Source organism: Pseudomonas sp. F007 (genome assembly GCF_057814275.1).
The window spans coordinates 230686-345730 of the sequence record NZ_JBVATA010000005.1; the positions used below are offsets into that span (position 1 = coordinate 230686).

At 62.5% G+C, this 115045-nt stretch carries 95 protein-coding genes and 1 pseudogene (2 of these 96 running past the window's edge); 67 read left to right on the forward strand and 29 right to left on the reverse strand.

The window, feature by feature from the left end; all coding sequences use genetic code 11:
- On the reverse strand, positions 1–1212 hold the 5' portion of the coding sequence (locus ACZYR5_RS13915; protein ID WP_489090547.1) for a TonB-dependent receptor. It extends 852 nt beyond the left edge of the window; 1212 of the gene's 2064 nt are visible here — the first part of the coding sequence; it begins with the start codon at positions 1210–1212; its stop codon lies off the left edge, out of view.
- A gap of 328 nt (positions 1213–1540) precedes the next feature.
- Between ACZYR5_RS13915 and ACZYR5_RS13920 the strand changes: the two genes are divergently transcribed.
- The 3 genes from ACZYR5_RS13920 to ACZYR5_RS13930 are packed head-to-tail and all read left to right on the forward strand — an operon-like array spanning position 1541 to position 5281.
- Entirely contained in the window at positions 1541–2557 is a 1017-nt protein-coding gene (locus ACZYR5_RS13920; protein ID WP_489090548.1) for an iron ABC transporter substrate-binding protein, read from the forward strand.
- 4 nt (positions 2558–2561) lie between these two features.
- A complete protein-coding gene (locus ACZYR5_RS13925; protein ID WP_489090549.1) occupies positions 2562–4163 on the forward strand; it encodes an ABC transporter permease in 1602 nt (533 codons plus the stop codon).
- Positions 4160–5281, forward strand: a complete 1122-nt coding sequence (locus ACZYR5_RS13930) for an ABC transporter ATP-binding protein (protein ID WP_489090550.1) — start codon at positions 4160–4162, stop codon at positions 5279–5281. Before ACZYR5_RS13925 ends, ACZYR5_RS13930 begins: the two co-directional genes overlap by 4 nt.
- A 24-nt stretch (positions 5282–5305) precedes the next feature.
- On the opposite strand, the gene ACZYR5_RS13935 is transcribed toward ACZYR5_RS13930, so the two are convergent.
- On the reverse strand, positions 5306–6157 hold the full coding sequence (locus ACZYR5_RS13935) for a site-specific integrase (RefSeq protein WP_489090811.1): 852 nt from the start codon (positions 6155–6157) through the stop codon (positions 5306–5308).
- A 591-nt stretch (positions 6158–6748) separates the two neighbouring features.
- Here ACZYR5_RS13935 and arnC point away from each other — a divergent pair.
- The 9 genes from arnC (at position 6749) to ACZYR5_RS13980 (ending at position 16886) form a co-directional block, all read left to right on the forward strand.
- On the forward strand, positions 6749–7768 hold the full coding sequence (arnC, locus tag ACZYR5_RS13940) for an undecaprenyl-phosphate 4-deoxy-4-formamido-L-arabinose transferase (RefSeq protein ID WP_489090551.1): 1020 nt from the start codon (positions 6749–6751) through the stop codon (positions 7766–7768).
- Positions 7765–9756: a bifunctional UDP-4-amino-4-deoxy-L-arabinose formyltransferase/UDP-glucuronic acid oxidase ArnA gene (gene arnA, locus ACZYR5_RS13945; protein ID WP_489090552.1), complete on the forward strand. Its 1992-nt coding sequence runs from the start codon at positions 7765–7767 to the stop codon at positions 9754–9756. Before arnC ends, arnA begins: the two co-directional genes overlap by 4 nt.
- Complete coding sequence (gene arnD, locus ACZYR5_RS13950; protein ID WP_489090812.1) at positions 9753–10640, forward strand: 4-deoxy-4-formamido-L-arabinose-phosphoundecaprenol deformylase; 888 nt, start codon at positions 9753–9755, stop codon at positions 10638–10640. Before arnA ends, arnD begins: the two co-directional genes overlap by 4 nt.
- Positions 10637–12283, forward strand: coding sequence for a lipid IV(A) 4-amino-4-deoxy-L-arabinosyltransferase (arnT, locus tag ACZYR5_RS13955; RefSeq protein ID WP_489090553.1), 1647 nt, complete (start codon positions 10637–10639; stop codon positions 12281–12283). The genes arnD and arnT overlap by 4 nt, the downstream gene beginning before the upstream one ends.
- The gene (gene arnE, locus ACZYR5_RS13960) at positions 12280–12624 is read left to right on the forward strand and encodes a 4-amino-4-deoxy-L-arabinose-phosphoundecaprenol flippase subunit ArnE (protein ID WP_489090554.1); all 345 of its coding nucleotides are present in this window, start codon (positions 12280–12282) and stop codon (positions 12622–12624) included. Before arnT ends, arnE begins: the two co-directional genes overlap by 4 nt.
- The gene (gene arnF, locus ACZYR5_RS13965; protein ID WP_489090555.1) at positions 12621–13031 is read left to right on the forward strand and encodes a 4-amino-4-deoxy-L-arabinose-phosphoundecaprenol flippase subunit ArnF; all 411 of its coding nucleotides are present in this window, start codon (positions 12621–12623) and stop codon (positions 13029–13031) included. The genes arnE and arnF overlap by 4 nt, the downstream gene beginning before the upstream one ends.
- Positions 13028–14404 (forward strand): UDP-glucose dehydrogenase family protein, encoded by a 1377-nt coding sequence (locus ACZYR5_RS13970; RefSeq protein ID WP_489090556.1) that lies wholly within the window; start codon positions 13028–13030, stop codon positions 14402–14404. Before arnF ends, ACZYR5_RS13970 begins: the two co-directional genes overlap by 4 nt.
- A 9-nt stretch (positions 14405–14413) precedes the next feature.
- Positions 14414–16006: an ArnT family glycosyltransferase gene (locus tag ACZYR5_RS13975; RefSeq protein WP_489090557.1), complete on the forward strand. Its 1593-nt coding sequence runs from the start codon at positions 14414–14416 to the stop codon at positions 16004–16006.
- 178 nt (positions 16007–16184) lie between these two features.
- A complete protein-coding gene (locus tag ACZYR5_RS13980) occupies positions 16185–16886 on the forward strand; it encodes an HPP family protein (RefSeq protein ID WP_489090558.1) in 702 nt (233 codons plus the stop codon).
- Here the strand turns inward: ACZYR5_RS13980 and ACZYR5_RS13985 are convergent, their stop codons facing one another.
- Positions 16887–17369 carry an Lrp/AsnC family transcriptional regulator gene (locus ACZYR5_RS13985; RefSeq protein WP_489090559.1) on the reverse strand — a complete coding sequence of 161 codons (483 nt, stop codon included), beginning with the start codon at positions 17367–17369 and terminating at the stop codon, positions 16887–16889. It abuts the gene before it with no gap.
- Between the two features lie 404 nt (positions 17370–17773).
- Between ACZYR5_RS13985 and ACZYR5_RS13990 the strand changes: the two genes are divergently transcribed.
- Together ACZYR5_RS13990 and ACZYR5_RS13995 are read left to right on the forward strand one after the other, a co-directional pair.
- Positions 17774–18880 carry an enoyl-CoA hydratase/isomerase family protein gene (locus tag ACZYR5_RS13990; protein ID WP_489090560.1) on the forward strand — a complete coding sequence of 369 codons (1107 nt, stop codon included), beginning with the start codon at positions 17774–17776 and terminating at the stop codon, positions 18878–18880.
- Positions 18881–18883: 3 nt separating this feature from the next.
- On the forward strand, positions 18884–20035 hold the full coding sequence (locus tag ACZYR5_RS13995) for an acyl-CoA dehydrogenase family protein (RefSeq protein ID WP_489090561.1): 1152 nt from the start codon (positions 18884–18886) through the stop codon (positions 20033–20035).
- A gap of 246 nt (positions 20036–20281) precedes the next feature.
- Here ACZYR5_RS13995 and ACZYR5_RS14000 read toward each other — a convergent pair whose 3' ends face one another.
- The 6 genes from ACZYR5_RS14000 to ACZYR5_RS14025 all read right to left on the reverse strand — a co-directional run bounded on the left by ACZYR5_RS14000 (position 20282) and on the right by ACZYR5_RS14025 (position 27039).
- Positions 20282–21055, reverse strand: a complete 774-nt coding sequence (locus tag ACZYR5_RS14000; protein WP_489090562.1) for an enoyl-CoA hydratase — start codon at positions 21053–21055, stop codon at positions 20282–20284.
- A 15-nt stretch (positions 21056–21070) separates the two neighbouring features.
- Complete coding sequence (locus ACZYR5_RS14005; protein WP_489090563.1) at positions 21071–22198, reverse strand: acyl-CoA dehydrogenase; 1128 nt, start codon at positions 22196–22198, stop codon at positions 21071–21073.
- Positions 22199–22219: 21 nt separating this feature from the next.
- Complete coding sequence (locus tag ACZYR5_RS14010; protein ID WP_489090564.1) at positions 22220–23413, reverse strand: acetyl-CoA C-acyltransferase; 1194 nt, start codon at positions 23411–23413, stop codon at positions 22220–22222.
- 12 nt (positions 23414–23425) lie between these two features.
- Positions 23426–24187 (reverse strand): SDR family NAD(P)-dependent oxidoreductase, encoded by a 762-nt coding sequence (locus ACZYR5_RS14015; RefSeq protein WP_489090565.1) that lies wholly within the window; start codon positions 24185–24187, stop codon positions 23426–23428.
- 15 nt (positions 24188–24202) lie between these two features.
- Entirely contained in the window at positions 24203–25867 is a 1665-nt protein-coding gene (locus ACZYR5_RS14020) for an AMP-binding protein (RefSeq protein ID WP_489090566.1), read from the reverse strand.
- A gap of 158 nt (positions 25868–26025) precedes the next feature.
- Complete coding sequence (locus ACZYR5_RS14025; protein ID WP_489090567.1) at positions 26026–27039, reverse strand: AraC family transcriptional regulator; 1014 nt, start codon at positions 27037–27039, stop codon at positions 26026–26028.
- A gap of 204 nt (positions 27040–27243) precedes the next feature.
- Here ACZYR5_RS14025 and efeU point away from each other — a divergent pair, with 204 nt between their 5' ends.
- The 5 genes from efeU (at position 27244) to ACZYR5_RS14050 (ending at position 32925) form a co-directional block, all read left to right on the forward strand.
- Complete coding sequence (efeU, locus tag ACZYR5_RS14030) at positions 27244–28095, forward strand: iron uptake transporter permease EfeU (RefSeq protein ID WP_489090568.1); 852 nt, start codon at positions 27244–27246, stop codon at positions 28093–28095.
- Entirely contained in the window at positions 28092–29291 is a 1200-nt protein-coding gene (efeO, locus tag ACZYR5_RS14035; protein WP_489090569.1) for an iron uptake system protein EfeO, read from the forward strand. The genes efeU and efeO (ACZYR5_RS14035) overlap by 4 nt, the downstream gene beginning before the upstream one ends.
- A 16-nt stretch (positions 29292–29307) precedes the next feature.
- On the forward strand, positions 29308–30606 hold the full coding sequence (gene efeB, locus ACZYR5_RS14040) for an iron uptake transporter deferrochelatase/peroxidase subunit (protein WP_489090570.1): 1299 nt from the start codon (positions 29308–29310) through the stop codon (positions 30604–30606).
- Between the two features lie 170 nt (positions 30607–30776).
- A complete protein-coding gene (gene efeO / locus ACZYR5_RS14045) occupies positions 30777–31601 on the forward strand; it encodes an iron uptake system protein EfeO (protein WP_489090571.1) in 825 nt (274 codons plus the stop codon).
- A gap of 133 nt (positions 31602–31734) precedes the next feature.
- Positions 31735–32925 (forward strand): MFS transporter, encoded by a 1191-nt coding sequence (locus ACZYR5_RS14050; protein WP_489090572.1) that lies wholly within the window; start codon positions 31735–31737, stop codon positions 32923–32925.
- Positions 32926–33433: 508 nt separating this feature from the next.
- On the opposite strand, the gene ACZYR5_RS14055 is transcribed toward ACZYR5_RS14050, so the two are convergent.
- Positions 33434–34471, reverse strand: coding sequence for an alpha/beta hydrolase family protein (locus tag ACZYR5_RS14055; RefSeq protein ID WP_489090573.1), 1038 nt, complete (start codon positions 34469–34471; stop codon positions 33434–33436).
- Positions 34472–34679: 208 nt separating this feature from the next.
- Positions 34680–35291, reverse strand: a complete 612-nt coding sequence (locus ACZYR5_RS14060) for an FMN-dependent NADH-azoreductase (protein WP_489090574.1) — start codon at positions 35289–35291, stop codon at positions 34680–34682.
- Between the two features lie 280 nt (positions 35292–35571).
- Here ACZYR5_RS14060 and pstS point away from each other — a divergent pair, with 280 nt between their 5' ends.
- The 8 genes from pstS (at position 35572) to ACZYR5_RS14100 (ending at position 42083) form a co-directional block, all read left to right on the forward strand.
- Positions 35572–36600: a phosphate ABC transporter substrate-binding protein PstS gene (gene pstS, locus ACZYR5_RS14065; protein ID WP_489090575.1), complete on the forward strand. Its 1029-nt coding sequence runs from the start codon at positions 35572–35574 to the stop codon at positions 36598–36600.
- A 78-nt stretch (positions 36601–36678) separates the two neighbouring features.
- Positions 36679–37644 carry a phosphate ABC transporter permease subunit PstC gene (pstC, locus tag ACZYR5_RS14070; RefSeq protein WP_489090576.1) on the forward strand — a complete coding sequence of 322 codons (966 nt, stop codon included), beginning with the start codon at positions 36679–36681 and terminating at the stop codon, positions 37642–37644.
- On the forward strand, positions 37644–38537 hold the full coding sequence (gene pstA, locus ACZYR5_RS14075; RefSeq protein WP_027620939.1) for a phosphate ABC transporter permease PstA: 894 nt from the start codon (positions 37644–37646) through the stop codon (positions 38535–38537). The genes pstC and pstA overlap by 1 nt, the downstream gene beginning before the upstream one ends.
- A 79-nt stretch (positions 38538–38616) precedes the next feature.
- Complete coding sequence (gene pstB, locus ACZYR5_RS14080; RefSeq protein WP_051550606.1) at positions 38617–39378, forward strand: phosphate ABC transporter ATP-binding protein PstB; 762 nt, start codon at positions 38617–38619, stop codon at positions 39376–39378.
- On the forward strand, positions 39378–40076 hold the full coding sequence (locus ACZYR5_RS14085) for a hypothetical protein (RefSeq protein ID WP_489090577.1): 699 nt from the start codon (positions 39378–39380) through the stop codon (positions 40074–40076). The genes pstB and ACZYR5_RS14085 overlap by 1 nt, the downstream gene beginning before the upstream one ends.
- Complete coding sequence (locus ACZYR5_RS14090) at positions 40076–40711, forward strand: hypothetical protein (RefSeq protein WP_489090578.1); 636 nt, start codon at positions 40076–40078, stop codon at positions 40709–40711. Before ACZYR5_RS14085 ends, ACZYR5_RS14090 begins: the two co-directional genes overlap by 1 nt.
- 86 nt (positions 40712–40797) lie before the next feature.
- A complete protein-coding gene (locus ACZYR5_RS14095; RefSeq protein ID WP_489090579.1) occupies positions 40798–41727 on the forward strand; it encodes a LysR substrate-binding domain-containing protein in 930 nt (309 codons plus the stop codon).
- An 11-nt stretch (positions 41728–41738) separates the two neighbouring features.
- Positions 41739–42083: an MmcQ/YjbR family DNA-binding protein gene (locus ACZYR5_RS14100; protein ID WP_489090813.1), complete on the forward strand. Its 345-nt coding sequence runs from the start codon at positions 41739–41741 to the stop codon at positions 42081–42083.
- On the opposite strand, the gene ACZYR5_RS14105 is transcribed toward ACZYR5_RS14100, so the two are convergent.
- Complete coding sequence (locus tag ACZYR5_RS14105; RefSeq protein WP_489090580.1) at positions 42080–42469, reverse strand: DUF1294 domain-containing protein; 390 nt, start codon at positions 42467–42469, stop codon at positions 42080–42082. The genes ACZYR5_RS14100 and ACZYR5_RS14105 overlap by 4 nt on opposite strands.
- The gene (locus ACZYR5_RS14110) at positions 42466–43296 is read right to left on the reverse strand and encodes an undecaprenyl-diphosphate phosphatase (protein WP_027620932.1); all 831 of its coding nucleotides are present in this window, start codon (positions 43294–43296) and stop codon (positions 42466–42468) included. Before ACZYR5_RS14110 ends, ACZYR5_RS14105 begins: the two co-directional genes overlap by 4 nt.
- Before the next feature lie 293 nt (positions 43297–43589).
- Here ACZYR5_RS14110 and ACZYR5_RS14115 point away from each other — a divergent pair, with 293 nt between their 5' ends.
- From ACZYR5_RS14115 to fapF, 9 genes are all read left to right on the forward strand, one after another.
- Positions 43590–45224 (forward strand): methyl-accepting chemotaxis protein, encoded by a 1635-nt coding sequence (locus ACZYR5_RS14115; RefSeq protein WP_489090581.1) that lies wholly within the window; start codon positions 43590–43592, stop codon positions 45222–45224.
- A gap of 83 nt (positions 45225–45307) precedes the next feature.
- Positions 45308–45871 carry a nicotinamide riboside transporter PnuC gene (gene pnuC / locus ACZYR5_RS14120; protein WP_489090582.1) on the forward strand — a complete coding sequence of 188 codons (564 nt, stop codon included), beginning with the start codon at positions 45308–45310 and terminating at the stop codon, positions 45869–45871.
- A complete protein-coding gene (locus ACZYR5_RS14125) occupies positions 45868–46392 on the forward strand; it encodes an AAA family ATPase (protein ID WP_489090583.1) in 525 nt (174 codons plus the stop codon). The genes pnuC and ACZYR5_RS14125 overlap by 4 nt, the downstream gene beginning before the upstream one ends.
- A gap of 369 nt (positions 46393–46761) precedes the next feature.
- On the forward strand, positions 46762–47208 hold the full coding sequence (fapA, locus tag ACZYR5_RS14130) for a fibril amyloid chaperone protein FapA (RefSeq protein ID WP_489090584.1): 447 nt from the start codon (positions 46762–46764) through the stop codon (positions 47206–47208).
- 1 nt (position 47209) lies between these two features.
- Positions 47210–47788 carry a fibril amyloid subunit FapB gene (gene fapB / locus ACZYR5_RS14135; protein ID WP_489090585.1) on the forward strand — a complete coding sequence of 193 codons (579 nt, stop codon included), beginning with the start codon at positions 47210–47212 and terminating at the stop codon, positions 47786–47788.
- Positions 47789–47854: 66 nt separating this feature from the next.
- On the forward strand, positions 47855–48832 hold the full coding sequence (locus ACZYR5_RS14140; RefSeq protein ID WP_489090586.1) for a heme utilization protein: 978 nt from the start codon (positions 47855–47857) through the stop codon (positions 48830–48832).
- A gap of 64 nt (positions 48833–48896) precedes the next feature.
- Complete coding sequence (locus ACZYR5_RS14145) at positions 48897–49577, forward strand: C39 family peptidase (RefSeq protein ID WP_489090587.1); 681 nt, start codon at positions 48897–48899, stop codon at positions 49575–49577.
- A 46-nt stretch (positions 49578–49623) separates the two neighbouring features.
- Positions 49624–50385, forward strand: coding sequence for a fibril amyloid subunit FapE (gene fapE / locus ACZYR5_RS14150; RefSeq protein ID WP_489090588.1), 762 nt, complete (start codon positions 49624–49626; stop codon positions 50383–50385).
- Between the two features lie 46 nt (positions 50386–50431).
- Complete coding sequence (gene fapF / locus ACZYR5_RS14155; RefSeq protein ID WP_489090589.1) at positions 50432–51745, forward strand: fibril amyloid transporter FapF; 1314 nt, start codon at positions 50432–50434, stop codon at positions 51743–51745.
- 65 nt (positions 51746–51810) lie between these two features.
- Here fapF and ACZYR5_RS14160 read toward each other — a convergent pair whose 3' ends face one another.
- The gene (locus tag ACZYR5_RS14160; RefSeq protein ID WP_489090590.1) at positions 51811–53136 is read right to left on the reverse strand and encodes a sigma-54 dependent transcriptional regulator; all 1326 of its coding nucleotides are present in this window, start codon (positions 53134–53136) and stop codon (positions 51811–51813) included.
- 480 nt (positions 53137–53616) lie between these two features.
- Between ACZYR5_RS14160 and ACZYR5_RS14165 the strand changes: the two genes are divergently transcribed.
- From ACZYR5_RS14165 to nhaB, 3 genes are all read left to right on the forward strand, one after another.
- Complete coding sequence (locus ACZYR5_RS14165) at positions 53617–53880, forward strand: hypothetical protein (protein WP_105754165.1); 264 nt, start codon at positions 53617–53619, stop codon at positions 53878–53880.
- 234 nt (positions 53881–54114) lie between these two features.
- The gene (locus ACZYR5_RS14170) at positions 54115–55413 is read left to right on the forward strand and encodes an NHL repeat-containing protein (protein ID WP_489090591.1); all 1299 of its coding nucleotides are present in this window, start codon (positions 54115–54117) and stop codon (positions 55411–55413) included.
- A gap of 95 nt (positions 55414–55508) precedes the next feature.
- Positions 55509–57011: a sodium/proton antiporter NhaB gene (gene nhaB / locus ACZYR5_RS14175; protein WP_489090592.1), complete on the forward strand. Its 1503-nt coding sequence runs from the start codon at positions 55509–55511 to the stop codon at positions 57009–57011.
- A 39-nt stretch (positions 57012–57050) separates the two neighbouring features.
- Here nhaB and zwf read toward each other — a convergent pair whose 3' ends face one another.
- Both zwf and gnd read right to left on the reverse strand, forming a co-directional pair.
- The gene (gene zwf, locus ACZYR5_RS14180; protein ID WP_489090593.1) at positions 57051–58571 is read right to left on the reverse strand and encodes a glucose-6-phosphate dehydrogenase; all 1521 of its coding nucleotides are present in this window, start codon (positions 58569–58571) and stop codon (positions 57051–57053) included.
- Entirely contained in the window at positions 58568–59548 is a 981-nt protein-coding gene (gnd, locus tag ACZYR5_RS14185) for a phosphogluconate dehydrogenase (NAD(+)-dependent, decarboxylating) (protein ID WP_489090594.1), read from the reverse strand. Before gnd ends, zwf begins: the two co-directional genes overlap by 4 nt.
- A gap of 269 nt (positions 59549–59817) precedes the next feature.
- Between gnd and ACZYR5_RS14190 the strand changes: the two genes are divergently transcribed.
- Positions 59818–59985 (forward strand): DUF6026 family protein, encoded by a 168-nt coding sequence (locus ACZYR5_RS14190; RefSeq protein ID WP_489090595.1) that lies wholly within the window; start codon positions 59818–59820, stop codon positions 59983–59985.
- Between the two features lie 28 nt (positions 59986–60013).
- Here the strand turns inward: ACZYR5_RS14190 and ACZYR5_RS14195 are convergent, their stop codons facing one another.
- Positions 60014–64891 (reverse strand): dermonecrotic toxin domain-containing protein, encoded by a 4878-nt coding sequence (locus ACZYR5_RS14195; protein ID WP_489090596.1) that lies wholly within the window; start codon positions 64889–64891, stop codon positions 60014–60016.
- Between the two features lie 232 nt (positions 64892–65123).
- On the opposite strand from ACZYR5_RS14195, the gene ACZYR5_RS14200 reads away from it, so the two are divergent.
- Positions 65124–66863 (forward strand): phosphoethanolamine transferase CptA, encoded by a 1740-nt coding sequence (locus ACZYR5_RS14200; RefSeq protein WP_489090597.1) that lies wholly within the window; start codon positions 65124–65126, stop codon positions 66861–66863.
- Between the two features lie 176 nt (positions 66864–67039).
- Positions 67040–69286, forward strand: a complete 2247-nt coding sequence (locus ACZYR5_RS14205; RefSeq protein WP_489090598.1) for a TonB-dependent siderophore receptor — start codon at positions 67040–67042, stop codon at positions 69284–69286.
- A gap of 212 nt (positions 69287–69498) precedes the next feature.
- Here the strand turns inward: ACZYR5_RS14205 and ACZYR5_RS14210 are convergent, their stop codons facing one another.
- The 4 genes from ACZYR5_RS14210 to ACZYR5_RS14225 all read right to left on the reverse strand — a co-directional run bounded on the left by ACZYR5_RS14210 (position 69499) and on the right by ACZYR5_RS14225 (position 73502).
- Positions 69499–69990, reverse strand: coding sequence for a GNAT family N-acetyltransferase (locus ACZYR5_RS14210; RefSeq protein WP_489090599.1), 492 nt, complete (start codon positions 69988–69990; stop codon positions 69499–69501).
- Positions 69991–70090: 100 nt separating this feature from the next.
- Positions 70091–71200 carry a cell division protein ZapE gene (gene zapE / locus ACZYR5_RS14215; protein WP_489090600.1) on the reverse strand — a complete coding sequence of 370 codons (1110 nt, stop codon included), beginning with the start codon at positions 71198–71200 and terminating at the stop codon, positions 70091–70093.
- Between the two features lie 243 nt (positions 71201–71443).
- Positions 71444–72403 (reverse strand): agmatinase, encoded by a 960-nt coding sequence (gene speB / locus ACZYR5_RS14220; protein WP_489090601.1) that lies wholly within the window; start codon positions 72401–72403, stop codon positions 71444–71446.
- 13 nt (positions 72404–72416) lie between these two features.
- Positions 72417–73502 carry a polyamine ABC transporter substrate-binding protein gene (locus ACZYR5_RS14225; protein WP_489090602.1) on the reverse strand — a complete coding sequence of 362 codons (1086 nt, stop codon included), beginning with the start codon at positions 73500–73502 and terminating at the stop codon, positions 72417–72419.
- A 102-nt stretch (positions 73503–73604) separates the two neighbouring features.
- On the opposite strand from ACZYR5_RS14225, the gene ACZYR5_RS14230 reads away from it, so the two are divergent.
- The 4 genes from ACZYR5_RS14230 (at position 73605) to ACZYR5_RS14245 (ending at position 77169) form a co-directional block, all read left to right on the forward strand.
- On the forward strand, positions 73605–74501 hold the full coding sequence (locus tag ACZYR5_RS14230; RefSeq protein WP_489090603.1) for a LysR family transcriptional regulator: 897 nt from the start codon (positions 73605–73607) through the stop codon (positions 74499–74501).
- Positions 74502–74620: 119 nt separating this feature from the next.
- Entirely contained in the window at positions 74621–76063 is a 1443-nt protein-coding gene (locus tag ACZYR5_RS14235; protein WP_489090604.1) for a nucleobase:cation symporter-2 family protein, read from the forward strand.
- A gap of 61 nt (positions 76064–76124) precedes the next feature.
- Entirely contained in the window at positions 76125–76598 is a 474-nt protein-coding gene (locus ACZYR5_RS14240; protein WP_489090605.1) for an LEA/WHy family protein, read from the forward strand.
- A gap of 25 nt (positions 76599–76623) precedes the next feature.
- A complete protein-coding gene (locus ACZYR5_RS14245) occupies positions 76624–77169 on the forward strand; it encodes a GNAT family N-acetyltransferase (protein WP_489090606.1) in 546 nt (181 codons plus the stop codon).
- Here ACZYR5_RS14245 and ACZYR5_RS14250 read toward each other — a convergent pair.
- Positions 77162–78082, reverse strand: a complete 921-nt coding sequence (locus tag ACZYR5_RS14250; RefSeq protein ID WP_489090607.1) for a carbon-nitrogen hydrolase family protein — start codon at positions 78080–78082, stop codon at positions 77162–77164. The genes ACZYR5_RS14245 and ACZYR5_RS14250 overlap by 8 nt on opposite strands.
- Before the next feature lie 84 nt (positions 78083–78166).
- Here ACZYR5_RS14250 and ACZYR5_RS14255 point away from each other — a divergent pair, with 84 nt between their 5' ends.
- A complete protein-coding gene (locus ACZYR5_RS14255) occupies positions 78167–79078 on the forward strand; it encodes a LysR family transcriptional regulator (protein ID WP_489090608.1) in 912 nt (303 codons plus the stop codon).
- A gap of 14 nt (positions 79079–79092) precedes the next feature.
- Here the strand turns inward: ACZYR5_RS14255 and ACZYR5_RS14260 are convergent, their stop codons facing one another.
- Positions 79093–79344, reverse strand: coding sequence for a hypothetical protein (locus ACZYR5_RS14260; protein ID WP_489090609.1), 252 nt, complete (start codon positions 79342–79344; stop codon positions 79093–79095).
- Between the two features lie 164 nt (positions 79345–79508).
- Between ACZYR5_RS14260 and ACZYR5_RS14265 the strand changes: the two genes are divergently transcribed.
- From ACZYR5_RS14265 to ACZYR5_RS14285, 5 genes are all read left to right on the forward strand, one after another.
- Complete coding sequence (locus ACZYR5_RS14265) at positions 79509–79826, forward strand: ElaB/YgaM/YqjD family protein (RefSeq protein WP_489090610.1); 318 nt, start codon at positions 79509–79511, stop codon at positions 79824–79826.
- Positions 79827–79981: 155 nt separating this feature from the next.
- Positions 79982–82735, forward strand: a complete 2754-nt coding sequence (locus tag ACZYR5_RS14270) for a hypothetical protein (protein WP_489090611.1) — start codon at positions 79982–79984, stop codon at positions 82733–82735.
- Between the two features lie 6 nt (positions 82736–82741).
- Entirely contained in the window at positions 82742–84745 is a 2004-nt protein-coding gene (locus tag ACZYR5_RS14275) for a dermonecrotic toxin domain-containing protein (RefSeq protein WP_489090814.1), read from the forward strand.
- Positions 84746–84929: 184 nt separating this feature from the next.
- Complete coding sequence (locus tag ACZYR5_RS14280) at positions 84930–85916, forward strand: FecR family protein (protein ID WP_489090612.1); 987 nt, start codon at positions 84930–84932, stop codon at positions 85914–85916.
- 212 nt (positions 85917–86128) lie between these two features.
- The gene (locus ACZYR5_RS14285; RefSeq protein WP_489090613.1) at positions 86129–86509 is read left to right on the forward strand and encodes a fe2+ zn2+ uptake regulation protein; all 381 of its coding nucleotides are present in this window, start codon (positions 86129–86131) and stop codon (positions 86507–86509) included.
- Between the two features lie 13 nt (positions 86510–86522).
- Here the strand turns inward: ACZYR5_RS14285 and ACZYR5_RS14290 are convergent, their stop codons facing one another.
- Positions 86523–86711 (reverse strand): hypothetical protein, encoded by a 189-nt coding sequence (locus tag ACZYR5_RS14290; RefSeq protein WP_489090614.1) that lies wholly within the window; start codon positions 86709–86711, stop codon positions 86523–86525.
- A 209-nt stretch (positions 86712–86920) separates the two neighbouring features.
- Here ACZYR5_RS14290 and ACZYR5_RS14295 point away from each other — a divergent pair, with 209 nt between their 5' ends.
- The 11 genes from ACZYR5_RS14295 (at position 86921) to ACZYR5_RS14345 (ending at position 102547) form a co-directional block, all read left to right on the forward strand.
- Positions 86921–88666: a copper resistance system multicopper oxidase gene (locus ACZYR5_RS14295; protein WP_489090615.1), complete on the forward strand. Its 1746-nt coding sequence runs from the start codon at positions 86921–86923 to the stop codon at positions 88664–88666.
- Between the two features lie 11 nt (positions 88667–88677).
- On the forward strand, positions 88678–89496 hold the full coding sequence (locus ACZYR5_RS14300; protein ID WP_489090815.1) for a copper resistance protein B: 819 nt from the start codon (positions 88678–88680) through the stop codon (positions 89494–89496).
- Between the two features lie 35 nt (positions 89497–89531).
- Positions 89532–89984 (forward strand): DUF411 domain-containing protein, encoded by a 453-nt coding sequence (locus ACZYR5_RS14305; protein WP_489090616.1) that lies wholly within the window; start codon positions 89532–89534, stop codon positions 89982–89984.
- Entirely contained in the window at positions 89984–90418 is a 435-nt protein-coding gene (locus ACZYR5_RS14310; protein WP_489090617.1) for a YqaA family protein, read from the forward strand. The genes ACZYR5_RS14305 and ACZYR5_RS14310 overlap by 1 nt, the downstream gene beginning before the upstream one ends.
- Before the next feature lie 459 nt (positions 90419–90877).
- On the forward strand, positions 90878–92449 hold the full coding sequence (glgA, locus tag ACZYR5_RS14315; RefSeq protein ID WP_489090618.1) for a glycogen synthase GlgA: 1572 nt from the start codon (positions 90878–90880) through the stop codon (positions 92447–92449).
- Positions 92450–92459: 10 nt separating this feature from the next.
- A complete protein-coding gene (gene treZ / locus ACZYR5_RS14320) occupies positions 92460–94265 on the forward strand; it encodes a malto-oligosyltrehalose trehalohydrolase (protein WP_489090619.1) in 1806 nt (601 codons plus the stop codon).
- Positions 94262–96343 (forward strand): 4-alpha-glucanotransferase, encoded by a 2082-nt coding sequence (gene malQ, locus ACZYR5_RS14325; protein ID WP_489090620.1) that lies wholly within the window; start codon positions 94262–94264, stop codon positions 96341–96343. Before treZ ends, malQ begins: the two co-directional genes overlap by 4 nt.
- The gene (locus tag ACZYR5_RS14330) at positions 96340–99114 is read left to right on the forward strand and encodes a malto-oligosyltrehalose synthase (protein WP_489090621.1); all 2775 of its coding nucleotides are present in this window, start codon (positions 96340–96342) and stop codon (positions 99112–99114) included. The genes malQ and ACZYR5_RS14330 overlap by 4 nt, the downstream gene beginning before the upstream one ends.
- 21 nt (positions 99115–99135) lie before the next feature.
- Positions 99136–99438, forward strand: a complete 303-nt coding sequence (locus ACZYR5_RS14335) for a DUF2934 domain-containing protein (protein ID WP_489090622.1) — start codon at positions 99136–99138, stop codon at positions 99436–99438.
- Positions 99439–99486: 48 nt separating this feature from the next.
- Positions 99487–101649 carry a glycogen debranching protein GlgX gene (gene glgX, locus ACZYR5_RS14340; RefSeq protein WP_489090623.1) on the forward strand — a complete coding sequence of 721 codons (2163 nt, stop codon included), beginning with the start codon at positions 99487–99489 and terminating at the stop codon, positions 101647–101649.
- A 97-nt stretch (positions 101650–101746) separates the two neighbouring features.
- Positions 101747–102547: an endonuclease/exonuclease/phosphatase family protein gene (locus ACZYR5_RS14345; RefSeq protein WP_489090624.1), complete on the forward strand. Its 801-nt coding sequence runs from the start codon at positions 101747–101749 to the stop codon at positions 102545–102547.
- Positions 102548–102723: 176 nt separating this feature from the next.
- Here ACZYR5_RS14345 and ACZYR5_RS14350 read toward each other — a convergent pair.
- Positions 102724–102813: pseudogene (locus ACZYR5_RS14350) on the reverse strand (outer membrane lipoprotein carrier protein LolA); the annotation flags it as partial.
- Positions 102814–103253: 440 nt separating this feature from the next.
- Here ACZYR5_RS14350 and ACZYR5_RS14355 point away from each other — a divergent pair.
- Positions 103254–104321, forward strand: a complete 1068-nt coding sequence (locus tag ACZYR5_RS14355) for an autotransporter domain-containing protein (protein WP_489090625.1) — start codon at positions 103254–103256, stop codon at positions 104319–104321.
- Between the two features lie 97 nt (positions 104322–104418).
- Here the strand turns inward: ACZYR5_RS14355 and glgB are convergent, their stop codons facing one another.
- The 3 genes from glgB to ACZYR5_RS14370 all read right to left on the reverse strand — a co-directional run bounded on the left by glgB (position 104419) and on the right by ACZYR5_RS14370 (position 112644).
- A complete protein-coding gene (gene glgB, locus ACZYR5_RS14360; protein ID WP_489090626.1) occupies positions 104419–106635 on the reverse strand; it encodes a 1,4-alpha-glucan branching protein GlgB in 2217 nt (738 codons plus the stop codon).
- Entirely contained in the window at positions 106632–109973 is a 3342-nt protein-coding gene (gene treS, locus ACZYR5_RS14365; protein WP_489090627.1) for a maltose alpha-D-glucosyltransferase, read from the reverse strand. Before treS ends, glgB begins: the two co-directional genes overlap by 4 nt.
- Positions 109974–110634: 661 nt before the next feature.
- A complete protein-coding gene (locus tag ACZYR5_RS14370; protein WP_489090628.1) occupies positions 110635–112644 on the reverse strand; it encodes an alpha-1,4-glucan--maltose-1-phosphate maltosyltransferase in 2010 nt (669 codons plus the stop codon).
- 188 nt (positions 112645–112832) lie between these two features.
- Here ACZYR5_RS14370 and ACZYR5_RS14375 point away from each other — a divergent pair, with 188 nt between their 5' ends.
- The gene (locus ACZYR5_RS14375) at positions 112833–112994 is read left to right on the forward strand and encodes a hypothetical protein (protein WP_177327291.1); all 162 of its coding nucleotides are present in this window, start codon (positions 112833–112835) and stop codon (positions 112992–112994) included.
- A gap of 44 nt (positions 112995–113038) precedes the next feature.
- Here the strand turns inward: ACZYR5_RS14375 and ACZYR5_RS14380 are convergent, their stop codons facing one another.
- Positions 113039–113536 (reverse strand): MgtC/SapB family protein, encoded by a 498-nt coding sequence (locus ACZYR5_RS14380; protein WP_489090629.1) that lies wholly within the window; start codon positions 113534–113536, stop codon positions 113039–113041.
- Positions 113537–113656: 120 nt separating this feature from the next.
- On the opposite strand from ACZYR5_RS14380, the gene ACZYR5_RS14385 reads away from it, so the two are divergent.
- Entirely contained in the window at positions 113657–113890 is a 234-nt protein-coding gene (locus tag ACZYR5_RS14385; protein ID WP_489090630.1) for a DUF3203 family protein, read from the forward strand.
- A gap of 195 nt (positions 113891–114085) precedes the next feature.
- Positions 114086–115045, forward strand: the 5' portion of a protein-coding gene (ccoG, locus tag ACZYR5_RS14390; protein WP_489090631.1) for a cytochrome c oxidase accessory protein CcoG. The gene runs 453 nt beyond the window's last position; the window shows 960 of its 1413 coding nt (coding positions 1–960); it begins with the start codon at positions 114086–114088; its stop codon lies off the right edge, out of view.

The following is a 115045-nucleotide window of genomic DNA, read 5'->3' on the forward strand; positions in this document are numbered from 1 at the left end:
CAAGGTCCAGCGCGGGGCAAAGGTCCAGTTGATCTCACCGAACAGCGCCTGGTTTTCGATCGTGGTGTCGCCCTTGGCGGTACCGAACAGCTCGCCGTCAAACAACAAACGATCGTGGAAATTGTTGGTGGTGTGGCCGTAGTAGGCGCCGACGAAGCTGCGCACCGTATCGTCCTGATAGCCCAGGCGCAGTTCCTGGCTGAACAGGTCACCGTCCTGTTTGCGCAGGATCACGTCGTTGGCATCGGCACCCTGGTCAAAGTCCAGGCGTGCGCTGTAGTCGGAGCGGGTGTTGGCGGTCAGGCTGGTCAGGGTCCAGGTGTCGTTGAGGCGATAGTCGACCTTGGCGCTGAGGGTGTCCTGCTTGAGGTTGTCGTAGGGCTCGGTATTGGACTGGTTCTTGTAGTAGCGCACCCGCCCGCCTTCGCGCACCACCGAGTTGTCGCCCTGACGGTTCTCGCTGTGGGCGTAAGTCAGCAACACCTCGGTATCGTCGTTCGGCAACACCAGCAGCTTGCCGCGGGCATTGCTGGTGCGATGGGGGTTGGCGTCATCGTTGCGCGCTTGGTTGTCGATGTAGCCATCACCGTCCTGACGGTCGATGGCGATCCGTCCGGCGATCTTGTCGTCGACGATGGCGCCACCACCGGCGACGGCCAGGCCACGCTCACCGTAGTTGCCGACGTTGGTCTGGGCGGAAAAAGTCGGTTCGAAGGTCGGGTTGTTGGTCTGGATCACCACCGCACCAGCCAGTGAGTTGCGGCCCTGGGTGGTGGACTGCGGACCGAGGAAGACTTCGACCTGCTGGGTGTCCCACAGCTGGTTGGGGCTGAAGGTCAAGGCGCGGTTGGGCTGCTGGGCGCCGTCGATGAACACCGAGACGGCGCCGTTGAGGGTCGCCGGGCCCTGGTCGTCGAAGCCCGACACCGGCACGCCGCGGATGCCCCAGTTTTCGTTTCCGGCCTGGGTAAACACGCCGGGGGTACGGGCAAACACATCCACCAGGTTCTTGTCGCCATGGGTGCGCAGGTCTTCAGCAGTTTCCACGACCACGCTGGACTGGGTCTGCTCCAGGGTGCGGTTGATCTTCTCGCCGGTGACCATCACCGAATCCAGTTCCAGCGCAGCGCCCTGTTCGGCGGCCCAGGCGTTGTTGCCGAGCAGCAGCGCCGAGCCGATGGCCAATGTGATGGTGTTCTTCTTGAAATACACGCCCTGCTCCCCCGCGACATTTTGTTATGAGCCATTCGTTGCTGGCCGTTTGGTACACGCGGTGGCGGAGTCTAGGGGATCCTTGAACGGAAATAAACATTAATAATAGGCATTACCATTCGTACTTGCGCACCAACCTTTCGAATGCAAATACAAACAACATTGATTAACGATTTATTTGACGTTTTTTTCTCATCACCCACACTAAATTGCCAGCCCACGAAATTCATGCGAATGATTCGCATCTTTTGCGCAAGCTGCACGGACTGCGGAACGGGATGTGAGGCTCGCCAACGATTCCATAACCACCGCAGGAGTTACGCCGCTCATGAATCCTCGCCTCCCCGCGCGCCTCAAGGCCGCCGTTCTCGTTACCGCCCTGCTCGGCGCCGGCCATGTTTACGCAGCGCCCAGCGCTGAAGGGATCGTGGTCTACAACGCCCAGCACGAAGGCCTGACCAAGGCCTGGGTCGAAGGGTTTACCCGTGAAACCGGGATCAAGGTCACCCTGCGCAACGGCGATGACAGCGAGATGGGCAACCAACTGGTGCAGGAAGGCGCGGCCTCGCCGGCCGATGTGTTCCTGACCGAAAATTCGCCCTCGATGGTGCTGGTGGAGAATGCCGGCCTGTTCACCCCGGTAGCGCCAGCGACCCTGGAGCAAGTCGGCGCGCCTTATCGGCCGGCACACGGCAAATGGGTGGGGATCGCTGCGCGCTCGACGGTGTTCGTCTACAACACCAGCAAGCTCAATGCAGCCGCGCTGCCCAAGTCCCTGATGGATCTCGCCGACCCGGCCTGGAAAGGTCGCTGGGCCGCCTCGCCGGCCGGCGCCGACTTCCAGGCGATCGTCAGCGCAGTGCTGGAACTCAAGGGCGAAGCGGCCACCCTCGAATGGCTCAAGGGCATGAAGGCCAACGCCACCGCCTACCGTGGCAACAGCTCGGTGCTCAAGGCGGTGAATGCCGGGCAGATCGACGCTGGCGTGATCTACCACTACTACAGCTTCGTCGACCAGAACAAGACCGGGGAAAACAGCAAGAACACCGCGCTGCACTACTTCAAGCACAAGGACCCGGGTGCCTTTGTCAGCCTGTCCGGCGGCGGCGTGCTGGCCTCCAGCAAACACCAGGAAGAAGCCCAGGCGTTCCTCAAGTGGATCACCGGCAAGGACGGCCAGGCGATTCTCAAGGACGGCAAGTCGTTTGAATACGCGGTCGGCAAGGACGCCCAGTCCAACCCGAAACTGGTGCCGCTGGCGCAACTCGACGCCCCGGCGATTGATGTGTCCCGGCTCAACAGCAAGAAAGCCGTTGAATTGATGACCCAGGCCGGGTTGTTGTAAGCCCATGTCCAGGCCCGTATCGCTAGCAGATACCCGCGACGTTGCCCGCACGGCAACGCCTGCGGCCCTGCGTCCGGTTTCCCGGCAACGCGTCGGCAATGGGGTGATCGCAGCGTCGATCCTGGTGTCGTTGCTGGCGTTGATCCCCCTGGCATTCGTCATTGGCGTTTCGTTGCAAACCGGCTGGGCGACCATCGTCCAGTTGGTGTTTCGCCCGCGGGTCGGCGAATTGCTGATCAACACCGCCTTGCTGGTGTTGATCACCCTGCCCTTGTGCATTGTCCTGGGGGTGGCCCTGGCGTGGCTGACCGAGCGCACCGATCTGCCGGGGCGGCGGTTGTGGTCTGTGCTGGCGATCGCGCCGATTGCGGTACCGGCGTTCGTTCACAGTTATGCCTGGGTCAGCCTGGTGCCACCGATTCACGGGCTGCTTGCCGCGGTGCTGGTGTCGGTGATCGCCTATTTCCCCTTCCTCTATCTGCCGGTGGCGGCGACCTTGCGCCGGCTGGACCCGGCCATCGAAGACGTTGGCGAATCCCTCGGGCTGAAGCCCTGGGCGGTGTTCGTGCGCCTGGTACTGCCGCAATTGCGCCTGGCGATCTGCGGGGGGTCGCTGCTGGTGGGCCTGCACCTGCTCGCCGAATACGGCCTGTACGCGATGATTCGCTTCGACACCTTCACCACGGCGATCTTTGATCAGTTCCAGTCATCGTTCAACGGCCCGGCGGCGAATATGCTGGCCGGGGTGCTGGCGTTGTGTTGCCTGGTCATGCTGACGGTCGAATCGGCGGCGCGGGGCAAGGCACGGTATGCCAGGGTCGGTTCCGGCAGTGCCCGTCTGCAGCGCACGCAATTGTTGCGTGGCCGCACCCGTTACCTGGCGCTGTCCCTGCCCATCCTCACCAGCCTGGTGGCCTTGGGCGTGCCCTTGATCACCCTGGCGCAATGGCTGATGGCGGGCGGCAGCGAAGTCTGGCGCATGGACGAAATCCTCCCGGCACTCAAACAGACCCTGTGGCTGGCCAGTTTCGGCGCGCTGATGACAACACTGGCGGCGGTGCCGGTGGCGTGGTTGTCGATCCGCGCCCCTGGCCGTCTGCACCGGTTGCTGGAAAGCTGCAACTACATCACCAGTTCGTTGCCCGGCATCGTGGTTGCACTGGCCCTGGTCACGGTGACCATCCATTACGCCCGGCCGATCTACCAGACCACAGTCACCGTGCTGCTGGCCTATCTGCTGATGTTCCTGCCGCGGGCCCTGGTCAGCTTGCGCGCCGGCATCGCCCAGGCCCCGGTGGAACTGGAAAACATCGCCCGCAGCCTCGGCCGCTCGCCGAGCCAGGCGCTGTGGCTGATCACCTTGCGCCTGGCGGCACCGGGAGCGGCTGCCGGCGCAGCGCTGGTGTTCCTGGCGATCAGCAATGAGCTGACCGCCACTTTGCTGCTGTCACCCAGCGGCACCCGCACCCTGGCCACCGGCTTCTGGGCGATGACCAGCGAAATCGATTACGCGGCGGCAGCGCCTTATGCGTTGATGATGATCCTGCTGTCGCTGCCCTTGACCGCCCTTCTCTATCACCAATCCAAACGCACGGCAGGCCGATGAACGCCCTCGAACTCAACGCCCTCTTCAAGCGCTTCGGCAAGCTGCCGGCTCTGGACGATGTCAGTCTTTCGGTGCCGGCCGGCAGCCGCACCGCGATTGTCGGACCCTCGGGGTCGGGCAAGACCACCTTGCTGCGGATGATCGCCGGCTTCGAGTTTCCCGACGCCGGCAGCATCCAGCTCAACGGCCAGACCCTGGTGGATGCGACTACCCAGGTGCCGGCCCACCAGCGCTCGATCGGCTACGTGCCCCAGGACGGCGCGCTGTTTCCGCACATGACGGTGGCCGGCAATATCGGCTTCGGCTTGTCCGGCACGGCGGCGGCGAAACAGCAGCGCATCGAGGAACTGCTGGAGAGCGTGGTGCTCGAGCCGCACATGGCCAAGCGTTGGCCCCATGAGTTGTCGGGCGGCCAGCAACAGCGGGTGGCGCTGGCCCGGGCGCTGGCGCAACGGCCGCGACTGATGCTGCTGGACGAGCCGTTCTCGGCGCTGGACACCGGCTTGCGCGCGTCGATGCGCAAGATGGTCGCCAGGCTGCTGTCGGATGCTGGCGTGACCACCATCCTGGTGACCCACGACCAGACCGAAGCGCTGTCGTTCGCCGACCAACTGGCGGTAATGCGCCACGGTCGTCTGGTGCAGGCCGGTCAGCCGATGGACCTGTACCTGCGCCCCCACGACAGCCAGACCGCATTTTTCCTCGGCGACGCGGTGGTGATGCCGGCGCGGGTCGAAGACGGCTGGGCCACCTGCGACCTGGGGCGGATTCAGGTCAACAATCCGCTGCATCGCGGCCCGGCGCACATCATGCTGCGCCCCGAACAGTTGCATCTGGTGCCGCACTCAGGCCCGGCGCACCAGGCCAACGGCTGCCTAGGGGTGGTCACCGAGCGCGATTTCGGCGGCAATGTCTGCACCTTGACCGTCGAACTGCACACCCGGCTGTGTCCGCTGCACGGGCATCCGGGCAATCGCTCGCTGCTGGTGCGCAGTTCGGGCATCGGTGCGCCTCCAACCGGCAGCACGGTGCACATATCAGCCCTGGGGGATGCCCATGTGCTGGCTGACACCGTGGTGCACGACAATGAACCCATTAGCTCACAAGTTACCTTATGATTTAACGGTAACCTGCTGATAAATCTAAAGATCGAAGCGGTCAACGGCGCGCCGCCGTTCATTGTCATCGCGCACGTCGTAATTGGCGGTGGTCTGGATGTTGCTGTGGTGCGCCAGTTTCTGCGCGATCGACAGGTCGTGCTCCTCGATCACTCGGGTGATGAATGAGCGGCGGAAGTCGTGGGGCATGATTTTCACCCCAACCTGGGTCCCACGCTGGCGGGCGATGTAGTAGATCGCATGCTTGGTGATGCGCTCGCGGGTGATGTGGCTGCCGCGGCGAATCCGATTGAACAGAAAACCATCGTCTTCCTGGCCTTCGACCAGGAATGAGCGGCGCAGCTCCAGCCAGGCTTCAAGCTTGTCGAACGCCCAGGTCGGCGCGTACTTGATCAACTGCTTGTTGCCCTTGCCGGTCACTTGCAGGCTGCGCTCGTTGAAGTCGACCTGGGCCAGGTCGAGGTTGACCGATTCCGACTTGCGCATCCCCGAGCCATACAACAAGGCAATCACCGCTGCATCCCGCTTGCCCTGGGGCCGTGGATCGGCGGCGCACACGGCCATCAGGTCGTGGATCAGCGTGCGCTTGAGGTTGCGCCCCTGGGACAGGCGCGTCCCGGCAATGCCCTTGACCGAGCGGATCTTCAGCAGGTGATCCTGGCTGATCAGGCTCATGCGCCAGGCTTCGTTCATTACCCCGCGCACCGCGTTGACGTACAACGACGAGGTATTGGGCGCGTAGCCGTCACTGCGCAGTGCCGCCACCAGGGCGATGACATCTTCAGGCTGCAGTTGGTGCCAGGGAATGTCTTCGATATTCAGTTCATCGAAACCCAGGCGGTCAGCGGCATCCTGCAGCACGTAGCGGATGGTCATCTGGCTGGAGGGCGCGAGACGCGCCAGGTACAGGGACAGGGGATTGGCGCGTGGAGCCTGGTGGACGGGGGTATCGGGCAACTCTGACAAACGAAATGGACCTTCAATGAACATGGCTCGGATGGATTCGAGCGCTGAGTGACAACGAGAGACGGCCGACAAGGATAAACCGGGGAATCCATGCTGTCTGCGCCAACCCCTGTCTGTCGGAAATTTCCGATAAAACAACCGACAACCGACGCCAGTCTGAACACTTGCTGTAAAGCCTTACGCTAAACGATTCCAACACTGTTTTTTCATGTCACTTTCACATTTTTGCGCTTACTCTCAGCGCCACCGCAACAACTGGCCGAATAACACCACTGTCGCCGCCCTGAAATTTCAGTCCAGCAATGTGCATTTTCATAAAAGCCTGCTAAACCTCTGATATTAATTATTTTTCCTAATCCACGTGGTAAGGGATAACGCATTGAAACCTCGTTTGGCGCGCGGCCGCTTGCCGGCGCACTCTGCCCCAATGCCCGATACCGAATGGAACTCGGCACACCGCGCTGTCAGCGGTGCCCTTGAACACACCCAGGACCCAAGCCATTGAAGCCCTATCCAATCCATTGCGTCTCGATCGTCATCCCGGTCTACAACGAAGAGGAAAGCCTGCCCGAGTTGCTGCGGCGCACTGAAGCGGCGTGCGAGCAACTCAAGCAGGACTATGAAATCGTCATGGTCGATGACGGCAGCCGCGACACCTCCGCCCAGTTGCTCGAAGCCGCCGCCGAACGCGAGGGCAGCAAGGTGGTGGCGGTGATTCTCAACCGTAACTACGGCCAGCATGCGGCAATCATGGCTGGCTTCGAACAGTGCCGGGGCGACGTGGTGATTACCCTGGACGCCGACCTGCAGAACCCGCCCGAAGAAATCCCGCGCCTGGTGGCCCAGGCCGAACTGGGTTACGACGTGGTCGCCACGGTGCGCAACAATCGCCAGGACTCGGCCTTGCGCCGTTACCCATCGAAGCTGATCAACCTTGCGGTGCAGCGCTCCACCGGTGTCGCCATGAGCGACTACGGCTGCATGCTGCGGGCCTACCGGCGCACAGTGGTCGATGCCATGCTCGCCTGCCGCGAGCGCAGTACCTTTATCCCGATCCTTGCCAACAGCTTCGCCCGCCACACCACCGAAATCCTCGTGCAGCACGCCGAGCGCGAGCATGGCGAATCCAAGTACAGCGCCATGCGCCTGATCAACCTGATGTTCGACCTGATCACCTGCATGACCACCACCCCGCTGCGCCTGCTGAGCATCATCGGCTTCAGCATGGCGGCGCTGGGCATGCTCTTCGCCTTCAGCCTGATCCTGTTGCGCCTGGTGTTCGGCGCCGGCTGGGCCGGTGACGGCATGTTCGTGCTGTTTGCGATTCTCTTCGTGTTCACCGGCGGCCAGTTCATCGGCATGGGCCTGCTGGGTGAATACCTGGGGCGCATGTACGGCGACGTCCGGGCACGCCCGCGCTTCTTTATCGAAAAGGTCCTGCGCAGCCAACCCGCTGCGCCGGCACCCGCTGTCACTGTCGACGGCTTGACTTCCTCTCCTACTGACCAGGTTGCGCCATGAGTACTAAAGCTGTTGTTTTTGCCTACCACGACATCGGCTGCGCAGGCATTCAGGCCCTGCTCGACGCCGGCATCCAGATCGCTGCGGTGTTCACTCACCCCGACGATCCCAAGGAAAACACCTTCTACGGCTCCGTCGCACAGCTCTGCGCGCGCCAAGGCATCACCGTGCATGCCCCGGAAGATGCCAATCACCCGCTGTGGGTCGAGCGCATCGCCAAGCTCAACGCCGATTACCTGTTCTCCTTCTATTACCGCAACCTGCTGAGCGAAGCGCTGCTGGCCACCGCGAGCAAGGGCGCATTCAACCTGCACGGCTCGTTGCTGCCGGCCTATCGCGGCCGCGCACCGGCCAACTGGGTGCTGGTCAACGGGGAAAGCGTGACCGGCGTGACCCTGCACCGCATGGTCAAGCGCGCCGATGCCGGCGCCATCGTCGCCCAGCAACAGGTCGCGATCGAGCGCCAGGACACCGCCCTGACCCTGCACGGCAAGCTGCGTGAAGCGGCCTCGAGCCTGCTGCGCGACACGCTGCCGCTGCTGATCCAGGGCAAGACCACTGAAACCCCGCAGGACGAGTCCAAGGCCAGCGTCTACGGTCGCCGTACCGCCGCCGATGGCAAGCTCGACTGGAAGCTGCCGGCCGAGCAACTGTTCAACCTGGTGCGCGCCGTGACCCAGCCTTACCCAGGCGCCTTCTGCGCGGTGGGCGAGCACAAGCTGATCGTCTGGAGCGCCGAGGTGGTCAAGGGCAACGAAGGGCAGGCACCGGGCCGGGTGATCAGTGTCGAGCCGCTGCGCATTGCCTGCGGTGAAGACTCGCTGGTGATCGTCTCCGGGCAGCGCAACGACAACGGCCTGTTCCTCGGCGGCCCGCAACTGGCCGACGAGCTGGGGCTGGTCGACGGTTCGCTGTTGCGCGGTGCCGAATCCGGCCGCGCGCCACGCCGCACACGGGTACTGATCCTCGGCGTCAACGGCTTCATCGGCAATCACCTGTCCGAGCGCCTGCTGCGTGACGACCGCTACGAAGTCTACGGCCTGGACATCGGCTGCGACGCCATCGAGCGCCTGCGCAATCACCCGAATTTCCATTACGTCGAAGGCGATATCAGCATTCACTCGGAGTGGATCGAGTACCACATCAAGAAGTGCGACGTGGTCCTGCCGCTGGTGGCCATCGCCACGCCCATCGAATACACCCGTAACCCGCTTCGCGTGTTCGAACTGGACTTCGAGGAAAACCTCAAGCTGGTGCGCTACTGCGTCAAGTACAACAAGCGCGTGATCTTCCCTTCGACGTCGGAAGTCTATGGCATGTGCCAGGACCAGAACTTCGACGAAGACACCTCCAACCTGATCGTCGGGCCGATCAACAAGCAGCGCTGGATCTACTCGGTGTCCAAGCAACTGCTGGACCGGGTGATCTGGGCCTACGGCCAGAAAGGCCTGAACTTCACCCTGTTCCGTCCGTTCAACTGGATGGGTCCGCGCCTGGACCGCCTCGATTCTGCGCGCATCGGCAGCTCCCGGGCGATCACCCAGTTGATCCTCAATCTGGTGGAAGGCACGCCGATCCGCTTGTTCGACGGCGGCGAGCAAAAGCGCTGCTTCACCGACATCGCCGATGGTATCGAAGCCCTGGCGCGGATCATCGACAACGACAACGGCGTGTGCAACGGCCAGATCATCAACATCGGCAACCCGGACAACGAAGCCAGCATTCGCCAGTTGGGCGAAGAACTGTTGCGCCAGTTCGAGGCCCATCCGCTGCGCAGCAACTTCCCGCCCTTCGCCGGTTTCCGCGAAGTCGAGAGCAAGGCGTTCTACGGCGCCGGTTACCAGGACGTGGCGCACCGCAAGCCGAGCATCGCCAACGCCAAGCGTCTGCTGGACTGGACGCCGACCGTTGAAATGAGCGAGACCATCGGCAACACGCTGGACTTCTTCCTGCGCGAAGCCATGCTCGAAATCGCGGACAAGCGCTGATGCAGGCAGGTCTTCGTATCGATGTCGACACCTACCGGGGGACCCGTGACGGGGTCCCCCGTTTGTTGGAGTTGCTGGACGAAGCTCAGGTCAAGGCGACGTTTTTCTTCAGCGTCGGCCCGGACAACATGGGGCGCCACTTGTGGCGCCTGATCCGTCCACAGTTTCTCTGGAAGATGCTGCGTTCCAACGCCGTCGGCCTGTATGGCCTGGACATCCTGCTGGCCGGCACCGCCTGGCCGGGCAAGCCGATCGGCCGTGATCTCGGTCACCTGATGCGCCAGACCGCCGCCGCGGGCCATGAAGTCGGCCTGCACGCCTGGGATCACCATGGCTGGCAGGCCAATGCCGGACGCTGGAGTGACGCACAGTTGAGCGAGCAGATTCGTCGCGGGGTCGAGACCCTCAGTGACATTCTCGGCCAGCCCGTCGAGTGCTCGGCGGCAGCCGGTTGGCGTGCCGATCAGCGGGTGGTCGAGGCCAAGCAGCGCTTCGGTTTTCGCTACAACAGCGACTGTCGCGGACACAGCCTGTTCCAGCCACGACTGGCGGACGGCAGCGTTGGCGCCGTGCAAATTCCGGTCGACTTGCCGACCTTCGATGAAGTGGTCGGGCCGCTGGTATCTGTCGAGGCATTCAATGCATTCATTCTCGAGCGCTTCAGCCCCAAGAAGCTGAACGTCTACACCATCCACGCAGAGGTAGAAGGGATTCTGATGGCTGATCATTTCCGAGCTTTGCTCAAGGATGCGCGTGCGCGTGACATCCAGTTCCAACCCCTGGGCCAGCTGTTGCCCACCGACCCCGCCCGCCTGCCCACCGGCCAGGTGTTGCGCGGTGCCCTCGAAGGCCGTGAAGGCTGGCTGGGAGTGCAAGGCGCATGACCAGACGCTGGGCGCTGCCCCTTCTGCTGTTGGCCTTCGGCCTCTTCTACCTGCTGCCGACCGTCACCCACGGTTTGTGGATTCCGGATGAAACCCGCTATGCGCAAATCGGCCAGGAAATGCTCCTGAGCGGGCACTGGGCATCGCCGCATTTCATGGGCATCCGCTATTTCGAGAAACCGGTGGCTGGCTACTGGATGATCGCCATCGGCCAGGCGATTTTCGGTGACAACCTGTTCGGCGTGCGCATCGCCTCGGCGTTGAGTACGGGCCTGAGCGTTTTGCTGGCCTACCTGATTGCCCGGCGGCTGTGGAATGACCCACGCAAGAGCCTGACCTGCGCCCTGCTCTACATGAGCTTCTGCGTGGTGGTCGGCCAGGCCGGCTATGCCAACCTCGATCCGCAATTCACCTTCTGGGTCAACCTGAGCCTGGTGGGGCTGTGGTTTGCCTGCGACAGCCAGACGCCGCGTGCGCGCATTGGCTTCTGGGCGCTGACCGGATTCGCCTGCGGCATGGGTTTCATGACCAAGGGCTTCCTCGCCTGGTTGCTGCCGGTGCTGGTTGCATTGCCCTATATGGCCTGGCAGAAACGCCTGCGTGAACTGCTGACCTACGGCGGCATCGCCGTGCTGGTCGCGGTGTTGGTGAGCCTGCCCTGGGCCCTGACGATCCACGCCCAGGAGCCGGACTTCTGGAATTTCTTCTTCTGGCATGAACACATCCGCCGCTTCTCTGGCGAGGACGCGCAACACGCTGAACCTTTCTGGTACTACCTGCCGTTGCTGGTCGCCTTCAGCCTGCCCTGGGTTGCGTTGCTGCCGGTGGCGTTCAAGCAAGCCTGGCAGGAACGTCGCCAGGCAAGCATTGGCTTCCTGCTGATCTGGCTGCTGATGCCGCTGCTGTTCTTCAGCATCGCCAAGGGCAAGCTGCCGAGCTATATCTTCCCTTGCCTGTTGCCGCTGGCGTTGTTGATGGGCCACGCGCTAGTGGATCGCCTGTCGGCCAGGCAGACCCGGGCCATCAGTATCAATGGCGTATTGAACCTGGTGCTGGGCCTGCTGGTATTGCTGGCGCTGGTGTATTTCCAGATCAAAAAGCCGTTGTACCACCAGGAACCCGAGCACCTGGTGCTGGTGTTTGCCGCGCTGATTGGCTGGATTCTCTGCAGTGCCGTGCAAGCCCTGCGGCCACTGCAGCTGTGGGCAGCGCCGGTTCTGGGCAGTTGGTTGTTCGTCGCACTGGTGCCAGCCGGCCTGCCCAATTCGGTGGTCTACAACAAGACCCCGGACCAGTTCATCATCGACCACGTCCCGGAACTCAGCCAGAGCACCCGCCTGTTGAGCAACGACCTCGGTGCGGCGTCCGCCCTGGCCTGGCGTCTCAAGCGCCCCGACGTGGCGCTCTACAACACCGTCGGCGAAGTGAAATATGGCCTGGCGTACCCTGATGCCCTGCATCGCCGAGTCGATTTGCAGCAAGTCGGCCAGTGGATGAGCGACGCACGCAAGGAAGGCCAGGTGGGTGTGGTGATGCGCATCAACGGCGACGAACACTATGAAATCGACCAGTTGCCCCAGGACTTCAAGCGTTACGACCAGGGCAATCTGGTGATTCTGATCTTCGCCAAGAGTCAACCATGAGCCTGCTGTGGGTACTTCTCGCCTGTCTGCTCACCTGCCTCGGCCAGGTGGCCCAGAAGTACGCGGTGGAAAGCTGGCGCGACCAGCCCTCCACCTTGCTGGCCAAACTGCGCTCGCCGTGGCTGTGGCTGGCCCTGGCGAGCCTGGGCCTGGGCCTGCTGGTCTGGCTACTGGTACTGCAGCGCCTTGACGTCGGCGTCGCCTACCCGATGCTCAGCCTGAACTTTGTGTTGATCACCCTGATCGCGCGGTTTGTCTTCCACGAAAGCATCGATCGCCGGCACTGGCTGGGCGTCGCCCTGGTAATCAGCGGCGTGGCCCTGCTCGGAGCCCAGCTATGAGCAGGCGCGGTATCGGTTTTGCCCTCGGCAGCGTGTTGTTGGTCAGCGGCGCCCAGTTGGGCATGCGCTGGAGCATGAGCCATTTGCCGCTGCCGACGCAGTGGCTGGCGGCCCTGGAGTCCGGTGCGATCGACTTGCTGGCGGTCGGCGTGGTGCTGGCCTCGATCCTGGCCTATGCGCTGTCGATGCTTTGCTGGCTGCTGGCCCTGCGCGATCTGCCGCTGGGGCGCGCCTATTCGCTGCTGAGCATCAGCTATGCGCTGGTCTACCTGCTGGCAGCCAGCCTGCCGCTGTTCAACGAACCCTTCAGCCTGTCCAGGACCCTGGGGGTGGCCTTGGTCATTCTCGGGGTCCTGACCATTAATTTGCGCGGCAATCGCCCTTCAGACATCAGGAACGCCTCATGAAAATCAGTGTAATCGGCAGTGGCTACGTGGGTCTGGTCCAGGCGGCGGTGCTGGCCGAGGTTGGCCACGACGTGGTGTGCATGGACATCGACGAGCGCAAGATCGAACTGCTCAAACAAGGCCATGTGAGTATTTTCGAACCCGGCCTGTCGAGCCTGGTACGCGAAGGCATGGAGTCCGGCCGGCTGCGTTTCAGTTGTGATGAAAAACTGGCGATCCAGCACGGCCGAGTACTGTTCATCGCCGTAGGCACCCCTTCTGATGAAGACGGCTCGGCGGACCTGCGTTATGTCCTCTCGGTGGGCGACGCGGTGGCTCGTCACCGTGAGCAACCGTTGATCCTCGCGGAAAAGTCCACCGTTCCGGTGGGTACCGGCGACACCTTGCGCGCCCATATCGAAGCCAAGCTAGAGGCCGCTGGACGCAGCCTGCAATTCGATATCGTCTCCAACCCGGAATTTCTCAAGGAAGGTTCCGCGGTCGCCGACTGCCGCCGCCCTGACCGGATCATCATCGGCTGCGAAAGTGAAGAAGTGCGCGAGGTCATGCGTGACCTGTACGCGCCCTTCAACCGCAACCACGACCGCATCCTATGCATGGACCTGCGCAGCGCCGAGCTGACCAAGTACGCCGCCAACTGCATGCTGGCGACCAAGATCAGCTTCATCAATCAGATATCCGAACTGGCCGAGCACCTGGGGGCCGACATCGAATCGGTACGCCTGGGCATCGGCGCCGACCAGCGCATCGGCTATCACTTCATCTACCCTGGCTGCGGCTACGGTGGCTCGTGCTTCCCCAAGGACATGCGCGCGTTGATCCACAGCGCCGAGCAGGCCAACTGCTCCAGCGATCTGTTGCAGGCAGTCGAGGCGATCAACGAGCGGCAGAAACACAAGCTGTTCGAGCGGATCAAGGCCTTCTACAACGGCGACCTCAAGGGCCGCACCTTCGCCCTCTGGGGCCTTGCCTTCAAACCCAACACCGATGACATGCGCGACGCGCCGAGCCGGGTGTTGCTGGAATCGCTGTGGGCGGCCGGTGCGTCGGTCAGCGCCTTCGACCCCGAAGCCATGCAGGAAACCCAACGCCTGTACCCGGACCAAAGCCAACTGCTGCTGATGGGCACGCCGGAGTCGGTGCTCAAGGATGCCGACGCGCTGATCGTCTGCACCGAGTGGCAGCAATTCAAGGCCCCGGACTTCGACCTGATCCAGCAACGCCTCAAGGCCCCGGTGATCTTCGACGGGCGCAACCTGTACGACGCCGACCGCCTGGCGCGCGCCGGCTTCAAGTACTTCCCGATGGGACGTGGCGAGTCGCGCAACCTGCCGATCTCGCAACATCCGCGCACCAACGCTGACGCCGCCTGAGTCGGCGGCGTGCCTTGCCCAACGATACGCCAACAGTCCCTGGGCCTGGGACTGTTGGCCCTGCTGCTGTTCTGCGCCGGGGTCTATCAGCAGAGCGCGATCGGTTTCGATAGCCGCTTCGTGCTGTTTGCCGAGGAAATGCTGCGCCATGGACCGGGGTTCTTTCCCACCACCTACGGCCAGCCCTACGCTGACTACTCGGCCACTTCGACCTTGTTTACCTGGCTGCTGTCGCTGCCGTTCGGCCAGGTCAACGCCCTGACCGCCTGGTTGCCCAGCGCCCTCGCTTCGGCCGTCATTGTCACCTTGATCTATCGCCTGCTGGCGCCCTGCTCCCGCACCTGGGCGCTGTGCAGCATCGCCCTGCTGTTGCTGAGCAATACCTTCATCAGCGAAACCCGTGCCGTGTCCCTCGACCAGATGGTCGCGGCGCTGACGTTCGCGGTGTTCTACCTGGGTTACGCCCACGACCACTATCAGGCACCCCGGCGCCTGCCACTGATACTCGCGCTGTTGCTGCTGGGGTTTGCCATTCGCGGGCCGATCGGGCTGGTGGTGCCCACCGGCGTGTTGTGCGTTTACTACCTGCTTGGCGGACAGTGGCGACGGATGCTGGGCGTTGGCCTGATGGCTGCGCTGTTGCTGGGTTTGGCCATCGGCTTGCTGCTGTGGCTGGCCCATATCAGTGGCGGGCCGGACTTCGTCCAGGACGTGATCCGCATGCAGTTCATGGGGCGCATGGATGGCAGCGAAGGCGCCAGCGAGCCGCTGTATTACTTCACCAGTTCCCTGGGCAACTACGCGCTGGCCTACCCCCTGGCCGTGCTGGTGCTGATCGCGCTGGTGTTCAGCCGTCGCGAGCCCGGCCCGGCCCGGCGCCTGCTGATGTATTGCCTGGCGGGCGGGCTGCTGGTGATGATCGGCCTGTCGATTCCCATGGCGAAGAAAGCCCGCTACCTGCTGCCCATGCTGCCGATGGCGGCGATCATTGCCGCCTACCCGTTCCAGGGCAGTGCGCTGCCGGTGTGGCGGTGGATGCGCCGGCTGATGCTGGGGCTGTGGCTGGTCATTCCGGGGGTGTTGATGGTCGGCGTGCTGATTGCTCGACGGCGTTTTCCGGAGCTGCTCGGCTCACCGGGTTGGATCCTCGGGATACTGGCGCTCCTGCAAGTGCTTGCCCTGGTCCTGCTGTTCAAGCCGCATGCGCGCACAGTCGGGCTGGCCTTCAGCGCGGTGCTGGCGGTGTGGTCGAGTTACATCCTGGTCATCGAGCCTGCGCAGCATGCTCAATACGATACGCGCACCTTCAGCCGCGCCGCCTTCGCCCTGATCCAGCAGGACCCGGCGCCCGTGCTGCTGCACGGCATGGGCAAGGATGCCAAGGCGATCAAGTTCATGGTCAACCTCGATCAGGACCTGTTGCCTGAATTCACCCACTCCGAGGAGCAGTTGCTGCAACGGGTTGGCCCGGCCTGGCTGGTGATCGACGGCAGTGATTTCGCCGCCTTGCATGATCCTCGGCTGACGTCCCTGAAACCGGTGTTCAGCGGCACTTTCGACAAGGATCCGTACCTGCTGTTGCGCCTCCCGGCCACGCCCTGAATCAGGGCATACCTCAAAATTAATGCACTGAAACTGCACTAATATGAATTTGTCAGTGACCGTACAGGGCGGCACACTGTGCCGGTTCCTCCCCCATGTTGGAACCCTTGAAGGGCTTTGCGGTGCTCCGTACAAGCCCTTGTTTTTGCCTGCCCTTTGTCACTGGACCGATCTGCCCATGCTTGCTCGCTGGATTCCTGCCGCCATCAATACCCGTCCCACCGAATGGAGCCGCGCCGCCATTGGCATGTCCCTGGGCACGCTGCTCAGTGTCTGGGTGTGTGCCCAAGTATTCGGCATGCAGGTGGCGTTGCACCTGATCGGCCCCCTGGGCGCCTCGGCAGTGCTGCTGTTTGCCGTGGCGTCCGGCGCCTTGGCGCAACCCTGGTCGATCATCGGTGGCTACCTGTGCGCCACAGTGGTAGCGCTGTTGGTAGCACACGTGCTCGGTCGTAACCTGGGCAGCGCGTGCCTGGCCGCCGGCCTCGGTCTGCTGCTGATGTGCTGGCTGCGTTGCCTGCATCCGCCGGCTGGGGCCCTGGCGTTGCTGATGGTGCTGGCCGACCCGGCGACCATCGCTCTCGACTGGAAAGCCCTGGGCCCGGTGATGCTCGGCGCCTCGAGCCTGCTGCTCTTCGCCCTCGCCTACAACAACCTGACCCGCGTGCATTACCCCAAGCGTGCCGCCGAGCCGGTGCCGGAAGTGCTGCGCTCACCGACCGACAGCCAGGCGATCAATGCCGAGGACCTGAAAGCTGCATTGGCCGACCTCGAGGCCTTCTTCGACGTCACCCCCGAAGACCTCGAACAGCTGATCCACGCCAGCGAGCGTCACGCCAAGCGCCGCAGCATCGGGGAAGTACTCAGCCGCAGCGTTTAGTCAGGTTGGACTTGAGGTCTTGACCATGGCCAGCTCGGGGTGGCTGACCAGTTTGTCGATGTGCAGCTCCGGGTCATCGAACCAGAGTTCGGTCAGCACCCGGTAGTGCTCCATGTCGCGGCAGCGCATGCGCAGACTGTAGTCGAAGGCACCGCTGATCAACTGGCATTCGAGCACTTGCGGACAAGCACGTACGGTCGCCTCGAAGGCTTTTTGTGCGGCCCGGCCACTCTGGTTGGACAAGGCCACCAACACCAGGAGGGACAAGCCCGGGGTCAATTTCTTTTCGTCGAGAATCGCGCCGTAACCGCGGATGACGCCCAACTGTTCCAGTTTACGCACCCGCTCCAGGCATGGCCGAGGCGTGAGGTGCACACGCTCCGAGAGCTTTTGATAGGTGATGCGCCCGTCATGACGCAGCACCTCGATAATCGCTTGATCGATACGATCAAGCACAATCGACAGATCGCGGATATCCGCCATAGTTGTCTTGCCTCCTTTCAAGCGACCCAATTCGAATGACGCTGCAGTTTTGTGCTGTGGCGGGTCTTGAGCGAACCATTGTCACCAACAGCCCCGTAACCTTCAACCGATTGGCGGGGTTGGGCGATGTGGCCGGCCAGCATGCCTATGGGTCGAACCTTCGAGGTGTCGTTAGCGGCCTCTGAAACAGCACAAACAAACTGTAATCCGCTGAATCACAGCCGATTCTGTCGTGATCATCCGGCTTCGCCTGCAACGTCCCGAATGACGTCTGTCCATACTGCAAAAATGCACACCAGACCTGCATTCTTCTGGGTTGTACATCGCAAATTTGCACTGTTACGATCGACCATCGCCCGCGCGCGGGTTTGTCTATAAAGAACAATAAAAGCAGGGAGTTACTGATGACTGCTCAGGTTACATCTCCGGCAATCCAGCCCATGGACGCCATGCAGAACGAAGTCCTCGCCGAAGTCCGCAACCATATCGGCCATCTGACCCTCAATCGCCCCGCCGGCCTCAATGCCCTGACCCTGGACATGGTGCGCAATCTGCACCGGCAACTTGATGCCTGGGCCACCGATAACCAGGTGCATGCCGTGGTCCTGCGCGGCGCCGGCGAGAAAGCTTTTTGTGCCGGTGGCGATATCCGCTCGCTGCATGACAGCTTCAAGAACGGCGACACCCTGCACGAAGACTTCTTCGTCGAGGAATATGCCCTCGACCTGGCCATTCATCACTACCGCAAACCGGTCCTGGCACTGATGGACGGTTTCGTCCTCGGCGGCGGCATGGGCCTGGTCCAGGGTGCCGACCTGCGTGTAGTCACCGAACGCAGCCGCCTGGCGATGCCGGAAGTCGGCATCGGTTATTTCCCGGATGTCGGCGGCAGCTATTTCCTCTCGCGGATTCCTGGCGAACTGGGGATCTACCTCGGCGTCAGCGGCGTGCAGATTCGTGCCGCCGATGCGCTGTACTGCGGCCTGGCCGACTGGTGCCTGGAGAGCACCAAACTGGCCGAACTGGACCAGCGTCTCGATCAACTGCAATGGCGCGACACGCCACTCAAGGACCTGCAAGGCCTGCTCGCCCAACTGGCCGTGCAGCAGTTGCCCGATGCACCGCTGCAGGCCCTGCGCCCGGCCATCGATCACTTCTTTGCCTTGCCCGACGTCGCGAGCATCATCGAACAGTTGCGCGCCGTCAGCGTCGCCGACAGTCGCGAATGGGCGCTGACCACTGCCGACCTGTTGCAGACCCGCTCGCCCCTTGCCATGGCGGTGACCCTGGAGATGCTCCGTCGTGGCCGAGAACTGAGCCTCGAGCAGTGTTTTGCCCTGGAATTGCACCTGGATCGCCAATGGTTTGAACGCGGTGACCTGATCGAAGGCGTACGCGCCCTGCTGATCGACAAAGACAAGAACCCCCGCTGGAATCCACCGACCGTGCAGGCGCTGGACGCCGCGCACGTGGCGAGTTTCTTCAGCGGTTTTGCCCAGAGCGGGAGCTGAGACATGCACGATATCGAATTGACCGAAGAACAGGTGATGATCCGCGACATGGCCCGGGATTTTGCCCGTGGCGAAATCGCCCCCCACGCCCAGACCTGGGAAAAAGCCGGTTGGATCGACGACGCCCTGGTGGCGAAGATGGGCGAACTGGGTCTGTTGGGCATGGTGGTCCCGGAGGAATGGGGCGGCACCTACGTCGACTACGTGGCCTATGCGCTGGCGGTGGAAGAGATTTCCGCCGGCGATGGCGCCACCGGTGCGCTGATGAGCATTCACAACTCGGTGGGCTGCGGCCCGGTGCTCAACTACGGTACTGAAGAGCAGAAACAGACCTGGCTGGCGGACCTCGCCAGCGGCCAGACCATCGGCTGCTTCTGCCTGACCGAACCCCAGGCTGGCTCCGAAGCGAACAATCTACGCACCCGCGCCGAACTGCGTGACGGCCAGTGGGTGATCAATGGTGCCAAGCAATTTGTCAGCAACGGCAAGCGGGCGAAACTGGCGATCGTGTTCGCCGTCACCGACCCGGAGCTGGGCAAGAAAGGCCTGTCGGCGTTCCTGGTGCCTACTGATAATCCGGGGTTCATCGTCGATCGCAGCGAGCACAAGATGGGCATCCGCGCCTCCGATACTTGCGCGGTGACCCTGAACAATTGCGTGATCCCCGAGGCCAATCTGCTGGGCGAACGCGGCAAGGGCCTGGCGATTGCCCTGTCCAACCTTGAAGGCGGACGTATCGGCATCGCGGCCCAGTCCCTGGGCATCGCCCGCGCCGCCTTCGAAGCGGCCCTGGCCTACGCCCGTGACCGGGTGCAGTTCGACAAGCCGATCATCGAGCACCAGAGCATCGCCAACATGCTCGCCGACATGCACACCCGCCTCAACGCCGCCCGCTTGTTGATCCTCCATGCCGCGCGCCTGCGCAGCGCCGGCAAGCCGTGCCTGTCCGAAGCCTCCCAGGCCAAATTGTTCGCCTCGGAAATGGCCGAGAAGGTCTGCTCATCGGCGATTCAGATTCACGGGGGTTATGGGTATCTGGAAGATTATCCGGTGGAGCGCTACTACCGCGATGCGCGGATCACGCAGATCTACGAGGGGTCGAGCGAGATTCAGCGGATGGTGATTGCGCGGGAATTGAAGAACTACCTGGTGTAAATCCTGTGGGAATGGGCTTGTTGGCGATGGCCTCATCGCTGGCAAGCCAGCTCCCACAGGGTCCCAGTACACCCTGGGCCACAAGGTTACGGGTACATCGCGGATGTTGTGACCAGCCTAAAACTGTAGGAGCCGGCTTGCCGGCGAAGGCGTTAGCAATGACCGCGTAAGGTTCAAGGCCGCCTTCGCTGGCAAGCCAGCTCCTACAGTTCAAATTGCAGCGTGAGTGCGCCGCAGATAAAGCGGTTATTTACCCACAAACTCCGGCGCACGTTTGGCGATGAACGCCGCCATGCCTTCTTTCTGATCCTGGGTGGCGAAGGCAGCGTGGAAGACCCTGCGTTCGAAGCGCACGCCTTCGGACAGGCTGACTTCAAAGGCGCGGTTCACGCTTTCCTTGGTCATCATGGCAATCGGCAGCGACTTGCTGGCAATCACGGCAGCAACTTTCAGCGCCTCATCCAGCAGTTCATCCGACGGCACGATGCGCGCAACGATGCCGCAACGCTCGGCTTCGACCGCATCGATCAAACGCCCGCTCAGGCACATTTCCATGGCCTTGGCCTTGCCCACCGCACGGGTCAGGCGCTGGGTGCCGCCCATGCCCGGCAGTACGCCGAGGTTGATTTCCGGCTGGCCGAATTTGGCGTTGTCGCCGGCCAGGATGAAGTCGCACATCAGCGCCAGTTCGCAGCCACCGCCCAGCGCAAAACCGTTAACGGCAGCAATGATCGGCTTGCGGCGGTTGGCCACGCGGTCACTGTCACTGAACAGGTCGTCGAGATAGATCTGCGGGTAGCTCAGCTCGGCCATTTCCTTGATGTCGGCGCCGGCGGCGAAGGCTTTCTTCGAACCGGTGATGACGATGCAACCGATCTGCGGATCTGCTTCCAGGCCGTCCAGCGCATGGTTCAGTTCGCTGACAATCTGCGCATTCAAGGCGTTCAGCGCTTGCGGGCGATTGAGAGTGATCAGGCCAACACGGCCCTGGACGTCCAACAAAATCGTTTCGTAACTCATGCAAGGTTTCCTTGTTCAAAGATTGCGCGAAATGACCATGCGCTGAATATCGCTGGTGCCTTCATAGATCTGGCAGACCCGCACGTCGCGATAGATGCGCTCCAACGGGAAGTCGCTCAGGTAACCGTAACCGCCGAGGGTTTGCAAGGCGGACGAGCAGACTTTCTCGGCCATTTCCGAAGCAAACAGCTTGGCCATCGAGGCTTCCACCAGTGCGGGCTGGCCGCTGTCACGCAGGGCGGCGGCGTAATGCACCATCTGCCGGGCGACGGCGATCTGGGTGGCCATGTCCGCCAGACGGAAGGCCACCGCCTGGTGCTCGATGATCGGCTTGCCGAAACTGTCGCGCTCGCGGGCGTAGTCACGGGCGGCTTCGAACGCGGCGCGGGCCATGCCCACCGATTGCGAGGCAATGCCCACGCGCCCGCCTTCGAGGTTGGCCAGGGCAATCCGATAACCTTCGCCCTCCTCGCCCAGGCGATTGGCCACCGGCACCTTCACGTCCTCGAAGAGGATCTGGCAGGTGTCGGAGGCGTGCTGGCCGAGCTTGTCTTCGACCCGCGCGACTTTATAGCCCGGTGAGTCGGTGGGCACGATGAACGCGCTGATCCCGCGCTTGCCGGCGTTCGGGTCGGTCACTGCAAACACGATCACCACTCCGGCGTTCTGCCCGGAGGTGATGAACTGCTTGCAGCCATTGAGTACGTAGTAATCGCCGTTCAGCCGGGCGCGGGTTTTCAGGCCACTGGCGTCGGAGCCGGCCTGCGGCTCGGTCAGGGCAAAGGCGCCGAGCATGGCGCCGCTGGCCAGCGGTGTGAGGAAGCGCTCTTTCTGCTCATCGGTGCCATACTTGAGGATCGGCACGCAGCCCACCGAGTTGTGCACGCTCATGATGGTCGAGCAGGCACCGTCGCCGGCGGCGATTTCTTCCAGGGCCATGGCGTAGGCCAGGTAACCGGTGTCGCAACCGCCCCACTGCTCCGGGACCAGCATGCCGAAAAAGCCCAGCTCGGCCATTTCACCGATGGCCTCTTTGGGAAAGCGATGCTCGCGGTCCCACTCGGCGGCAAAGGGTTTCAAGCGTTCCTGGGCAAATTGCCGGGCGGCTTCGCGGATCTGTAGTTGTTCGTCATTGGGTAGCATGGACAGCTCCTGGATCGGCCGTTAGTACAGGCATTCAACGGCCATCGCCGTGGCTTCGCCGCCGCCGATGCAGATCGCCGCAACGCCGCGTTTCAGACCTTTCTGGCGCAGGGCCGAGAGCAGGGTCACGAGGATCCGTGCGCCGGACGCACCGATCGGATGGCCGAGGGCGCAAGCGCCGCCGTGGACGTTGACCTTGTCGTGGGGAATTTCCAGCTTGGTCATGGTGACCAGGCTGACCACAGCGAAGGCCTCGTTGATTTCGAACAGCTCGACGTCATCGATGTTCCAGCCGGTTTTCTTCAGCAACTTCTGAATCGCCCCCACCGGTGCCACCGGGAACAGCCCCGGGGTATCGGCGAACGCCGCATGCCCGTGGATCACGGCCAGCGGTTGCAGGCCACGCTTTTGCGCCTCGCTGCGACGCATCAGCAGCAAGGCCGCCGCGCCATCGGAAATCGAACTGGAGTTGGCAGCGGTCACCGTGCCACCGTCGCGGAACGCCGGTTTGAGGCTGCTGATCTTGTCCAGCTTGGCCTTGGGCGGCTGCTCGTCATGACTGATGGTTTTCTGCTCTTTGCCAACCGTCACCTGCAACGGCACGATCTCGGCATTGAAGCTGCCATCGGCGATTGCCTGTTGGGCGCGGGTGGTTGAGGCGATGGCGAAAGCATCCTGGGCTTCGCGGGTGAAACCGTGCTCCTGGGCGCAATCTTCGGCAAAGGTGCCCATCAGGCGGCCCTTTTCGTAGGCATCTTCGAGGCCGTCGAGGAACATGTGGTCGATCACGCTGCCATGGCCCATGCGGTAGCCGCTGCGGGCGCGGTCCAGCAGGTACGGGGCGTTGGACATGCTTTCCATGCCGCCGGCGACTACGACATCGGCACTGCCGGCCAGCAGCATGTCGTGGGCGAGAATCGCCGCTTCCATGCCCGAACCGCACATTTTATTGAGGGTGGTGCAACGGGTCGACTTGTCCAGACCGGCGCCCAGTGCCGCCTGGCGCGCCGGCGCCTGGCCGAGGCCAGCCGGCAATACGCAGCCGAACAGCACTTCTTCCACCGCATCGCTGGCAACGCCGGCACGCTCGACCGCCGCGCGGATCGCCGCAGCACCCAGTTGCGGCGCGGTCAGGCTTTTCAGCTCGCCCTGGAAACCGCCCATGGGGGTGCGCACGGCGCTGACGATGACAATCGGATCATTCTGTGTGGTCATGTTCATGACTCCTTATTTGGCGGCCATGCGCAAGGCACCGTCGAGACGGATCACCTCGCCGTTGAGCATGCTGTTTTCAATGATGTGGTGGGCCAGCGCCGCGTACTCGGCAGGTTTGCCCAGGCGTGGCGGGAATGGCACACCGGCGGCCAGGGAATCGCGGACTTCCTGGGTCATGCCGGCCATCATTGGCGTTTCGAAAATTCCAGGGGCGATGGTCATCACGCGGATGCCGAAACGCGCCAGTTCGCGGGCGGCCGGCAAGGTCAGGCTGGCAATTGCCCCTTTCGATGCAGCGTAGGCCGCCTGGCCGATCTGTCCGTCAAAGGCAGCGGCCGAGGCGGTGTTAATGATCACTCCGCGCTCGCCATTGGCATCGGGCGCGGTTTCGGCGATGGCGGCTGCGGCCAGGCGCAGCATGTTGAAGCTGCCGATCAGGTTGACGTTGATCACCTGGCTGAAGCTTGAGAGCAGATGCGGACCGTTTTTGCCCAGGATTTTCTCGCCACGCACGATACCCGCGCAATTGACCAGGCCGTTGACCGCGCCAAAGGCCTCGACCGTGGCCTGCACCGCCGCCTGGGCCGCGTCTTCATTGCTGATGTCGGCCACCACGCTGTGGGTACCGAGGCGCTGGGCCTGGGCGGCAACAGCCTCGGCGTTCATGTCCACCAGCATCACTTTGGCGCCGGCGCCGACCAACAATTCGGCGGTGGCCGCACCCAGTCCGGATGCGCCGCCGGTGACGATAAATACCTTGTTCTCGATCTGCATCATTGTTTCCTTAATTCAAGCTGTAGCCTTGTTAACCGCGGCCTCTTGAGCCTTGGCGATTTCCTGGTTGCGCAAGATAAAGCGCTGCAATTTACCGCTTGGGGTTTTCGGTAGATCGCTGACAAATTCGATTTCACGGGGGTACGAGTGCGCGGCCAGGCGCTTGCGCACGTGTTGGCGCAGCTCTTCGGCGAGCGCGGGCGAACCCAGGTACTGGGCGCTGAGCACGACGAAGGCCTTGACCAGTTCGGTGCGCTCCGGGTCCGGTTTGCCGACCACTGCCGCTTCGATCACCGCCGGGTGTTCGATCAGCGCGCTCTCGACGTCGAACGGACCGACCCGGTAGCCGGAGGTGGTGATCACGTCGTCGCTGCGACCGACGAAGCTGATGCTGCCGTCCGGGTTCAGCTCCACGGTGTCGCCGCTCAGGTAGTAGTTGCCGACGAAGGCCTTGGTTGGCGCACCTTCGTAGCCCGGGAACCAGCACATCGGCGACTGGCTGCGGTCGATGGCGAGGATGCCTGGCTGGCCTACCGACAATTCATTGTAGTTGTCGTCCAGCACCACGATGCGATGGCCAGGCGAAGCAAAGCCGGCGGCACCGACATGCACCGGGTGCTCCAGGCCGTGGTGGTTGCACAGGACCATGCCCAGCTCGGTCTGGCCATAGTGGTCATGAATGACGACGCCAAGGTTGTCGGCGAACCAGCGAATCACTTCCGGGTTCAGCGGCTCGCCGGCGCTGCTGACGATGCGCAACTTGCCCTTGATGCTCTTGGCGAATTCGTCGCCACCGGCGATCAGCAGGCGGTAGGCCGTCGGCGAACCGGTGAGGTTGGTGATCCCGTACTTGTTGATCACCCGGCAGGTGCTTTCGAGGGTGAACGGACCATCGTAGAAGGTAATCGGGTGGCCCATGCTCAAAGGACCGGTGACACCAAAGTAGATACCGTAGGCCCAGCCCGGATCGGCGACGTTCCAGAACGCGTCTTCGGGACGCAGGTCCACCGCGTCGCGGGTGTAACTCTGGAAGGCGACCATGGCCTTGAGCGGCACATAAAGGGCCTTCGACGGGCCGGTGGTGCCCGAGGTGAACATCAGCAGGAACGGGTCTTCGCCGTTCATCAGCACCGGTTCGCACTGATTGGAATGGTTGGCCAGTTCGGCCCAGAAACTGAAATCGCCACGCACCAGGCCCTGGCCCTTGGCGCCGGTGACGGTGACCGTGGTTGGGCAATCCGGCACTTCCAGCAGTTTCGGCCGGTTCACCGCGTCGGTGACTACCACGGCGGCACCGGAACTGCCGAGGCGATGTTCCAGGGCCTTGGGCCCGAAGGCGGTGAACAATGGCTGATACACGGCGCCGATGCGCCAGGTCGCCAGCACGACAATCAATAATTCGACATTACGGGGCAGCAGGCCGGCGACCTTGTCGCCCTTCTTCACGCCCTGGGACTGGAGGAAGTTGGCAAAGCGCGCGGCTTTGTCCTGCAGGTCGCTGAAGGTGTAGGTCGCGCTGGAACCGTCGCGCCCCTCCCAGAACAGGGCGATACGCCCAGGCAACGCATGCCGGTCGCAGCATTCGACACAGGCATTGAGCGCCGTCAACGAGCCGTGGAGCGCCGCATCGACAGTGTGCTGATAGTTGAACTGAGAAGTTGCAGACAGGTAGTCGCGCATTACCAGAATCCCTCTTTACTTTTTATTGGTTGGGGGAACCTCGAGAATCCGGGAAATACTCGCTCCGACCGGCGCGCGCGACAATGGTCAAAGCTTTCAAGTTGTGTGACTGCTTTGGCCAAGCCCGCCTGCCGGCAGGTGTCTGGCCCGGGCCTCCCTCAGTCGGCTTCGGCGAGAATCAGGCTGCGGTAATGCCCGGGATTGGACCCCGACCATTTACGAAAAGCCTTGTAGAACGAGCTGGTATCGGCAAAGCCCAGGCGCGCGGCAATTTCGGTGAAGCTGATCGCCGGCTCGGCCAGCCAGGCGATGGCCAGTTCCTTGCGCACACTGTCCTTCAGGCCCTGGTAGGTCTGGCCCTCTTCGGCCAGGCGGCGGCGCAGGGTCGAGGCCGACATGCACAGCTGCTGGGCCAGGCTCTCGGTTTCCGGCCAGCGCTCGGCGGGGAGTTGCCGCAGGTCGAGCTTGATCCGGCTGGCCAGGCTTTGCGGGTCACGGTACTTGACCAGGATGTTGGCCGGGGCCAGGGCCAGGAAGCGCTTGAGCTCTTCGACGCTGCGCTTGATCGGCAGGTCGAGGCAGTCGGCGGAAAAAATCATCCGCGTGCGTGGCCGATCGAATCGCAGGTTCTGCGAGAACATCACTTGGTAGTCGTCGCAGAAATCCGGCTCGGCGCAACGCAGCTCAATCGCGAGGATCGGGATCCGCCGCCCCGCCAGCCAGCACGCCACGCCGTGGACGATCATCCAATACGTGAAATAGGTGAAAGCGCGCCGGGGCGGATGGTCATCTTCCATCAGGACGATTTCCGCCAGGGTTTGTTGATGCACCAGTTGGGCCGGCATGCGCTCCAGCATCAACGACAGGAAACCCAATCCAGCATTCAGGCCGGCCGCCAGGGTTGGCTGGGCCATGGCGCATTGGCAGAGAAAGGCCAGGCTGCCGGACTTCAACTGGCGCGGGTCCATGCCAAAGAACTCGTCGTCGCCGCGCCGTGCCAGCAGACGCCACAGCCGCGCATAAGCGCTGGCCGGAACGCGCGCGTCAGGCTGTTGCAGCCCTTGCGGATCGATACCGACCTTGAGCAGGACTTCGGCGGTGGCCTCGGGCGGGCAACTTTGCAGCAGCGCTTCGCGCACCAGGTGCATGGAGATGGTGTCTTTTTCCGACATTACGTGTGCGGGGCCCTGTTGTTGTTTGCTGGCCATCTTAACGGATGGCCGGATGAATCCCTACGCGGCTTAAGGCTAAAGCACTGGAGGATACCGATCACGGCGCTGTTCAGCGTACGTTCAGATAAATGCCAATCAACCTCGATTAGCAATGAGTATCATTAAGTTACAAATTATCTTCTTACCTGCAGATCACGGTGCTCAATGCTGGTTCCCTTTCTGATCATGCTGCGCGAAGGCATCGAGGCGGCGCTCATCGTCGGCATCATTGCCAGTTACCTCAAGCAAACCGGGCGTGGGCAATGGCTGCCGGCGGTGTGGATCGGCGTGTTTCTCGCCGCCGCGCTGGCGCTGCTGGTGGGTGGCGGCCTGGAACTGCTCAGCGCCGAGTTCCCGCAGAAACAGCAGGAGCTGTTCGAAGGGCTGATCGGTCTGGTGGCGGTGGCCATCCTCAGTTCGATGGTGTTCTGGATGCGCAAGGTCGCGCGCTCGATCAAGCATTCACTGCAGGTGTCGCTGGAAGCGGCCATGACCGGCTCGCGGCATCAGGTCACGGCGCTGATCGCCATGGTGTTCTTCGCCGTCGCCCGCGAGGGCCTGGAAACCGTGTTCTTCCTGTTGGCGGTATTCCAGCAGAGCGAAGGCCCCGGAGCACCGATCGGCGCCCTGCTCGGGCTGGTGCTGGCGATCGCCATCGGCTGGCTGATCTACAGCGGCAGCCTGCGCCTGAATCTTTCCGCATTCTTTCGCTGGACCGGGCTGTTCATCCTGGTGGTGGCCGCCGGGATTCTCGCCAGTTCGGTCCAGGCCCTGCATGAAGCCGGGGTCTGGAATCAGCTCCAGGGCGTGGTCTTCGACATCAGCGCCAGCCTGCCTGCGGACGGTCCGCTGGGTTCGGTGCTGGCCGGCATGTTTGGCTATCAGGACACGCCGACCGTCAGCACCCTGGGTGCCTACGTGATTTACCTGGCCGTGACGCTGCTGATGTTCTTCCTGCCAGCCGGTGCTGCGAACGCCTCGCCTTCTTCCGTTTCCCGTCACCAAGGGCACTCATGACCAGTCAGCCGCCGCTTTCCCCACCTCCTGCGCGTGCCTTGCGCTGGGCCCTGGCCGGTTCGGTGATCGTGATGATCGCTGCCGGCGGGTTGTTCTACTACGCCTCGAGCATGGCCGCCGCCAAGCGCCAGGCGCATCTGGGTGAGATCACTGTGAACATCAATTCCCACAACTGCGAACCCAACGCCCTGAGCGTCCCGGCGGGCCACAGCAGTTTTCGCATCGTCAACCACTCCGAACGGGCGGTGGAATGGGAAATCCTCGACGGCGTGCTGGTGCTCGAGGAGCGGGAAAACATTGCCCCCGGCTTGAGCCAGGTGATCAACGCCACTCTGCTGCCCGGCGACTACAGCATTACCTGCGGTCTGCTGAGCAATCCGCGTGGCACCTTGCATGTCACCCCGACCGAGGCTTCCGACGCAGCGGCCAAGGCCCGCCCCTCTCTGGTGGCCTTCGTCGGCCCCCTCTCGGAATATCGCGTGTACCTCAATGGCCAGAGCAATGCGCTGATCAAGGCGGTTGATGCCTTGCAACAGGCCATCGATGCCGACGACCTGGCTCGGGCCCAGGCGTTGTACGCGCCGGCACGGATCGCTTATCAGCGCCTGGCACCGGCAGCGCAACGCCTGTCTGCGCTGGACAACGCGATCAATGCCCGCGCCGACTACTTCGAGCAGCGTGAGCAGGATCCGCAGTTTGTCGGCTTCCATCGCCTCGAATTCGGCCTGTTCCAGCAGCGCAGCACGGCAGGTCTGAACCCTGTGGCCACGCGCCTGCTGGCCGATGTCAGCCAGCTCAAGCCACAACTGCTGGCGCAGTCGCTGCCTCCCGAGCAACTGGTCAGCAGTGTGGTGCGCAACCTGCGCAGCCTGGCCGATGTGCGGGCAGCCAGCGGCGAGGAGGAACGCTACAGCCATCTCGACCTCAACGGTTTTGCCGCCAATCTCGAGGCCGCCCGCAAAGTCTTCGAGTTGTTGCGACCTTTGCTGAGCAAGGGCAACGGCCCGTTGCTGGAGCAGATCGACCGCAGCGCCACGGCCCTTGATGCCGAACTCGACAGCCTGCGACTGCAGGATGGCTACCGCCGTTACGACAGCGTCGACCCTGATACCCGCAAGCGCATCGCCGACCAGGCCAGGACATTGGCCGACGCACTCGACGCAATCGATCCCGCCCTTGGCCTTTCCGGCCTGTAAGCAGAAGACCCCACCGATGAACGATGCAGATCAAATCAACGCCCATCGCCGCCGCGTCTTGCTCGGCATGGGCGCCGCCGGCGTCGCACTCGCCGGCAGCAGCCTGAGTTGCCCGGCCATGGCCGCCAATCCGGCGCCCGTCACCGTGGCCCCCAGCAGTGAGAAAACCGACCAGCGCAACGCCTTCCGAGGCCGGCACCAGAGCGGCATCGTCACCCCGCGCCCGACCTCGGGCATGCTGGTGTCGTTCGATGTGCTGGCCACTGACCGCAAGGATCTGGAGCGTCTGTTCCGCACCCTTGATCAGCGCATCGCCTTTCTCATGCACGGTGGCCCGGTGGCCGAGGTCGACCCGAAACTGCCGCCCGTGGATTCCGGAATCCTTGGCCCGGTGGTGACCCCGGACAACCTGACCATCACCGTGTCGGTGGGTGAGTCGCTGTTCGATGAGCGTTTCGGCCTGGCCGCGGCCAAGCCCATACGGTTGATCCGCATGGTCGGTTTCCCCAACGATGCGCTGCAGCCGGATTATTGCCATGGCGACCTGAGCCTGCAGTTTTGTGCCAACAGCATCGACACCAATATCCATGCCCTGCGCGACATTCTGAAAAACCTGCCGGACCTGCTGGCGGTGCGCTGGAAACAGGAAGGCAGCGTGCCGCCGCAGGCCCCGCGCAAGCCCGGCGAACCGGCGCAGAGTGCACGCAATTACCTGGGCTTTCGCGACGGCTCGGCCAACCCGGACTCCAACGATCAGCCGTTGATGAATCAGTTGGTGTGGGTCCAGCCCGGCGGCGACGAACCGGCCTGGGCCAGCCATGGCAGTTATCAGGCGGTGCGGATCATCCGCAACCTGGTGGAGCGCTGGGACCGCACGCCCTTGCAGGAGCAGGAGAGCATTCTGGGCCGGGTGAAAACCAGCGGCGCACCGATTGGCGGTCGGCATGAAAGCCAGGTCCCGGATTACGCCAACGATCCCCAGGGCAAGCTGACCAAACTCGATGCCCATATCCGCCTGGCCAACCCGCGCACGGCGCAGACCCAGGCCAACCGGATCCTGCGCCGACCGTTCAACTACTCCAACGGCGTGAGCAAGAACGGCCAACTGGAGATGGGCCTGCTGTTCATCTGTTACCAGGCCGATCTGCACAAGGGCTTTATCACTGTGCAGAACCGCCTCAATGGCGAACCCCTGGAGGAATACCTGAAGCCGATTGGCGGCGGGTATTTCTTCACGCTGCCTGGGGTGACCGATGACAAGGATTTTATTGGTCGTTCGCTGCTCGATGCCACACAGCCGAAAACCTCGGTTTGATCGCTATCTCCTTGTAGGAGCGGTCTCCCGCTTGCGGTTGCTCGCGAAGAACCTGAGGGCACCGCGCTCATTCAGGCTGCCCGCGTCATCGTTGACGTTTTTCGCGAGCAAGCTCGCTCCTACAGGGGGGCGGCATTTCAATTTTCCCCACCCACCCGCGGAACAGTCCCATGAAAAAGTCGTCTCTCGCTTTGCTGGTCGCCCTTGGTTTGCTGCACGCCCCCGCTTCGGTCTTCGCCGCCACCGCGCCGCTGGACCTGGTGGGGCCGATTTCCGATTACAAGATCTACGTCACCGAACAGCTTGACGAGCTGGCCAGTCACACCCAGGCCTTCACCACCGCAGTGAAGCAAGGTGACCTGGCCACCGCGCAAAAGCTCTACGCACCGACGCGGGTCTACTACGAGTCGATCGAGCCGATTGCCGAGCTGTTCAGTGACCTCGATGCCTCCATCGACTCGCGGGTCGATGACCACGAGCAAGGCGTCAAGGCTGAAGATTTCACCGGTTTCCACCGGATCGAGTACTCGCTATTTTCCGAGAAGAGCACGCAAGGCCTGGGCGCCCTGGCCGACGGCCTGGACAAGGACGTCAAGGAACTTCAGGCACGGGTTGCCGGCCTGACCTTCCCGCCGGAAAAAGTCGTCGGTGGCGCCGCCGCGCTGCTCGAGGAAGTGGCTGCGACCAAGATCTCCGGTGAGGAAGATCGCTACAGCCACACCGACCTCTACGACTTCCAGGGCAACATCGATGGGGCGAAGAAAATCGTCGATCTGTTCCGCGCGCAACTGGAACAGCAGGACAAGGCGTTTGTGGCCAAGGTCGACAAGAACTTTGCCAGCGTCAATACGATCCTCGCCAGGTACAAAACCGCTGACGGTGGCTTTGAAACGTATGACAAGGTCAAGTCGAACGACCGCAAGGCATTGGTCGGGCCGGTGAATACCCTGGCCGAGGATCTGTCGACGCTGCGCGGCAAATTGGGCCTGAACTGAGTTCATTGATCCGGTCGAAGGACGGCTGAGCCCCCTCTTCGACCGGCTCGATTGAAATAATCGTTAGCCTGCTTTCTTTTGCTCCAGACCCGCGCCATGATGCCGCTTACCGCCCGCCCGCGAATGAGCCACCATGTCTGCGCAGCAAGCACCCCACGTCAGCTCCATGGCGATCACCCTGCAGATCGTCTCCATCGTCTTCTATACCTTCATTGCTTTCATCTGCATCGGCCTGCCGATTGCGGTGCTGCCCGGTTATGTGCATGAGCAACTGGGCTTCAGCGCGGTGGTCGCCGGGCTGACCATCGGCTCGCAATACCTGGCCACCCTGCTCAGCCGGCCCATGGCCGGACGCACCTGCGACACGGTCGGCACCAAGCGCGCGATTGTCTATGGCCTGGCGGGGATTTTTTTCAGTGGCTTGCTGACCTTGCTCTCGGCCTTTCTGGAAAGCTGGCCGTTGCTCAGCCTCGCCGTTCTGATCGCTGGCCGATTGCTGCTGGGGGTAGCCCAGGGCTTGATCGGGGTCGGCACCATCAGCTGGTGCATGGGCAAGGTCGGCACCGAGCACACCGCGCGTTCGATTTCCTGGAATGGCATCGCGTCCTATGGTGCGATCGCCATTGGTGCGCCACTTGGGGTGGTGATGATCGACGCCTGGGGGTTTGCCAGCCTGGGGATTGCTCTGTCGGTCCTGGCCGCAGGTGCCCTGCTGCTGATTCGCAACAAGCCTTCGGTGCCGGTGATTCGCGGTGAACGGATGCCGTTCTGGTCGGTGTTCGGCCGCATCGCGCCCTTTGGTGCGAGCCTGTGCCTGGCGTCAATTGGCTACGGCACGTTGACCACCTTTATCGCGCTCTATTACGTCAACCGCGGCTGGGCCGGCGCGGCCTATTGCCTGACGGTGTTTGGCGTATGTTTCATTGTCGCGCGGCTGCTGTTTATCTCTAGCATCAATCGCTTTGGCGGTTACCGTTCGGCCATTGCCTGCATGAGTATTGAAACCCTGGGCCTGGCGCTGTTGTGGTTTGCCCCTTCGACGGCCGTTGCCCTGGTGGGTGCCGGGTTGACGGGGTTTGGCCTGTCGCTGGTGTATCCCGCACTGGGGGTGGAGGCGATCAAGCAGGTGCCGGGTAGCAGCCGGGGGGCTGGGTTGAGTGCCTATGCGGTGTTTTTCGACCTGGCGCTGGCCATTGCCGGGCCGTTGATGGGGGCGGTGGCGCTGAACCTGGGGTATTCGTGGATTTTCTTTTGTGCGGCGGGGTTGTCGGTGAGTGGGTTGGGGTTGACGGTGTTGCTGATGCGGCGGGGCCAGGGGATTTGATATCTCGCGATGGGGTACATATCCAATCCTGCCGAAACGCTGGATTTGAACTGTGGGAGCTGGCTTGCCAGCGAAGTCGGCCAAACGGTGTACACATTCATTCCTGCCGCAACGCCCACTCCACTGTAGGAGCTGGCCTGCCAGCGATGGCTGATTAAAGGTGTACATATCCATTCCTGCGGTAACGGCGACTTATGGTTTCGCCCTTACGGCGAGTCCCTTTTGTCAAACGCCACAAAAGGAACCAAAAAGTCTTGCCCCAACGTCCGGCCCCCTCGCCTAGGCTCGGCGTACCTTCGCTTCGGCATCCATCCGCGGGTCATCGCCTCCGGTTGGCTTCGCTGCACCTCCTCTCGATGTCTGCGGCTGCGCCGCAGCGCGCTTCGCGCTCCCCTCGGATGAATACCTCCACTCAGCCTTCCGTAACGGGGCGGGTGGATCAAGATCAAAAGCCAACGGCAACGGCAACGGGAACGGCACAGCGACCTTGCGGTCGGCTTCTATTGTTTTACTGATCCGCCGTCTGCATCCCCGCTCTATTCGGCCTGACCAAGGCATGCGTAAAGAAATGACCCGCTTCATTAATAAGGCCGCGGTGGATGTCTTCGCGGTCAACACCGTCGGGGTCGGTGCACAGGGCGGGCATGCTTTGGGTTTGGGCTTCGTTGCAGGGAGCCATGAAGATGAAGTGGCCGGCGCCGGCCAGCAGTTTGAAGTTGGGCGCAGTGGGGAGTTTGCGCGCCAGGGCGGCGGCGTTTTTGTCGAGGGCTACCAGTTGGTCGCCGTCGCCGCTGTAGAGCAGCACCGGCACATGCACTCCGGAGAGGGTCTGGCGGCCGAATTTCAGGCTCAGGGGCGCCAGCAGCATCAGCGCGTGGACCCTCGGGTCGGCGACCGGTTGCAGGTCGTCGCGGTCGACGATCAGTTCACCCTGGGTGTTGCAGGCGTCGTGGTCGGTCGGACGCTCCTGGCAGTAACGCCGCAAGCGGTCCAGGTCAGGGGTGGCGCCGGAGAGAATCAGCGCGGTTTCACCGCCGGCGGAATAGCCGATGACGCCTACCTGGTCTGCGTTGACGAAAGGCGCCAGCAGCGAATCGGCCAGGGTCGCAGTGATCGCTTCGGAGATCTGGATCGGCCGGCCATAGAGGTTGCTCAAGGTGCCTAGGCGGCTGTGGTCGGTGGAGTTGTCGCCGGGATGAATCACCGCCACCACCACGAAGCCCTTGCGCGCCAGCGAGGTGGCCAGGTAATGCAGGGCCAGCGGCGTGCCAGTGTTGCCGTGGGACAGCATCAACATCGGGAAGCGGCCCAGGGCGACTCGCGCGTCCTGAGTAGCCTGGACCTGATACCCCTCAAGGGTGCTCGAATGTTCGATGCCGGTCGACGGATAAAAGGCAATCGCCCTCATCGGCTGCAGGTCCAGCGGGTCGAGAAAGCTCAGGTGATGGTAGCCGACACTCCAGTGCGGCTGCGGTGCAGGCGCGGCGTGCACCGAATTCAGGCTGCCGAGCAGGCAGAACAGTAACAATGCCCACAGACGTGACATGGGAAGCCCCAGCGTGTTACCCGATTGAATAACCGTGTGTCCACATTCGCGGGGTTCAGCCGAGATGACAACGGTACCAATAGCCTGCACTGCATAACCCGGGCCAAGGTTCAGGTCGTCAGGCAAATCGCACCCATGAAAAAACTCCGCGCCTGGATCGTTTTACTCTCGATCCGGGCGCGGAGTCCAGTGGTTACCGCAGCCAGATTCAGGCCGCGACGAACAACTCTTCGCTGATCCGGGTTTGCGCATCGCTGATGGCTTTGCTGCGCACTTCGTCACCGTAGGCCAGGCCATGGGCGCGGACGAATTCGATGTCGGTGATACCGATGAAACCGAGCATGACTTTCAGGTACTCCTCATGACCGACGGCGGTCGGTTGGCCTTGATGCAGGCCGCCCGCGGTCGACACCACCACGACTTTCTTGTTGCCGCACAGGCCTTCAGGACCGGCTTCGGTGTAGCGGAACGTCTGGCCAGCGACGGCGATGCGGTCGATCCAGGCCTTGAGCTGAGTCGGGATCGAGAAGTTGTACATCGGCGCGGCGATCACCACGGCATCGGCGGCGAGGAATTCGGCCAGGGTCGAGGCGCTGAGGTCGGCTTCGTGCTGTTGTGCAGCGTTGCGCAGTTCGGCGCTGGTGCCGGCAGCCACCAGGGTCGCCGCGCTGAAATGGCTGATGGCATCGCTGGCCAGGTCGCGGTAGGTGATCACGGCTTCGGGCTCGGCAGCCTTCCAGGCCTGGACCACGTCGTGGCTCAACTGACGGGAAGCGGAGTTGTCGCCGAGGATGCTGGAATCGATGTGCAGCAGTTTCATGTGGGATCTCCAAGTGAGGATCGCCACTGGGCGATCAAGTAGGAACAATCCTACAGATGCGATCAATCAGTGATAAGCCCACAACAATGTGATGGTTCGTCCTACTCATAGGACAATGGCTTTCGCTTCTTCTGTAGGACGACGTCGTACGACTGAGCCAGCGTTTGGCTTACGAGGGCACTGCGAAGGTGGCATTTCGCCGCGTCATAAACGCCATTCATAAAACCGTAACAAAACTGCTGCAAAGTGCGCGAGCCCGATATCACAAGGAGTCCTTTCGATGAAAAGCTTGATGAAGTCCGTTGCCCTCGCCGTTACAGCCACTCTTTGTGCCGGCTCCGTTTTCGCTGCCGACAATGTTCGCCTGACCGGTTCTGGCGCCAGCTTCCCTGCGCCGATCTACCTCACCTGGTTCAAGGACTTCAGCAAGAAGACCGAAGGCGTCACCGTCGACTACCAATCCAAAGGCAGCGGTGCAGGTGTGCAGGACTTCCTGAACAAGACCGTCGACTTCGCCGCCAGCGACTCGGCGATGAAAGACGAAGACATTGCCAAGGTTGCAGAAGGCGCTCAGTTGCTGCCGATGACTGCCGGTGAAATCGTTCTGGCCTACAACCTGCCAGGCAATCCTAAAGGCCTGAAGCTGCCACGCGAGGTGTACTCCAACATCTTCCTGGGCAAGATCACCAAGTGGAACGATCCACAGATCGCTGCAGCCAACCCGGACCTGAAACTGCCTGACATGCCGATCACTGTTGTCGTGCGTGCCGACTCCAGCGGTACTACCGCGGTGTTCACCAAGCACCTGGCAGCCATCAACCCCGAGTTCAACACCACGCTGGGTGAAGGCAACACCGTCAACTGGCCCGCCAGCGACAAGTTCATCAAGTCGCCGAAGAATGATGGCGTGACCGCTACCGTGCGCCAGACCCCGGGTGCGGTTGGCTACATCGAATACGGCTTCGCCAAGCTGGCCAAGGTTGACTTCGCCGCGCTGCAGAACAAGGCCGGCCAGTACGTCGTACCGAACGCCGAAAGCGGCGCCGAGGCCCTGGCCGCGGTGAAGATGCCGGAAAACCTGGTGGCCTGGCTGCCGGATCCGGACGGCGCCAAGTCCTACCCGATCACTTCCTACACCTGGATGATCTTCCGCAAGGACAACGGGAACCCGGCCAAGGCCAAGGCCATGCGCGACATGGTCGAGTACAGCCTGACCGAAGGCCAGAAGATCGCCGACTCGATGGGCTACATCCCGCTGCCGCCATCGGTGATCGATCAGGTTCGCAAAGCTTCCGCCAACATCCAGTAAGGCACGCGAGGTTGCTTCCGGAGTGCGCTGTCAGCCACGCCGGAAGCGCTTCCCCTCTATTTGTTCCGGAATGAGCCAATGAACAGACCCTTCAGCGTACCGGTTAATCCGGACTCCGCCTGCCAGCCGCCCTCGACCAAAGACTTCCTCGTTGATCGTACCTTCCGTGCGTTTGCACGCGTCGGCGTGGTGCTGGTGCTGGCGCTAGTCTTTGCGCTGGTCTTTGAAGTCGGACGCAAGGCCTTGCCGGGCATGGAAAAGCATGGCTTTGACGTGATCTTTGGCAGCGTCTGGGACGTCAACCAGGGCAAGTACGGCATCCTCCCGGCCATCTGGGGCACGCTGTACAGCGCCTTTATCGCGTTGCTGATCGCCGGCTTCTTCGGCGTGAGCATGGCGATTTTCCTCACCCAGGATTTCCTCCCGGCGAAACTCGCCGCAGTCTTTCGCACCATCGTCGAATTGCTCGCCGCAATCCCCAGCGTGGTTTACGGCCTGTGGGGCATCTATGTGGTCATTCCGGCGATCCGCCCGCTGACCACCTGGTTGCACACCGAACTCAGCTGGATCCCTTTTTTCGGCACATCACTGAGTGGCCCCGGACTGCTTCCGGCAGCGCTGGTGCTGGCCATCATGATTCTGCCGACCATCGCCGCGGTGTCCCAGGACGCCCTGACCGCCGTGCCGATGAAAACCAAACAGGCCGCCTACGGCATGGGGACCACCCACTGGGAAGCGATTCTCAAGGTCATGGTGCCTTCCGCTGCCACCGGCATCTTTGGCTCGCTGGTTCTCGGTTTGGGCCGGGCGCTGGGTGAAACCATGGCCCTGGCCATGCTGGTGGGCAACGCCAACAACATTTCCCTGTCGCTGTTCGCTCCGGCCAACACCCTCGCGGCCTTGCTGGCGCTGAACTTCCCGGAAGCCGGGCCGAACGAAATCGAAGTGCTGATGTACGCCGCACTGGTGCTGATGATGATCACCCTGCTGGTGAACGTCCTCGGCTCGATGATCATGCTCTACGCCCAGCGGGGGAATAAATGATGACGGACCTCTCTACCCCTGTAGCCGCCCTGCCCAGCCTGCAGCGCAAATTCGAAGGCCGCGCCCTGCGCAGCCTGGTGCTGACCACCCTGGTCTGGGCTGGTGCCCTGCTGGCCAGCGTGCCGCTGATTTCCGTGCTGTACATGCTGATCACCCGTGGTGGCGCCCGTCTGAGCCTGGAAGTCTTCACCGAACTGCCACCCACCGGTTTTGAAACCGGTGGCGGCTTCGGCAACGCCATGGCCGGTACGTTCGTGATGGTCGGCATCGCCGCCGCCATCGCCGTGCCGGTAGGCATCATGGCTGCGGTGTTCCTCGCTGAACTGGGCCCCCACAGCCGCCTGGCCAACGCCGCACGCTTCGCCGCAAAAATGCTCACCGGCCTGCCGTCGATTCTGGCCGGTGTGTTCGCCTACGCCCTGGTGGTGATGACCACCGGCACCTACTCGGCCCCGGCCGGTGGTGTGGCGCTGGCGGTGCTGATGCTGCCGATCGTCGTGCTGACCGCCGAAGAGTCGATGAAGATGGTGCCCAAGATCATGAAGGACGCCGCTTACGGCATGGGCTGCACCCGCTCGCAAGTGATCTGGAAGATCGTCCTGCCAACCGGCCTGCCGGCCATCCTCACCGGCGTGATGCTCGCGGTGGCCCGTGCCGCCGGCGAAACCGCCCCCCTGCTGTTTACCGCGCTGTTCAGCAACTACTGGATCTTCCACGACGGCGACCTGGCCGTGATGAATCCGACGGCATCGCTTGCCGTGCTGATTTACAACTTCTCCGGCATGCCGTTCGACAACCAGTTGGAGCTCGCCTGGGCCGCCTCGCTGGTGCTGGTAATGATCGTGCTGGTCGTGAATATCGTCAGCCGGATTTTCGGCAAGCCCAAGTATTGAGAACGGGAGCACCTGAATTTTGAACCTTTCAACTGCACAACTGAATGCTGCTCCTATCGTCACCCCGGCGCCTGTGGTCATGGACTGCAAGCTGGACAAGATTTTCTACGGCAACTTCCTGGCCGTGCGTGACAGCCATGTACCGATCGAAAAGAACAAGATCACCGGCTTCATCGGACCTTCCGGCTGCGGCAAGAGTACGGTACTGCGCAGCCTCAACCGGATGAACGACCTGGTCAAAGGCTTCCGCTTCGAAGGCCACGTGCACTTCCTCGGCCAGGACGTCTACGGCAAGGGTGTTGACCCGGTCGTAGTGCGCCGCTACATCGGCATGGTGTTCCAGCAGCCCAACCCGTTCTCCATGAGCATCTTCGACAACGTCGCCTTCGGCCTGCGCCTGAATCGCTACAAGGGCGACCTCGGCGATCGGGTCAAGCATGCGCTGCAAGGCGCCGCGCTGTGGGACGAGGTCAAGGACAAACTCAAGGTCAGCGGCCTGTCGCTCTCCGGCGGCCAGCAGCAACGCCTGTGCATCGCCCGCGCCATCGCCACCGAGCCGGAAGTGCTGCTGCTCGACGAACCCTGCTCGGCCCTCGACCCGATCGCCACTCGCCGGGTCGAAGAGCTGATGGTTGAACTGAAGAAGGACTACACCATCGCCCTGGTCACCCACAACATGCAGCAGGCGATCCGGGTGGCCGACACCACGGCGTTCTTCTCGGTGGATATTTCCCAGGGCACGCGCACCGGCTACCTGGTGGAAATGGGCCCGACCACGCAGATTTTCGACAATCCGCGCGAGCAGATGACCAGCGACTACATCAGCGGCAAGTTCAGCTGATGCCAACCCAGCGTCGTCTTGATTTGGTCGCGGTTGAACGCGCCCTGCGTGAAGTCCAGGCCCGTTTCGACGAGTTGAGCCTGCACTTCACCGAGCAGCGCGATCCCATGACCGACGAGGTGTTGGAAAATGTGATCGCAGGCTACGCCCTGGTTGACGAGTATGTGGCTCGCGGCATCGATCTGTTCGACCTGCAGCACCTGGACCTGATGCTGGAAATCAACGCCACCGTGCTCTGCGGCAACGACCCGGCGCGCCGCCTGGAATACGCCCAGCACCTGACGGCGACCGAAGAGCATTTCTTCAACAACGTCGAGGGTGGCATCAAGGATCTCCACACCTGGTATTGCAAGCACCACGGGGAATCGGTGTGGAAGCGCGCCGCCGGGGTCTACGTGCGCATCCTCAGCAAGCCGCAACTGTTTATCGAGGGCAACAACCGCAGCGGTTCGCTGATCGTCAGCTATTTGCTGATGCGCGACGGCCTGCCGCCGTTCGTGCTGTCGCTGGAAAACGCCGAGGGTTACTTCAACCCGTCGTCGGTGATCCGAAATTCTGCCAAACATGGAGTCAAGGCGTTGTACGAGTTGCCCAAGATCAAGAAAAAGTACGCCGCTTTCCTGGAAGATCAGGCGCCTGATCCTAAGAAGTTTTTTCTCAAGGACAAGCCCTTGCCGATCTCTCAGGGGGGACGTTGATGAACGGCTATCCACTGCTCGAAAAGTGCCGGATGTCTGCCTCCCGTGGCTGGGAAGCGATGCAGCGTGCCGTCCCTGGCGCAGCGGCGAAAACCCCGCGCATCCGCATTTCCTTCGATATCGACGACACCCTGGCCTGCCAACCCGAGCACAGCGACGTTGAGCCGAACTGGCTGGCGGAGCGTCTGCACAGCTCGCTGACTGAACCGCTGCGCATCGGCACCCGCGCCCTGACCCGCGAGCTGCGTCGCCAGGGCTGCAGCATCTGGGTCTACACCTCGTCCGGGCGCACGCCTTCCTATATTCGCCGCTGGTTGTTGCTGTACGGCATTCGCGTCGACGGCGTGGTCAACAGTGTCTTGCACAACGAAGCCTTGGCGGCCCGCGGTTTGTCGAACTCGCCGTCGAAGCTGCCGCCGGCTTTCGATATCGACCTGCACGTCGATGATTCCGAAGGTGTGCGCATGGAAGGCCATGACTACGGCTTTCGCGTGGTGGTGGTCGATCCGCAGGACGAGCACTGGGCGCAGAAAGTGCTCGATGCAGTTGCCGTGGTCCAGGCACAGGTTGCGCGGCAACATTCGCTGGATCACTCGCCAGCCGTGGCACAAGGTGCACGCGCCGTTTACTCCTGAGTGACGTTTCGCCTGAATTTGTTGGATCATGAGCGCCGGGCCGTTTGATCGGCCCCCTATCCTTTCCAATGAACAGGCGAGCTTTCATGACATTGACAGAGGGCACCGCCCGAAATCTGTCCGACCTCTATTACTTCGCCAAGGTGGTCGAAGCCGGTGGTTTCGCTGCCGCCGGCCGCCTGCTGGGTATCCCCAAGTCACGCCTGTCACGGCGCATCGCCGAACTCGAAGAGCGCCTGGGCGCGCGCTTGCTGCAGCGCACCACCCGCCAGCTCAACCTGACCGCGGTCGGCGAGCGTTACCTGCGCCATTGCCAGGCGATGCTGCTGGAAGCCGAGATGGCCGATGAAGCGGTGGCGAGCATGACCAGCGAGCCACGGGGACGGCTGAGGGTGTCGTGCCCGGTGGGCCTGGCTCATGAATTTCTGCCAGGGGTGATCAGCAGCTTTCTGCAGCGCTTCCCCCTGGTGCAGCTGGAAATGCAGTTGCTCAATCGTCGCGTTGATTTGGTGACAGAGGGCATCGATGTCGCCCTGCGGGTGCGCGAGCTCGGCGATGAAGATCCGTTCCTGGTGACGCGCCGCCTGCGCCAGGCGCAGACCGTGATAGTCGCTGCGCCGAGCTTCGTCCGCGAGCGCCAGATCAATACCCCGGAGGACCTGAAACAGGTGCCGGTACTTGGCGCGCTGGAAGCCGACCGCCTGGTGCACCTGCGCATGATTGGCGAACAGGGGCAGACCTGTGACCTGAGCCTGGAAGCGCGCCTGGGGATCGATGACTTCGTGGTGCGCAAAGCCTGCACCCTGGCGGGCCTGGGTTTCACCATCCTGCCGATGATGTATTGCGAGGAGGAGCTGGCCAACGGTTCACTGGTGCAGTTGCTGCCCCAGTGGTCATTGCCCGGCGGCTGGCTGCAGGCGGTCTACCCTCATCGTCGGGGTGTACTGCCGGCGGTGCGCGCCTGGATCGAGCATTTGGCCGAGTCGTTCAACAGTTGCGGGGATCGTCTGCTATGAACGCTGCAAGCATGACCGAGGACGCCGTGGCGCAGTTCTGCCTGGCACTGCCCGGTGCGCGGGAAGATTACAAATGGGGCGGCGTGCGGGTGTTTTCGGTGGCCGGCAACAAAATGTTCGCCCTGCAGAACCTGCGGGGCGATTCCCTGGCGTTCAAGGTCGACAAGGATTTGTTCCTCGGCCATGTCGACCGTCCCGGCATAGGCCCGGCGCCGTATCTGGCGCGGGCCCAGTGGATCATCATGCAACTGCCCTACCCGCTGGGCGCCGACGAGTTGCAAGGCTTGTTGCAACGTTCCCACCAACTGGTGGTGAGCAAGTTGCCCAAGCGCGTGCAAGTCGGTTTGTTGCTCTAGAACAGGCGGAACAAGCCGGCGCCGAGGAACAGTTGGTCGATCCAGAACACCTGGTGCGCCAGCACGATCAGCCAGAACACCAGCTGGAACGAGACTTTGCGGGTCTTGTGCCGAAACAGCTGCTGAGCCAGCAGCGCTCCCGGCCAGCCACCCGCCAGTTCCAGTGCGTGCAGGACGTTTTCCGGGGTGCGCCACTGCTCGGCGCGCGCCTTGCGTTTGTCGCTCCAGTACAACAGGAACGCCACCAGGCTCATCAGCCCGTAGGCCGCCAGCGGGATCAGCGAGCCGCCGCGCAGCCACAACAGGGTCGAGCCGATCCCCGGCAGCACACACAGCGCGACGAAGATCAGGCCCTTGAGCCGAGGATGCTGGATATCCAGGCTCACGGCTTGGCCGCTGCCCAATCGATCCAGCCGAACTGCCAGGTGGCCAGGATCAGCAGGCCGAAGGCAATCCGGTACCAGGCAAATGCGGCGTAGCTGTGGCTGGCAATGAACTTGAGCAAGCCCTTGACCGCAATCATCGCGAAAACGAATGCGGTGACGAAGCCGATGGCGAACACCGGCAAGTCCGAGGCCTGGAACAGGTCACGGTACTTGTAGCCCGAATACACCGCGGCACCGACCATGGTCGGCATGGCCAGGAAGAAGGAAAACTCGGTGGCGGCTTTGCGCGACAGGCCGAACAACAGGCCGCCGATGATCGTCGAGCCGGAACGCGAGGTTCCCGGAATCATCGCCAGACACTGGGTGAAGCCGATTTTCAGGGCGTCGGTCCAGACCATGTCGTCGACCGTTTCGGCGCGCACGGTGTGCACCCGACGTTCGGCCCACAACATGATGATCCCGCCAATCACCAGGGCGGTGGCCACCGTGATCGGGTTGAACAGGTAGTGGTGAATCAGGTCGGCAAAGATCACCCCGAGCACCACCGCCGGCAAAAAGGCGATCAGCAGGTTGGCGGTGAAACGCTGGGCGTTTTTCTGCGTCGGCAGACCGATGACCACATCGAGGATCTTGCGCCGAAACTCCCAGACCACGGCGAGAATCGCGCCGAGCTGGATGATGATGTTGAATGCCATGGCCCGTTCACCGCCGAAGTCGAGCAAGTCGGCGACGATGATCTGGTGCCCGGTACTGGAAATGGGCAAAAACTCCGTCAGCCCTTCTACAACTCCAAGAATCAACGCCTGTGCGGCCGTCCAAAGATCCATCAATCCCCCGTGAAGCGATGCCCCCAAGGCATGCCCCTTTAATAATTTTTTGAGTGTTCACTGCGATCAGCGTAGCTGAAGGTCAAGGCGCACAGAATCTACCGAAAAAGGTAAAAATCCTGTGAAAAATCAACGCGGGCTCAGGTTCTCCCGTGTGCGGCCGAAATCCTATCAGACATGCCCTGAAAACGCCGCGCCGTTATAGGACTTCAGTCGCATTGGCGTAGTGGCCAAAGCATGCCTGAATGCTGGCAACGCTTTATGACAAGAACAAGAAACGGGAGTGACACGCTATGAATAGCTTGCGCAGTATGTCGATCAGCCGGCGGTTGTGGCTGATCCTGGTAGTGGCTGTGCTGATGCTGTTGACCCTGGGGCTGCTGATGCTCAAGCAGATTCACCAGGACCTGTACCTGGCCAAGGCCGAGAAGACCCGGCATGTGGTCCAGGCCGCCAGCGGCGTGCTGGATTATTACCGTCAACTGGAACTGGCTGGCACCCTCACCCGCGAGGCCGCCCAGCAGCAGGCACTGAGTGTGGTGCGTGGCTTGCGCTATGAGCAAAACGACTATTTCTGGATCAACGACCTGACGCCGGTGATGGTCATGCACCCGACCAATCCCAAGCTCGACGGGCAGAACCTGTCGGCGATCAAGGACCCGGACGGCTTTGCACTGTTCAACGAGATGGTCGCCATCGCCAAGGCCAAGGGCGCCGGCATGGTCGACTACCGCTGGCCCAAGCCTGGGGCCAGCGAGCCGGTGCAGAAAACCTCCTATGTCAAACTCTTCGAACCCTGGGGCTGGGTGATTGGCTCGGGTGTGTACATCGACGACATGCAGCTCGAGTTCCAGAGCCAGGTGCGCCAGGCCTCGCTGGTCGGCGTGAGCATTGCCGTGCTGATGGCGCTGCTGGTGATGGTGATCGCCCGCAGTATCGTCCGGCCGTTGCAGGAAACCGTCGACGCCATGGCCAATATCGCCAGTGGCGAAAGCGACCTGACCCGCAGCCTCGATACCCACGGCCAGGACGAAGTCACCCAGTTGGCCCGGCACTTCAACGCCTTCACCGCCAAGTTGCGCGGGGTCATCGGCGAGCTGCAGCAGTCCGCCAGCGCCCTGGGGCAGTCCTCCAGCGATCTGGGCGAGAACGCCGCCCAGGCCCAGGCGCGCAGCCAGCAGCAGTCGCAACAGATGGAGTTGGTGGCAACCGCAATCAATGAAGTGACCTACGGCGTGCAGGATGTGGCGAAGAATGCCGAACACGCCGCCAGCGAGATGCGTGACGCGCAAGTCCAGGCCCAGCAAGGCCAGGTCAACATCGACGGCAGCCTGCAACAGATCGACCAACTGTCCTCGACCATCGATCAGGCGGTGGAGGTGATCCGCACCCTGGCCACGGAAAGCACGCAGATTGGCAGTGTGCTGGAGGTGATCCGCTCGATTGCCGAGCAGACCAACCTGCTGGCCCTGAATGCCGCGATCGAAGCGGCGCGGGCTGGCGAACAAGGCCGAGGCTTTGCCGTGGTGGCGGACGAGGTGCGCTTGCTGGCCCAGCGCACACAGAAATCCACCGCCGAGATCCAGGGCATGATCGAGCGCTTGCAGAATCACTCCGAGGCCGCGGTGAAGGTGATCGGCGACAGCAGCCGCGCTTCGCAACTGACCATCGAGCAGGCTGGCCTGGCCGGTGCCAGCCTCAGTGCCATCGGCCAGGCGCTGCACAACCTCAATGGCCTCAACGCCTCGATTGCCAGCGCCACCTTGCAACAGGCGCATGTGGTCGAGGACATCAACCAGAACGTCACCCAGGCGGCCGGGTTGTCCCACAGCACCGCGCTGGCGGCCGAGCAATCGAGCACCGCGAGCGAGCACCTGCGGGTGTTGAGTGAACAGCTCAATGCCTCGCTCAAGCAGTTCCGCGTGTAACTCGCCAGCACTGAGGGCGCTAACGCCTCGCCGCCCACTCTGGGTACAATCGGCGCCCTCTTCGACTTGACCAAGGAATCTGCATGTCCGGGCTTGAACTGTTTGCCGCCACGCTCGGCGTGATCGCTGTCTGGTTGACGGTCAAGCAGAACCCCTGGTGCTGGCCCATCGGCCTGGTGATGGTGCTGCTCTACAGCTGGATTTTCTTTGAGGTCAAACTCTATTCGGACATGCTGCTGCAGGTGGTCTACGCCGGGCTGCAACTGTATGGCTGGTGGCAATGGACCCGTGGCGGCGCCAGTCATCATGGCCGCGAAGTCAGCCGCCTGGGCGCTGGCACGGTACTTCGCGACCTCGGGCTTGGCGCCCTTGGCAGCCTGCTGCTGGGCGCGGCCATGGCCCATTGGACCGATGCCGCCCAGCCGTGGCTGGACGCCGCCCTGACCGGTTTCAGCCTGGTCGCGCAGTGGTGGATGGCGCAAAAGCGTGTGCAATGCTGGTCGCTGTGGATTGCCGTGGATGTGATCTTCGTCGGCCTGTTCCTCTACAAGGGCCTGTACCTGACCGCGGCGTTGTATGCGGTATTTACCGCGCTGGCCGTCCAGGGCCTGCGTGAGTGGCGTGCCGATCCGGCGCTGCGCACATGAAGGTGCTGGTGCTCTGTGGTCCCGAATCCAGTGGCAAAAGCTGGCTGTCGGCCGAGTTGCAGCAGCGTTTCGGCGGGCTGCTGGTGGGCGAATACGTGCGTCATTTCATCGAGCAGAATCCGCGCGACACCTGCCTGGCGGATATCCCGGCCATTGCCCGTGGGCAACTGGCCTGGGAAGACAGCGCCCGCGCACAGCAGCCAGACCTGCTGATCCTCGACACACATCTACTGAGCAACATGCTCTGGAGCCAGACCCTGTTTGGCGCCTGCCCGGCCTGGATCGAAGAGCAATTGCTGGCCCGCCACTACGACCTGCACCTGGTGCTTTCCCCGCAAATGGTGGAATGGACCGACGACGGCCAACGTTGCCAGCCGGAATTGGCTGAGCGCCAGGCATTCTTCCAGGCGACCTGCGACTGGCTGCACCGGCACCAGCAGCCGCTGCAGATTATCGAAGGCGACTGGAGCGAAAGACGCCGTCAGGCAGTGCTTGCGGTAGAGCAATTGCTCAAGTTTTAGCCCCCTGAAACCACGTCTTACCCCCACATTTCCCCTGTTTTGGGGCCTCAAGTGTCCGATCCTGAAACACCACGCAGCGGTGTAACGGCCTGCGTACAAGGGGTTCATCAGCTTGACACAGCAATTGTTAAGCGATTGAAACACCTCCTCCCCAACCCTTGATCCAGAGCATCTCGACACTGATAGCCGGCTAACCACGGCCGAGTTGCCCTGCCGCCTGTCTCACGGTTGAAACAACCTGCGCCTGCAAAATCCGACCACAAACTCCAAGCCCTTGAATTTTCGATAGAAATAAAAAGCGGCACAGCTCCTGCTCTCTCCCTCACAACGCTGACAGGGCCAGCGGCAAATTTGAGAAGGAGTGCAGAGATGGGGACTATCGAAAAAGGCACAACCCGCCTGCTGATGCTCGGATGTGCGCTCAGCTCTGTGCTCAGCCTGCCGGTGCACGCCGAAGGCAACGGGGTGATTGTGCTGCAACGCGATGTGCAACCTCGCGCCATTGGCCGCCAGCCGTTCGCCAAAGACCCCTACCCGACCACGGTCAACGCCAATCCATCGGAACGGATCGTTCAGGTCACCAACTCGGAACTCAACGACGGTGACTTTGCCGGCATCAGCAGCGGCGCCAGCATCATCAATCGCAGCACCGTACCCAGCGCCAACAGCGGCTCCGGGATTAACGTGCTGACCAATCCCAACGGTCTGCCGGGCATGCAGTCCGGCCACGGCGGCGGTAGCGGCAGCGCGATCTCCGGCACCATCACCCGCTCCATCAACATTGGCCTTTCGCCTCTGACCAACATGGGGAAATGAGATGAATCGGACGCTGATTTTCCTCGCCCTGTTGAGCAGCACCTCGGCCATGGCTGACTCCGGTGTCAACACGGTGAACAACGCAACCCTGGACAACTCCGGCGCCAACTACAAAGGCAACCTGATGATGAACCAGGCTGCCGGCGACCAGCAGCAACAGATCAACAACCGGGCCATCGCCATCGGTTCCGAGGCGTCGGCCACCGGCAGCATCACCCAGAAAATCACCACGCCCGCCGATCGTTCGATGAACGCAACCAGCTCCATCGGTGGCAACTCTTTCAGCAATGGCAGCGGCGCACTGGGCGTGAACCAGTCGGCCGGGGCCAACAACCAAATGATCAATGCCATGCGGATCAGCGTCAGCGCCGCGCCGCAGAGCATTGATGACAGCGCCCTGTCGCAACAGAACGTGGCGTTGTTACCAAACTCAGGAGCAACTGGCACTTCGCAAGGCAGTCGCCAGGTCGTGACAAGCGACCAGGCCTTCACCGGCAGCCGAGGAGTGATTCAGGTGAACCAGAGTGCCGGGGTGGGGAACCGCATGGCTAACACCCTGAGCATCCGGGTCGCAGACTGACCCAAATCCCGCAGTGCAATTAGAAAGTACCAACACTTAACCAACTAATAAGCACGGAGAAACACCATGAAACCTACAACAGCTCTGAAACCACTGGTTTTCGCTCTGGCAGCGGTCATGGCAATTGCGGCTCAGGCCGATGGCGGCAAACGTCATCACCCACAACCTAAACCACAGGGTCCGACCCTGGATCAAATCCTCTCGATCACCGCCGGTGCAGGCGCAGCGGTTCTCGATCAACAGGACAGCTCCGGCAACAGCGTGCTCAACCAGGGCACCAAAAACACCTCCAAGGCTGACAGCTCGCTCAACGGTTCCAGCGGCAACATGGGCGCCAACGTTGCAGCCGGCGACGGCAACCAACAAGACAACGTCGCAGCCATCGCCACCGCCGATGAAAAATTCATCTTCGGTAGCGCGGTTGCCCTGTCCAGTGCCACTCAAATCAACACCGACAACTCTGTGACCAACCGCTCTACGCAAAACCTCGCCACCGTCAACAACGTTGGCAATGGCAGCTCGGGCAACATCGGCGTCAACTCTGCCGCCGGCAACTTCAACCAACAGAAAAACAACCTGGCCATTGCCGTATCGGCCGGTCGTGTAGCCACCGCAGCCGCCGCTGCCAACCAGTCCTCAACCGGCCTGGACGTGGACAACAAAGCCGATCGCGTGAACAAAGTGGTTGACCTCAAAGGCAGCTTCAAAGCTACCGGCAGCTACAAAGGCACCGGCTACGGCACCATCGAAGGCGACAAAAAAGGTCATGATGACCGCGGCTATGGTGGTGGCAAGGACAAAGATCAGAAATTCACCTTCAAAGAACAAGGAAGTGTTGAGCTGGCTGGCTACTGGACTCAGCAAGTGCTGACCAAAGATGGCTGGAAAAACCCAGTGGTTAACAATGCTTCGATGACCAACTCGATGAACGGCTTCTCGGGTAATGGTGGTACCAACGTTGCAGCCGGCGTGGGTAACCAACAAAGCAACTCGCTGTCCATCGCTGCAGGTTGCAAGGCTTGCCAAGGCGGCAACACCTTCTAACTGCGACGCACCTGAAAGCCCCGGAAACGGGGCTTTTCTTCTGACCCCACAAGGCGTAACGACCATGCGAGTTGCTGCCCTCTCCCTCCTGCTTTGCCTGTCTGGCCTGACTCAGGCCGCACAGATGCCCGTGGCCGCCCTACCCGGCGGTGTCATGGTCTACAAGGAAGTGCAAAGCCTGCGTGAGCGCAAGTTTGCCGACCTGGTCGAACAGAAAACCGACTTCAGCTGCGGTGCTGCCACACTGGCAACCATCCTGCGCCAGGCTTATTGGCTGGATGTCGATGAAGAGCACATCATCAAAGGCATGCTGGTCAATGCTGACCAGGACCTGGTGCGTACCCAGGGGTTTTCCATGCTCGACATGAAGCGCTACATCGAAAGTATCGGTATGCGTGCGCGGGGCTATCGTATTCCGCCTGAGAAACTGCAAGCGGTGACGATCCCGGTGGTGGTTCTGATGGATGTTCGCGGCTACAAGCACTTCGTGGTATTGCAGCGGGCCGATAAAGACTGGGTGTACATCGGTGATCCAGTCCTGGGCCATAAGCGTTACACCCACGATGACTTTGTCCAAGGTTGGAACGGCATTGTATTTGCCATCATCGGCCCCGGTTACGACAAGGCCAACGCCTTGCTCGACCCACCGACGCCGCTGACTGCCAAGAACAAGCTGGATAACTTCAACCCGGTCAAAGATGCCGAGCTGATGGATTTCGGGTTTATTCAGAGCGATTTCTTCTAGGCGCTCACAAAAACAAAGGAGCAGTTGGACGCTCCAGGAGCCGAAGATGAAAACTTCACATTGGGTGGTCGCCGCATGCTTGGCTGCGAGCTTTCCGACGCTCACCTACGCAGGTTTTACACCCATAGAGATTAAAGACTCGGAACTCTCGCAGTTACGCGGTCGGTATGTCATGCCCGGGCGGATCATCAGCTTTGGCGTGGTCATGAGCAGCACCTGGCGCAACGCCAGCGGTGACATCATTGGGGCTTCCACCTCGATGCAGATTCAAGCTTCCACGGTCAAACCACAGTTTTACGTATCGACCGTGAACGAACCGGGTTCGGGTGACAAAGGCCATTCGCAATCCCAGGGCACCGGCAACATTTATGGCGGCGCAGCCTTGAGCAGCAGCCAGGGCGTCACCCAGAGCGTGCGCGCCGCCGGCGATGGCAACACCGCCTACAACAATGTGGCGATTGACGTGAAAGAAGCGTCCAGCGCCCCCGCACAACTCGCCCCACCTCCTGGCAGCCAGGTGTTGACCGCCGGTAACACCATCAATGCCAGCAACGCCGCCGGTTCCATTGCCATTTCGGCCAACAGTGGCGGTATCCAGATGGCCATCGCGGCCAACAATAATCAGGGCAGCACCCTGCAACAGGTTGCCCAGGGGGGCTTGCTGCAAAACACTCGCCTGCTTGGCGACAGCAACATGGTGAACAACCTGACTCAGCTCAACGTGGTGCTCAATAACAACGGCCCAAGCCCTGGCGCTTTGGATTGCAACCTGAGTCAACTCAAAGGCCTACGCAATATGGGATATTGAACTACGCTGACTTTCGACCATTGGGCTCAAAGGGACGGCATGATTCATGTATCGATCTGTGTCACTACGCACGGTTGTATGTCTGAGTACTCTTCTTCCCGCGGCACTGGTGCAGGCAGCGCCCGATCCGGCAGTAGAGGCCCTTAAACAGGAACTTCTGGAACTCAAGCAGCGTTACGAAGTACAGCAAAAGGCCCTGGCGGTACTGGAACAACGGGTCCGCCAGGTGGAAGAGCAACCCGCCGAACCGCCACCAAAGCGTCTCGCCAAATCACCTGCCGACATGCGCGGCAACACCCAGGTTGCGGGGACCGGGGCAGCAGCGGCATCGGGGGGGGCAGCCGGGGGCGCCGGCGCCAAGGGCAGTTCCTATGGCCAGTCGCTGTCGGACGACAGCCAACCGGCGCAAAGCGTGTCCAACCTCTATGACGAAGCCAGTGGTTTCTTCGGCGGCGGCAAATTCAGCCTCGAAACCGGCGTGACCTACGCTCGTTACGATACCCGCACGCTGATTCTCAATGGCTTCCTGGCCCTTGACTCGATTTTCCTCGGCAACATCAACCTGGATCGGATCAAGGCCGACAACTGGACCTTCGACTTGACCGGTCGCTACAACCTGGACAATCGCTGGCAGTTCGACCTCAACGTGCCAGTCGTTTATCGCGAGTCGACCTACCAGTCCGGCGGCGCTTCCGGCGGTGCGGCGAACGTGACGTCAGAGCAGACCGTGACCCAGGATCCGACCATCGGCGACGTCAACTTCGGTGTTGCCTACAAGTTCCTCGACGAGTCGGTCAGCTCACCGGATGCGGTGTTTACCTTGCGGGTCAAGGCGCCGACCGGCAAGGAGCCGTTTGGTATCAAGCTGCGCCAGGTGGACAGCAACACCAACCTGTTCGTCCCGGATGACCTGCCCACCGGTAACGGTGTCTGGTCGGTGACCCCGGGCATCTCGCTGGTGAAGACCTTCGACCCGGCCGTGCTGTTCGGCTCCCTGTCCTACACCCACAACCTGGAAGAGTCGTTTGACGACATCAGCTCCACGGTCAACGTCAAAACCCCGGGCAAGGTCCAGCTGGGCGACAGCTTCCAGATTGGCGCGGGTGTCGCCTTTGCCCTGAACGAAAAAATGAGTATGTCGTTCTCGGTCTCCGACCTGGTGCAGCGCAAGAGCAAGCTCAAGGCCGACGGCGGCGACTGGCAATCGGTGACCTCCAGCGACGCCAACGCCGGGTATTTCAACGTCGGTATGACGGTGGCCGCCAGCGACAACCTGACCATCGTGCCCAACCTGTCGATTGGTCTGACGGACGACGCCCCGGACTTCACCTTCAGCCTGAAATTCCCGTACTACTTCTAACCCGCTTCACCCAGCAAAAGGCCCGCTGCGATCCTCTCGCAGCGGGCCTTTCACTTTTCCGCGCCCTAGCGGATCTGGTGCTTGTGCAGCAATCGGTAGAACGTTGGCCGGGACACCCCGAGCACCCGGGCGGCGACACTGAGGTTGTCGCTGTGGCGGTTCAATACGTCGCACAACGCCTGGCGTTCGGCGCGGGTCTTGTAGTCTTCAAGGGTGCCCATGGGCGCGGCGACCGTCTGCTGGCTGATCAAGCCGAGGTCCCGCGCCTCGATCTGCCGGCCCTCGGCCAGGACCAGCCCGCGCCGCACCCGGTTCGCCAGTTCGCGAACATTGCCCGGCCAGTCATGCTTGCCCATGGCGACCAGCGCATCCTCGCTGAAGCTGCGCGGACGGCGACCGGTTTCCAGGCTATAGAAGTGGGAAAAATGGCTGGCCAGCATCGCCAGGTCGCCATGGCGCTCGCGCAGGGGTGCGGTTACTACCTGGAGTACGTTGAGCCGGTAATACAGGTCTTCGCGAAAGCGTTTGACGGTAATTGCCGCCTCAAGATCAACGTGGGTTGCGGCCAGCACCCGCACGTCCACCGGGATCGGCTGACTGCCGCCGACCCGTTCAATGTGTTTTTCCTGGAGAAAGCGCAAGAGGTTGGCTTGCAATTCCAGCGGCAGATCGCCGATTTCATCGAGAAACAAGGTGCCACCGTTGGCCGCCTCGATCCGTCCGACCTTGCGTTGATGGGCGCCGGTAAATGCGCCCTTTTCATGGCCGAACAGCTCGGACTGGATCAAATGCTCCGGGATCGCCCCGCAATTGATCGCCACGAAGGGCTTGCTGTGACGTTGCGACTGGCGGTGCAAGGTTCTCGCCACCAGTTCCTTGCCGGTACCGCTTTCGCCGCGGATCAGCACCGGGGATTCGGTAGGCGCCAGTTTGCTCAGCAACTTGCGCAGTTCGCGGATCGGCTTGCTGTCGCCCAGCAGTTCGTGTTCCGGCTGGTCGACATGAATGGTGCCCTGGCCACGCAGGCGCGCCATGCCAAAGGCGCGGCCGAGGGTGACCTGGACCCGGGAGACGTCGAAGGGCAAGGTGTGAAAGTCGAAAAACCACTCGCAGACGAAATCGCCGACGTTCTGCAGGCGCAATACGTCCGGGCTGAGTACCGCGATCCATTCGGTGCCGCTGCGGCTGATCAGGTCCTTGACCGCCTCGGGTCGCTCGAGGTGGAACGGCTGCAGACGCAGCAAACCGACATCGCAGCTGCGATCACCGGCATTTTCCAGGCTGCAGCTGTCGACATCCCAGCCAATGGCGCGCAAGCCAGGCAACAATTGATGGCAGTCCTCGCAGGGATCGACCACCAACAGACGGCGCGTTGCAGGCGTTTCAATCATGACTGTTCCTTGGCGCCAAAATTCGGAAAAGTTATTAGAAACAGTCGTTTGGCGGACCTGGGTGTAACATTAGCAAGAACTTGACAGTGGCTTGTATCGTTTAACTATAAGGTTAATGAGCTTTTAGTTATAAGCAGGCACTTACTTAGCCAGCTATGTACCCGTGACCTGTGGGAGCGAGCCTGCTCGCGAAAGGCGTCAACGATAACGCGATCATTCTGAAAGTACGCTGTGCCTGTGGTTATTCGCGAGCAGGCTCGCTCCCACAAGAATCAAAGGCACAAACAATGAGATCCAACCTTTCACCAGGCTTTCAAATTAGCCGCTATTCAGGCGCCATCGAAAGAAACATGAAATTTATTCGGAATATGTGTGACCCGCCCCCCAGTTGCGCGCATCAGTACAAGTAACCCGCCGCACGGTACGCCCAACCGCCGGCACCTCGATGATCTTGATTGGGCACTTGAGAGAGAAGACCCCATGAACGCTCCGCTCCGTATGAACGAAGCTCTTTTGATTGCCGACCGCGCATTTACTCCTTTCCAATGCGTAGCCTGGGCGCTGCAGGACGGCACCGGCCCGGTGACACTGACGGTTATCGACCGCACAAGTAATCGCCTCCTCGACAAGCAATTGTCCAGCAGCAACATCGATCCGGCACAGCTTGAAAAACTGCTCAACGAAGCCCGCAGCGAACTTAAAGAAAAAGGTTATCAGTTGCAGGGCTGGTCCATGCCGCACTAAGTAACAACAGCGGACCACTGCTCGGTGGTCCGCTTTCTTATTGCCAAGTAACGATAGACAGCTGTTTTTACCCCAACTTGAAACTTCGGGTTACAAAGACACTGTTCTGGCACATAACGCCGCACCGCCTGTAATTTCTGACAGTTGTGCAATATTCGAATCAGCGCTTGAATGATTCCTTCGTGTAGCCACCTCCTCGGTACTGGATCTGGTCGACTCGCAAGGAGAAGCGTCATGTCCGTCCATTTCATCAATCACGCAGTCGCCGTTTACGCCCCGCTCGAAGAGGCGGGGCAACTCGACAGCCAATTTGGCCGCAATGGCAAAGCCTGGCTCGAGTTCACGGACAGCCTGTGGAGCATCGCCAATGATGTTGCCGTCGACCGCCAAGGCCGGTTATTGGTCGCGGCCAAGGTCGCCGGCGAACGGGGCTGCCAATTTGGCCTGATGCGCCTGCACGAGGACGGCTCGACCGACCTGAGCTTCGGCACCCAGGGCCACGTGGTCGGTCAGTTCGAAAGCGGCCGCGAATCCACCGCAGGCAAGATCCAGCTATTGCCCGACGGACGCATCCTGCTCTGCGGCCTGATGTACGAAGACCCGCAGCACACCCTGCCCGCCCTCGCCCTCTTTGATCGACAAGGCCGCCTCGACCCCGCGTTCGGTGTTGGCGGCGTGCAGGTGGTGCGCCTGCCCGGCAACCTCTCCCAAGGGGCCCGTGATCCGTGGCTGCCGCCCGGTGTGCCGGGGGCCGAGGCCTGCGACGTACAGGTTCAGGGCGACGGCCGGATCCTGTTGCTGGCCAATCATCAGTACCAGTTCTCCGATCATGTTGGCATCATCATCCGCCTGACCGCCCAGGGTGCTCTGGATCAGACGTTCAATGGCCGTGGCTTTGCGATGGTCCGCCACCTGCTGTTGAATACCTGGCTGTCCAGCCTGCTGATCCAGAAAGACGGGGCGATTGTGGTCGCCGGCGCCATCGACTTTCCGCAGGAGGGTCTGCTGGCACGGTTCGATGCGCACGGTCGACTGGATGCCAGCTTTGCCGAGCATGGTTTCCTGAGTTTCCGCGTCGACGGGCGCAGCGCCCATGTCAGTCGGGTGATTGAACAAACCAATGGACAGTTACTGTGCCTGGGCAGCAGCCGCGACCCGATGCACAGCCTGACGTTCAGCGTGCGCAGCGACGGCCGGCCGGAGCATCGTTGCAACGCCGGTCAGCCGCTGCTGACGACAATCGGCCAGAGCCCCAGCCAGTGGATTGCCGCCTGTGGTTGCAGCGATGGCCGGGTACTGAGCGCGGGGGCAACCATCGGCGGGATCGACGCCGACTTCATTGTCGCCCGCCACCTGCCGGACGGCCGTCCAGACCTGGAATTCGCCGACGGCAACGGCTGGGTGCGCACGCGCCTCGGGCGCAGCCTCGACACCGCGACGGCAATTGCCCTGCAGGGCACCGGGGGCGTGGTCGTCGCCGGCTATTCATTGGACGGCCATTATCGCGCGGTGCTGGTGCGCTACCTGACCTGACAAGTGCTGACTCATGATCAACAATAAAACTCAATAACTTGATCTTCCCCGAGTGTTACGGCAAGTTGCGCGCTTCTTAAACAAAGGAGTCGCCGATGTCCGGTTCAATGGCCCAGGCGTTTGCAAATAATTTCCTCGGGCATTCACCGCGCTGGTACAAGGCGAGCATTCTCGCTTTTCTCATCCTCAACCCACTGCTGCTGTGGACGGTCGGTCCGGTCGCCGCTGGTTGGTTGCTGGTGGCCGAGTTCATCTACACCCTGGCAATGGCGCTCAAATGCTATCCCTTGCTGCCCGGCGGGCTGTTGATCGTCCAGGCCCTGGTGCTCGGCATGACGACGCCCCAGGCGCTGTACGACGAGTTGCAACACAATTTCCCGGTGATCCTGCTGCTGATGTTCATGGTCGCGGGGATCTACTTCATGAAGGACCTGCTGCTGTTCCTGTTCTCTCGCCTGCTGCTGGGGGTACGCTCCAAGGCCATGCTGGCGTTGATGTTCTGCTTCCTCTCGGCGTTCCTCTCGGCATTCCTCGATGCCCTGACGGTCACCGCAGTGATCATCAGTGCCGCCGTGGGTTTCTACTCGGTCTATCACCGGGTGGCCTCGGGCAATGATCCGCGCCAGGACAGCGAGTTCGGTGACGACCAGCACCTGCCGCAACTGCACCATGCCGACCTCGAGCAGTTCCGCGCCTTCCTGCGCAGCCTGTTGATGCACGGCGCCGTCGGCACTGCGCTGGGCGGCGTCTGCACCCTGGTGGGCGAGCCGCAGAACCTGCTGATCGGGCATGAGATGGGCTGGCACTTTGCCGAGTTTTTCCTCAAGGTCGCGCCGGTTTCCCTGCCGGTGCTGGCGGCGGGCCTGGTGACCTGCGTGCTGCTGGAGAAAGTGCGCTGGTTCGGCTACGGCACCCTGCTGCCGGATAACGTGCGTGCCGTGCTGGCCGCCTATGCCGCCCAGGACAATACCGAACGCACCTCGCGGCAACGCGCGGCGCTGCTGGTGCAAGGCGCTGCCGCGCTGATCCTGATTGCCGGCCTGGCATTGCATGTGGCGGAAGTCGGCTTGATCGGGCTGATGGTCATCGTGCTGATCACCAGCTTTACCGGAATCACCGACGAACACCGGATCGGCAGCGCGTTCAAGGACGCGATGCCCTTCACCGCGTTGCTGGTGACCTTCTTCGCCGTGGTCGCGGTGATCCATGACCAGCAGCTGTTCCGGCCGCTGATTCAATGGGTACTGGCCCTGCCGGCAGACCAGCAGCCCGGCATGCTGTTCATTGCCAACGGCTTGCTCTCGGCGATCAGCGACAACGTGTTCGTCGCGACCATCTACATCACCGAGGTCAAGCAGGCGTTTGCGTCCGGGAGCATGAGCCGCGAACATTTCGAGACCCTGGCGATCGCCATCAACACCGGCACCAACCTGCCCAGCGTAGCGACGCCCAACGGCCAGGCGGCGTTCCTGTTCCTGCTGACGTCGGCCATTGCCCCGCTGATTCGCCTGTCGTACGGGCGCATGGTGTGGATGGCCCTGCCCTACACCTGCGTCATGGGCGTGCTGGGCTGGTACGCGGTGAGTTACTGGCTGTAAAACGACAAACCCCGGCGTTCGCGCCGGGGTTTGGGTGACTCAGCCGAGGCGATGCCAGCTTCGACCGTCGCGGGCCAGCAACTCGTCAGCGGCACTCGGGCCGTCTTCGCCGGCCGCATAGGTCTGCACACTGGCATCCTGCTGCCAGGCATCGAGGAAGGGCTGCACCGCACGCCAGCCGTTTTCGATATTGTCGGCGCGCTGGAACAGGGTCTGATCGCCAGTCAGGCAGTCGTAGATCAGCGTCTCGTAGCCCGTCGAGGGCTGCATTTCGAAGAAATCCTTGTAGGCAAAGCCCAGTTCGATGTTGGCCATGTCCAGGGCCTGTCCCGGGCGCTTGGCCAGCAGGTCGAACCACATGCCTTCATTGGGTTGAATCTGAATTCTCAGGTAAGTCGGTTGCAACTCGTCGACTTCGGTGTCGCGAAACTGCGCGTAGGGCGCAGGTTTGAAGCAGATGGCGATTTCGGTGTCGCGCACACTCATGCGCTTGCCGGTGCGCAGATAGAACGGCACGCCGACCCAGCGCCAGTTGTCGATCATCACTTTCAAGGCGACGAAGGTTTCGGTGCTGCTGTCAGCCGCCACCTTGGGCTCTTCGCGATAACCGTCCACCGGCTTGCCGGCAATTGCCCCGGCGGTGTACTGGCCGCGCACCGAGTTGGCCCGCGCTTCTTCGACCGACCAGGGACGAATCGCCCCGACCACCTTGGCCTTTTCACCCCGTACCGCATCGGCACCAAAGGCCGCCGGCGGTTCCATGGCGACCATCGCCAGCAACTGGAACAGGTGATTGGGCACCATGTCCCGCAGGGCACCGGTGTGTTCGTAGAAGTTGCCCCGGGTTTCCACGCCAACGGTCTCGGCAGCGGTGATCTGCACGTGGTCGATGTAGTGGTTGTTCCAAAAGGCTTCGAACAGGCTGTTGGAGAACCGGCTGACCAGGATGTTCTGCACGGTTTCCTTGCCCAGGTAATGGTCGATCCGGTAGATCTGCTTTTCCGTCATGACCTTGAGCAGACACGCGTTCAAGGCCTCGGCGGTGTGCAGGTCGGAACCGAAGGGTTTTTCGATCACCACCCGGCGGAAGGCCTCGGGGCTCTCCTCCAACAAGCCGTTGGCACCGAGGCGGCGCACCACTTCGCTGAAGAAGCGCGGCGCGGTCGCCAGGTAGAACACCGCATTACCGGTGCCGCTGCCGGCGATTTTCGCCGCCAGCGCCTGGTAAGTGCTGTCGTCGAGAAAATCGCCCTGCACATAGCTGATGCCCTTGGCCAGCTTGGCCCAGAGCACCGGATCCAGCGAGTCATGGCCGTTGCCGACCTTGTTTGCCGCCTCGGTGCGAATGAACGCCTCGAGCTTGGCGGCGAACTCGCCATCGGTGCTGGCGTTGTGGTCAACGCCAATGATCCGCAAGCCGTCCCCCAGCAACCCGTCGCGACTCAGGTTGTACAGCGCCGGCATCAGCAGACGCTTGACCAGGTCGCCATGGGCACCGAACAGAAACAACGTGGTCGGTGGGGCGGGTTGTACCTTGGACTTCTTGCGGATCACGGTCATTTTTTCGAAGTCTCGACGTGGCCGCCAAAGCCGAAGCGCATGGCCGAGAGGATCTTGTCACCGTAGGCACCCTGCTGGCGCGAGCGGTAGCGCGAGAACAGCGAGCTGGACAATACCGGCACCGGCACTGCCTGCTCCATGGCGGCTTCGATGGTCCAGCGACCTTCACCGCTGTCGGCCACGGAGCCGGAGAAACCATCGAGTTTCGGATCGCTGGCCAGGGCATCGGCGGTCAGGTCGAGCAACCACGAGGAGACCACGCTGCCACGACGCCAGACTTCCGCGATATCGGCGACGTTCAGGTCGAAACGCTGGTCTTCCGGAAGAATTTCCGAAGACTTGGTCTTGAGAATGTCGAAGCCTTCGGCGAAGGCCTGCATCATTCCGTATTCGATACCGTTGTGGATCATCTTGACGAAGTGCCCGGCACCGGCTGGGCCGGCGTGGATGTAGCCGCGCTCGGCACGGTCGTCATTGGAAACACGGTCCTTGGTCCGCGGGATATCGCCCATGCCAGGCGCCAGTGCGGCGAACAGCGGGTCCAGACGCGTAACCTGCTCGGCGTCACCGCCGATCATCATGCAGTAGCCGCGCTCCAGGCCCCAGACGCCGCCGGAGGTGCCCACGTCGATGTACTTCAGGCCTTTTTCGGCGAGGGTTTTCGCCCGGCGGATGTCGTCTTTATAGAAGGTGTTGCCGCCGTCGATGATCACGTCGCCGGCGTCGAGCAATTCGCTCAGGGCGTCGATGGTGTCTTCGGTCGGTGCGCCGGCGGGCAGCATCACCCAGACCGCGCGCGGCGGCTCAAGGGCAGCGACCAGTGCCGGCAGGTCGGCTACGCCGGTGGCGCCTTCTTTGCCCAGGGTGTCAACGAACGCGGTGTTGCGGTCATAGACCACAGTGCTATGCCCGTTGAGCATCAGGCGCCGTGCAATGTTGCCGCCCATGCGGCCCAGTCCAATGATCCCCAATTGCATGTGCTGATGCTCCTTACTGCGAATAAATGTGTGTCAAAAGGTCAATAGCGCCCCGGACTCAATCAAGCTTAGTCCAGAGCGCTGCAACATAGTTTCCGGGCATTTTGCCTGAACTACAGGGATAACGTCCCAAACGATGACGAAGACACAAGGACAACGGAAAATAAAAAAGTTCCATTACCTGGCAAAAGAAATCAGAATTGCCGCCGAAAGTGCTCTCGAACGCGGGTTTCCGTGCTCGACCACCGGGTCAGACAGCGAGGTAAACAATGGGCACCGTCGTCAACACACTGCCGCCACAAACCCTGTACGTCACCATCCGTCGTGACGAACTGGCGCAACTCAAGGCTGATCGCGAGCGCCTGCTCAAGGAAGTCGCGCAACTGCGCCAGCAGTTGCAGGCTGATGACGCACCGGCCGTTCGCGCCCTGGGCTGAACCTCACCGCCGGTCGCTTGCAGCGTTGTCAGGCGTCCGGCGGCAGCACATCAAAGAAGTGCTGCTGGGCGAACGCCATCTTCATACCCCCCGGATACACCACCGTCGCCCCATATTGCTCGGGATGCAGCACCTGGTCGCGCACCGTGACGAAGCGCAGGCGCGCCAGTTTCAGGTGGCCGGTGGTCAAACGTTGGGTCACCCGCGCACTGCCGTGGAAGTGCGCGTACCACAACACCTTGCGTGACCCGCGGCTGCCGTTATCGAAAATTTCGTACTCCAGCAGGAAGTCCGCCTGGGTGGGGGTGGATTTGTCGGTCCAGAGCGGATTTTCGATCCGCACTTCCCGCTCGCCCAACAGGTACTCCAAGCTTCCGGCGTTGGGTGGCAGTTGCTTGGTCAGTTCGATACGCAGCTTGCGCCCTTCACGGGTCAATGTTTTGCCAGCATTGCCGAGGTCCTGGAAAACCTTGACCGCGTTGCCCCACTCCGCACCTTTCAAACCTTGCATGGCCGAATGAACCTGCAGTTCCAGGTCGGTGAATTTTTTCGCCTGGGATAAAAAACGATCCTCAAGGCTGGCAGGTTCACGGTAGCGGGAAGCGTCTTTCTTGTAGCTGGCGAGCAGCAGCGGCAGTTCTTCCAGCATCTTTCCAGCCTTGCCCAGCAGCGCCTGCAGGGCTGGCGCCGGCGTGGCGGGCGGCATGGGCTCGACAGGTGCCTGCTGGCGCTGGCGGTAAATGCCCTGCTCCTTGTCCTTGTAGAAAATGAGCTGTTGCTCGGTTGCGCCATCCTGCACCACCACCGTTTCTTCCGGCTCGCTGTCACTGCTCGATTGCACATCGCCGACGCGGAAACCCTCTGTCGTCTTGATCAGCCGCTCATTGGGGCGGCGGACGCGCTTGCGGCTTTTTTTCACCGGTTGCGCAGCCGCTGCCGGTTCGTCCTGTTCGGTGGACGTGCGGTGGATGTCTTCGCTGATCGATTCGCCGAGTTCGGCTTCGGCAATGGCACGCATCCGCGCCAGGGCTTCAAGGAATTTTTCCAGGAACAACTGCGCCACGTAACTGGGACGGTCGCCCACCTTGCGCAGATTGGCCGCCAACAACTGCGCATCGTTATAGACGTTGATCGCGTCCTGCAGCAATTCGACCCGCTCGCTGGCGTCAAACCCCTGGGTCGCGCGTACGCGCAGCACGCCATCAGTGACCGCCCCCAGGCGCGCCTTGCCCAGGCCTTCAAGGCCGGCGACTTCCGCCAGGCTGGGCACCAGCGCTGCGTCGCCGGCCAGGGCGCCGCGCAGGCACATCAACTCGTGAAGAATCAGCCAGTCGGTGGTTTTTACCCGCTCGTCGAGAATCGCCTTGATCCTCTGGGTTTCCGGCGACAGGTAGCCGGTTCGTTGCAGCAGGCCCTTGCGCATGCTGCGGTCGAGTGTCTCCAGGTCGCTCATGGCCTGTTCCAGCAGACTGCTGATGCGGATGCGTTCGGGAAAGGCATTGATCACTCGCTTGCGGGCTTCGAGCAATACGCTGTAGGGCACATCGGTGATCACCGTGCGCTGTTCGAACGCCAGGGGAAAGACGCTGCGCACCGACAAGCCCAACTCCCACCACACCGCCGAGACCTTGATCAGGTTTTCATCGATTGCGCCGTAGCAGGCGACCAACTGCTGGAGGTTTTCCAGGATCGCCTCACGCTGATAGTCCGGGTCCTTGGCCAACAGGCTGGCAATTTCCTCCCCTAGCCGGCTCTGGTCGAGATAACCGTTGATGTAGACCCTGGCCTTCTTCTTGTAATCGATGTCGATGGCATGCAGTTTTTTACGCATCACCACTCGTTCCTCCAGCAACCGCTGTTTCTCGCTACCGGTGGCGGCCTCGATGGCCTCGGTCTTCAAGGCGATTTCATTGGCCAGCAACTGGCCCTTGCGGTGGGCCGCCTGACCGATTTCCAGGGCCTGGGCAATGCTCGCCTGAATTTGCGGCTGGCGCGCCTGGAGCTTCCTGACCTTCAGCGCAATCTCGGCACGCCGTGCCCGCAGCGCGGAGTCGGCAAACACATCCGACAGATACCGACTCATGCCCGGCCCGCCACCGCGTACGCGCATTTCTGGCGCAATTTCCCAGCGCCCCTGCCCCTGGTGGCTGAGTTGCAGGCCGCTGATCCGCTGCCCGAGATGATCGAGAACGACCACATTGGCGTTGTCCGCAGGCTCCACATTGGCCCAGCCAAAGCCCCGCAGGCGCGCTGGCACCTGGACGTACCAGCGTCCGCCAACCACCACCACGCCTTGCGGGGCAGTCGCGCTGACGACCTCACCCTGCCCCGCCTGGGCGGTACTGAGAAAACGCTCGAGCAACTGACGCGAATCGGCGCTGACCGGGGTGCTGAAGTCCAGCACGCTGTCGCGGATGGCACTGGCCGCGCCGGGGCCGATCGGCGTTTTCACCGAGGCCTTGAGCGCCGCCACGCCCGGGCGAGCGACAATCGAGTGGTGCTCGAAGGCTTTGACCGGCGCGCCCGTACGCGGTGACAGGCGGTGAAGCAGTGCAGCCAACGCCAGGTTGATCAGCAGGTTGTACATCAAATCAGTGGCCGGTTCGCTGTCGCCCGAGGCCAGCGGCTCAAGGGCTTGCAGCACCGAGGCCTCCAGGGTCAGCAGCCAGCCAACGGCGGCAATCGGCCCACTGACAAACGGCAGTACCGCGTTGAGCAGGCCATTGAAAATCCCTTCGCCCAGTTGCTGCAGAGTGTTCCAGCGATGCTCGGCGTCGGAGACGGTCTGCTCGTCCGCCAACTGTGCCAGCACCTCGGCATTAGCCGTATACAAATGGGCGGTGATATCGCCTTCGAGGGCCGACAGGGCAAAGCGGGCGGGGTGCGAGGCCAACAACTCGGTGCCGAACAGCACGCCGACGGGATGGGGTTCGACAAAGCCGCCATTGCCGAACATTCGGCGGCCCTCGGGAGTCATCCAGTCGAGCAGGCTCTTTTGCACCGACACCCCCTGCCCGCTGGCGCCGCGTGCCTTGTCGCCGACGATCTCGGTCATCAGCGCCTGCAGCGAGGCAAACTCGATCAGGGGTTCCGGGTACAGCGGTCGGTAGAGGACATGGGGGCCGGTGGTCACATCAGCGGGGCCGAACACGAACATGTTGCTCACCGGATGACGGTCGCTCGACACATCGGCCTCGAACGCCAGTGATCTTGCGACCATCGCCTGGCCGCTGACCCGCCTGGCTTGCGAATCCTGCTCCAATGCAGCGGCGACGCAGCGATAGCCGGCATCGCTGAACCCTGACTGTTCGCGGATGCAGTTCTCCAGGGCCCGCATCGGCAACTGGACGCGCAACTGTCCGGCGAACAGACTTTGCCGCGCGGCCCGCTCAACCGGGTCATCGAGCAGCCGGCGGCGGACTTCTGCCGGGTAGGCCTTGCCGATATCCGCCTCGTTGATCAAGGCCCTGACCGTGTCAAGGTTCATCCACGCCGGGGCCGGGGAGCCGTCGCGGCGCTTGAACTCGGACGCGAGGAACGGCACCCCGGCCAGGTTGCTCAGGGCGCGCTGGGTCAGGCTTTGGGTCTCGCCCACCAGCCGACCGGTAGCGGGCCCGACGATCACCAGCAGACCGTCTTCGTTGCGGTACTGGGTGATGTCGATCAGGTCGGGGTCGACCGCTTCGCCATACGCCGCCATGTGGTCTTGCAAAGTTTCCCGGGCAAACTGCTCGGCCCCTGGAATGTCGTGATTGTAGGCCTGGCCTTTGCTCGCCTGCTGCAGCGCCCCCAGGCGAAACAGGTAGCGACTGTAGGCCTGGGCCTGGCTCGGGCTCGCATCAATCAGCCAGTCCGGCAACTGGCTGCTGATTTCGCTGTACAGCCTTTGCTCGTACGCCCCGGGATTCTGCTTGAGCAGATGGGGCGCCAGATCGGTCAACCGGGCGAAGCGCTCTTCGAGGACGCTCAGGTCCTGGCCTTCAAGGCTGCCGAAGAAATTCAGGCCCTCCAGTTGATTGTTCAGCAGTGCCTGGGCCTGGGTGACAAACACATCCCCATAGGACTCGTAGGGCTGCAGTTCGAGGGCGTCGATTTCGCGCCGGCGCCCCCATTTGTCGGCCTCGGCGTCGGCAAACGCCTGCAGGCTGTCGTACGCCTCGATCACGCCGCTGGCGCTGATCGCCAGCACCACGTCGCCTTGCTCGACCGTGCGCACCGCCAGCAGATCGACGGCCAGATGGGCGCTGTGGGTTCGTCCGGTGCGGGTGTGCAGGTCCATCAGAAACACCCGGGTACAGTCCGCGCCGTACAGTTCGAGCCGGTCTTGCTTGACCGGACAGCGCAGTACCTGCAGCACGGTGTCGACCTGGGCGGCATCGAGGAACTCGGCGCTGGCCAAAGGCCCCATGCTCACCTGCACCGCGCTCCTGAGCACATCGCTGAGCCATTGCCAGCGCCGGCTGCCGTCGACGGTCGGTTCGTTCCAGTAGTCCGTCAGCGCCTGCTGCATGGCCGCGATCATCACCTGGGGCAGGCGGCGCAGCAGGTCTTCGACCTCGCGCATTGACAGGTCAATGCGGCGGTTTTGCCCATCGCTCAGATAATGCTCGGAGGTGAACAGCAGGTTGGCGCTGGCGGTGAGCGCATGCAATATGACTTCGAGCAGCGGGGTGGTGCTGTAGCCGTCAATCCGCGAGGCTGCGACGGCTGTGTCAGCGACCCAGTTCGGCGAGTTGAGTGACGTACTGAGTACATCGATATTCAGCCCGGGATAGCGGTTATTCAGCGCGCCGGTGAACTGCTTCAAGGCCACGCTGACCAGGATCGGTCGGTCGCTGAACTCGGCCTGGACGGCCTGGGCCAGGGTGTCGGAATAGTCCGGGGAGGATGGGTCATTGTCAGTCATCGCAACGTCCTGTTGGAATAGCAGGCGCCCTCGCCTGCACTGCCCTGATGGAATGCCAATCAGCAGCCGGCTGTGCGGTAGTCCTTTATCCCAACGGCATTGTTCACAAACTTTTCACATCCCCTTACAGATACTGTAAAGCACTGTTGACGCTCGATTTTCGAGCGTTTTTTTTGCACCGGCAGCCAGGTTTGTCTGGCGCTGGAAGTCACGAATGATGCTGGAGCGCTGGATGGCGACGTTAGAACGCAGCGGTACGCCTGCAAAAGGTTTTGATTGGGCCGGCCTTGGCTGGCTGTTCCTGTTTTTCTGGTATTTCTCCGGAATCACCCAACTGCTGATCCTGTTGAGTGACACCGCGGGCTTCAGCGGTTTCCGCCAGGCCTTCGTGATGAGTGCCATCTGGCTGGCACCGATGCTGTTGTTCCCTGCGCGCACTCGCCTGCTGGCAGCGATCATCGGCGTGGTGCTGTGGGCCTGCTCCATGGCGAGCCTGGGGTACTTCTTCATTTACCAGCAGGAGTTCTCGCAGAGCGTCATCTTCATCATGTTCGAGTCGAACGTGTCGGAAGCTGGCGAATACATGACGCAGTACTTTGCCTGGTGGATGGTCGCCGCGTTCCTCGCCCACACCCTGGTGGCGCTGTTCCTCTGGAGCCGCCTGCGCCCGGTGTACCTGTCCCGTGGCAAGGCGCTGCTGGCAGCCACGGCGATTGTGGTGGCCGTGGTCGGTTATCCGCTGGTCAAGCAGACCGCGCGTACCGGTAGTCTGGCCGCCGGTTACGAGAAATTCGAAACCCGCATCGAGCCGGCCGTGCCTTGGCAGATGCTGGTGGCGTACCGCCGCTACGGTGAGACCCTGGCCAGCATGCAGGGCATGCTCGACAATGCCAGCCAGGTGCCGCCGCTGCACAACTTCAAGGACGCCATGGCCAACCAGCCGGCGACCCTGGTGCTGGTGATCGGCGAATCCACCAACCGTCAGCGCATGAGCCTGTACGGTTATCCGCGTGAAACCACGCCGGAGCTGGACAAGCTCAAGGATCAACTGGCGGTGTTCGACAACGTCATCACTCCGCGCCCCTACACCATCGAGGCGCTGCAACAGGTCCTGACCTTTGCCGATGAAGAGAACCCGGACCTGTACCTGAAGACCCCGTCGCTGGTCAGCATGATGAAACAGGCCGGCTACAAGACCTACTGGATCACCAACCAGCAGACCATGACCAAGCGCAACACCATGCTCACGACCTTCTCCGAACAGGCCGATGAACAGGTGTACCTGAATAACAACCGCAACCAGAACGCCCGCCAATACGACGGTGATGTGCTGGAACCCTTTGCCAAGGCCCTGTCCGACAGCGCGCCGCGCAAGTTCATCGTGGTGCATCTGCTGGGCACGCACATGAGCTACCAGTACCGTTACCCGCCGACCTTCGACACCTTCCAGGATCGCCAGGGCGTGCCACCCGGTGTCAGCGATGACCAGTTGCCGACCTACAACAGCTACGACAACGCGGTGCGCTACAACGACTTCGTGGTCTCCAGCCTGATCAAGGACTACGCCAAGACCGATCCGAACGGCTTCCTGCTGTACCTCTCCGACCACGGCGAAGACGTATTCGACTCGGCCGGCCACAGCACCCTGGGCCGTAACGAAGCCAAGCCGACGGCGCCTATGTACACCATTCCGTTCATGGCCTGGGCCTCGCCGAAATGGCGCGAGCACCACGATTGGAACTTCGCCGGTGACTTGCAGCGGCCCTACAGCAGCTCGCACCTGATCCACACCTGGGCCGACCTCGCCGGGCTGAGCTTCGACGAACTGGACCGCAGCAAGAGCCTGGTCAGCGACAGCTTCAAGCCACGCCCGCTGCTGATCGGCAATCCCTACGAGGTCGAACAGAAAGCCCTGATCGACTTCAGCCTGATGAAGCCGAAGGCGCCTGCACCGGCCGTGGTCAAGCAATAGAGTGATGCCTCGGGGGCGGGTGCCAGCCCCCCCCTTTTCTTCCGTCGGGCGTGCAGCCCTGCAGGCCTCGACGGAAAGATTATTAATAATTATTCGCAATAAGCCTAAATTCTCTGATCCCCCTTCGTCTTTGAGCAAACGGAATTTTTCCACCCGAAGACAAGGAGTCGGCTGCGATGTTCGCGCCTATCACCCGTTCCATGACCCTGACCCTGGGCCTGTGCAGTGTTGCCCTGTGCCCTACCGCCCATGCGGAAACCGAGACCGAAAAACAGCAGGAGCCGGCCGCCAAGGCCCTTGAGTTGGACACCACCAACGTCAACGCTCTCGCCCTGGGTAGCACCACCGAAAATACCGATTCCTACACCACCGGTGCGATGAGCACCGCGACTCGGTTGAATCTTTCGATCAAGGAAACGCCGCAGTCAGTCTCCGTGGTCACTCGCCAGCAAATGGACGACTTCAAGCTCTCGACCCTGTCCGAAGCCATGAGCCAGACCACCGGTATCGTCGTCCAGCACAACGACTCCGACCGGGTCAGCTATTCGTCCCGGGGCTACTCGATCAACAACTTCCAGATCGACGGCATGCTCAACACCTTCGGGCGCATGAAGTCCGACTCCGACACCATCATCTACGACCGCATCGAAGTGGTGCGCGGCGCGACTGGCCTGACCACCGGCGCCGGCGACCCGTCCGCGACCATCAACATGGTGCGCAAGCGCCCGACTCACGAGTGGGAAGCCAAGACCGGTGTCAGCGGCGGCAGCTACGACGATTACTACAGCTACGTCGACGTCGGCGGACCGCTGGCCTTCGATGGTCGCCTGCGCGGCCGTAGCGTACTGGCCTACCGCGACAGCAAGTCATTTCGCGATCACTATCAACTGCAGCGCGAAGTCGGCTACGGCATTCTCGAAGCCGACCTGACCGACGACACCGTGCTGGCGGTGGGCTACGACTACCAGAACAAACATGTCCAGGGCACCTCCTGGGGCACCGTGCCCTACTGGAATTCCAATGGCGACAAGGCCAACCTGCCACGTTCCACCAACATGGCGACCAGCTGGAGTTCCTGGCCACTGAAGGACAAGACCGCCTTTGCCAACCTCGACCAGAACCTGGGCAACGGCTGGCACATGAAAGCCGCCTACACCCACCGCGAAAGCGACACCGACGGCAAGGTCTACTACGGCGGTGGCGGTTACCCCAACGACGACCGCAGCGGCATGGTGGCCTACCGCAGCCACATGAAGGGCGAGCAGAAGATGGAGGTCTATGACTTCAACTTTGCCGGCCCTTATCAGTTACTGGGCCGCGAGCACGAGTTGATGGTCGGCTATGGCGAGGCCGAGCGCAGTGCCTCGAGCCCGTATCTGGTGGAGGCGCCGACGCCCCCGGGCTACGACAATATTCCCGACTGGAAATACATGGGCAACATCCCCAAGTTCCGCGACACCGATACCGGCATCGAGGGCTCCAACGACAGCACCCGGCAGAAAGCCGGTTACCTGGCCACTCGCCTGAGCCTCACCGATCAATGGCACGCGGTGTTGGGTAGTCGCTACGGCAGCTGGAAAACCAGCAGCAACTATTACTCCTTCGATGAGCAAAATCACCGCACCGGTAACGACCACAGCAGCCAGGTGGAAAACGACGTCTTCACCCCCTACGCCGGCCTGTTGTACGACATCACCCCGGAGTACACCGCCTACGTCAGCTACACCGACATCTTCAAGCCGCAGACCGAGCGCGATGCCAGCCGCAAATACCTGGAACCGATTGTCGGCCAGAACTACGAAGTGGGCCTCAAGGGCAGTTTGCTGGACGAGCGCCTGAACATTGCCACCGCGGTGTTCTGGAGCAAGCAGGACAACGTCGCCGAACTCGACGACTCGGTGCCACCGGATCCGCTGACCGGCGAAGAGTTCTACAAGTCCGGTGGCAAGGGCAACAAGGTGCGGGGTTTTGAGGCAGAGGTGTCCGGCGAAGTATCGTCAGGCTGGAACATGACTGCCGGCTACACCTACACCCACTCGGTCAACGGTGAAGACCAGCGCAACAACACCGCGCAACCCCTGAACATGCTGCGGGTGTCCACCGCCTATCGCCTGCCGGGGGAATGGAGTGCACTGACGGTGGGTGGCGCGGTGAACTGGCAGAGCGATATCTACGGCACCGCCAACCGTCCAGTGGGGCGTAACGCCAATGGCAGAATCATCACCGAGCGCAGCCGGATCAATCAGGGCAGCTACTCGGTGGTGAAACTGATGTCACGCTACGAGATCGACAAGAACCTCAGCGCTTCGTTGAACGTCGATAACCTGTTTGACGAGAAGTACTTCGACAACGTTGGTTTCTACAACGGCGTGTTCTGGGGTGATCCGCGGACGGTGACGTTGAGCCTGGATTATCGGATGTAGGAACTGACCCTGGGTACATCAGACACGCCGCCTTCGCCGCCTTCGCCGGCAAGCCGGCTCCTACAGGGATTGAACAACTGTGGGAGCGGGCTGTGTAGGAGCTGGCTGTGTAGGAGCTGGCTGTGTAGGAGCTGGCTTGCCAGCGAAGCCTTTAGCGTTTTCAGAGACGCCTTCGCCGGCAAGCCGGCTCCTACAGTGTCATCGGCCAGACCTCAAAGCCCCTTGGTCCAGAACATCATCCGCCCATGAGCCGGGTCGAACATGCCGGCGCTGAAGCCGAACTTGGCGTAGGCCGCCTGGGCGACATCGTTGCCTTCCAGCACTTCCAGGGTGATCTTGCAGCAGCCGCGCTGACGGGCGATCTCCTCGACCTTGTGCAACATCTTCTGGCTCAGGCCCAAACCACGAAACTTGTCGACTACCGCCACGTCGTGCACGTTGACCAGCGGTCGACAGGCAAAGGTCGAAAAACCCTCGAAACAGTTGACCAGCCCCGCCGGCTCGCCATTGACGAAGGCCAGCACGCTGAACGCGTGAGGGCGCTTGGCCAGTTCGCCTGGCAGTTGCTGCAGGACGTCGGCTTCCAGGGGGTGGCCGCCGCCCATCGGGTCTTGCGCGTAGTGGTCCAGCACCAGGCAGATCGCCTCGGCGTGAATCGGGTTGCTGTAGCTGGCCTGGAGTATCAGGATGTCTGCGGAGTCCATTGCGTTCCCTCGATCAATAAGTGTGCTTCCCTGCGGGTGTCGCCCGGGGCCATCGACATTAACGCGCGCCACGCCTGCCCACAACCCCGCCCCCATTGCTTCAGACGTCGGCGAAGCGCTGCAATTGCATTTCCTTCAAGCGGCTCAGGGTGCGACGGAACGGGAACGCCAGGTAGCCCTGGGTGTACAGCTCATCCATTGGCACCTGTGCTTCCAGATAAAGCGGGACTTTGCGGTCGTAGCACTCATCGACCAGGGCGATAAAACGCCGCACGCTGTCATCGTGTACCGAGAGTTGGGGCAACTCGCGATCACCGGCCTCGACCTGCGCGCTGGCGTCTTCGGTGCCCCGGGCAATGCGTCCCGCACGTGGCTGCGCGCTGAGGTTGGGCACCTCGCTGAGCAGGATGGCGCGGAAGCGATCACACAGGGCCATGAAGTCCATCGCCGCAAACGGCTGCTCGCACAGATCGGCGTAGCGGCACCAGAGCACCCGCTCGCTGGCCTTGACCACCTGCACGGTGCGATAGCCCAACGCCAACGGTTCACTCGACACCGACTGACCCTCGGTCAATTGGTCAAAGACCGCAGCAATGGCCTGCGGCTGGTTGACCCAATAACGCTGCACATTCACCCCTGGGTGCAAGCGATGATCCTCGCCACCGTCCACCGCCACCACCTGCATATGCGCCTCGATCGCGGCAATTGCCGGCAGGAAGCGCTCGCGGTTGAAGCCGTCGCCATAAAGTTGCTGCGGTGGCTGATTGGAGGTGCAAACCATCACCACGCCTTCATCGAACATGACCTGGAACAGCCGGCCGAGAATCAGCGCATCGCCGATGTCGTTGACGAACAGCTCATCGAAACACAGCACCCGCACCTCGGCACTCAGCTCCCGGGCCAGTGCGCGCAAGGGATCGGCGGTGCCGGTCAGTTGAAACGAACGCTGGTGGACCCAGCCCATGAAGTGATGAAAGTGCTGGCGTCGCGCTGGCACCTGCAGGGTCTGGTAGAACTGATCCATCAACCAGGTCTTGCCCCGGCCCACCGGGCCCCACAGGTAAACCCCGGAGATCGGCGATTGGCCCTGATGCAGCGCCTGGTGACACTGCTGCAAGGCCTGTACCGCGCGCTCTTGCGCAGCGTCGGTGACGAAACCCTGTTGGTTGATGGCGTATTGATAGGCGCTGAGGGGCGAGTCGAAGGTCATGCTGGCCCTTGGGTGATGGGATAAAACACCCATTATTGCATGCGACATTGCCACTACTGGATTTTCGAGTTCACCAGATTTCTGCGGTGGACCTGCTGGCCTCATCGCCAGCAGGCTGGCTCACACAGGATCTATGTCACCGCACTCCCTGTAGGAGCTGGCTTGCCAGCGAAGGCGTAGTGTCAGGCACCACAGATGTCCCAGGTGCCGACCTCTTCGCTGGCAAGCCAGCTCCTACAGGGGTTAACGATCCACCTTATGCCGCGCCGCATACAGGCACAGCATCTCCATGGCCAGGGTTGCCGCTGCCAGCGAAGTGATATCGGCATGGTCATAGGCCGGCGCCACCTCGACCACGTCCATCCCCACCAGGTTGATCCCGCGCAAACCGCCGAGGATTTCCAGGGCCTGGGCCGTGCTCAGGCCGCCGCACACCGGGGTGCCGGTGCCGGGAGCGAAGGCCGGGTCGAGGCAGTCGATGTCGAAGGTCAGGTACACCGGGTTATCGCCGACCCGGGCGCGGATCGCCTCGACGATCGCCGCGCAGCCGCGCTGGTGCACTTGGCGAGCATCCAGCACGGCGAAGCCCTGGTGATCGTCGTTGGTGGTGCGCAAGCCGATCTGCACCGAGCGCGATGGATCCACCAGGCCTTCCCTGGCGGCGTGCCAGAACATGGTGCCGTGGTCGATGCGGCCGCCCTCTTCGTCCGCCCAGGTATCGCTGTGGGCGTCGAAATGGATCAGCGACAGCGCGCCGTGTTTGCGCGCATGGGCCTTGAGCAAGGGATAGCTGATGAAGTGATCGCCGCCCATCGTCAGCATTGCGCAACCGGCGTCGAGAATTTTATCGGCGTGGGCCTCGATATAGGCCGGCGTGTCCTGGGGCGAGCCGTAGTCGAAATTACAGTCGCCGTAGTCGATCACCGCCAGGTGATCAAACGGGTCGAAGGTCCACGGCCAATGCCGTTCCCAGGCCATCACCGTGGATGCCGCACGAATCCCCCGCGGCCCGAAACGGGCGCCGGGACGGTTGCTGGTGGCGGTGTCGAATGGCACGCCACTGACCACCACGTCCACCCCGCGCAAATCGCGGGTGTAACGTCGGCGCATGAAACTGGTGATGCCGGCGTAGGTGCTTTCGGCGGCGGTGCCGTACAGGCTGTCGCGGGTCATGGCCTGGTCGTTGTGTTCGGAAATGTCCATCAGGCAATCCTTGTTATTGGCGGCTACGGAAGGTGGTCCACAAGCGGGTACGCTGGCGCATGTCTTTCAGGTTCATGCTGCGGTCGGCGTACAGCCGCTCGCGCACGGCAGTCGGTGGATAGATGTCGGGATCATTACGCACGGCCTCATCCACCAGCGGCGTCGCCGCCTGGTTGGCCGTGGCGAAGAACAGCGTGTTGGTCAGCGCTGCCACTGAGTCGGGGCGCAGCATGAATTCGATAAATTTGCGGGCGGCCTCGGGGTGCGGCGCATCCTTGGGAATCGCCAGGTTGTCCTGCCAGACCAAAGTGCCCTGGGTCGGAATTCGGTAGGCGATTTCAAAGGGTTTGTTGGCCTTGCGCGCTTGATCGGCAGCCATGCTCGCATCGCCGTTGTAGGCCAGGGCCAGGCACACGCTGCCGTTGGCCAGGTCGTTGATCTGCCGCCCGCTGGCGACATACTGCACCGACGGCTGCAATTGCAGGAGCAAGGCTTGGGCGGTCGCCAGATCCTCCTTGTCGGTGCTGTAGGGATCTTTACCCAGGTAATGCAGCGCCAGTCCGATCACCTCTTGCGGCGAGTCGATAATGGCGATCCCGCAGTCCTTGAGTTTGCTGGCGTATTCGGGCTTGAACAGGATGTCGAGGTTGTTCAGCGGCACGTCCGGCAAGCGCTTTTTCACCGCCTCGACGTTCATCCCCAAGCCCAGGGTGCCCCAGGTATAAGGCACTGCGAAGCGGTTGCCAGGATCGACAGCCGCGAGTTTTTCCAGCAAGTCCGGATCAAGGTTGGCGTAGCCCTTGAGCGAATCGTGGGGAATGGCCTGCAATGCCCCAGCCGCTACGCCACGAGCCAGCACACTGGAGGATGGCACCACCACGTCATAGCCACTGCCGCCGGTGAGCAACTTGGTTTCCAGGACTTCCGGGCTGTCAAAGGTGTCGTAGCGCACCTTGATCCCGGTTTCCTGCTCGAAGCGCTGCAAGGTCTGCGGCGCCACGTAATCGGCCCAACTGTAGAGATTCAGCACCGGGTCTTCAGCCTGGGCCGAGACCGCCACCGCGAGCAGCAACGCGGGAAACGCAAACTTGAGAGCCATGACCAGCACCTGGAGTCATTGAAGTGCTTGCAGGATGCAGGGCAAGATACATCGTTAAAATCTCAAGTTAATCACCCTGACTTTATCCAGGAGTAATGTTTGATGCTCGGTCAACTCCACGACCTCGACCTGCAACTGCTGCGCCTGTTCGTCAGCGTGGTCGAGTGCGGAGGCTTCAGCGCAGCCCAGGGTGAACTGGGGCTGAGCCAGTCGAGCATCAGCCAGCACATGGCCCGGCTCGAGACCCGCCTCGGCTATCGCCTGTGCAGCCGTGGCAAGGGCGGTTTCAAATTGACGGCCAAGGGCGAGCAATTGCTGCTGGCGACCCGTGGTCTGTTCGAGTCCATCGAGACTTTCCGCCATCAGTCCAACGGCGTCGCCGGACGCCTGATCGGTGAAGTGCGCCTCGGGCTCTCTGAAGCCCTCGACCCCTCAGTGGTGCAGCGGGTGGCGCGGGCGATCAGCCAGTTTCGCCAGCGCGACGAGTCCGTGCGCCTGGAACTGCTCAGCGCGATGCCCGGAGAAATGGAGCGCCTGCTGTTGCAGCAACGGCTGGACCTGGCCATCGGCTACTTCTCCCAGGCCCAGAGCGCCTTCGACTATCGCCCGCTGTTCAGCGAAACCCAGCATCTGTACTGCGCCGCCGGCCATCCACTGTTTACCCTGCCGGACCCCGACGCCACAGCGCTGGCGGCCAGCGACCTGGTGGAACACCCCTACCGCTTCCTGCGCAATGACCTGCCCTTGCACAACCGCGTCGGTTCGGCACGTTCGGAACAGGTCGAAGGCACCCTGGCGTTTATCCTCAGCGGCCGTCACGTCGGCCACCTGCCCGAGCATTTTGCCCGCAGCTGGCAGGACCAGGGCCTGCTCAAGGCCATCGGCCAGCCGCAACACAGTTTCGAGGTGGCCTTCCACCTGGCCCGGCATCGCGCCCAGGTGCCGGGGGATGCGCAACTGGCGTTCGAGGAGGATCTGCTGGCGGCCTTCGCTCAATAGCTCGATGGGCGAATACGGGATAACTTTCAATGCTTTAGTCTGTTGTCACTGTCGATGAGTAGACCTTTCTGGCATCCTGCGCCTCCTTTTTCCGACCTGACCCTACCGGCACCTTTCCCGTGACCTCATCCGCCCACGCAAAAACTGCCCCGCATTCCGACCTGATCTACGGCCTCTACGACCGCCCACATTTCACCGCGACCCTTTTCGCCGCGCTGCAACACGTGCTGGCGAGTTTCGTCGGGATCATCACCCCGACCCTGATCATGGGCAGCGCCCTGGGCCTGCACAGTGAAATCCCCTACCTGATCAGCATGGCGTTGTTCGTCTCGGGCCTGGGCACCTTCGTCCAGGCTCGGCGTTTCGGCCCCATCGGTTCGGGACTGCTGTGTTTGCAAGGCACCAGTTTTTCGTTCATCAGCGTGATTCTCAGCGCCGGCTTCATGGTCAAGGCCCGGGGCGGCGGCACCGACGAGATCCTTTCGACGATTTTTGGCGTGTGCTTTTTCGCTGCCTTTATCGAAGTGGTGCTGAGCCAGTTCATCGGCAAGCTGCGCATGCTGATCACCCCGGTGGTCACCGGCACCATCATCACCTTGATGGGCCTGTCGTTGATCAAGGTGGCGATGACCGACATTGCCGGCGGCTTTGGCGCCACCGACCTGGGCGGCGCCCATCACCTGGCCCTGGCGGCGCTGGTGCTGGGCACCATCGTCGTGCTGAACCGGGTCGACGTGCCCTTCCTGCGCCTCGGGGCGATTGTCATTGGCCTGACCCTCGGCTATCTGGTGGCCTGGCTGATGGGTGACGTCGACTTCGCCAACATGACCGACGTGCCACTGATGAGCGTGCCGGTGCCGTTCAAATACGGCTTCAACTTCGACTGGGTGGCGTTTATTCCGGTGGCGGTGATTTTCCTGGTGTCGCCGCTGGAAGCCGCCGGCGACCTGACCGCCAACTCGATGATTTCCCAGCAGCCGGTCAAGGGTCCGGTGTACATCCGCCGGATCAAGTCCGGGCTATTGGCCGATGGCCTCAACTCGGCCATGGCCGCGGTGTTCAACAGCATGCCGATGGTGACCTTTGCGCAGAACAACGGGGTGATCCAACTGACCGGCGTCGCCAGTCGCTACGTGGCCTTCTTCATTGCCGGCCTGCTGGTGTTGCTGGGGTTGTTCCCGATGATTGGCGCGGTGCTGCAACTGATGCCCAAGCCGGTGCTCGGTGGCGCCGAACTGGTGATGTTCGGCACGGTGGCGGTGGCTGGGGTGAAGATCCTCGCCGAAGCCGGGCTGCACCGGCGCAATATGCTGATCGTGGCGATCTCCCTGGGCATGGGCCTGGGCGTGGCGGCGGTCCCGGAAGTATTGCGCGAACTGCCCAAGGCGCTGCACAACATCTTCGAATCGCCGATCACCGTCGGCGCGTTGTGCGCTATCGTGCTGAACATGTTCCTCCCGGAAGAGTTCATCGAACTGCAAGAGGACGACTTCGACCCCGAAGCGTCGGTCCTGCAGGTCATGGAAAATCCGGACGTCAGCCCTCACGGATCGCGTCACTGAACGGCTGACGCCAGCAGGGTCGAATCGTGAGGGTTCGACCCTTGATGACAAGAGCCCAACCATGCGTCGATTGTTACTCTCAGGCCTGTGCCTGTTGCTCCTCAGCCTTGGCGGATGCGCGCTGTTCCCGGACCGCGACCCGCTGAACATCAACGTGGTGGGCCTTGAACCGCTGCAAAGCCAGGGCATGGAAGTGCGTTTTGCGGTGAAGATCCGCGTGCAGAACCCCAACGACAACCCGATCGACTACAACGGCGTGGCCTTGAACCTCGAGGTCAATGGCCAGCCGCTGGCGTCGGGGGTCAGCGATCAACGGGGCAGCATCGGCCGGTTTTCCGAAACGGTGGTCACGGTGCCGGTGAGCATTTCCGCTTTTTCAGTGATGCGCCAGACCCTCGGCCTGAGCCAGACCCAATCCCTCGACAACCTGCCCTATGTGCTGCGTGGCAAGCTCGCGGGCGGGCTGTTCGGCACCCAGCGCTTTGTCGACAGCGGCCAGTTGAGCCTGGCCAGCCCGCTGGCGGGCGCCCGTTAACCGTCTCAAGGAAGAGCTTTGCAGCATGGCCGATTACCCAACCCTGTACACCGAGCGCCTGATCCTCAAGCCGCTGGAACTGGCGGACGCCGAGGCGATCCAGCAACAGTTCGCCCACTGGGAGGTGGTGCGCTACCTCAATGCCCAGGTGCCCTGGCCGTACCCGGAGGACGGCGCCCTGCACTACCTGCAAGACATCGCCCTGCCAGCGATTGAACGGGGCGAGGAATGGCACTGGTCGCTGCGCCTGAAATCGGCGCCCGAACAGTTGATTGGCAACATCAGCCTGATGGACGAGCAGGATAACAACCGTGGCTTCTGGATGGGCCTGCCCTGGCAAGGTCAGGGGCTGATGGCCGAAGCCTGCGCCGAGGTCACCCGCTACTGGTTCGAGGACCTTGGCCGCGATTGCCTGCGGGTGCCCAAGGCCTCGCCCAACCTGGCCTCGCGGCGCTTGTCGGAGCGCAGCGGGATGCGTTTGATCCGAGTCGACGACGATGAGTTCGTCGGTGGGCGTTATGCCCGCGAGACCTGGGAAATCACCCGCCAGGAATGGCGCCGGCTCAAATGAAGCGCACGCCTGGTTTGGCCCGCTGGTCGACGCTCAACTCGAACACGTCCGGGCGCGCGTAGTGCCCAACCACGTCAAAGTCATAACGGGCGCGGACCAGTTCATCGGTATCGATTTCTGCCCATAACAGGCCCGGGCCATCGCGCAGCGGTCCGGCCAGCACGTCCCCCATCGGCCCGATGATCACGCTGCCGCCGGCAATCAACGGTCGTTCCGCCGGCCAATTGCTCACCTCGATTCCAATTGCTGCGGGCGAGGCCTGGACCTGACAGGCACTGACCACAAAGCAGCGTCCCTCATGGGCAATGTGGCGCATGCTGACTTGCCACATTTCGCGCTCGTCCACCGTCGGCGCACACCACAGCTCCACGCCTTTGGCGTACATCGCGGTGCGCAGCAACGGCATCATGTTCTCCCAGCACACCGCGGCGCCGATCCGCCCCAGCGGACTGTCGAGCACCGGCAGTGTCGAGCCGTCGCCCTTGCCCCAGATCAGTCGTTCAGTACCGGTGGGCATCAATTTGCGGTGCTTGGCCACCAGCCCGCACTGCGGGTCGAAGTACAGCGCGGTGCAATACAGGGTGCTGGCGTCCCGCTCGATCACGCCGAGCACCAGATAGGCGCCGGTGCGTGCACTCAATCCCGCCAGGGCCTCGGTTTCCGCCCCTGGTACGTCGATGGCATTGGCAAAGTAGCGGGCATAGGCATCGCGACCTTCCGGCAGCCGATACCCCAGTTGCGTACCGAAGCCTTCGCCCTTGGGGTAGCCGCCCAGCAGCGCTTCGGGCATTACCACCAGTGACGCACTGGCGTCGATGATTGCCTGTTCATAGGAAAGAATCTGTTCCAGGGTTTCGCCCTTGCCACCTGGCAAGGAGCCGATCTGCAGTGCGGCAACGATGGACTTGGGCATGACGGTGACTCCCTGAGAATGAGGTGTTGCCCATTCTCCGGCGGCCATGGATCATCAATAAAGCCCCATTCGCTGCTAAATGATATGAGCCATATGAATATCACCGACGTCGACCTCAACCTGCTGAAAGTCTTTGAAGCCCTGCACGACGAGTCCAGCGCCAGCCGGGCGGCGCTGCGCCTGGGGGTCACCCAGTCGGCGGTGAGCGCGGCGTTGCGGCGTTTGCGCGAGGTCTATGGCGATCAATTGTTTGTGCGCACTGGCCGTGGCCTGGCACCCACCTTGCGGGCCAATCAGTTGAAACCGCTGCTCAGCGAGGCGCTGAACAAATGCCGGCAAAGCCTGGCCATGGTCGACCCGGCGGCTGAAGACTACGACGGCCGCTCGGTGATCGTCGGCATGTCGGATGATTTCGAGATTGCCTACGGGCGTCGGCTGATCGAGGAAATTGCCCGCCGGGCGCCGAAGTTGCGCCTGATTATCCGTCAGTGCCACAGCCAGATCGTCGCCCAGGCCCTGATGGAGCGCAGCCTCGATATGGCGATCTGCGCCGGGGGTTTCAGCGAGCGGCTGCTGAGCCGCCAGATCCTCGGCGAGGGCGACTACCGGTGTCTGGTGGACGCCACGAGCCTGACGCCGGGGCAGCAAACACTGGCGCTGGAGGAGTTTGTCCGGCGCGAGCACATTCTGGTGTCGTCGGGCGGGTTCATTGGCATCACCGACGAGGGCCTGGCCAGTCTGGGCCTGGGGCGCCGGGTCTGCGCCTCCACCAGCCATTTTGCCGCACTGCCGTTTCTGCTCAAAGGCAGCCAGGCAGTGGCGACCATCCCCGGGCATGCCGCACAGGCCATCGCCGAGCTAAGTGGCCTGGCGCTACTGCCCTGCCCGCTTGACCTGCCGCGCTACCCGATCGAACTGGGCTGGCGCACCAGCAGCCAACTGGATCCATTGCTGCTGAAAGTGCGCGAGGCGATTGTCGCCAGTTTCAGTCGCTGAACCGCTGTCGGGGATTATTTGGCGGCCATCAGGCGATTGACTTCACTGCGCACCATGTTGGCGAATTCCGGCGGCGACATCGCGTCCAGTTCCGCACGGACCCACTCGGCCCACTTGCCCTTGCGCTTGGCGCGCTCACCGAACAGACGCGCCGCTTCGCCCTTGGATTTACCCAGATTGCTCTGCCAGAGGTCGAACAGGCGGGACTTTTCATCTTCAAGCGCGGCGCGCTCGGCGAGGGATTTGTTGGCCAGATTGAAGCTCATGGGGGCGTTACCTGCTGCATAAATAGGTGACATCTTACACTGTAGGCAGAAATCTCCAGAGACGGATTTCCAGTGCACTGAGGATTCAGCGCAAAAAAGCTGCAACTTTTTCCAGTTGCCTACACTCCATTGTTCATCTTCACATACCAGCAAGGAGTCACCCGATGGCCCGTAGAACCGCCAGACAAGCCCAGGATGAGCAAATCAAGGACCAGGCCTTCAGCGAGTTGCAGGCGCTGATCGAAGAATCGGAAAAACTGCTCAAGAGCAGTGCCTCGCTGGTCGGCGAGGAAGCCGAGACCCTGCGGGGGCAGATCTCCCTGAAACTGCAACAGGCCCGCGACTCCGTGACCAGCGTGCGCGAACGCACCCAACCGGTGGTCGAGGCGACCGAGACCTACATTGGCGGGCATCCATGGCAGACCGTGGCGATCTCTGCCGGTTTTGGCCTGGTCGTGGGGTTGCTGCTGGGACGCCGTTAATCCCTGCCGCCGCAACTGTGGCGAGCGAGCTGCACCGCGCTCGCCACCTTGCCTCACTCCGTTCACTTATCTACCGCCCTGCCCGCCTGCCGGGCTCTTAGCGTTGTCTCTCCCAGGCACGACCCACTGTCGTCGCCGAACACAGAGACAACGCCATGACCGAACCTTCCCTGCCGCTGTTTTTCCCCGAGGCCCTGCAGGACCTGCAAGTCCTCACGCCGCGCCTGCGGGCGCTGGCATTCTCCCTTGCCGACCTGCAATGGCTGCGCTCCGTTGAGCTGGCCAGCCACGCGCAACGCTCGGCCCAGACGCCGCCGATGACGGTCGAAAACATCTTGCTGAACCTGCCTGGCCGCGACGCGGCTCCCCTGGCTGGCAGCTTCATGATGTACCCCGCAGCGGATGGCGCTGAAGCCGTGTTGTATACGCCATACGGCGGGCTGGTGAAATTCGATGACCGCCAGGCCTTGTTGGGCTCGTTGCAGAGTCAGCTCAAGGCCGCCGCGACCCGCAGCGAACTCAGCGCATTCATGGCCATTTCACGGCGCTGGGAACTCAAGGACGACAGCGCACTGCAACTGAGCGGCGAAGTCATCGACGGCCTCGTGTTCGAGACCCAGGCCGATCTGCTCAAGCAAAACCAACGGGCCAACGCTGCAGAATTGCTCGAACAACTGGAACAGTTGCCGACCTTGACGACAATGCTCGAGCAGCTCGCCAATCAGGCGCTGCGCCAGGCAATGCCGGGGGTCGAGCAAGCCGAAACGCGCGTCAGCTATGGCAATGGTTCATCCCTGTTGCCCGACGAGCCCATCACTGCCGCGGTGCTGCGCGACTACCTGCATCAACCCTGGAAGGTGCCACCTGGCAGACGCTTCAGCCACCCCCATCGGCTGTCTACCAACAGCGATGCGTCACAGCAGCGCGCATGGGAGCAGGCCCTCAAGCAGCTGTCCTCCACGCTGCCGATGACGCTCGCACAAGCGCTGCAATGCTACTGGAAAACTGCAGTCGGCTACGGCATGGATCGTCGGCAGTTGTTTGCCCAAGTCATGAGTGACAAAGCCCGCACCGACCTGCTGCTCAAGCGCCAGAGCGAGATCATCAGCCCCGAGCAGAGTCTGGCGTTGAGTGCGCGCCTGGGGCTGGGCGGCCAACGCGTGAGCACGGGATCCAGCCTGGGGCAGGCACAAAAGGTGCGCCTGTGGGAGACCCCCGGGCACTACGCGGAACTGGCCGCCAGCCTGATGTTGATCGATGACGAGAACGCCTACCTGTATACCCAGCCCAGTGGCTTGCAGGTACTGGACAGTCTCGACGATCTGCAGCAGACCTTGTCGACCATGGTTGTCACAGATGGCCATGCCGATCAGTTATGCAGCCTGCTGAGCCTGCGTGAAAGGGATCTGTTTCTCGGTTTCGATCAGCCCCGGGTCTCCCAGGCAGCGATCTCCGGGCCGGTGTTCGCGGGCATGCTCGACGACATCATCGCCAAGCAGCAGGACAGCGTCGAACACGTGTTGCAAAGCTGGCGCAACAGCGCGGGCGCCTTCGATGTCCAGGCGCTGTTCGACCAGGCGCTGGATGTGCGCGGCCTGGTCGACAGCCAATTGCTTGGCACTGCCGGCGGCGGACGCTGGCAGGTGCAGCCGGTGGCCGCCAGCGACCCTCGTACCTCACTGGTCCTGGCCCTGCAGGCGGCCTTGCAGATCAAGACACTGCAGAGCCTGCAGGCTGCACTTGACCTCAAGGCGGCTGCGCAACCGGCAGGCACCGCACAGCAGCATGCAGCCTTCCTGCAGTCGATCAAGCCGGACCTTGCCCAGGCGATGTCAGTGGGGATTCGTGGCGAGGCACGCTTGCGTGTGCTTGGCAGAACCCTGCGCATCGCAGACAAGGCGATTGTCGACACGGTACTCAACCCAGACCAACCGACCCGTGCCCGACGCAGGCTGCTCAACGGTTTTCGCCCGGATGCCTGGTCGCTGACCCTCGAGCACCCGAGCACGCCCGAGCTGATTCCCCTGGCCAATTGCCTGTTGTTGACCGAGCGTGGCGGCCAGGACTCCTCCACTGCCGGCCGCGCCATTATGTGGACGCCGAGTATGGGGCTGGAATCGTTCCGCTCGCTCGACGCCGCCACAGACCTCTTGCGCAAGCGCCTGGCACACCCGATCGAGCGCCTGATGCTGCTGGAAAATCTCGCACGCAGCGACTACCAACTGGACAGTGCCTATCGTCTGGGCGCCTTGCGCCTGATTGAACGCAATGTGCTTGAGGACCGTCAGCAATCGGCCATCGAGTTGCTGTTGGACGCCCGCGCCCATCGCCGGTCGTTACAACAGGCGGCGGACCCGACGCTCCCCGAGCGCGAACCGTACTCGCCGCTGGGCACTGAGTTGAACGTGCAGCGAACAACCGCGATCGCCCAGGCCATCATCACGCGACAAGGGCTGCCGCATTGGCTGGCAACCGCCGGCAACGTCGATCTGCAGCGGCACGTCGAGCTGCTCGAACAAGTGCGCTTCAGCACGGACGAAGGCCTGGACTACCTGGCGGGCATCGATCCGTTGCTCGAGCATGCCCGCAGTCAACTGCGTGCCAGCCTGGCGCGCAGTTACGCCGCGGCCGAGCTGGATCCCGATCTGATCTGGCTCACCCCCTCACCATCGCTGAATCTGCCGGCACAGACCCTGACCGAGTTTGCCTTGAACCCTGCCCGTTTTATTGAAACCACCGACTTCAGCATCACCTCGAGCCAGTCCGCGGCACTGCCGGCCGCCCTGAATGTCAGCGCAGTGCGTGCCCTGGTCTTACAGTTGGATATCCCTGGCGCCTACCAGAAGATCCTCAGCGACCGGCTGCTCGGCAGCAGCCCCGAGGTTACGGCTCGGCGCCCACGCTTCTAGCGGCAACTGCCCTGGCAATTACTGCTGCACGCCCACACCCTGAAGTTGCAGGGCAGGCTCACCGTCCACGGCTACAACCTGCTGCAACAGGTGTTCGACATGCCGGATGCCATTGCCCGCGCCACGGTCGACGGTGCCAGGGCGAGCGTGCGAGCGCTGGCGTTGCTGACGAGTGACGCGGGAGGTGCGATCAAGGTTCCGGGGGTGTACCTGGTGGCTGAAGGCAGCAATGGCCAGCAGGTACTTTACGCGCCCTATGAAACCGAGCTGGCGATTACCGAGTACACCGATGAACGCGCGCTGCTTGATGAATTGAGCACTGACGGCCCGCTGCAGGCGCTGCTGATCGGGCGTCTGCCCGAGGCAGACCGAGCAACCTGCAGGGCTCTGTTGGCCAACGCCGCCAAGCGCGGGATCCAGCTGGCCGACCACCCGATCCAGGGCAACCTGCTGTGGCAGTTGTTCGACGATAACGCCGCCCTGCTGTCACAGATGCTGGGCAGCCATGCGCAACCGGTCGAACACTCCAATTGGCAAACGATAACCGGGTTGTTCGGCAAAGGGGTGCACTTCGCGCTGCGTTTCCTGCCCGGGAAACTGGCGATGCCGCTGCTGCTCTGGCACAGCTACAGTGCCTTCAAGCAGTCGGCCGAGGCCCTGCAGACGCATCATTGGAAAGCCGCGCTGTACAGCTTCATCAACGGCGTCTCGCAGATGGTCGCGCTGGGCAAGGTCATGCCCGAGCCAGCCGGCTCCGCTGCCGCCGGCGATAATCCTCAGGACTATCCGCTGCTGGAGGCCACGTCCCCCGCGCGCACTCAATTGCACGCCTTCGAAACCACCGCTGTGGAACTCAAGCAGCTGGCGGCGGCGAACGCCGATGGGGTGTGCATTGACGCCATCAGCTCCCTCAGCTACGTGGCGCTACACGGCAAGGTCTATCAATTCCAGCACAAGGCCGTGGTGCCGCGCATCGTCCGGGGCGAGCACGCGGGCCCTTGGCTGCAGCGCCACAACGGGCAATGGCTGCTGGACCCTGATCTCCATAGCGTGCATTACGGCAAGGTCATGTCGACGTTGCACAACAAGTATGTGACGCGTGCCGAAGTGAACCGGTTCATCAATGTCGAGGCGCGCGGCATGGATGCCATTCGCCAGATCTACCCCGAGCGCGCCAGGCAGATTGTCCAGTCCCTGGACCTGGCTCGGTTCTATGCCTTCAACAGTTTGCACAACCTCGCGCAATTTGGCCCGCTCACCCGGAACCCGCGGCTGGAGGCGTTCATCCGGTCGTTCTTCGATGTTGCGATTGTCAATGAATCGGTGGTGAAGAAGATCAAGCACGCGATCGTCCCGTTGTGCAAGGCGCTGGTGGATCCCACCCTGGATCAGTTCGACCACAAGCGCTTTGTCGTGGGCGCCAACCGCTATCCGGAGGCCGGGGTGATCGCCTTCGTGGTCACCGAAGACGCACTGCAGACGGTGCACTTCACCGAGCACTTCTTCAAACAGGGGTTGGAGGAGTACAACGGAACCCTGACGCAGGACTTTGATATCCTCGCGCACGCCCAGGCAGCCACCCTGATCCATGAGTTTTCACACCTGTACTCGAACACCTGGGACATCGCCAGCCTGGAAGCCAGGCGACCTTTCAGTGACCTGATTTCCACCCTCAAACCAGAAAATCGGGAACTCAAGGCGTCGCTGGAAACCTTTCAGCGGCAGGCCCTGTCGCTCGCCACGCCCGCCGAGGAGCTGTTTGCGCTGTGGAACCACGAACGGCAAGCCTGGGAGGACTTCGACGAGACCTCGGGGATCCGTCAGTTGCGCCAGGTGATCCGGGAGGCCACCGGTGGTCAGGACATGGGCGCAGCGCGCACGGCATTTTTCGATACCGGCTCCGCAGACCGTCGGATCGACACCATTTTGCGCAACGCCGACTCCGTGGCGCGAATGATCTGTGAGATGGGCCGCCAGCTTGATGCGGCTCCTGCTGTCCCGATGACGTAGACCGTGTCGATGATTTGAACGCGCTTTGAGCGCGTGTTCGCCCCTCGATCAGGACAGTGCCGGCAGTTCCCTGATCGGGGTGGTGAGTAAACGAAAAAAATCGTTCATTGATGTGCAATCGCCATGATGGTTGTTCTCGCCAGAGGGTCGCGAAGGTTAGAATGCAGGGAATCAGGAAGCCTCAATGACCCAACCCCCCCTAACGCCAGCAGAATACGAAGCCGTCACCGACGCTGCGGCGCATTGGTGCATGCGTCTGCACGCCACTGACTGCACGGTTGCCGAGCGCCAGGCGTTTATCCAGTGGCGCGATGCGCACCCGCTGCATGCCTTCGAGTATGCAGCGATGCTGGAGATCTGGGAGGTCAGTGAACACCTGCCGCGTGCAGAGCCCCTGCCCGCGGTTGTCAAACCCCTGGGCCGCCCGACCTGGCGACGCCTGGCAATCGCCGCGGCGGTCTGCGCCATGGCCCTACCCCTGGCGGCGTACAGCGGCTGGCAACTGGGCTGGCTGCCGGATTCCTACGAGCGCTTCGAGGCACAGGGGGCGCTGCGCCAGGTGACCCTGGCCGATGGCAGCCAGGTCGAACTGAACATTGGCACGGTGCTGACCTACAGCAACTACAAGGACCAGCGCCGGATCACCCTGAAACAGGGCGAGGCCTTTTTCAAGGTCAGTCATGACGCGAGCCACCCGTTCGTGGTCAAGGCGGCGGATGGGCAGATTCGCGTCACCGGCACCCAGTTCAACGTCTGGAAATACCAGGACCAGGTGCGGGTCACTCTGGTCGAAGGCTCGGTACTGGTCACCAGCAACGACGCCCAGCGCGGTGATGGCTTGCGCCTCGGCCCGGGCATGCAGGCCCGCTTCAAGGGCGGCGACTACCAGCCACAGATCAACCAGACCTACGCCAACGACACCTCGCTGACCTGGCGTGATGGCCGGCTGGTACTGGACAACCTGACGCTGAACGACGCGCTGCCGCTGATCAACCGCTACCTGAAAACCCCGGTGATGCTGGCCGACCACGCCACCGGAATGATCCGCATCGGCGGCGTCTACAACATCAGTCAGATCGACAGCCTGGTGCCGTCGCTGCCCCAAGTGTTGCCGGTCTACCTGAGCCGCAATGCCGAAGGCAACCCGATCCTCAACTCGCTGCCGTTGTAGGAGCGGGCTTGCCCGCGAAAAACCGGAGAGCGCCGCGTTCATCCAGATTGCCTGCGCCATCGGCCCGAAATACCGGTGCCTAACCCTGCGCTCACGTACTTTCGACAAAATTTCTACATTCAAGCCTTCATGATTTGTGCAGCTCATTCGTCTTAATGACAGAGAGCATCTATCACAATTTCCTGATCAGGCTCTGATAAGGAGTTTTTTGCATGTACAACTCGCAGCTACCAACGGACGGTAAACCAATGCCGCAAGGTGTTTCCCTGGGTCAGGAGATGGGTGTATTCGGCAAGGGTGCCGAGCGCCACGGCAACGAGCGGATTCGACAGCTGCTCAAGCACTTTGGCCTGCGCACCAGCCTGATCCGCCTGAAGGTCATCGACGCGCTGCTGAGCGCCTCCGAAAGCGGCCACCCGGTCGGGGTCCGTGGGGTGCACACTCACCTGCTGGAACTGGACATTCCGCTGTCCTTTCTCAGCGTGCGCGAAGTACTCAAGCGCCTGTGCAGCGAAGGCGTGATCGTCTTGAATCCGGACAAGAGCTACAGCCTGCACCCCGAGGCGATCGCCCTGCTGCAGCGCTTCGACTGAACGGGGGCGTCGTTCAGGGCTTGACCTTGCGACGCATCACGCCGTTGATCACCACCACCGTCACTGCCACGCCAATGGCGATGTACTGGAACAGCTGCTCGCTGATTTTCCCGGCGTTCTGCAGATACGACAGCCCGAGCATGATCGCCAGCACCAGCAGGGAAATCAGAATCGAGTATTTCAAACGTTGCGACTGGGTCATTGCGAGTTCCTGAACTTGATAGATGAATCCGGTGTGCGGCGCAGCACGACTGCCTGCGCGCCCACATGGTACAGGCCACAGTGGCATTTGGCTCGCATGCGCTGTGCGGACCGATGGATGCCCCGGCTGACACAACTGTAATGCGCCCCTCAGCTGGCTGACAGCGCCGGCTGTGCAAAGTCTCGTCACACCCGCGACGAGACGTGACCATGCCTTGCACTCCTTCAAGACGATCCCTGCTCAAAAGCCTCGGCGCCGGCGCTCTGCTGGCGGGCACCGGGCTGTGGCGACCAACGGCCTGGGCCGTCAATGACCAAACGGCACTGCGCGGCAGCCAGTTCGACCTGTGGATCGGCGAGGCTCCGGTCAACTTCAGCGGCACGCCACGCACCGCCATGACCATCAACGGCGGGATCCCCGGGCCCCTGCTGCGCTGGCGCGAAGGCGACACGGTGACCGTCCGCGTACGCAATCGGCTGCAACAGGACACCTCGATCCACTGGCACGGCATCATCCTCCCGGCCAACATGGATGGCGTGCCGGGCCTGAGTTTTGCCGGCATCGCCCCCGGCGGCCAATACGAATACCGCTTTACCCTGCAACAGAACGGCACCTACTGGTATCACAGCCATTCCGGGCTGCAGGAACAGGCCGGGGTCTATGGTCCGCTGGTGATCGAGGCCCGCGAGCCGGAACCCTTCGTCTACGACCGCGACTACGTGGTGATGCTCAGCGACTGGAGCGACCAGCCACCCGAGCACTTGCTGCACACCCTGAAAAAACAGTCCGACTACTACAACCGGCATAAACGCACGGTCGGTGATTTCATCGACGACGTCGCCAGCGACGGCTGGAGCGCCAGCGTCGCCGACCGGGCGATGTGGGCCGAGATGAAGATGAGCCCCACCGATCTGGCGGATGTCAGCGGCGTCACCTACCGCTACCTGCTCAACGGCCAGACCGCCGACAGCAACTGGACCGGTGTGTTCGCCCAGGGTGAAAAACTGCGCCTGCGGTTGATCAACGGCTCGGCCATGAGCTACTTCGATGTGCGCATTCCCGGCCTCAAGATGACCGTGGTCGCCGCCGACGGCCAATACGTGGAGCCAGTCAGCGTCGACGAGTTGCGCATAGCCGTCGCCGAAACCTACGACGTGATCGTCGAGCCCACCGGCGCCCCGGCCTACACCCTGTTCGCCCAGGCCATGGACCGCAGCGGCTATGCCCGTGGCACCCTGGCCGTGCAGCCGGGCTTGAGCGCCGCCGTGCCGAGGCTCGACCCCCGCCCGTTGATCAGCATGGCCGACATGGGCATGGACCACGGCAATGGCGCGCCGATGGCCGGGATGGCCGGGATGGACCACAGCCAGATGAGCAGCATGGACCACGCCAACATGGCTGGCATGACCGCGCCGATGCAAAGCCACCCGGCTTCGGAAACCGCCAACCCCCTGGTCGACATGCAGACCATGAACCCCAGCCCGAAACTCGCCGATCCGGGCATCGGCCTGCGCAACAACGGCCGCCGGGTGCTGACCTACGCCGACCTGCGGAGCCGCTTTGCCGACCCTGATGGACGCGAGCCCTCGCGCACCCTGGAACTGCACCTGACCGGACACATGGAGAAATTCGCCTGGTCGTTCGACGGCATCAAGTTCAGCGATGCGCAGCCGCTGCGGCTGGTGTATGGCGAGCGCCTGCGCATTACCCTGGTCAACGACACCATGATGACCCACCCGATTCACCTGCACGGTCTGTGGAGTGACCTGGAGGACGAGCACGGTCAGTTCCAGGTACGCAAACACACCATCGACATGCCACCCGGCAGCCGCCGCAGCTATCGGGTCACCGCCGACGCCCTGGGGCGTTGGGCCTATCACTGCCACCTGTTGTTGCACATGGAAACCGGCATGTTTCGCGAAGTGCGGGTCGAAGAAGCAGGGAGTCCGTCATGAGAAGCCAATTGATGTTCAGCGCCCTGCTCGGCCTTTACATGGGCACCAGCCAGGCGGCCGAAACCATGGACCACAGCTCGATGCCAGGCATGGATCATAGCCAGATGCCCACGACCAGCAGTCGCACGCCAATCCCGACGCTGACCGACGCCGATCGCCGCGCCGCCTTCCCCGACGTCAAGGGCCACGAAGTCCACGACAAGGCCCTCAACAGCTTCTGGCTGATCGATCAACTGGAATACCAGGATGCCAGCGACGCCAGTGTCCTGAACTGGGACATGAGCGGTTGGATCGGCGGCGATATCGACCGGCTGTGGCTGCGCTCCGAGGGCGAGCGCAGCAACGGTCACACGGAAAAGGCCGAAGTCCAGGCGCTCTGGGGACACGCCATCGGTCCCTGGTGGGACGTGGTCAGTGGCCTGCGCCAGGATTTCCAGCCGGGGGCGCCGCAGACCTGGGCCGCTTTCGGCGTGCAAGGCCTGGCCCTGTATAACTTTGAAACACAAGCAACGGCCTTCTTCGGCGAAAACGGTCAAAATGCGCTCCGCCTGGAAGGCGAGTACGACATTCTGCTCACCAACCGCCTGATTCTGCAGCCCAGCGCCGAGGCCAATGTCTACACGCGCAACGACCCCGCGCGGCGTATCGGCTCGGGCCTTGCCAACAGCGAAATCGGCCTGCGCCTGCGCTATGAGATCGTCCCCGAATTTGCCCCTTACCTTGGCGTGACCTGGAGCAGTTCCTACGGCAACACCGCCGACTACACTGGCGAGGATTGCGAAAAGCGCAGCGAGGCGCGCTTCGTCGCCGGTGTGCGGCTGTGGTTCTGAGCCCCCTGAACGCAAGATCGACAATGAGACCCGTTATGCTCACTTCTCCCCTTCGTCTGGCCGCCGCAATCGGCGCCCTGTTCATCAGCTCCCAGGCCCTGGCCGCCGAACTGATCCCGATCGATGTGCACCGCGATGCCAATTGCGGCTGCTGCAAGGCCTGGATCAGCCACCTGGAGAGCAATGGTTTCAAGGTTACCGATCATGTCGAAACCGACATGAGTGCGGTCAAGCAGAAGCTCGGCGTCGAGCCACGCCTGGCGTCTTGCCACACGGCAGTGATCAACGGCAAGTTCGTCGAGGGCCATGTCCCCGCCGACCAGGTGCTGGCCCTGAGCAAGCGCGCCGACCTCAAGGGGATGGCCGTGCCGGGCATGGTCACCGGCTCGCCCGGCATGGAAATGGGCGACCGGGTCGACGCCTACCAGGTGATCGGCGTAACTCAGGACGGCAGCGATCAAGTGATCGCCGACTACCCCGCCCAGTAATGCTGGTCGGTTACCTCGGACTCTTTCTCGCGGCCTTCGGCGCCGCGACACTCCTGCCGTTGCAGTCCGAAGCCGTACTGGTGGGCCTGTTGCTCAATGGCCAGTACGGCTTATGGCTGCTGTTGGCCGTGGCCACTGCCGGCAACGTGCTCGGTTCGCTGGTCAATTGGTGGCTGGGCCGCGCCATCGAGCGCTTCAAGGGCCGCCGCTGGTTCCCGGTCAGCCCCGCGCGCCTGGAACAGGCCGGCCAGCATTACCGGCGTTATGGCCACTGGTCGCTGTTATTGAGCTGGCTGCCGATCATCGGCGATCCCCTGACCCTGGTAGCCGGCGTCATGCGCGAACCCCTCGGGCGCTTCCTGTTGATCGTGACCCTGGCCAAGGGCGCCCGTTATGCCGTGCTGGCCTGGGCGACTCTGGGTTGGCAGTCATAAGCACGCACTGATTCGGTGCGCACCCCCTTCCACCGCGCTTTCTGCGCAGGCAATTCCCCTGCCTTTTTTTGCACATCGAGCGGAAAGTCCTGCCCTTCGTCGGTGCAATTGTAACAATTTTCCGGTTGTCTCGAGTGCAACAAAACCGATTGTCGAACAATTGAAAAACCTGCGTACCCCGCTCTAGGTTCTGGCCTAGACTCATTTTCGCCCAGTGCGACCGGTCGGTCATATTGCGAGGAAATAATCGAAACTTTCCGCAAGCGCGACAGGTCAGGTGATAGGAAGGGTCAGGGTCACTGGTGCAATCCTTGCAATGTTCTCGACAGCCTGGGTAGTCCACCGCGTCGCGGCGCCTTTGCGCAGTGATGTGTGGCGCTTTTGCGCCCGGCCACAGGAAGCGGCCATTTGCAGTACCGATGAAAGACCTGAATCAGATCAATAAAACGGGAGAAACACATGAACAGTGCCGCTTTAGAAATCCAGGGAGAGCTGAGTCACCAGGCCAAGGGCGATTCGACGTCAATGGCCATCCTGGCCCCGGGTGCAAAAACGGTACTGCCCACTCCACGTCAGAATCCGAACAAGAAGAAAGTCCTGTTCGTGACGTCGGAAATCGCCGATCTGGTCAAGACCGGCGGCCTCGGGGACGTTTCCGCTGCACTGCCCAGGGCCATGGCCCACCTGCACGACGTCCGGGTGCTGATACCCGGTTACCCGCAAGTGCTGCACAGCGATAACCCGATCCACATCATCGGCGAACTGGGCGGCCACGCCGCGTTGCCGCCGTGCAAGATCGGGCGCATGGACATGCCCGACGGCCTGGTGATCTATGTGCTGATCTGCCCCGAACTGTATGAGCGCGAGGGTTCGCCCTACGGCGCCAACAACGGTCGCGACTGGCCGGACAACCATATCCGTTTCGCCCGCCTCGGCCTGGCTGCCGCCGACATTGCCGCCAACCTGGCACAGATCCACTGGTGCCCGGATCTGGTGCACGCCCATGACTGGCCAGCAGGCCTGGCGCCGGCCTACATGCACTGGCGTGGCCAGCGCACCCCGACCCTGTTCACCATCCACAACCTCGCCTATCAGGGCGTGGTCAGCCTGGCCTCGTGCCCGGAGCTGGGCATTCCCGAGCACGCCCTGCAGCAGGAAGGCATGGAGTTCTACGGCAAGCTGTCGTTCCTCAAGGCCGGCATGGCCTATTCCAGCCACATCACCACGGTCAGCGCGACCTACGCCCAGGAAATCACCACCCCGGCGTTCGGCTGCGGCCTCGACGGCTTTCTTGCCAGCAAGACCCAGCAGGGCCTGCTCAGCGGCATTCCCAATGGCATTGACGAAAGCTGGGACGCAGCCACCGATCCGCACCTGTCGTGCCCGTTCAGCATTGGCGACTGGGAGGGCAAGGCCGCCAACGCCGCCCAGGTCCGCGAACTGTTCGGCCTGACCGCCAGTGCCGGGCCGTTGTTCGCCGTGGTCTCGCGGCTGGTCTACCAGAAAGGCCTGGACCTGACCCAGGGCGTGGCCGAGTACATCGTCAAGTCCGGCGGGCAGATTGCAATCATCGGCCGTGGCGAGCCCGAGGAAGAACAGGCCATGCGCGACCTGGCCCTGCGTTTTCCCGGACAGATCGGTGTGCGCATCGGCTTCAACGAAACCGACGCGCGACGCATGTTCGCCGGCAGCGACTTCCTGCTCATGCCATCGCGCTACGAGCCCTGCGGCCTGAGCCAGATGTATGCGCAGCGCTTTGGCTCATTGCCGGTGGCGCGCAACACCGGCGGCCTGGCCGATACCATCGAAAATGGCGTGACCGGCTTCCTGTTCGACGAATCCACCGTCGCCAGCTACGAAGAAGCCTTGAGCCGGGCATTCAAGGTGTTTGCCTACCCCGACCTGCTCAACGCCATGCGCTGCCGGGCGATGGCCGCGCCGTTCAACTGGTGCAAGGCAGTCGAACCCTACGCCGAACTCTACGAGCAACTGGTGGCCAAGGCCCTGGGCAGGTCGGTCAAGCATCAATAAGGAGGCCTGAATGCCGTTAAGGACGCAGGATACCTGGACTCACGGCGCCGTCATGCAGGACGCACAGCACACCCGCTTCGCGTTATGGGCGCCCGATGCATTTTCTGTCAGCGTCGAATTGGCGGATGGGCAGTCACTGCCCATGCTGCCCCAAGTCGACGGCTGGTTTGTACTCAAGACCCGCTGTCCGGCCGGCACCCGCTACCGCTTCAACATCGATGGCGAGCATGACGTTCCCGATCCGGCATCCCGGGCCCAGGTCCGCGGACCGGAGTCCCACAGCATCGTGGTCGATCCGCTGGCCTATCGCTGGCAACACACCTCCTGGCAAGGCCGGCCCTGGCACCAGGCGGTGATCTACGAACTGCACGTCGGCCTGCTGGGTGGTTACAGCGAGGTGCGCAGCCATCTGGTGCGCCTGGTGGAACTGGGCATCACCGCCATTGAACTGATGCCCCTGGCGCAGTTTCCCGGCGAGCGCAACTGGGGCTACGACGGCGTGCTGCCCTTTGCCCCCCAGTCCTCCTATGGCTCGCCGGCCGAGCTCAAGCAACTGATCGACACGGCCCATGGCCTGGGCCTGGCGGTGATCCTCGACGTGGTCTACAACCACTTCGGCCCCGACGGCAATTACCTGCACCAGTACGCCAGCGGCTTCTTTCGCGAAGACCGCCACACGCCCTGGGGCGCAGCCATCGACTTTCGCCGCCGCGAAGTGCGTGAGTTCTTCATCGACAACGCGCTGATGTGGCTGCTGGAATACCGTTTCGACGGCCTGCGCCTGGATGCGGTGCACGCCATCGACGACCCGGACTTCCTCCAGGAACTGGCCAGGCGCATTCGCCAGCAGGTCGACCCGGGCCGGCATGTCTGGCTCACCGTGGAAAACGAACACAATCAAGCCAGCCTGCTGAATAAGGGCTACGACGCGCAGTGGAACGACGACGGCCACAACGCACTGCACGTGCTGCTGACCGGCGAGACCGAGGCCTATTATGCTGACTTCAGCCAACAGCCTTGCGCCCTGCTCGCTCGCTGCCTGAGCCAGGGTTTTGTCTACCAGGGCGAGCCCGACCGTCGTGGCCAGCCGCGGGGGGAACCCAGTGGGCACCTGCCCCCCAGCGCGTTCGTGCTGTTTCTGCAAAACCACGATCAGATCGGCAATCGCGCCTTCGGCGAGCGCCTGCAGCAGCTCTGCCCGCCGGCCGCCTTGCACGCCGCCACGGTGCTGCTGCTGTTGTCGCCGATGATCCCGCTGATTTTCATGGGCGACGAAGTGTCTGCCAGCGAACCCTTTCTGTTCTTCACCAGCCATCACGGCGAGTTGGCCGAGGCGGTGCGCCAGGGGCGGCGCAACGAGTTCGCCTCGTTCGAGGCCTTTGCCGATCCACAGGTACGCCAACGCATTCCCGACCCCAATGCCCAGGCTACCTTCGATGCTTCGCGCGTCCGCTTGATACCCGACGACTATGGGTTGGGCCATCGCACCCAGGCGCTGTACCGGCAACTGCTGCTGATTCGCCAACGCGAACTCACCGCCCGCCTGCCCGGCGCCCACGCCCTGGGGGCCAACGTCCTAGGACCGCAGGCGCTGTGCGCGCGCTGGCAACTGGGCGATGGCAGCCTGCTGTGCATTGAGTTGAACCTTGGCGCCGATGCCGTTGCCCATACCTCTCAAGCCCAGGCGCGGACCCTCTTCGAATACCCCGATCACGCCCGTGCACACTTGCAGCAAGGTCAACTGATGCCCTACAGCGCGATTGTCACCCTCACCCCCGCCACGTCATTGCAACCCCCTGCAGGAGAGCGCCCATGAGTGATGCGCAACTGGAAATCCTCGCCAGCCGAGCCGGCCTGGCGGTGGACTGGATCGACGCCAATGGGCGACCACAGAAAGTCCAGCCAGCGGTCTTGCGCACGATCCTCAATGGCCTGGGCCACCCGGCCGGCAGTGCCCAGGAAATCGACGCCAGCCTGCTGGCCTTGCAGCAGAGCCAGGCCCTCGACCATTTGCCACCGATGCTCACCGTCGACGTCGGCAGCGGTCTCGACCTGAGCCGCTACTTTCCCGGGCAAACCCCCTGCGAGATCCAACTCGAAGACGGCGCGATCCTCAACCTGAAACTGGACGATGCGGCCGTGCTACCCGGGCTGCTGCCAGTGGGTTATCAGGACGTCAGCATTGCCGGCCAATACTTCACCCTCGCGGTCGCCCCCCTGCAGTGCCACAGCGTCGCAGCCGCGGTGGACGCGCCAGTGCCGCGGGCCTGGGGCCTGAGTGCGCAACTCTATGCCTTGCGTCGTACCGGGGATGGCGGTTTCGGTGACACCCAGGCCCTGGAAATGCTCGCCCGGGTTGCTGGCGAGCGCGGCGCCGATGCCCTGGCGATCAGCCCGATGCACGCCATGTTCAGCAATGACACCGAGCGCTACAGCCCTTATTCACCTTCCAGCCGCTTGTTCCTCAACAGCCTGTACGCCGCCCCCGGGGAAATCCTCGGCGAGCGTGCCCTGCGCCTGGCCATCGAGGCCACCGAACTGGGCGACGAGTTGAAACAGCTTGAGGATCAGCCGCTGGTGGACTGGCCACGCGCGGCCCGGGCCAAACAACGCGTGTTCGAAGCCTTGTACGCCGACTTCAGCCAGGGCGATCACCCGCTGCACGCCGACTTCAGCAGCTTTCGCCACAGCGGTGGCGAGGCCCTGGAAAACCACTGCCGCTTCGAAGCGTTGCAGGAAGCCTGCGCCGCCCGTGGCGAGAGCCTCGACTGGCGCCACTGGCCAGCCCCCCTGCGCAATCCACGCAGCGCGGAACTGGCAGCCTTCGCCGAGGAAAACAGCGGGCGCATCGGCTATTACGCCTTTTGCCAGTGGCTGATCGCCCGTTGCCTGCAACGCGCGCAGAACGTCGCCCGCAGCAGCGGCATGAGCATTGGCCTGATTGCCGACCTGGCGGTGGGTGCTGACGGCGGTGGCAGCCAGGCCTGGAGCCGCCAGGACGAATTGCTCGCCGAACTGACCGTGGGCGCACCACCGGACATTCTCAACCGCACGGGCCAGGGCTGGGGCATCTCCGCGTTTTCCCCCGAAGGCCTGGTACGCAACGGTTTTCGCGCATTCATCGAAATGCTCCGGGCCAATTTCGCCCATGCCGGCGGCCTGCGCATCGACCATGTGATGGGCCTGCAGCGGCTGTGGGTGATTCCCCTTGGGGCGCCGCCCAGCGATGGCGCGTACCTGTATTACCCGGTCGATGACCTGTTGCGCCTGCTGACCCTCGAATCCCACCGGCACCAGGCGATCGTCCTCGGCGAAGACCTCGGCACCGTCCCCGACGGCCTGCGGGACAAACTCGCGGCCCGCTCGATCCTCGGCATGCGCGTGCTGTTGTTCGAGCAGGACCACAACACCCGCTTCCGGCCGATTCTCGACTGGCCCGACAATGCCCTGGCCACCACCAGTACCCACGACCTGCCGACCCTCAACGGCTGGTGGCACGGCCGGGATATCGAATGGAACCTGCGCCTGCAGATGATCGATCACGACGGCGAACAGCACTGGCGCCAACATCGCCAGCGCGAGCGCGACGGCCTGCGCAGCGTCCTCAGCCAGGATCCGCAGAACTTTCGCGAGGAAAGCCACGAGACCGACCAGGTGCTCGATGCCAGCGTGCGCTTTCTCGGCCATACCCGCGCACCGCTGGTGCTGCTGCCGCTGGAGGACGCCCTGGGCCTGGACGAGCAGGCCAACCTGCCGGGCACCATCGACGCCCACCCGAACTGGAGCCGACGCCTGCCCGCCACCAGCGACACATTGCTGGATGACGCCGACGCCGCACGGCGCCTGGAAATGCTCGCCTGTGCGCGACTACAGGCCAGCGAGCGTGATCAATGACCGGGGCTGTGCGAGCGACCCTGCGGTTGCAATTCCACAAGGGTTTCACCCTGGACGATGCGGTGCCGCTGGTGCCGTACTTTGCCGAACTGGGCATCAGCCACCTGTACGCCTCGCCGCTGCTCAGTGCGCGCAGCGGCTCGATGCATGGCTACGACGTGGTCGACCCCAGCCAGGTCAATCCCGAACTGGGCGGCGAACCGGCCCTGCGCCGCCTGGTCGAGGCCCTGCGCACCAGGAACATGGGGCTGATCCTGGATATCGTGTCCAATCACATGGCGGTCGGCGGGGCCGATAACCCCTGGTGGCTCGACCTGCTGGAATGGGGCAGGCTGAGTCCCTACAGCGAATTCTTCGATATCCAATGGCACTCACCGGACCCCTTGCTCGAAGGCCAGTTGCTGCTGCCATTCCTCGGCAATGACTACGGTTTCACCCTGCAGGACGGCAGCCTGGCGCTGAAGTTCGATCCACGGCTTGGGCGCTTCTACGCCGAGCACCATGAGCACCAGTTCCCCATCTGCCCCAGCGACTATGGGCTGTTGCTGCAGGCCGAAGGCGATCTGGAGAGTGACCAGGCCGGACAGCTGAAAGCCCTCGCCGATCAGTTCACCACCCTGCACTACCAGAGCGATGCCCATGCCCGCGCCGGATCCCTCAGGCAGGCCCTGCAACGCTTGGCCGAAGACCCGGCCATCGCGCGCTGCATCGAGGCCAATCTGGCCCGGCACGATGGTCGTCAGGCTGACGGCTTTGCTCGACTGCACAGCCTGCTGGAGCGCCAGAGCTACCGCCTCGCCAGTTGGCGCACCGCCGCCGACGATATCAACTGGCGGCGCTTTTTCGATGTCAACGAATTGGGCGGGCTTCGCGTCGAACGCCCAGCCGTGTTCGAAGCCACTCACCGGAAAATCTTCGAACTGATTGCCGCCGGCCTGGTGGACGGCTTGCGCATCGATCACATCGACGGCCTGGCCGACCCCCGAGGTTACTGCCGCAAACTGCGGCGCCGGGTCGACGCCCTGGCACCCGGCAGGCACCTGCCGATCTACGTCGAGAAAATCCTCGGTGAAGGCGAAAGCCTGCGCCGCGACTGGCAGGTCGATGGCAGCACCGGTTACGAGTTCATGAACCAGCTGTCGTTGCTGCAACACGACCCGCAAGGCGCGCAGGCGCTGGGTGACTTGTGGCAGCGCCACAGCGGTCGCACCCCGGCCTTTATCGAGGAAGCACGGCTCGCCCGCGAGCAGATTCTCCAGGGCTCGCTGGGCAGCGATTTCGAGAGCGTGGCCCAGGCCTTGCTGCAAGTGGCACGCGACGATGTGATGAGCCGCGACCTGACCCTGGGCGCGATCCGCCGGGCCTTGCAGGCGCTGATCGTGAATTTCTCGGTGTACCGCACCTACATCAGCGCCCGCGGACGCTGCGCCGAGGACGACGGGTTTTTCCAGCAGGCCTTGCAGGGCGCCCGCCTGACGCTGAACGAAGCCGACTGGCCGGTGCTGGACAACATCGCCCAATGGCTCGGAGGCCAACCGTGGCGCGAACGCCCCCTGGGCCGCCCGCGCAAGATCCTCAAGCACGCCTGCGTGCGCTTCCAGCAACTGACTTCGCCGGCAGCGGCCAAGGCCGTCGAAGACACCGCGTTCTACCGCAGCGGGGTACTGCTGTCGCGCAACGACGTGGGCTTCAACAGCGAACAATTCAGTGCGCCCGTCAGCGAGTTCCACCGCGTCAACCGCGAACGTCTGGCGAGCTTCCCGGACAACTTGCTGGCCACCGCCACCCACGATCACAAGCGCGGCGAAGACAGCCGCGCGCGCCTGGCGCTGCTCAGTGAACGCAGTGCCTGGTACGCCGATCAGGTCGAGGCCTGGCGCGTCCTGGCCGAGGGCTTGCGCGAGGATCCCCAGGCGCCTGCGGCGGGCGACGAACTGATCCTCTACCAGAGCCTGCTCGGCAGTTGGCCGCTGGACCTGCGCGCCGACGACGAGCCGGCCCTGGCCGACTACTGCGCGCGCGTCTGGCAGTGGCAGCAAAAGGCCCTGCGCGAAGCCAAGCTCAGCACCAGTTGGAGCGCCGCCAACGAACCCTATGAGCAAGCCGCCCGGGCCTTCACTGAACGCCTGCTGTGCTCGCCGGAAGGACGGGCCCTGCGCCGGCAGATCGCCGAAGCCGCGCAATCAATAGCCGTGGGTGGTGCGCTCAACAGTTTGGCGCAAACCTTGCTGCGCATGACCGTGCCGGGAGTGCCGGACCTGTATCAGGGTGCCGAGTTCTGGGACTTCAGCCTGGTCGACCCGGACAACCGCCGCCCTGTTGATTACCTGGCACGCCGGCAGGCACTGCACGCCGAGACAGACCCTCGCGGCTTGCTGGAGCACTGGCGCAACGGGCACATCAAGCAGGCGTTGATCGCCCGCACCCTGGCCCTGCGCGGCGAGCATCCAGCGCTGTTCCGGCACGGGCGCTATCTGCCCTTGCCGGTGCACGGCAGCCAGGCCGATCGCGTGCTGGCGTTCGCCCGTGAGTACCGCGGGCAATGGCTGGTGGTCGTGGTGCCGGTGCGGGTTGCAAGCTTGCTGCAAAGCAGTGCCACCCCCCTGGTGCCTGCCCCGTGCTGGGACGATACCCGGGTCACCTTACCGTTCAGCCCACACCGGCAAAAACTAAATGGACTTTTTTCCACCGTCGAAGTCACACACCCAACAGAGCTGCCGATCAGCACCGCGCTGGGGGATTTCACGGTCAATGTGTTTATCCAGCCTTGAGTTCAACGCAGGAGCATCACCATGAGCAACGACGACAAACGCATACGTGAATTCGCCTATCAGATCTGGGAATCCGAGGGCAAACCCGAAGGGCAGGAAGCCCGCCACTGGGAGATGGCGAGCAAACTGGCGGAAGCCGAGGCCCTGGCCCCGAGCAAACCACCCAAGGCCGGTAAAGCCGCCAGCGATAAGTCAGCCGCCGCGAAAACCAGCGCCAAACCCGCGAGCAAGGCCAAGGCCTCCGCCGCCCAGGTGGTGACCCCGCCCGGTGAAAAGCCTGCTGCGGTGAAAAAACCCCGCGCTCCGCGCAAGCCGGCGATTTGAACGACAGATTGCACTGACTGATATCGCAATCGCGCAACAGGAGTTTCCATGCCCACGCACAAGCAAACCGCAACAGAGCCGCACACCGTGGACCCGACGCGGATTCGTGAAGGCCTGCCCTTCCCGCTGGGCGCCACCTGGGATGGTCTTGGCGTCAACTTCGCGATCTTCTCGGCCCACGCCACCAAGGTCGAACTGTGCCTGTTCGACGCGGCCGGCGAGGTCGAGCTGGAGCGCATCGAGCTGCCCGAATACACCGATGAGATTTTTCACGGTTACCTGCCCGACGCCCACCCGGGGCTGATCTACGGTTACCGGGTGTACGGTCCCTACGATCCGCAGAACGGTCATCGTTTCAACCACAACAAGTTGTTGATCGACCCCTATGCCAAGCAGCTGGTGGGTGAACTGAAGTGGTCCGAAGCACTGTTCGGCTACACCATCGGTCACCCGGACGCCGACCTCAGTTTCGACGAACGTGACAGCGCGCCCTTCGTGCCCAAGTGCAAGGTGATCGATCCGGCACACACCTGGGGGCACGATCACCGGGTCAATGTGCCGTGGGACAAGACGATCATTTATGAGACTCACGTGCGCGGCATCAGCATGCGCCACCCGTCCGTGCCCGACGCGCTGCGCGGGACCTTTGCCGGGCTGATGGTCGACGACCTGCTGGAGCACATCCGCAAGCTCGGGGTGTCGTCGGTGGAGCTGCTGCCGATCCACGCCTTCGTCAACGACCAGCACCTGCTGCACAAGGGCATGACCAACTACTGGGGCTACAACAGCATCGCCTTCTTCGCCCCCGACCCGCGCTACCTAGCCAGCGGCAAGATTGCCGAGTTCAAGGAGATGGTCGCGCACCTGCACGAAGCCAATCTCGAAGTCATTCTCGACGTGGTCTACAACCACACCGCCGAAGGCAACGAGCAGGGCCCGACCCTGTCGATGCGCGGCATCGACAATGCCTCGTACTATCGACTGATGCCGGACGACAAGCGCTTCTACATCAACGATTCCGGGACCGGCAACACCCTCGACCTGAGTCATCCGTGCGTGCTGCAGATGGTCACCGACTCGTTGCGTTACTGGGCCTCGGAAATGCACGTCGACGGGTTCCGCTTTGACCTGGCAACCATTCTTGGGCGCTATCACGACGGCTTCGACGAGCGCCACAGCTTCCTCGTGGCCTGCCGCCAGGATCCGGTGCTGCGCCAGGTGAAGTTGATTGCCGAACCCTGGGACTGCGGTCCCGGCGGTTATCAGGTGGGTGGTTTCCCACCCGGCTGGATGGAGTGGAACGATCGTTTTCGCGACACAGTGCGCGCGTTCTGGAAAGGCGACGACGGCCAGCTGGCAGACTTCGCCGCACGCATGACCGCGTCCGGTGAAATGTTCAACCAGCGTGGCCGGCGGCCCTATGCATCGGTCAACTTCGTCACCGCCCATGACGGTTTCACCCTCAATGACCTGGTGTCCTACAACGACAAGCACAACGAGGCCAATGACGAAGGCAACCAGGACGGCAGCAACAACAACCTGTCATGGAACCACGGCGTCGAAGGCCCGACCGACGACCCCGAGATCAATGCCCTGCGCCATCGGCAGATGCGCAATTTCTTCGCCACCTTGCTGCTGGCCCAGGGCACGCCGATGCTGGTGGCCGGCGACGAGTTCGCCCGCACCCAGCACGGCAACAACAACGCCTACTGCCAGGACAGCGAGATCGGCTGGGTCAATTGGGACCTGAGCGAAGACGGCAAGGCCCTGCTCAAGTTCGTCAAGCGCCTGATCAAGCTGCGCCTGGCCTATCCGATCCTGCGCCGGGGACGCTTCCTGGTGGGTAGCTACAACGAAGATATCGGAGTCAAGGACGTCACCTGGCTCGCACCCGACGGCAGCGAGATGTCCACCGAGCAGTGGCAGGACGGCCATGGCCGTTGCCTCGGCATGCTGCTTGACGGCCGTGCCCAGGAAACCGGGATCCGTCGCAAGGGCGGCGACGCCACCTTGCTGCTGGTGGTCAATGCCCATCACGACATCGTCAACTTCCAGCTGCCCGAAGTCCCCGACGGCAGTTTCTGGACCTGCATGCTCGACACCAACCAGCCGGCGATTCGTGGCCAGGAGCGCTTCGACTTCAACCACGTCTACTCGGTGACCGGGCGCTCGCTGTTGCTGTTCGAGTTGCAGCGCGAGGAGGACGACTGAGGGGTCGCCCGGCAGCAGGAAAAATCCGCAATAGTCTGAACTGCCGGGCAAAGCACGAGTCGCATGGATAACCCGTTGCGACTTTCGAGGAGAGATTGTGAACCCCGACCCTGAACGGCAACCGACCCGGCCTACTCCGCTGGGTACCGCTGCGGACGTGCATCGCCTGCGGATCCTGACGGTCAATACGCACAAGGGCTTCACCGCATTCAACCGGCGCTTCATCCTGCCCGAACTGCGCGAGGCGGTGCGCAGTACGTCGGCCGACCTGGTGTTCCTCCAGGAAGTGCTGGGTGAGCATGACCGCCACGCCAACCGCCACAGCAACTGGCCGGCCACCTCGCAATACGAGTTCCTCGCCGACAGCATGTGGAGCGACTTTGCCTATGGACGCAACGCGGTCTACCCCGACGGCCACCACGGCAATGCCCTGCTGTCGAAATACCCGATTCGCCATCACCGCAACCTCGACGTATCGATCACCGGCCCCGAGCGCCGCGGCTTGTTGCACTGCGTGCTGGATGTGCCGGGGCACGCCGAGGTCCACGCGATTTGCGTGCACCTGAGTCTGCTGGAAAGCCATCGGCAATTGCAGCTGGCCCTGCTCTGCCAATTGATCGAGTCGCTGCCCGCGGATGCGCCGGTGATCATCGCCGGCGATTTCAACGACTGGCAGATGCACGGCAACCTCACCCTCGGCCGGCGCAACGACCTGCACGAAGCCTTCGAGCGTCACCACGGACAACTGGCAAAAACCTACCCCGCGCGCTTCCCCCTCCTGCGCCTGGACCGCGTCTACCTGCGCAACGCCAGCAGCCACGAACCGAAAATCCTCGGCAACAAACCCTGGACCCATCTCTCCGACCATTTGCCACTGTCGGTGGAGGTGCATTTGTAAACCGGGATGGATGCGCCTTCCCACCAGATGTTGCCCTGCCAATGACCCACTGTGGGAGCAGCTCGGGCGGCGTTCCGCTGCTCGCGAAAGCGGGCTGTCAGCCAACACATATTTGGCCGGTGCCGGCCTCTTCCCGAGCAGGCTCGGTCCCACAAGACAATGCGACCTGATCTGCCAACACAATCCACTGTAGGAGCGAGCCTGCTCGCGAAAAACCTCAGGCCGCCACGTGCTTTCTGGATGCGCGCGTTATCGTTCACGACCATCGCGGTCAAGCCCGCTCCTACAGGTTGTTTGTACTGCCAATGCAATCAGAGGGGCCAATTCAATCCGCTGTAGGAGCCAGCCTGCTGGCGATGAAGTTGATGCGGTGTGGCTGATGCTCTCCTCGCCAGCGGGCTGACTCCCACAAAGGCGCATGAGAATCGCTTCAGAGGTGATTTCACGCAGAAACAACACCTTGGAGAATCGCCAATTTTCAGTCATTTACCTGCTCTGATTTTGACGTACCGCTCATCGTTCAATTTCTTGACGCAGCGCCCGCGGTCTTCTTAGCTACAGCTTACTACCCCCCGCAAACACACCTGGGGCAGGCCCTGAACACCCGCTCTAGCGGGCCGCCAGGGTTTGCCTCGATGAAATCGGTCGCCCCTCGATCGGGGTAGGAGAGACGCCAACACGTGCACTGCCAGCCAGGTACAGCGCCATGAACACCTCCTCTTTCCAGCATGAGTTCACCCTGACCCTCACCGTTTCCACCACACTGCTGGTGCTCTGTACGTCCATGGAGGTGTTGGCCGCTGAGACTGAGGAGGAGGCCATCCCCTGGTACCGGCAAGACGTACCCACTTTCACCTTTCCGGCCACGCCGCCCCTGCAGACCGCCCGCTTCCTCAGCCAACCCGGTATCGACAATCAACGGCTGAGCATCGAGCAAGCCGCACCGTCCGCCTGGCAACGGGTCTATGGCCAACCTGCCGCCCAGGCCGAACACGACATCCTCAACTCACCCTTCGCCGCCCTCGCCGCCCCCACTGGCAAAAGCCCTGCGCTGCTGACCCTGCACGGCAATGGCGGGAGCATCCAGCGTATCGGCCTGATCGGCGGCAGCCAGCAGATTCAGGGCAACAGCAGCGGCGTGCTGATCGGTCCGGCGCTCGCCGATCCCGGCAGCGACAGCCTGAATGTGCAGGGTGACAGCCTCGGTGCCTACTGGAGCCTGATCGGCGCCAGCGGCTGGCATGTCGACTTGAGTGCCAGCGGCGGCCGGGTCAGTGGTTTCAGCCGCAACAGTGAGGGCGAGCGGCAAGCCACCGAGGGCAGCGCGGTGACCCTGTCGGTCGAAGGTGGGTTTCCCATCGGTGTCAGCAAGAACTGGGTGATCGAGCCCCAGGCGCAGTTGATCAACCAGCGCATCACCCTGGACAGCAACAACGCCGGCAACGGCAATGCTCAGTCCAGCGACATGACGTCGTGGAGTGGGCGTGTCGGCGCGCGCCTGAAAGGGAGTTACGACATCAACGGCCTGCCGATCGAACCCTATGTACGTACCAACCTGTGGCACACGGTCAACACCAGCGCCACGGTCAGCCTCGACCAGGTGGACAAGATCAGCAGCAGCCGCAACTCGTCAACCGTCGAACTGGGCCTCGGCCTGGTGGCCAAGGTCACCCCGGCGGTCAGCCTGTACGTCAGCGCCGACTACAGCAGTGATGTCGATGACAACGACCTGAACGGCCTGATCGGCAGTCTTGGCGTGCGCATGCGCTGGTGAGACCCGACAGCGAGGCAGTGTCGCAGGGAGTGGTTTGCCCGCCATTCGACCCACGGGCCGACAAGGACAATTCCCTGCCCGCCCGCCAGGTTTGCCCTCAGCCCTGCGGACGCAGGATCAATACCGCCAACGGCGGCAGATTCAACGCCAACGACATTGCCTGCCCATGACTCGGCACATCCTCGGCCAGCGCTCCGCCGCCGTTGCCGTAATTGGACCCGGCATAGATCGCCGAATCGCTGTTGAGCACCTCGTCCCACTGCCCGGCGAAGGGCACGCCAACCCGGTAAGCCTCGCGCGGCACCGGGGTAAAGTTGGCCACCACCAGCACCGGCTTGCCGGCCTTGCTCCAGCGCAGCCAGGCGTAGACGCTGTTGATGGCATCGTCACCGATCAGCCATTGGAAGCCTTGTGGCACGTCGTCCTGATCGTGCAGGGCCGGCTCGTCGCGGTACAGCCGATTGAGGTCACCGACCAACTGCTGCACGCCCTTGTGTTCCGAATACTGCAGCAGGTACCAGTCGAGTTGCTGGTCATGATTCCACTCGCGCCACTGACCGAACTCACAGCCCATGAACAGCAGCTTCTTGCCCGGATGGGCCCACATGAAACTCAGGTAGGCCCGCAGGTTGGCGAATTTCTGCCAGCGATCGCCGGGCATCTTGTCGATCAGCGAGTGCTTGCCGTGCACCACCTCATCGTGGGAGATCGGCAGGATAAAGCGCTCCGACCAGGCATAGACCAGGCCGAAGCTCAACTCGTTGTGGTGATGGGCGCGGTACACCGGATCCTGCTGGATGTAGTGCAGGGAGTCGTGCATCCAGCCCATGTTCCATTTGTAGTCGAAACCCAGGCCGCCTTGCTGAGTGCCCTGGCTGACGCCCGGCCAGGCCGTGGACTCTTCGGCAATCACCAGCGCGCCCGGGGCTTCGAGGTCGACCACGTCATTGAGGTGACGGACGAAGTCGATGGCCTCGAGGTTCTCCCGCCCGCCGTGGCGATTGGGCACCCACTCGCCGGCCTTGCGCGAATAGTCGCGATAGAGCATCGAGGCCACCGCATCGACTCGCAGCCCGTCGATGTGGAAATGCTTGAGCCAGTGCAGTGCCGAGGCCAGCATGAAGCCATGCACTTCGGTGCGCCCGAGGTTGTAGATCAGCGTGTCCCAGTCCTGGTGAAAGCCTTCCAGCGGGTTGCCGTATTCGTACAGCGCGGTGCCATCGAACTGCGCCAGGCCGTGGGCGTCAGTGGGAAAATGCGCCGGCACCCAGTCGAGGATCACGCCGATCCCCGCCACGTGGCAGGCGTTGACGAAGGCAGCAAACTCGGACGGCGAGCCGTAGCGCGCGCTCGGGGCAAATTGCGACAAGGGCTGATAGCCCCAGGAGCCTCCGAACGGGTGCTCCATGATCGGCATCAGTTCGATATGGGTGAAGCCCAGCTCCTGGACGTACGGAATCAACTGTTCGGCCAGTTCGCCCCAGCTGTACTGGCGCGCCACCTCGCCAGCATCGTCAACTTCGCAGCGCCAGGAACCGGCATGCAGTTCATAGATCGACAAGGCGGCTTGCGGATCCTGACGCTCGCCGCGAGCCTGCATCCACGCCTGATCCTGCCAGTCGATGCTCAGCGGTGCCGCGACTTTCGACGCGGTGTCGGGCGGCAGCTGGGTGGCCAGGGCCATCGGGTCGGCCTTGAGCGGCAGAATCCCGTGCTCGCCTAAAATTTCATATTTGTAGGCCTCGCCGGCCTGCAAGCGCGGCACGAACAATTCCCACACCCCTGAAGGGTGACGCAGGCGCATGGGGTGGCGGCGCCCGTCCCAATTGTTGAAGTCGCCCACCACCGACACCCGTCGCGCATTCGGCGCCCATACGGCAAAACGCACACCGTCGATGCCCTCGACATTCACCAACTGGGCGCCGAGGCAGGCACTGAGGTCGCGGTGATTGCCCTCGGCGAACAGGTAAAGATCCATCTCCCCGAGCAACTGGCCAAAGCTATAGGGATCTTCGGCGATCTGCTCGCCACCGGCCCATTGCGTACGCAGCCGGTAAGCCCCGGTACGCGGAAAATGCCCGACGAACAACCCCGGTACCTCGCTGCTCTGGAGATTACCGAGCTCTTCCCCGCTGTCGCGATCGATCACCTGCACACTCAACGCATCCGGCAGGAAGGCGCGGATGAACTGGCCGCCCGCGCCGTCGGCATGCGGGCCAAGTACCGCAAAGGGATCCTGATGTTCGGCGCGTACCAGCGCCTCGATATCACGCGCTGCCGGCAGCAGCGCCTCCTGTAGTCCCTGTTCCTTCATGACTGCTCTCCACCTGATTCGGAAAAGGGTTTGAGTTCACTCAACAATCCATGCAAACCGTGCAGCGGCACCGGCAACCAGGCCGGACGGTTTTCCGCTTCGTACGCCACTTCATACGCCGCCTTCTCCAGGCTGAACAACGCCAGCGCTGCGTCTTCGGCCCCGGGCGCCTGCCAGGCATGGCCAAGACTAGCCGTTGCCAGCCGATACGCCTGGACAAACGCCTGGCTAGCCTCACGCAAATAACGTTCGGTGACCCGTTGCCGCGCAGCGTCGCCCTGCCCGCTGCTGTCCACGCCCTGGCCACTGCGCGCCATGGCCGCCGCGTAGTCGAACGAGCGCAGCACGCCGCTGACATCCTTGTACGGACTGTGCTTGCCTCTTCGCTCATGCAACGGCCGCGCCGGTTCGCCTTCGAAGTCGATCAGATAGGCATCGCCCTTGATCACCAGCACCTGGCCGAGGTGCAAATCGCCGTGAACGCGCATGCGCAAACCGCCGGTCGCCGCCTCGGCCAGGACTTGCACCTGGTTGAGTATGGCCTTGCGTTGTTGCACTAATTGCGTGACCAGTGCCTGATCGGCAGCAGTCAGTTGCGACTGATGTTGCTCCAGCAGCAGCAAGGCGCGTTCCACTTGGGCAGCGATGGCCTTGCCCGCAGCCTTTTGATCCTTGGCCGTGGTGACCTCGCAACCGAACGCCGGGTCATCGCTGGGCAACGCCAGCAACTGATGCATTTCCCCCAGGCGCTGGCCGAGCATGGCGGCGAAATCCTGCAGTTCGCCGAGGGCGTTGTAGTGCTGGTCCTGTTCCGACATGGCATCGGCCAGTTCGTCGCGAATCGCCCGCTCGAGGTTGTTCTGGGTCCACTCCCAGGCATCGCCCTGATTGCTCAAATAGCCTTGGGCGATCATCAGCAGATTGTCGTCGCCCTGGGCATCGCGCCGCACCACTGAGCCCAGCAAGGGTGAAATATGCTCAAAGCCGGCGGCTGTCAGGTAAGCGCCCATTTCCAGTTCCGGGTGTACGCCACTGGCGACCTTGCGGATCAATTTCAACACCAGGCTGCCACCGATCACCACCGAACTGTTGGACTGCTCCGCCGACAGGTAACGCACTTCCGACTCGGCGCCCAGGCCCAGTTCGGCCAGGCGCGGTGTGGGTTCGAAGCGGATATCACCGTCGCTGGAACTGAGCACGGTTTGCGCCTGCAACCCCTGCAACACCGCGCGGATAAAACTTTCCAGACTGAAGGCATCAGTCACCAGGCCGACCTGACGGCCACGTCGCACCCTGGATAAAGCCAACTGCTGGGGCAGCGCCGCGCCCACCTGGTCTTCCGCTAGAAAGCCCAACGGCAATTGATAACGACTGACTTGGCCCTGGCTGCTGACCTCGATCTCACTGAGCAACACCGGGTGCTGTGCATCACCAAAGCGCACGCCGTAGGCCATGCGCACCGAATCGATGCCTGCATCCTTGCCGGTAAACCAGCGACGGTTCGTCAGCCAACTCGGCAGCACGGTCTGCTCCAACAAGGTGCGCGAAGGTGCCTCCAGCAGCTCTTCCATGCGCTTTTTCAGGACCAGGGTAATGAAGTCCGGCAGGCTTTGCGCAGGCTCGGCGTGCCAGCTCGGCATCTGGTTTTCGGCGGCGAGGACGAACCAGTAGAAACCGTAGGGCGCCAGGGTCAGCAGGAAATTCAGCTGGCCAATGGGCGGGAAGGCATTGCCGCCGAGCATTTCCACCGGGACCATGCCGACGAATGCCGACAGGTCCAGTTCGGCGGCCTGGGCGCTGCGCGAGACGTTGGCCACGCACAGGATGATTTCCTGACGGCCGTCCTCCCCCGTGAACTCACGGGTATAGGCCAGGATTCGTCGGTTGCTCGGCGACAGCATTTTCAGGCTGCCCCGGCCGAACGCCTTGGATTGCTTGCGCACGGCGAGCATGCGCCGGGTCCAGTTGAGCAGCGAATGGGGGTCACCGGCCTGGGTTTCGACATTGACCGACTGATAGCCGTATTGCGGGTCCATGATCGGTGGCAGCACCAGACTGGCCGGATCAGCGCGGGAGAAGCCGCCGTTACGGTCGATCGACCACTGCATCGGCGTGCGCACGCCGTCGCGGTCTCCCAGATAGATGTTATCGCCCATGCCGATCTCGTCGCCGTAGTACAGGGTCGGCGTGCCGGGCATGGACAACAGCAGGCTGTTGAGCAATTCGACCCGACGGCGGTCGCGTTCCATCAATGGCGCCAAACGCCGGCGAATACCCAGGTTGATACGCGCCCGACGGTCGGCGGCGTAGTAGTTCCACAGGTAATCGCGCTCGCGGTCGGTGACCATTTCCAGGGTCAGCTCATCGTGATTGCGCAGGAAAATCGCCCATTGGCAGTTCGCCGGGATCTCCGGGGTCTGGCGCAGGATATCGGTGATCGGAAAGCGGTCTTCCTGGGCCAGCGCCATGTACATGCGCGGCATCAGCGGGAAGTGAAAGGCCATGTGGCATTCGTCACCGTTGTCGCCATGGGTATCGCCGAAATACAGCTGGGTGTCTTCCGGCCATTGGTTGGCCTCGGCCAGCAGCATGCGGTCCGGGTAGTTGGCGTCGATCTCGGCGCGGATCTGCTTGAGCACGTCATGGGTTTCGGGCAGGTTTTCGTTGTTGGTGCCGTCGCGCTCGATCAGGTACGGGATGGCGTCCAGGCGCAGGCCGTCGATGCCCATGTCGAGCCAATAGCGCATCACCGACAGCACTGCTTTCATGACCTGCGGGTTGTCGAAATTGAGGTCAGGCTGGTGCGAGTAGAAACGGTGCCAGAAGTACTGGCCGGCCACCGGATCCCAGGTCCAGTTGGACTTTTCGGTGTCGAGGAAGATGATCCGCGTGCCGTCGTACTTCTGGTCATCATCGGACCACACGTAGAAATCCCGCGCCGCCGATCCGCGCTTGGCCTTGCGCGCGCGCTGGAACCAGGGGTGCTGGTCGGAGGTGTGATTGATCACCAGTTCGGTGATCACCCGCAGCCCGCGCTTGTGCGCCTCGGCGATAAACCGCCGGGCATCGGCCATGGTTCCGTAGTCGCTGTGCACGCCCCGGTATTCGGCGATGTCGTAGCCGTCGTCACGCCGTGGCGAAGGGTAGAACGGCAACAGCCAGATGGTGTTGACGCCGAGATCGGCGATGTAGTCGAGTTTGCTGATCAGGCCGGGAAAATCGCCAATGCCGTCGTTGTTCGAGTCGAAATAGGATTTGACGTGAACCTGATAAATCACCGCGTCCTTGTACCAGAGCGGGTCGTTGTTGAAGGTGGCTGACCTGGGTTTCTTCGCCATGAAAATCTCCTGCTCGAATTGGGGGTGGAGCGGTGTTGCTACGGGTCTTTGTAGGAGCTGGCTTGCCAGCGAAGCCGGCCTGACGGTGCACATATCCCTCCCTGCCTAAAACTCCGCTCCACTGTAGGAGCTGGCTTGCCAGCGAAGGCGATGTGTCGGTCTACATATCCCTCTCTGCCAATACTCCGCTCCACTGTAGGAGCTGGCTTGCCAGCGAAGGCGATGTGTCGGTGTACATATCCCTCTCTGCCAATACTCCGCTCCACTGTAGGAGCGGTCTCCCGCTTGCGGCTGCTAGCGAAGGCATTTTTCCGGTGTACATATCCATTCCTGCGGTAACGGCGGCCTATGGTTTCGCTCTTACAGCGACTCCCTTTTTTACAAGCGCCAAAAAAAGGAAGCAAAAAACGCTTGCCCCAACCTCCGGCCCCCTCGCTTAGGCTCGGCGTAACTTCGCTCCGGCATCCATCCGCGGGTCATCGCCTCCGGTTGGCTTCGCTGGCACCTCCTCTCGATGACTGCGGCTGCGCCGCAGCGCGCTACGCGCTCCCCTCGGATGAATGCCTCCACTCAGCCGTCGGTAACGGGGCCTGTGAATCAAAATCCCAAGCAGCCGAGGCGGCCTGCCGGCCGGCCTGGCTGGGGACTGGTGCGCCACCCCTCACACCGATATCCGCCATATCCCAAACGGCTGATGCCAAGGCTCAATCCGCATCCACTGGGTCTTGCCATACCAGGTCCAGCGATGGCCATTCATTAAATCTTCACCCTGGGTCGCGGCGTCGTCGGGCAGGCCCAGTTCCCACAACGGCAGTTCGAAATGCGCCTCCTGGGCGTTGAAGGGGTCGAGGCTGACGGCGACCAGGATGAAGTTTTTGCCATCGGCGGTGCGTTTGCCGAAGTAGAGGATGTTGTCGTTCCAGGCGTTGTAGATCTGCAAGCCCAGGTGCGTATGCAGTGCCGGGTTTTGTCGGCGAATGCGGTTGAGTTGGGCGATTTCGGCGATGATGTTGCCCGGCGCCGTGAAGTCGCGGACGCGGATCTGGTACTTCTCCGAGTCCAGGTATTCCTCCTTGCCCGGCACCGGCGCCGATTCGCACAGTTCAAACCCCGAATACATGCCCCACAGCCCCGAACCCATGGTCGCCAGCGCGGCGCGGATGAGGAAGCCGGCGCGGCCGGACTGGTGCAGGAAGCCCGGGTTGATGTCCGGGGTATTGACGAAAAAGTTTGGCCGGTAGCACTCGCGCCAGGGCGACTGGTTCAGTTCGGTCAGGTAGGTCGCCAATTCGTGCTTGGTATTGCGCCAGGTGAAGTAGGTGTAGCTCTGGGAGTAACCGACCTTGCCCAGCCGCGCCATCATCGCCGGGGTGGTGAAGGCCTCGGCGAGGAAAATCACTTCTGGGTACTTGGCGCGTACATCGCCAATCAGCCACTGCCAGAACGGCAGGGGCTTGGTGTGGGGGTTGTCGACACGGAAGATCTTCACCCCCTCCTCGACCCAGCCAACCACAATGTCGCGCAGTTCCAGCCACAGGCTGGGGATGGCGTCGGCGGCGTAGAAGTCGACGTTGACGATGTCCTGGTACTTCTTCGGAGGATTTTCCGCGTACTTGATCGTGCCGTCCGGCCGCCAGTTGAACCAGCCCGGATGCTGTTCGAGCCAAGGGTGGTCCTGGGAGCACTGGATAGCGAAGTCGAGGGCGATCTCCAGGCCGTGGTCGTTGGCCGCCGCCACCAGGCGGCGAAAGTCCTCGCGCGTGCCCAGTTGCGAATGAATCGCCTCGTGCCCGCCCTCCTCGCTGCCAATCGCATAGGGACTGCCCGGATCATCGGGGCCGGCGGTCAGCGAGTTGTTCGGACCTTTGCGATGGCTGCGGCCGATAGGGTGGATCGGCGGGAAATACAGCACGTCGAAACCCATGTCCTGGATCATCGCCAGGCGCGAGTGGACATCGTTAAAGGTGCCATGGCGCGCCGGATCGTCGGTGATCGAGCGGGGAAACAGCTCGTACCAACTGGCAAACTGCGCCGCCTCGCGTTCGACATCCAACGGGTATTCGGGACTCAGGCTGAGGTAGGGTCGATTGTCCGCGGCGGCCATCAACCAGCGGCTGTGGGGGTGCAGGAACAGCGCCACCTGCTCGGCTTCCAGCAGCCCTTCCAGCTGATGCTGCAATGCCGCCAGCTCCTCACTCAACGCCCCTTCGCTGCGCTCGGCGGCGTGCTGCACCTGCTGGCGGCCCTCCTGCAGTTCAAGGCTGACCGGAACCCCAGCGAGATGCTTTTTCTCCAGCTCATAACAGAAGCTGGCGAACTGATCGATCCACGCCTCGATGCAGAAGCGGTAACGACCCGGCGCCAGCACCTTGAACTGGCCCTGCCACGCGTCGTTACCGAGGTCCTTCAGCACATCGGTGTGCCAGATCGCGGTCGCTTCGTTACACCAGCGCACCCGCACCGCCAGCTTGTCGTGGCCGTCGGCAAACACCTTGCTGCGCACCGTCACGGTCTGCCCGGCAACGGCCTTGACCGCAAACCGCCCACCATCGAGCACCGGCTGGGTGTTCTCGATGGCAATACGCGGCAGCAGCAAGGCCTGGGCCAAGGGCAGATGCGAATTGTGATCCTGTGAATCGTCGTGCAATTGCGGTGGTAATTCGGTCGTCATCGAGCATCGCCCCTTACGCCCCATGGACGCTCTTGTGCCTGATTTCAGTGCCTGTCTGACCTGCTTAAGTTTCCGAACGCCAGGACCCGGGAAAAGTTCAGCCGGATCTGCAATCCGCCCGGCGGTGGAATCAATTCGTGGTGTCTGCGGTCCATCGCACTAAGCCAAGCACAAAAGAGGCCACCACGATGAGTATCCCGACCCCACCAGAAACGCCCGATCCAAACATCGACCAACCGATCCTGCCGCCCACCGACCCCGAGCCCGTCCCGGAAAAAGACCCGGTGCCACCGGGTACGATGCCGCCGGTGGGTGATCCACCGCCGGAGGAGCCGCCGATTCGGGTGTAAACCACTGATCCTGCGCGAGCCAGTTGACGATCCCATGACGATCGTCACTGCTCGTCTTTCTCCAACCACCGCACAATCACCGGCATCACACTGAACACCGCCAACGCCAACAAGGTACTCAGCACCGCCGTCGATTCCCGTCCCAACCCGGCGGCGACACCAATGGCGGCGGTCATCCACAGCCCGGCGGCGGTGGTCAGGCCTTTGACGTGGCTTTCGTCGCCATCCTTGTTTTTCAGGATGGTCCCGGCGCCGAGGAAGCCGATGCCGGCGATCACGCCCTGGACCACCCGACTCATCGCGTCCGACTCTGCGCCTGCAACCTGCGGCACCAGCACGAACAGCGCCGCGCCCATGGCCACCAGCATGTGGGTGCGCACGCCGGCGGCCTTGCCTTTGTGCTCGCGCTCGAAACCGAGGATCGCCCCCAGCAACGCGGCGATCAGCAGGCGCACGGTGATGCGGGTCAGTTGCGCGGCGTCGCCGATATCGGCGAACTCGCCTTGCAGGGTGATCCAGACTTGCTGCCACCAGGCGTCCATGGGGCGCTCCTCGTTAAGGACAGGAATAGTCGATGGACAGCGCCGACCGCTAATCGGTTGCAGCGAACGATGCCCGCCGCATGGCCCCTAAAGAACAGGTCCGCCCAACTGGAGAGTCCCATGCCCGTACGCATCGAAAACCAGACTTGTTTTTTCACCACCGAGAGCGGCGAAGAAATTCGCCTGGCAGCCGACCTGACGGTGATCACCGACGGCGCAAAATCGATGTCGGCGGTCGACCTCGATGGCCAGCGCGTGTTCATCACCGAAGCAGAAGCCGACGCTTTGACCGTAGCAGGCGCCGCCGACGGACGCCGGCACCTGCGGGCCACCGACAGTGATTCGGTGATTTGACTGATACAGATCAGCACCGCCGCGAATGCCCTGTGCCAGGCGCTCGCGGCACGCCTGGCGGGGTGCATCAAGTTGTCGCAGGGGCGCTTCATCAGCACATCTGATCCGCTTTTTAATCCAATACCTGAGTCTGTTATGCAAACAGTTGCGCGCTCATAGTGCATCGGCCTGATGGAGGCTGATGAGCGAAAGACCATGAGCGAAAAAATCCCCGTCCGATTAGTAGAAACATTCGAGCCTTCGCGTCCAAAGATGAAGGCCAAATCCAGCGACAACCAGATCCACACCCGCAGCTTCACCGGCTTGTTCCGCAACCTGCGGGTGGCCGGCGCGGGCTTTCTGTTCCTGGCCTTTTTCGGCACCGTGTGGCTGAACTGGGGTGGGCGTCAGGCCGTGCTCTGGGACCTCTCGGAAAGCAAATTCCACATCTTCGGCGCGACCTTCTGGCCCCAGGATTTCATCCTGCTCTCGGCGCTGCTGATCATCTGCGCCTTCGGCCTGTTCGCCATCACCGTGTTCGCCGGGCGAGTCTGGTGTGGCTACACCTGCCCGCAGAGCTCGTTCACCTGGCTGTTCATGTGGTGCGAAAAAGTCACCGAGGGCGAACGCAACCAGCGGATCAAGCTGCAAGCGGCGCCGTGGAGCCTGAACAAACTGCTGCGGCGTTCGGCCAAGCACACGATGTGGCTGGCGATCAGCGTCCTAACCGGCCTGACCTTCGTCGGCTACTTCACCCCGATCCGGCCATTGGCCGAAGAGCTGCTGACCCTGCAAATGGCCGGTGTCAGCCTGTTCTGGGTGCTGTTCTTCACCGCCGCGACCTACATCAACGCCGGCTGGCTGCGCGAAGCGGTGTGCATGCACATGTGCCCGTATGCGCGGTTCCAGAGCGTGATGTTCGACAAGGACACCCTGACCATCTCTTACGACAGCGCCCGCGGCGAAAACCGTGGCCCGCGTAAACGTGAGGTAAAACCGGCCGACGTCGGCCTCGGCGATTGCATCGACTGCCAGATGTGCGTGCAGGTCTGCCCCACCGGCATCGACATCCGCGATGGCCTGCAGATGGAGTGCATTGGCTGCGCAGCGTGTATCGACGCCTGTGATTCGATCATGGACAAGATGGGCTACGCCCGTGGCCTGATCAGCTACACC

What these genes read in the sequence shown, in the direction of transcription:
- fapA (WP_489090584.1), top strand. Translation starts at nt 46,762, where the DNA reads ATGGGGACTATCGAAAAAGGCACAACCCGCCTGCTGATGCTCGGATGT.
- ACZYR5_RS14355 (WP_489090625.1), top strand. Translation starts at nt 103,254, where the DNA reads ATGAACACCTCCTCTTTCCAGCATGAGTTCACCCTGACCCTCACCGTT.
- arnE (WP_489090554.1), top strand. Translation starts at nt 12,280, where the DNA reads ATGAGCCTGCTGTGGGTACTTCTCGCCTGTCTGCTCACCTGCCTCGGC.
- ACZYR5_RS14115 (WP_489090581.1), top strand. Translation starts at nt 43,590, where the DNA reads ATGAATAGCTTGCGCAGTATGTCGATCAGCCGGCGGTTGTGGCTGATC.
- ACZYR5_RS14050 (WP_489090572.1), top strand. Translation starts at nt 31,735, where the DNA reads ATGTCTGCGCAGCAAGCACCCCACGTCAGCTCCATGGCGATCACCCTG.
- malQ (WP_489090620.1), top strand. Translation starts at nt 94,262, where the DNA reads ATGAGTGATGCGCAACTGGAAATCCTCGCCAGCCGAGCCGGCCTGGCG.
- ACZYR5_RS14380 (WP_489090629.1), bottom strand. Translation starts at nt 113,536, where the DNA reads ATGGACGCCTGGTGGCAGCAAGTCTGGATCACCCTGCAAGGCGAGTTC.
- ACZYR5_RS14020 (WP_489090566.1), bottom strand. Translation starts at nt 25,867, where the DNA reads ATGCGCGACTACCTGTCTGCAACTTCTCAGTTCAACTATCAGCACACT.
- efeO (WP_489090571.1), top strand. Translation starts at nt 30,777, where the DNA reads ATGAAAAAGTCGTCTCTCGCTTTGCTGGTCGCCCTTGGTTTGCTGCAC.
- ACZYR5_RS14330 (WP_489090621.1), top strand. Translation starts at nt 96,340, where the DNA reads ATGACCGGGGCTGTGCGAGCGACCCTGCGGTTGCAATTCCACAAGGGT.
- ACZYR5_RS14290 (WP_489090614.1), bottom strand. Translation starts at nt 86,711, where the DNA reads ATGACCCAGTCGCAACGTTTGAAATACTCGATTCTGATTTCCCTGCTG.
- ACZYR5_RS14055 (WP_489090573.1), bottom strand. Translation starts at nt 34,471, where the DNA reads ATGTCACGTCTGTGGGCATTGTTACTGTTCTGCCTGCTCGGCAGCCTG.
- fapF (WP_489090589.1), top strand. Translation starts at nt 50,432, where the DNA reads ATGTATCGATCTGTGTCACTACGCACGGTTGTATGTCTGAGTACTCTT.
- ACZYR5_RS14095 (WP_489090579.1), top strand. Translation starts at nt 40,798, where the DNA reads ATGACATTGACAGAGGGCACCGCCCGAAATCTGTCCGACCTCTATTAC.
- ACZYR5_RS14260 (WP_489090609.1), bottom strand. Translation starts at nt 79,344, where the DNA reads ATGAGCTTCAATCTGGCCAACAAATCCCTCGCCGAGCGCGCCGCGCTT.
- ACZYR5_RS14280 (WP_489090612.1), top strand. Translation starts at nt 84,930, where the DNA reads ATGACCCAACCCCCCCTAACGCCAGCAGAATACGAAGCCGTCACCGAC.
- ACZYR5_RS14085 (WP_489090577.1), top strand. Translation starts at nt 39,378, where the DNA reads ATGCCAACCCAGCGTCGTCTTGATTTGGTCGCGGTTGAACGCGCCCTG.
- efeO (WP_489090569.1), top strand. Translation starts at nt 28,092, where the DNA reads ATGACCAGTCAGCCGCCGCTTTCCCCACCTCCTGCGCGTGCCTTGCGC.
- glgX (WP_489090623.1), top strand. Translation starts at nt 99,487, where the DNA reads ATGCCCACGCACAAGCAAACCGCAACAGAGCCGCACACCGTGGACCCG.
- ACZYR5_RS13935 (WP_489090811.1), bottom strand. Translation starts at nt 6,157, where the DNA reads ATGACCATCCGCTACGTGCTGCAGGATGCCGCTGACCGCCTGGGTTTC.
- ACZYR5_RS14010 (WP_489090564.1), bottom strand. Translation starts at nt 23,413, where the DNA reads ATGACCACACAGAATGATCCGATTGTCATCGTCAGCGCCGTGCGCACC.
- ACZYR5_RS13985 (WP_489090559.1), bottom strand. Translation starts at nt 17,369, where the DNA reads ATGGCGGATATCCGCGATCTGTCGATTGTGCTTGATCGTATCGATCAA.
- ACZYR5_RS14025 (WP_489090567.1), bottom strand. Translation starts at nt 27,039, where the DNA reads ATGTCGGAAAAAGACACCATCTCCATGCACCTGGTGCGCGAAGCGCTG.
- ACZYR5_RS14160 (WP_489090590.1), bottom strand. Translation starts at nt 53,136, where the DNA reads ATGATTGAAACGCCTGCAACGCGCCGTCTGTTGGTGGTCGATCCCTGC.
- ACZYR5_RS14125 (WP_489090583.1), top strand. Translation starts at nt 45,868, where the DNA reads ATGAAGGTGCTGGTGCTCTGTGGTCCCGAATCCAGTGGCAAAAGCTGG.
- ACZYR5_RS14375 (WP_177327291.1), top strand. Translation starts at nt 112,833, where the DNA reads ATGAGTATCCCGACCCCACCAGAAACGCCCGATCCAAACATCGACCAA.
- treS (WP_489090627.1), bottom strand. Translation starts at nt 109,973, where the DNA reads ATGGCGAAGAAACCCAGGTCAGCCACCTTCAACAACGACCCGCTCTGG.
- ACZYR5_RS14335 (WP_489090622.1), top strand. Translation starts at nt 99,136, where the DNA reads ATGAGCAACGACGACAAACGCATACGTGAATTCGCCTATCAGATCTGG.
- ACZYR5_RS14090 (WP_489090578.1), top strand. Translation starts at nt 40,076, where the DNA reads ATGAACGGCTATCCACTGCTCGAAAAGTGCCGGATGTCTGCCTCCCGT.
- ACZYR5_RS14110 (WP_027620932.1), bottom strand. Translation starts at nt 43,296, where the DNA reads ATGGATCTTTGGACGGCCGCACAGGCGTTGATTCTTGGAGTTGTAGAA.
- fapE (WP_489090588.1), top strand. Translation starts at nt 49,624, where the DNA reads ATGAAAACTTCACATTGGGTGGTCGCCGCATGCTTGGCTGCGAGCTTT.
- ACZYR5_RS13995 (WP_489090561.1), top strand. Translation starts at nt 18,884, where the DNA reads ATGCACGATATCGAATTGACCGAAGAACAGGTGATGATCCGCGACATG.
- ACZYR5_RS13930 (WP_489090550.1), top strand. Translation starts at nt 4,160, where the DNA reads ATGAACGCCCTCGAACTCAACGCCCTCTTCAAGCGCTTCGGCAAGCTG.
- arnT (WP_489090553.1), top strand. Translation starts at nt 10,637, where the DNA reads ATGACCAGACGCTGGGCGCTGCCCCTTCTGCTGTTGGCCTTCGGCCTC.
- ACZYR5_RS14005 (WP_489090563.1), bottom strand. Translation starts at nt 22,198, where the DNA reads ATGCTACCCAATGACGAACAACTACAGATCCGCGAAGCCGCCCGGCAA.
- pstC (WP_489090576.1), top strand. Translation starts at nt 36,679, where the DNA reads ATGAACAGACCCTTCAGCGTACCGGTTAATCCGGACTCCGCCTGCCAG.
- ACZYR5_RS13970 (WP_489090556.1), top strand. Translation starts at nt 13,028, where the DNA reads ATGAAAATCAGTGTAATCGGCAGTGGCTACGTGGGTCTGGTCCAGGCG.
- treZ (WP_489090619.1), top strand. Translation starts at nt 92,460, where the DNA reads ATGCCGTTAAGGACGCAGGATACCTGGACTCACGGCGCCGTCATGCAG.
- ACZYR5_RS14195 (WP_489090596.1), bottom strand. Translation starts at nt 64,891, where the DNA reads ATGACTGACAATGACCCATCCTCCCCGGACTATTCCGACACCCTGGCC.
- ACZYR5_RS14000 (WP_489090562.1), bottom strand. Translation starts at nt 21,055, where the DNA reads ATGAGTTACGAAACGATTTTGTTGGACGTCCAGGGCCGTGTTGGCCTG.
- glgA (WP_489090618.1), top strand. Translation starts at nt 90,878, where the DNA reads ATGAACAGTGCCGCTTTAGAAATCCAGGGAGAGCTGAGTCACCAGGCC.
- efeU (WP_489090568.1), top strand. Translation starts at nt 27,244, where the DNA reads ATGCTGGTTCCCTTTCTGATCATGCTGCGCGAAGGCATCGAGGCGGCG.
- pstS (WP_489090575.1), top strand. Translation starts at nt 35,572, where the DNA reads ATGAAAAGCTTGATGAAGTCCGTTGCCCTCGCCGTTACAGCCACTCTT.
- ACZYR5_RS14295 (WP_489090615.1), top strand. Translation starts at nt 86,921, where the DNA reads ATGCCTTGCACTCCTTCAAGACGATCCCTGCTCAAAAGCCTCGGCGCC.
- pnuC (WP_489090582.1), top strand. Translation starts at nt 45,308, where the DNA reads ATGTCCGGGCTTGAACTGTTTGCCGCCACGCTCGGCGTGATCGCTGTC.
- ACZYR5_RS14100 (WP_489090813.1), top strand. Translation starts at nt 41,739, where the DNA reads ATGACCGAGGACGCCGTGGCGCAGTTCTGCCTGGCACTGCCCGGTGCG.
- zapE (WP_489090600.1), bottom strand. Translation starts at nt 71,200, where the DNA reads ATGACCTTCGACTCGCCCCTCAGCGCCTATCAATACGCCATCAACCAA.
- arnA (WP_489090552.1), top strand. Translation starts at nt 7,765, where the DNA reads ATGAGTACTAAAGCTGTTGTTTTTGCCTACCACGACATCGGCTGCGCA.
- ACZYR5_RS14170 (WP_489090591.1), top strand. Translation starts at nt 54,115, where the DNA reads ATGTCCGTCCATTTCATCAATCACGCAGTCGCCGTTTACGCCCCGCTC.
- ACZYR5_RS14265 (WP_489090610.1), top strand. Translation starts at nt 79,509, where the DNA reads ATGGCCCGTAGAACCGCCAGACAAGCCCAGGATGAGCAAATCAAGGAC.
- ACZYR5_RS14270 (WP_489090611.1), top strand. Translation starts at nt 79,982, where the DNA reads ATGACCGAACCTTCCCTGCCGCTGTTTTTCCCCGAGGCCCTGCAGGAC.
- ACZYR5_RS14310 (WP_489090617.1), top strand. Translation starts at nt 89,984, where the DNA reads ATGCTGGTCGGTTACCTCGGACTCTTTCTCGCGGCCTTCGGCGCCGCG.
- pstA (WP_027620939.1), top strand. Translation starts at nt 37,644, where the DNA reads ATGACGGACCTCTCTACCCCTGTAGCCGCCCTGCCCAGCCTGCAGCGC.
- ACZYR5_RS14225 (WP_489090602.1), bottom strand. Translation starts at nt 73,502, where the DNA reads ATGGCTCTCAAGTTTGCGTTTCCCGCGTTGCTGCTCGCGGTGGCGGTC.
- ACZYR5_RS14230 (WP_489090603.1), top strand. Translation starts at nt 73,605, where the DNA reads ATGCTCGGTCAACTCCACGACCTCGACCTGCAACTGCTGCGCCTGTTC.
- ACZYR5_RS14145 (WP_489090587.1), top strand. Translation starts at nt 48,897, where the DNA reads ATGCGAGTTGCTGCCCTCTCCCTCCTGCTTTGCCTGTCTGGCCTGACT.
- ACZYR5_RS14385 (WP_489090630.1), top strand. Translation starts at nt 113,657, where the DNA reads ATGCCCGTACGCATCGAAAACCAGACTTGTTTTTTCACCACCGAGAGC.
- ACZYR5_RS13990 (WP_489090560.1), top strand. Translation starts at nt 17,774, where the DNA reads ATGACTGCTCAGGTTACATCTCCGGCAATCCAGCCCATGGACGCCATG.
- ACZYR5_RS14140 (WP_489090586.1), top strand. Translation starts at nt 47,855, where the DNA reads ATGAAACCTACAACAGCTCTGAAACCACTGGTTTTCGCTCTGGCAGCG.
- zwf (WP_489090593.1), bottom strand. Translation starts at nt 58,571, where the DNA reads ATGACCGTGATCCGCAAGAAGTCCAAGGTACAACCCGCCCCACCGACC.
- ACZYR5_RS14305 (WP_489090616.1), top strand. Translation starts at nt 89,532, where the DNA reads ATGCTCACTTCTCCCCTTCGTCTGGCCGCCGCAATCGGCGCCCTGTTC.
- ACZYR5_RS14210 (WP_489090599.1), bottom strand. Translation starts at nt 69,990, where the DNA reads ATGGACTCCGCAGACATCCTGATACTCCAGGCCAGCTACAGCAACCCG.
- ACZYR5_RS14370 (WP_489090628.1), bottom strand. Translation starts at nt 112,644, where the DNA reads ATGACGACCGAATTACCACCGCAATTGCACGACGATTCACAGGATCAC.
- glgB (WP_489090626.1), bottom strand. Translation starts at nt 106,635, where the DNA reads ATGAAGGAACAGGGACTACAGGAGGCGCTGCTGCCGGCAGCGCGTGAT.
- ACZYR5_RS13925 (WP_489090549.1), top strand. Translation starts at nt 2,562, where the DNA reads ATGTCCAGGCCCGTATCGCTAGCAGATACCCGCGACGTTGCCCGCACG.
- ACZYR5_RS14205 (WP_489090598.1), top strand. Translation starts at nt 67,040, where the DNA reads ATGTTCGCGCCTATCACCCGTTCCATGACCCTGACCCTGGGCCTGTGC.
- speB (WP_489090601.1), bottom strand. Translation starts at nt 72,403, where the DNA reads ATGGACATTTCCGAACACAACGACCAGGCCATGACCCGCGACAGCCTG.
- pstB (WP_051550606.1), top strand. Translation starts at nt 38,617, where the DNA reads ATGGACTGCAAGCTGGACAAGATTTTCTACGGCAACTTCCTGGCCGTG.
- ACZYR5_RS14285 (WP_489090613.1), top strand. Translation starts at nt 86,129, where the DNA reads ATGTACAACTCGCAGCTACCAACGGACGGTAAACCAATGCCGCAAGGT.
- gnd (WP_489090594.1), bottom strand. Translation starts at nt 59,548, where the DNA reads ATGCAATTGGGGATCATTGGACTGGGCCGCATGGGCGGCAACATTGCA.
- ACZYR5_RS14250 (WP_489090607.1), bottom strand. Translation starts at nt 78,082, where the DNA reads ATGCCCAAGTCCATCGTTGCCGCACTGCAGATCGGCTCCTTGCCAGGT.
- ACZYR5_RS14015 (WP_489090565.1), bottom strand. Translation starts at nt 24,187, where the DNA reads ATGCAGATCGAGAACAAGGTATTTATCGTCACCGGCGGCGCATCCGGA.
- ACZYR5_RS14300 (WP_489090815.1), top strand. Translation starts at nt 88,678, where the DNA reads ATGTTCAGCGCCCTGCTCGGCCTTTACATGGGCACCAGCCAGGCGGCC.
- arnF (WP_489090555.1), top strand. Translation starts at nt 12,621, where the DNA reads ATGAGCAGGCGCGGTATCGGTTTTGCCCTCGGCAGCGTGTTGTTGGTC.
- ACZYR5_RS14060 (WP_489090574.1), bottom strand. Translation starts at nt 35,291, where the DNA reads ATGAAACTGCTGCACATCGATTCCAGCATCCTCGGCGACAACTCCGCT.
- efeB (WP_489090570.1), top strand. Translation starts at nt 29,308, where the DNA reads ATGAACGATGCAGATCAAATCAACGCCCATCGCCGCCGCGTCTTGCTC.
- ACZYR5_RS14245 (WP_489090606.1), top strand. Translation starts at nt 76,624, where the DNA reads ATGGCCGATTACCCAACCCTGTACACCGAGCGCCTGATCCTCAAGCCG.
- nhaB (WP_489090592.1), top strand. Translation starts at nt 55,509, where the DNA reads ATGTCCGGTTCAATGGCCCAGGCGTTTGCAAATAATTTCCTCGGGCAT.
- ACZYR5_RS13920 (WP_489090548.1), top strand. Translation starts at nt 1,541, where the DNA reads ATGAATCCTCGCCTCCCCGCGCGCCTCAAGGCCGCCGTTCTCGTTACC.
- ACZYR5_RS14255 (WP_489090608.1), top strand. Translation starts at nt 78,167, where the DNA reads ATGAGCCATATGAATATCACCGACGTCGACCTCAACCTGCTGAAAGTC.
- ACZYR5_RS14190 (WP_489090595.1), top strand. Translation starts at nt 59,818, where the DNA reads ATGGGCACCGTCGTCAACACACTGCCGCCACAAACCCTGTACGTCACC.
- ACZYR5_RS13980 (WP_489090558.1), top strand. Translation starts at nt 16,185, where the DNA reads ATGCTTGCTCGCTGGATTCCTGCCGCCATCAATACCCGTCCCACCGAA.
- ACZYR5_RS14240 (WP_489090605.1), top strand. Translation starts at nt 76,125, where the DNA reads ATGCGTCGATTGTTACTCTCAGGCCTGTGCCTGTTGCTCCTCAGCCTT.
- ACZYR5_RS14165 (WP_105754165.1), top strand. Translation starts at nt 53,617, where the DNA reads ATGAACGCTCCGCTCCGTATGAACGAAGCTCTTTTGATTGCCGACCGC.
- ACZYR5_RS14200 (WP_489090597.1), top strand. Translation starts at nt 65,124, where the DNA reads ATGGCGACGTTAGAACGCAGCGGTACGCCTGCAAAAGGTTTTGATTGG.
- fapB (WP_489090585.1), top strand. Translation starts at nt 47,210, where the DNA reads ATGAATCGGACGCTGATTTTCCTCGCCCTGTTGAGCAGCACCTCGGCC.